101 protein-coding genes, 1 tRNA gene and 1 other RNA gene (1 of these 103 running past the window's edge) are annotated in these 115,343 nt (G+C 33.2%); 69 read left to right on the top strand and 34 right to left on the bottom strand.

Translation table 11 applies throughout. The annotated features are described in order from the left end of the window. From ASE40_RS08660 to ASE40_RS08640, 5 genes are all read left to right on the top strand, one after another. Positions 1-465, top strand: the 3' portion of a protein-coding gene (locus tag ASE40_RS08660; protein ID WP_057116549.1) for a T9SS type A sorting domain-containing protein. The gene continues 60 nt to the left of window position 1, outside the view; the window shows 465 of its 525 coding nt (coding positions 61-525); its start codon lies off the left edge, out of view; the stop codon is at positions 463-465. Positions 466-480: 15 nt separating this feature from the next. Next, positions 481-1,209, top strand: coding sequence for a hypothetical protein (locus ASE40_RS08655; protein WP_128414958.1), 729 nt, complete (start codon positions 481-483; stop codon positions 1,207-1,209). After that, a complete protein-coding gene (locus ASE40_RS08650) occupies positions 1,206-3,383 on the top strand; it encodes a hypothetical protein (protein ID WP_057116546.1) in 2,178 nt (725 codons plus the stop codon). Before ASE40_RS08655 ends, ASE40_RS08650 begins: the two co-directional genes overlap by 4 nt. Before the next feature lie 505 nt (positions 3,384-3,888). Then, entirely contained in the window at positions 3,889-4,119 is a 231-nt protein-coding gene (locus tag ASE40_RS08645) for a helix-turn-helix transcriptional regulator (RefSeq protein ID WP_144219045.1), read from the top strand. A gap of 67 nt (positions 4,120-4,186) precedes the next feature. Further along, positions 4,187-4,390: a helix-turn-helix domain-containing protein gene (locus ASE40_RS08640; protein ID WP_057116544.1), complete on the top strand. Its 204-nt coding sequence runs from the start codon at positions 4,187-4,189 to the stop codon at positions 4,388-4,390. 87 nt (positions 4,391-4,477) lie between these two features. On the opposite strand, the gene ASE40_RS08635 is transcribed toward ASE40_RS08640, so the two are convergent. Continuing rightward, on the bottom strand, positions 4,478-4,948 hold the full coding sequence (locus ASE40_RS08635) for a UpxY family transcription antiterminator (protein ID WP_057116543.1): 471 nt from the start codon (positions 4,946-4,948) through the stop codon (positions 4,478-4,480). A gap of 585 nt (positions 4,949-5,533) precedes the next feature. Between ASE40_RS08635 and ASE40_RS08630 the strand changes: the two genes are divergently transcribed. The 27 genes from ASE40_RS08630 to ASE40_RS08500 all read left to right on the top strand — a co-directional run bounded on the left by ASE40_RS08630 (position 5,534) and on the right by ASE40_RS08500 (position 33,035). Further along, positions 5,534-5,968 (top strand): adenylyltransferase/cytidyltransferase family protein, encoded by a 435-nt coding sequence (locus ASE40_RS08630; protein ID WP_057116542.1) that lies wholly within the window; start codon positions 5,534-5,536, stop codon positions 5,966-5,968. Then, the gene (locus ASE40_RS08625) at positions 5,958-6,959 is read left to right on the top strand and encodes a mannose-1-phosphate guanylyltransferase (RefSeq protein ID WP_057116541.1); all 1,002 of its coding nucleotides are present in this window, start codon (positions 5,958-5,960) and stop codon (positions 6,957-6,959) included. The genes ASE40_RS08630 and ASE40_RS08625 overlap by 11 nt, the downstream gene beginning before the upstream one ends. Before the next feature lie 39 nt (positions 6,960-6,998). Next, positions 6,999-7,952, top strand: coding sequence for a GDP-L-fucose synthase family protein (locus ASE40_RS08620; protein WP_057116540.1), 954 nt, complete (start codon positions 6,999-7,001; stop codon positions 7,950-7,952). 109 nt (positions 7,953-8,061) lie between these two features. Further along, positions 8,062-9,186, top strand: a complete 1,125-nt coding sequence (gene gmd, locus ASE40_RS08615; protein WP_057116538.1) for a GDP-mannose 4,6-dehydratase — start codon at positions 8,062-8,064, stop codon at positions 9,184-9,186. A 52-nt stretch (positions 9,187-9,238) separates the two neighbouring features. Further along, on the top strand, positions 9,239-10,651 hold the full coding sequence (locus tag ASE40_RS08610) for a UDP-glucose 6-dehydrogenase (protein WP_057116536.1): 1,413 nt from the start codon (positions 9,239-9,241) through the stop codon (positions 10,649-10,651). 64 nt (positions 10,652-10,715) lie between these two features. Further along, entirely contained in the window at positions 10,716-12,017 is a 1,302-nt protein-coding gene (locus tag ASE40_RS08605) for a polysaccharide biosynthesis protein (protein WP_198530113.1), read from the top strand. A gap of 84 nt (positions 12,018-12,101) precedes the next feature. After that, positions 12,102-13,073 carry a hypothetical protein gene (locus ASE40_RS08600; protein WP_057116533.1) on the top strand — a complete coding sequence of 324 codons (972 nt, stop codon included), beginning with the start codon at positions 12,102-12,104 and terminating at the stop codon, positions 13,071-13,073. Positions 13,074-13,094: 21 nt separating this feature from the next. Further along, a complete protein-coding gene (locus ASE40_RS08595) occupies positions 13,095-13,967 on the top strand; it encodes a glycosyltransferase family 32 protein (protein WP_057116532.1) in 873 nt (290 codons plus the stop codon). A gap of 60 nt (positions 13,968-14,027) precedes the next feature. After that, entirely contained in the window at positions 14,028-15,110 is a 1,083-nt protein-coding gene (locus tag ASE40_RS08590) for a glycosyltransferase (RefSeq protein WP_057116531.1), read from the top strand. Further along, positions 15,107-16,372 (top strand): glycosyltransferase family 4 protein, encoded by a 1,266-nt coding sequence (locus tag ASE40_RS08585; RefSeq protein WP_057116530.1) that lies wholly within the window; start codon positions 15,107-15,109, stop codon positions 16,370-16,372. The genes ASE40_RS08590 and ASE40_RS08585 overlap by 4 nt, the downstream gene beginning before the upstream one ends. After that, positions 16,363-17,661 (top strand): hypothetical protein, encoded by a 1,299-nt coding sequence (locus ASE40_RS08580; protein ID WP_057116529.1) that lies wholly within the window; start codon positions 16,363-16,365, stop codon positions 17,659-17,661. Before ASE40_RS08585 ends, ASE40_RS08580 begins: the two co-directional genes overlap by 10 nt. Further along, positions 17,662-18,828 carry a glycosyltransferase family 4 protein gene (locus ASE40_RS08575; RefSeq protein WP_057116528.1) on the top strand — a complete coding sequence of 389 codons (1,167 nt, stop codon included), beginning with the start codon at positions 17,662-17,664 and terminating at the stop codon, positions 18,826-18,828. Further along, positions 18,825-19,898, top strand: a complete 1,074-nt coding sequence (locus ASE40_RS08570; protein ID WP_057116527.1) for a glycosyltransferase — start codon at positions 18,825-18,827, stop codon at positions 19,896-19,898. Before ASE40_RS08575 ends, ASE40_RS08570 begins: the two co-directional genes overlap by 4 nt. 4 nt (positions 19,899-19,902) lie before the next feature. After that, positions 19,903-21,015, top strand: coding sequence for a glycosyltransferase family 4 protein (locus ASE40_RS08565; RefSeq protein ID WP_057116526.1), 1,113 nt, complete (start codon positions 19,903-19,905; stop codon positions 21,013-21,015). 8 nt (positions 21,016-21,023) lie between these two features. Then, on the top strand, positions 21,024-21,575 hold the full coding sequence (locus ASE40_RS08560) for a DapH/DapD/GlmU-related protein (RefSeq protein WP_057116525.1): 552 nt from the start codon (positions 21,024-21,026) through the stop codon (positions 21,573-21,575). After that, positions 21,568-22,386 (top strand): glycosyltransferase family 2 protein, encoded by an 819-nt coding sequence (locus ASE40_RS08555; RefSeq protein WP_057116524.1) that lies wholly within the window; start codon positions 21,568-21,570, stop codon positions 22,384-22,386. Before ASE40_RS08560 ends, ASE40_RS08555 begins: the two co-directional genes overlap by 8 nt. Positions 22,387-22,391: 5 nt before the next feature. After that, entirely contained in the window at positions 22,392-23,360 is a 969-nt protein-coding gene (locus tag ASE40_RS08550) for a UDP-glucuronic acid decarboxylase family protein (protein WP_057116523.1), read from the top strand. 201 nt (positions 23,361-23,561) lie between these two features. Continuing rightward, entirely contained in the window at positions 23,562-24,308 is a 747-nt protein-coding gene (locus ASE40_RS08545; protein ID WP_057116522.1) for a glycosyltransferase family 2 protein, read from the top strand. Positions 24,309-24,403: 95 nt separating this feature from the next. Further along, positions 24,404-25,171: a polysaccharide biosynthesis/export family protein gene (locus ASE40_RS08540; protein WP_157848507.1), complete on the top strand. Its 768-nt coding sequence runs from the start codon at positions 24,404-24,406 to the stop codon at positions 25,169-25,171. Positions 25,172-25,222: 51 nt separating this feature from the next. Then, positions 25,223-27,562 (top strand): GumC family protein, encoded by a 2,340-nt coding sequence (locus ASE40_RS08535; RefSeq protein ID WP_057116520.1) that lies wholly within the window; start codon positions 25,223-25,225, stop codon positions 27,560-27,562. 38 nt (positions 27,563-27,600) lie between these two features. Next, positions 27,601-28,005, top strand: coding sequence for a VanZ family protein (locus ASE40_RS08530; RefSeq protein WP_057116519.1), 405 nt, complete (start codon positions 27,601-27,603; stop codon positions 28,003-28,005). After that, the gene (locus ASE40_RS08525) at positions 27,989-29,389 is read left to right on the top strand and encodes an exopolysaccharide biosynthesis polyprenyl glycosylphosphotransferase (RefSeq protein WP_082586782.1); all 1,401 of its coding nucleotides are present in this window, start codon (positions 27,989-27,991) and stop codon (positions 29,387-29,389) included. The genes ASE40_RS08530 and ASE40_RS08525 overlap by 17 nt, the downstream gene beginning before the upstream one ends. A gap of 62 nt (positions 29,390-29,451) precedes the next feature. Beyond that, positions 29,452-29,649, top strand: coding sequence for a hypothetical protein (locus tag ASE40_RS08520; RefSeq protein ID WP_057116517.1), 198 nt, complete (start codon positions 29,452-29,454; stop codon positions 29,647-29,649). Between the two features lie 588 nt (positions 29,650-30,237). After that, positions 30,238-30,690, top strand: coding sequence for a hypothetical protein (locus tag ASE40_RS08515; protein ID WP_057116516.1), 453 nt, complete (start codon positions 30,238-30,240; stop codon positions 30,688-30,690). A 20-nt stretch (positions 30,691-30,710) separates the two neighbouring features. Next, positions 30,711-30,786: transfer RNA gene (locus tag ASE40_RS08510), tRNA-OTHER, on the top strand. A 165-nt stretch (positions 30,787-30,951) separates the two neighbouring features. Next, positions 30,952-32,136 carry an MFS transporter gene (locus ASE40_RS08505; protein WP_057116515.1) on the top strand — a complete coding sequence of 395 codons (1,185 nt, stop codon included), beginning with the start codon at positions 30,952-30,954 and terminating at the stop codon, positions 32,134-32,136. Positions 32,137-32,213: 77 nt separating this feature from the next. After that, the gene (locus ASE40_RS08500; RefSeq protein WP_057116514.1) at positions 32,214-33,035 is read left to right on the top strand and encodes a phospholipase A; all 822 of its coding nucleotides are present in this window, start codon (positions 32,214-32,216) and stop codon (positions 33,033-33,035) included. Between the two features lie 71 nt (positions 33,036-33,106). On the opposite strand, the gene ASE40_RS08495 is transcribed toward ASE40_RS08500, so the two are convergent. Continuing rightward, positions 33,107-33,310, bottom strand: coding sequence for a hypothetical protein (locus ASE40_RS08495; protein ID WP_128414956.1), 204 nt, complete (start codon positions 33,308-33,310; stop codon positions 33,107-33,109). Between the two features lie 36 nt (positions 33,311-33,346). Next, positions 33,347-33,616, bottom strand: a complete 270-nt coding sequence (locus ASE40_RS08490; RefSeq protein ID WP_057116512.1) for a hypothetical protein — start codon at positions 33,614-33,616, stop codon at positions 33,347-33,349. Between the two features lie 125 nt (positions 33,617-33,741). On the opposite strand from ASE40_RS08490, the gene ASE40_RS08485 reads away from it, so the two are divergent. Then, entirely contained in the window at positions 33,742-34,068 is a 327-nt protein-coding gene (locus ASE40_RS08485; RefSeq protein ID WP_057116511.1) for a helix-turn-helix domain-containing protein, read from the top strand. A gap of 177 nt (positions 34,069-34,245) precedes the next feature. Continuing rightward, on the top strand, positions 34,246-35,349 hold the full coding sequence (locus ASE40_RS08480) for a fatty acid desaturase family protein (protein ID WP_057116510.1): 1,104 nt from the start codon (positions 34,246-34,248) through the stop codon (positions 35,347-35,349). 159 nt (positions 35,350-35,508) lie between these two features. Here the strand turns inward: ASE40_RS08480 and ASE40_RS08475 are convergent, their stop codons facing one another. Beyond that, on the bottom strand, positions 35,509-36,030 hold the full coding sequence (locus ASE40_RS08475) for a hypothetical protein (protein WP_057116509.1): 522 nt from the start codon (positions 36,028-36,030) through the stop codon (positions 35,509-35,511). Between the two features lie 204 nt (positions 36,031-36,234). Here ASE40_RS08475 and ASE40_RS08470 point away from each other — a divergent pair, with 204 nt between their 5' ends. Beyond that, entirely contained in the window at positions 36,235-36,882 is a 648-nt protein-coding gene (locus tag ASE40_RS08470) for a M15 family metallopeptidase (RefSeq protein WP_057116508.1), read from the top strand. Between the two features lie 11 nt (positions 36,883-36,893). On the opposite strand, the gene ASE40_RS08465 is transcribed toward ASE40_RS08470, so the two are convergent. The 9 genes from ASE40_RS08465 to tsaD form a co-directional block, all read right to left on the bottom strand. After that, a complete protein-coding gene (locus ASE40_RS08465) occupies positions 36,894-37,415 on the bottom strand; it encodes a hypothetical protein (protein WP_057116507.1) in 522 nt (173 codons plus the stop codon). 141 nt (positions 37,416-37,556) lie between these two features. Next, positions 37,557-38,123 (bottom strand): hypothetical protein, encoded by a 567-nt coding sequence (locus ASE40_RS08460; protein ID WP_057116506.1) that lies wholly within the window; start codon positions 38,121-38,123, stop codon positions 37,557-37,559. Between the two features lie 3 nt (positions 38,124-38,126). Beyond that, positions 38,127-39,305, bottom strand: a complete 1,179-nt coding sequence (locus tag ASE40_RS08455; RefSeq protein ID WP_057116505.1) for a THUMP-like domain-containing protein — start codon at positions 39,303-39,305, stop codon at positions 38,127-38,129. A gap of 2 nt (positions 39,306-39,307) precedes the next feature. Beyond that, positions 39,308-40,399: an AI-2E family transporter gene (locus tag ASE40_RS08450; protein ID WP_057116504.1), complete on the bottom strand. Its 1,092-nt coding sequence runs from the start codon at positions 40,397-40,399 to the stop codon at positions 39,308-39,310. 107 nt (positions 40,400-40,506) lie between these two features. Next, positions 40,507-41,466, bottom strand: coding sequence for a zinc metalloprotease (locus tag ASE40_RS08445; RefSeq protein WP_057116503.1), 960 nt, complete (start codon positions 41,464-41,466; stop codon positions 40,507-40,509). 292 nt (positions 41,467-41,758) lie between these two features. Then, complete coding sequence (locus ASE40_RS08440) at positions 41,759-42,256, bottom strand: TrmH family RNA methyltransferase (RefSeq protein ID WP_057116502.1); 498 nt, start codon at positions 42,254-42,256, stop codon at positions 41,759-41,761. Positions 42,257-42,375: 119 nt separating this feature from the next. Further along, entirely contained in the window at positions 42,376-43,014 is a 639-nt protein-coding gene (locus tag ASE40_RS08435) for a DUF4159 domain-containing protein (protein ID WP_057116501.1), read from the bottom strand. 134 nt (positions 43,015-43,148) lie between these two features. Then, positions 43,149-43,865 (bottom strand): 16S rRNA (uracil(1498)-N(3))-methyltransferase, encoded by a 717-nt coding sequence (locus ASE40_RS08430; RefSeq protein WP_057116500.1) that lies wholly within the window; start codon positions 43,863-43,865, stop codon positions 43,149-43,151. A gap of 3 nt (positions 43,866-43,868) precedes the next feature. Continuing rightward, a complete protein-coding gene (gene tsaD, locus ASE40_RS08425) occupies positions 43,869-44,891 on the bottom strand; it encodes a tRNA (adenosine(37)-N6)-threonylcarbamoyltransferase complex transferase subunit TsaD (protein ID WP_057116499.1) in 1,023 nt (340 codons plus the stop codon). 194 nt (positions 44,892-45,085) lie between these two features. Here tsaD and ASE40_RS08420 point away from each other — a divergent pair, with 194 nt between their 5' ends. The 5 genes from ASE40_RS08420 (at position 45,086) to ASE40_RS08400 (ending at position 53,372) form a co-directional block, all read left to right on the top strand. Next, positions 45,086-49,612 (top strand): translocation/assembly module TamB domain-containing protein, encoded by a 4,527-nt coding sequence (locus ASE40_RS08420; RefSeq protein ID WP_057116498.1) that lies wholly within the window; start codon positions 45,086-45,088, stop codon positions 49,610-49,612. Between the two features lie 308 nt (positions 49,613-49,920). Next, the gene (pfkA, locus tag ASE40_RS08415; protein WP_057116497.1) at positions 49,921-50,907 is read left to right on the top strand and encodes a 6-phosphofructokinase; all 987 of its coding nucleotides are present in this window, start codon (positions 49,921-49,923) and stop codon (positions 50,905-50,907) included. 93 nt (positions 50,908-51,000) lie between these two features. Further along, on the top strand, positions 51,001-52,005 hold the full coding sequence (gene gap, locus ASE40_RS08410) for a type I glyceraldehyde-3-phosphate dehydrogenase (protein WP_057116496.1): 1,005 nt from the start codon (positions 51,001-51,003) through the stop codon (positions 52,003-52,005). A gap of 130 nt (positions 52,006-52,135) precedes the next feature. Beyond that, positions 52,136-52,987, top strand: coding sequence for an N-acetylglucosamine kinase (locus tag ASE40_RS08405; RefSeq protein WP_057116495.1), 852 nt, complete (start codon positions 52,136-52,138; stop codon positions 52,985-52,987). 10 nt (positions 52,988-52,997) lie between these two features. Further along, positions 52,998-53,372 (top strand): methylglyoxal synthase, encoded by a 375-nt coding sequence (locus tag ASE40_RS08400; RefSeq protein ID WP_044048067.1) that lies wholly within the window; start codon positions 52,998-53,000, stop codon positions 53,370-53,372. Here ASE40_RS08400 and ASE40_RS08395 read toward each other — a convergent pair. Both ASE40_RS08395 and ASE40_RS08390 read right to left on the bottom strand, forming a co-directional pair. After that, positions 53,353-53,733: a RidA family protein gene (locus ASE40_RS08395; protein ID WP_057117004.1), complete on the bottom strand. Its 381-nt coding sequence runs from the start codon at positions 53,731-53,733 to the stop codon at positions 53,353-53,355. The genes ASE40_RS08400 and ASE40_RS08395 overlap by 20 nt on opposite strands. Before the next feature lie 28 nt (positions 53,734-53,761). Continuing rightward, the gene (locus ASE40_RS08390) at positions 53,762-56,458 is read right to left on the bottom strand and encodes a putative LPS assembly protein LptD (protein ID WP_057117003.1); all 2,697 of its coding nucleotides are present in this window, start codon (positions 56,456-56,458) and stop codon (positions 53,762-53,764) included. Positions 56,459-56,540: 82 nt separating this feature from the next. Between ASE40_RS08390 and ASE40_RS08385 the strand changes: the two genes are divergently transcribed. The 7 genes from ASE40_RS08385 to ASE40_RS08355 all read left to right on the top strand — a co-directional run bounded on the left by ASE40_RS08385 (position 56,541) and on the right by ASE40_RS08355 (position 63,554). Next, positions 56,541-57,665, top strand: a complete 1,125-nt coding sequence (locus tag ASE40_RS08385; protein WP_057117002.1) for an N-acetylmuramoyl-L-alanine amidase — start codon at positions 56,541-56,543, stop codon at positions 57,663-57,665. A 50-nt stretch (positions 57,666-57,715) separates the two neighbouring features. After that, positions 57,716-58,681: an MlaD family protein gene (locus tag ASE40_RS08380; protein WP_057116494.1), complete on the top strand. Its 966-nt coding sequence runs from the start codon at positions 57,716-57,718 to the stop codon at positions 58,679-58,681. A gap of 6 nt (positions 58,682-58,687) precedes the next feature. After that, the gene (locus tag ASE40_RS08375) at positions 58,688-60,028 is read left to right on the top strand and encodes a (Fe-S)-binding protein (RefSeq protein ID WP_057116493.1); all 1,341 of its coding nucleotides are present in this window, start codon (positions 58,688-58,690) and stop codon (positions 60,026-60,028) included. Positions 60,029-60,157: 129 nt separating this feature from the next. Beyond that, positions 60,158-60,949, top strand: coding sequence for a (Fe-S)-binding protein (locus tag ASE40_RS08370; RefSeq protein WP_057116492.1), 792 nt, complete (start codon positions 60,158-60,160; stop codon positions 60,947-60,949). Between the two features lie 135 nt (positions 60,950-61,084). Beyond that, positions 61,085-61,567, top strand: a complete 483-nt coding sequence (locus ASE40_RS08365; RefSeq protein ID WP_057116491.1) for a hypothetical protein — start codon at positions 61,085-61,087, stop codon at positions 61,565-61,567. Between the two features lie 403 nt (positions 61,568-61,970). Further along, positions 61,971-63,116 carry an N-acetyl-alpha-D-glucosaminyl L-malate synthase BshA gene (gene bshA, locus ASE40_RS08360; protein WP_057116490.1) on the top strand — a complete coding sequence of 382 codons (1,146 nt, stop codon included), beginning with the start codon at positions 61,971-61,973 and terminating at the stop codon, positions 63,114-63,116. Between the two features lie 15 nt (positions 63,117-63,131). Beyond that, positions 63,132-63,554 carry a protease complex subunit PrcB family protein gene (locus ASE40_RS08355; RefSeq protein ID WP_057116489.1) on the top strand — a complete coding sequence of 141 codons (423 nt, stop codon included), beginning with the start codon at positions 63,132-63,134 and terminating at the stop codon, positions 63,552-63,554. A gap of 277 nt (positions 63,555-63,831) precedes the next feature. Here ASE40_RS08355 and ASE40_RS08350 read toward each other — a convergent pair whose 3' ends face one another. Beyond that, the gene (locus ASE40_RS08350) at positions 63,832-64,329 is read right to left on the bottom strand and encodes a hypothetical protein (protein ID WP_057116488.1); all 498 of its coding nucleotides are present in this window, start codon (positions 64,327-64,329) and stop codon (positions 63,832-63,834) included. Between the two features lie 138 nt (positions 64,330-64,467). Further along, positions 64,468-65,289 (bottom strand): UDP-2,3-diacylglucosamine diphosphatase, encoded by an 822-nt coding sequence (locus ASE40_RS08345; RefSeq protein ID WP_057116487.1) that lies wholly within the window; start codon positions 65,287-65,289, stop codon positions 64,468-64,470. A gap of 188 nt (positions 65,290-65,477) precedes the next feature. On the opposite strand from ASE40_RS08345, the gene aroC reads away from it, so the two are divergent. The 3 genes from aroC to ASE40_RS08330 all read left to right on the top strand — a co-directional run bounded on the left by aroC (position 65,478) and on the right by ASE40_RS08330 (position 70,173). Further along, entirely contained in the window at positions 65,478-66,536 is a 1,059-nt protein-coding gene (gene aroC / locus ASE40_RS08340; protein ID WP_057116486.1) for a chorismate synthase, read from the top strand. Between the two features lie 52 nt (positions 66,537-66,588). After that, positions 66,589-67,848, top strand: a complete 1,260-nt coding sequence (locus ASE40_RS08335; protein ID WP_057116485.1) for a dicarboxylate/amino acid:cation symporter — start codon at positions 66,589-66,591, stop codon at positions 67,846-67,848. Positions 67,849-67,989: 141 nt separating this feature from the next. After that, positions 67,990-70,173, top strand: coding sequence for a response regulator (locus ASE40_RS08330; protein WP_057116484.1), 2,184 nt, complete (start codon positions 67,990-67,992; stop codon positions 70,171-70,173). On the opposite strand, the gene ASE40_RS08325 is transcribed toward ASE40_RS08330, so the two are convergent. Both ASE40_RS08325 and ASE40_RS08320 read right to left on the bottom strand, forming a co-directional pair. Next, a complete protein-coding gene (locus ASE40_RS08325; protein ID WP_057116483.1) occupies positions 70,170-71,420 on the bottom strand; it encodes a DEAD/DEAH box helicase in 1,251 nt (416 codons plus the stop codon). The two genes, ASE40_RS08330 and ASE40_RS08325, sit on opposite strands and share 4 nt — an antisense overlap. A 135-nt stretch (positions 71,421-71,555) precedes the next feature. Beyond that, entirely contained in the window at positions 71,556-72,593 is a 1,038-nt protein-coding gene (locus tag ASE40_RS08320) for a formimidoylglutamase (protein ID WP_057116482.1), read from the bottom strand. Between the two features lie 98 nt (positions 72,594-72,691). On the opposite strand from ASE40_RS08320, the gene ASE40_RS08315 reads away from it, so the two are divergent. Then, positions 72,692-73,570: a hypothetical protein gene (locus tag ASE40_RS08315; protein ID WP_057116481.1), complete on the top strand. Its 879-nt coding sequence runs from the start codon at positions 72,692-72,694 to the stop codon at positions 73,568-73,570. 173 nt (positions 73,571-73,743) lie between these two features. Here ASE40_RS08315 and hutI read toward each other — a convergent pair whose 3' ends face one another. Together hutI and ASE40_RS08305 are read right to left on the bottom strand one after the other, a co-directional pair. Beyond that, complete coding sequence (gene hutI, locus ASE40_RS08310) at positions 73,744-74,982, bottom strand: imidazolonepropionase (protein WP_057116480.1); 1,239 nt, start codon at positions 74,980-74,982, stop codon at positions 73,744-73,746. Positions 74,983-75,114: 132 nt separating this feature from the next. Further along, positions 75,115-76,164: a glutaminyl-peptide cyclotransferase gene (locus ASE40_RS08305; protein WP_057116479.1), complete on the bottom strand. Its 1,050-nt coding sequence runs from the start codon at positions 76,162-76,164 to the stop codon at positions 75,115-75,117. An 88-nt stretch (positions 76,165-76,252) separates the two neighbouring features. Between ASE40_RS08305 and ffs the strand changes: the two genes are divergently transcribed. From ffs to ASE40_RS08285, 5 genes are all read left to right on the top strand, one after another. Then, positions 76,253-76,350: signal recognition particle sRNA small type (ffs, locus tag ASE40_RS21700), an RNA gene on the top strand. Positions 76,351-76,509: 159 nt separating this feature from the next. Continuing rightward, positions 76,510-77,313, top strand: coding sequence for an SDR family oxidoreductase (locus ASE40_RS08300; protein WP_057116478.1), 804 nt, complete (start codon positions 76,510-76,512; stop codon positions 77,311-77,313). Between the two features lie 4 nt (positions 77,314-77,317). Further along, the gene (locus ASE40_RS08295; protein ID WP_057116477.1) at positions 77,318-77,524 is read left to right on the top strand and encodes a hypothetical protein; all 207 of its coding nucleotides are present in this window, start codon (positions 77,318-77,320) and stop codon (positions 77,522-77,524) included. A 305-nt stretch (positions 77,525-77,829) separates the two neighbouring features. Further along, a complete protein-coding gene (gene fsa, locus ASE40_RS08290; RefSeq protein WP_057116476.1) occupies positions 77,830-78,486 on the top strand; it encodes a fructose-6-phosphate aldolase in 657 nt (218 codons plus the stop codon). Positions 78,487-78,576: 90 nt separating this feature from the next. Next, entirely contained in the window at positions 78,577-79,071 is a 495-nt protein-coding gene (locus tag ASE40_RS08285) for a hypothetical protein (RefSeq protein WP_057116475.1), read from the top strand. A gap of 130 nt (positions 79,072-79,201) precedes the next feature. On the opposite strand, the gene ASE40_RS08280 is transcribed toward ASE40_RS08285, so the two are convergent. The 3 genes from ASE40_RS08280 to ASE40_RS08270 all read right to left on the bottom strand — a co-directional run bounded on the left by ASE40_RS08280 (position 79,202) and on the right by ASE40_RS08270 (position 82,589). Then, positions 79,202-80,671 (bottom strand): MFS transporter, encoded by a 1,470-nt coding sequence (locus tag ASE40_RS08280; protein WP_057116474.1) that lies wholly within the window; start codon positions 80,669-80,671, stop codon positions 79,202-79,204. A 174-nt stretch (positions 80,672-80,845) separates the two neighbouring features. Then, the gene (locus ASE40_RS08275; RefSeq protein WP_057116473.1) at positions 80,846-81,547 is read right to left on the bottom strand and encodes a LytR/AlgR family response regulator transcription factor; all 702 of its coding nucleotides are present in this window, start codon (positions 81,545-81,547) and stop codon (positions 80,846-80,848) included. Continuing rightward, positions 81,537-82,589 carry a sensor histidine kinase gene (locus ASE40_RS08270; RefSeq protein WP_057116472.1) on the bottom strand — a complete coding sequence of 351 codons (1,053 nt, stop codon included), beginning with the start codon at positions 82,587-82,589 and terminating at the stop codon, positions 81,537-81,539. Before ASE40_RS08270 ends, ASE40_RS08275 begins: the two co-directional genes overlap by 11 nt. Before the next feature lie 274 nt (positions 82,590-82,863). On the opposite strand from ASE40_RS08270, the gene ASE40_RS08265 reads away from it, so the two are divergent. From ASE40_RS08265 to chiA, 5 genes are all read left to right on the top strand, one after another. Then, positions 82,864-85,905 carry a SusC/RagA family TonB-linked outer membrane protein gene (locus ASE40_RS08265; protein ID WP_057116471.1) on the top strand — a complete coding sequence of 1,014 codons (3,042 nt, stop codon included), beginning with the start codon at positions 82,864-82,866 and terminating at the stop codon, positions 85,903-85,905. Between the two features lie 10 nt (positions 85,906-85,915). Further along, positions 85,916-87,481 (top strand): RagB/SusD family nutrient uptake outer membrane protein, encoded by a 1,566-nt coding sequence (locus tag ASE40_RS08260; RefSeq protein ID WP_057116470.1) that lies wholly within the window; start codon positions 85,916-85,918, stop codon positions 87,479-87,481. Between the two features lie 106 nt (positions 87,482-87,587). After that, positions 87,588-89,525 (top strand): glucosamine-6-phosphate deaminase, encoded by a 1,938-nt coding sequence (gene nagB, locus ASE40_RS08255; protein ID WP_057116469.1) that lies wholly within the window; start codon positions 87,588-87,590, stop codon positions 89,523-89,525. A 152-nt stretch (positions 89,526-89,677) separates the two neighbouring features. Then, entirely contained in the window at positions 89,678-91,744 is a 2,067-nt protein-coding gene (locus ASE40_RS08250; protein WP_057116468.1) for a beta-N-acetylhexosaminidase, read from the top strand. Positions 91,745-92,218: 474 nt separating this feature from the next. Next, positions 92,219-96,970, top strand: a complete 4,752-nt coding sequence (gene chiA, locus ASE40_RS08245) for a T9SS-translocated chitinase ChiA (protein WP_057116467.1) — start codon at positions 92,219-92,221, stop codon at positions 96,968-96,970. A 177-nt stretch (positions 96,971-97,147) separates the two neighbouring features. On the opposite strand, the gene ASE40_RS08240 is transcribed toward chiA, so the two are convergent. From ASE40_RS08240 to ASE40_RS08230, 4 genes are read right to left on the bottom strand one after another with little or no spacing between them, the layout of a single operon-like run. After that, positions 97,148-97,345: a hypothetical protein gene (locus tag ASE40_RS08240; protein ID WP_057116466.1), complete on the bottom strand. Its 198-nt coding sequence runs from the start codon at positions 97,343-97,345 to the stop codon at positions 97,148-97,150. A 36-nt stretch (positions 97,346-97,381) separates the two neighbouring features. Next, positions 97,382-97,555 (bottom strand): hypothetical protein, encoded by a 174-nt coding sequence (locus ASE40_RS22005; RefSeq protein WP_157848506.1) that lies wholly within the window; start codon positions 97,553-97,555, stop codon positions 97,382-97,384. Between the two features lie 21 nt (positions 97,556-97,576). Beyond that, the gene (locus ASE40_RS08235; RefSeq protein WP_057116465.1) at positions 97,577-98,965 is read right to left on the bottom strand and encodes a radical SAM protein; all 1,389 of its coding nucleotides are present in this window, start codon (positions 98,963-98,965) and stop codon (positions 97,577-97,579) included. Between the two features lie 15 nt (positions 98,966-98,980). Then, on the bottom strand, positions 98,981-99,736 hold the full coding sequence (locus ASE40_RS08230) for a prolipoprotein diacylglyceryl transferase (protein WP_057116464.1): 756 nt from the start codon (positions 99,734-99,736) through the stop codon (positions 98,981-98,983). Positions 99,737-99,955: 219 nt separating this feature from the next. Between ASE40_RS08230 and ASE40_RS08225 the strand changes: the two genes are divergently transcribed. Together ASE40_RS08225 and ASE40_RS08220 are read left to right on the top strand one after the other, a co-directional pair. Further along, positions 99,956-100,729: a TlpA family protein disulfide reductase gene (locus ASE40_RS08225; RefSeq protein WP_057116463.1), complete on the top strand. Its 774-nt coding sequence runs from the start codon at positions 99,956-99,958 to the stop codon at positions 100,727-100,729. Positions 100,730-100,941: 212 nt separating this feature from the next. After that, entirely contained in the window at positions 100,942-102,561 is a 1,620-nt protein-coding gene (locus ASE40_RS08220; protein ID WP_057116462.1) for an ABC-F family ATP-binding cassette domain-containing protein, read from the top strand. Positions 102,562-102,787: 226 nt separating this feature from the next. Here the strand turns inward: ASE40_RS08220 and ASE40_RS22120 are convergent, their stop codons facing one another. The 3 genes from ASE40_RS22120 to ASE40_RS08210 all read right to left on the bottom strand — a co-directional run bounded on the left by ASE40_RS22120 (position 102,788) and on the right by ASE40_RS08210 (position 104,188). Further along, positions 102,788-102,961, bottom strand: a complete 174-nt coding sequence (locus ASE40_RS22120; protein WP_166669280.1) for a hypothetical protein — start codon at positions 102,959-102,961, stop codon at positions 102,788-102,790. Between the two features lie 391 nt (positions 102,962-103,352). Further along, positions 103,353-103,547 (bottom strand): type II toxin-antitoxin system ParD family antitoxin, encoded by a 195-nt coding sequence (locus ASE40_RS22530; protein ID WP_317039083.1) that lies wholly within the window; start codon positions 103,545-103,547, stop codon positions 103,353-103,355. 47 nt (positions 103,548-103,594) lie between these two features. Further along, a complete protein-coding gene (locus ASE40_RS08210) occupies positions 103,595-104,188 on the bottom strand; it encodes a dihydrofolate reductase family protein (protein ID WP_057116461.1) in 594 nt (197 codons plus the stop codon). Positions 104,189-104,440: 252 nt separating this feature from the next. On the opposite strand from ASE40_RS08210, the gene pyrR reads away from it, so the two are divergent. The 6 genes from pyrR to ASE40_RS08180 all read left to right on the top strand — a co-directional run bounded on the left by pyrR (position 104,441) and on the right by ASE40_RS08180 (position 109,143). Continuing rightward, on the top strand, positions 104,441-104,980 hold the full coding sequence (gene pyrR / locus ASE40_RS08205) for a bifunctional pyr operon transcriptional regulator/uracil phosphoribosyltransferase PyrR (protein ID WP_057116460.1): 540 nt from the start codon (positions 104,441-104,443) through the stop codon (positions 104,978-104,980). A 105-nt stretch (positions 104,981-105,085) separates the two neighbouring features. Continuing rightward, on the top strand, positions 105,086-106,012 hold the full coding sequence (locus tag ASE40_RS08200; protein WP_029273654.1) for an aspartate carbamoyltransferase catalytic subunit: 927 nt from the start codon (positions 105,086-105,088) through the stop codon (positions 106,010-106,012). Positions 106,013-106,269: 257 nt separating this feature from the next. After that, positions 106,270-106,602: a hypothetical protein gene (locus ASE40_RS08195; RefSeq protein ID WP_057116459.1), complete on the top strand. Its 333-nt coding sequence runs from the start codon at positions 106,270-106,272 to the stop codon at positions 106,600-106,602. Positions 106,603-106,707: 105 nt separating this feature from the next. Continuing rightward, complete coding sequence (locus ASE40_RS08190; protein ID WP_057116458.1) at positions 106,708-107,613, top strand: ribonuclease Z; 906 nt, start codon at positions 106,708-106,710, stop codon at positions 107,611-107,613. Between the two features lie 209 nt (positions 107,614-107,822). Next, positions 107,823-108,467 (top strand): pyridoxamine 5'-phosphate oxidase, encoded by a 645-nt coding sequence (gene pdxH, locus ASE40_RS08185; protein ID WP_057116457.1) that lies wholly within the window; start codon positions 107,823-107,825, stop codon positions 108,465-108,467. Positions 108,468-108,639: 172 nt separating this feature from the next. After that, entirely contained in the window at positions 108,640-109,143 is a 504-nt protein-coding gene (locus tag ASE40_RS08180) for a CAP domain-containing protein (protein ID WP_057117001.1), read from the top strand. Between the two features lie 121 nt (positions 109,144-109,264). On the opposite strand, the gene ASE40_RS08175 is transcribed toward ASE40_RS08180, so the two are convergent. The 3 genes from ASE40_RS08175 to ASE40_RS08165 form a co-directional block, all read right to left on the bottom strand. Then, entirely contained in the window at positions 109,265-111,208 is a 1,944-nt protein-coding gene (locus ASE40_RS08175; RefSeq protein ID WP_057116456.1) for an OmpA family protein, read from the bottom strand. 12 nt (positions 111,209-111,220) lie between these two features. Continuing rightward, a complete protein-coding gene (locus tag ASE40_RS08170; RefSeq protein WP_057116455.1) occupies positions 111,221-112,132 on the bottom strand; it encodes a type IX secretion system membrane protein PorP/SprF in 912 nt (303 codons plus the stop codon). Between the two features lie 67 nt (positions 112,133-112,199). Continuing rightward, on the bottom strand, positions 112,200-115,343 hold a 3,144-nt coding region (locus ASE40_RS08165; protein ID WP_198530112.1), incomplete at its 5' end, for a gliding motility-associated C-terminal domain-containing protein.

Raw genomic sequence — 115,343 nt, 5'->3', positions numbered from 1 at the left:
TTTTTAGGAATTAGTCAAAGTACGCCGGCCAACGATATTATGGAAACCATAATTACATCTGGAAGTAATGCGACTGGAAGTTCTGGAACCGTTACCTACTCAATTGGACAAGTATTTTACACTTATATAGGAGAAGAATCTGTATATAATGTTGCTCAAGGAATACAGCATCAAGAAAAAGATGCCAATTTAGGCACTCCAGAAGTTGACAAACCTACAACAGAAATATTCGTTTTCCCAAATCCAACAATAGATTTTGTTACCGTAAGCATGACCGGATTAGAGCTGGAAAGCGGTCAAAGGTCCTACAAGCTTTATGATATTCAAGGCAGACTTTTAAAACAAAACACAATTAATCAAACTGAAGCACAAGTCAGCTTTAGTTATCTAAGTCCATCTATTTATATACTTGTGGTGTATAATGACAACAAAATTTTGAAATCTTTTAAAATAATAAAAAACTAAAAAAATAAAAAGAGAATGAAACTGGCATATACCCTTTTATTATTATTTGTGACTGTTACGCTTAAGGTATTTGCACAATCACCTGAGAAAATGAGCTACCAGGCAATTGTTCGAGCCCAAGATAATAGTTTGGTTGTTAATTCGAGAGTCAGCCTTCGAATTATTGTGCATCAAGGCACTGCAACAGGAACTAATGTTTATCTGGAAACACATTCTGTTACTACAAATGCAAATGGTCTGGTTTCTCTTGAAATTGGTACAGGAACAATTGGTACAGGAGATTTTAGTAAAATCGCTTGGGATAAAGGACCTTATTTTATAGAAACTCAAGTAGACGTTAAGGGAGGATCTAATTACAATATTACAGGAGTTACCCAGCTTTTGAGCGTACCTTATGCTTTGTATGCAAAAACAGCAGGAGGAACATCAAGTACTCCATTTAGATCAGCAATCGTTTCATTGACTTCATCCAGAAACATTGCGGCTGGAGATGTAAACAATACAATAGAATGTACAGCTTCATCTACATTAACGCTGACTTCTGACTTTGGAAGCATGGCAATAGGTGAAACTATTAATCTAGAAGCACACAATGGTGCTGTGCTAACAATACAGGCGGCTTCTGGTGTAACAATTAATTATAATGCAGCTGGAAGCGGAAAGTTTACTAGTACTGCTGGAAATGTAAGGTTTGGATTTCTTAGAAAAACAGGCACAAATTCCTATATTATATCGGGACAATGAAACATCTAATTTACTTTTTACTCGTTTCAACTGCAGTTTTTTCACAAAACTATCATTATGCAATTGATGAGGCGCCGGTTAAAACTCCAGAAACTCCAGTTGTTAATAATCAGCAGGAAGAAAACGACTATTTTAATGCTTATTTATTACCAGTTACCCAAAAAGCAACTCTTCAGCAGGCTTTAGACAAATATGGTTCAGTAAGATTAGAAAAGGGAGATTATTCTGGCGTGGACATTGTCATGAAAAGTAATCAAAAATTATACGGACATCCGTCTTTAAATTTGTTTTCTAATATTACAATAGCCGCAGGAAGTACTGGTGTTGTTATAGAATACCTGCTTCCAGCCGATAAGACAATCACGCTTCAGGCAGGAGGAGTAATTTCTAATTGCACTTTAAAATCAATTAAATGGGCAACTTTAAAAGCTACAAATGCAACGTTTGAAAATAACTCATTTATAAATTTTGGAGGTCCTATATTAGTAGACTGTAGTCAGTCGGGTTATTTTAGAAACAATAAATTTATAAAGCATCAATCTGGCGGAGTAGCTACAGTTCTTACTATGAAAGGAAATTCAACAACTCCTAGTTATGGTAATGTACATTTGCATACTAACTTTTTGACGCCTCACGCCAATACAACAGAAATGGATAATTTAAAGTCTGCTACATTTGTTGGTATTGATGCTGAGGGATGGAACCTTGAAGGAAAGGGAACTTTTGCAATGTTTAAGGCCAGCAATATGGGGAATGTTAAAATTACCGACTTAGGTGGTGGTAATAATTATTCTGCAGTTCGTACAGGAGCTTTTGATATTGATGCTGCCAACGTTTCGATATTGAATAAAAAACTTACCACAGAATTTGATGTAATCTCAGCAAGAACCAATATGACTATGATAGGTGCTGTAGGAGGATACAAAAGAGGAAGCGGAACTGTAACAGGATATGATCTCTGGGGAAATGTCGATACGAGTAATTCTATAAAATATAATGGTGTTGAACAAACAGCAGCAATTGGCAATTCGACTGTAATTTCAAATTTAAGCAGTTCTATTTTAGGAACAAAATACACAGCGTGGGCTCGACCAAACTGGGAAACTTTACCAGATCCGCTGGGTGTAAATTGGAGAAACGACAGAAATGGTAAACCCGATAGTACAACCTATATTCAGAACTTAATTAATAATGCAGGAATCGCAGAACTTCCAGAAGGTGTTTTTTATATTAGTTCAACTTTAAAAATTCCTCTTGACAAACTTCACGGAATTACAGGAAAAGGTACTGGTAAAACAGTTATTGTTGGTTTAAAAGACGATTTTCCTTTAATATCACTTACAGGCGGTCAGGATGCTAATTTTGTATTAGCACATTTAACGCTTCAAGGTGGAAGTACAGGCGTTTATTCGTCACAAAACTACGGAACACAACATATGGCTTATGTGTGGCTGAAATATGTAGTGTTTAGAGATCAAACTAATGGAATTCATCTGGATAAAATGATGGGATTTGATAATAATTTCCTAGACAATATTTCTTTTGTAAACTGTGGAAAAGGTTTCTTTCAAGATCCTCTTGCAGGTGGTGTTTCTGACAATTCTAGCTTTGTTGACAAAACAATGTTTTACAGAAGCCAGTTTATTAATTGTACCACAGCCGTTTCTATGCTAGCGACAAGGGCAGATAATTTAAATGCCTGGGTAAATTGTAAATTTAGCGGCGGACAAAATGCACTTGCTTTAGCATCAAACAATTATCCGCTGGTTGCCAATAGTGATTTTACGGGCTACACAGGAAATTACACTATAAGCAGTGGAGAGATTTCTTTGTACAGTGTTAATTTTTCTGGTAATTCAAATACAAAATCAACCATTAAAGCTATTACAACCTTTATAGAAGGCTGTAATTTCTCTGATGCTGCTCCAATATTTTCATCTGTTTTATACAACCCGGTTTACGCAAGTATATTAAACTCGACAATTACAAGTAATGTAACTGCTCTTGCGGTTGATGGAGATTGGAATAGTAAATACTCCGCTATATTTATGAATAACGATTTTAAGTCAAACTCAGCGCTTAGTAAATTGTTAGTCAATGTAAAAGAAGGAGTGTCAACTGTAATTATCAATACAACTTCTAATCCTTATCCGCAGTTTCTGGTAACTCAATAAGCATAATATTTTATAACTCCATCCGTTAACTATTAAAAAAGCTTTTAAAGCCGACATTAATAGTTAACGGATTTTTTTTGTTTGAACTCTTCATCAGAATCTTCTGATTTCTCTTTTTCAATGTAACTATGCAGCAATTACGTTCCTGAAGTGCGTAGAATTACGTGATTATTATCTTATAAAATAAGGATTTTTGAATATTAGGAAGCACTTTTTGGAGCCTTAAAATGTAACATGTTGTATTTTATCGGATTTTAAAATACGTTGAACAGATTTATTATTAAATAGTCGAAACATTATATATTTTTGATCAAAATTTAAAATGAATGATAAAGAAAAACCGTCATTTAGCTTTAAACCTTATTAATAATTGAATAGTTGTCGTAAAAATGTGTTTTTTTTACAAATAAGACAAAAATAACGAATGACTTACTGTCAAGATTTAGTAATTGTTCTAACAGTAACTTCAAATAAGATTATTTATATTTTTTATTTTTTACTTTTTATGAAATACAGTGTATACGAAAATATTAGAAAGATAAGAGAATTAAAAAATTTCACTAGGGAATATGTAGCTGCTGAATTAAAAATGAGTACCAGCGGTTATGGCAAAATTGAAAGAGGCGATGTTGATTTAACGGTCTCTAAATTAATCGAAATTTCAAAAGTTTTAGAGGTCTCAATAGAGTTCATATTTAAATTTGATGTATCCATTTTTTTTAGTGAAACGAGATAGAATACCCATCGCAATTAATTATTAATCAAACTTTAACCAATTAGAATTAGTAATAAAAAATACGATTATGGAAAATTACTATTTAAAAATTAGAGAGTATCGGTTGCAAAATAATCACACCCCCGAGTATGTTGCAATTCAAATGGAAATTAGTGTCAAAAAGTACGAAAAAATCGAACAAGGAATGGTCGATCTTAAACTATCAAAGCTAGACCAATTAGTAAAGATTTTAGGAATCAAAAAAAGCCAGATTTTTCAATTAGATAATTAATTTTCAAAACGCAATCTTCATTTTGAAATTTTAAAAAAGAGTTTACTTAAGATCATCAGGGATATCTTAAAAAACTCTTTTTTCGTTTTATGATTTATGCTTTACTTTTAAAACGTACCCTAAAGATTCTAGAATTAAAACATAATGTGTTTTTGTAATATCTTTTACCACTGCATTTTGATCGCAGAAAGGACCAGAATTCAAATGAATTTTATCTCCAATTTGGTATTGCATAACAGATATTTCTGAGGCTGTGTCTCCAGTATTAAGCCATTCTTTAATAGTTTCAATTTCTTGATCCTTTACAATAGCATGTCTTCCAAGCCAGAATAAAAATCGCACTACTCCAGGAGAATGAAATACTAAGTTTCTATCTTTTTCTGCTAATTGTACAAATATGTAATGATTAAACAATGGCACTTCTACCTTTATTTTCCTATCTGATCTTTGTTGAATTTTTTTAATCACAGGACAATAACAATTGATATTAAACTTAGTTAATTGTTCTGCGGCTCTTTTTTCCCATTTAGGTTTTGTGTATACTACATACCATTTCATAATCCTTAATTTATTGTATTTGTAAATTAGTTGTTTAAAATAGCTTAAGCCGTTATATTGGTAATTCTCTTTTAATGGATAATAGTCTATACATTGATTGGTGTAAGCCAAATGTTTTCCATTAAATTATATGCTGCAGTATCTGGAAACCATCATTAAGATACGATATGGTTTTGTATACAAACTAAGATGTAAATTTAATTCGAGGACACTAAAATTACTGATGGTTTTTATGCTAAAATTTCCTTATTAAGGACATTTAGCAACAAAAACGAAATTTCTCATCAGCCGTATTATCATAATTTTATCTTAAATTATTGTTATAGACAAATTGATATTATTTGATTTTGTTTTCGAGCTTTTTAATGCAGAAATAAAATTTTTTTGATATTAATATAGGAGCAAAATTTTAAAAGTTTTTTTACCATTTATTTTTTCTTTTTTGAGTAGTTAGAGTGTAACTATTCACGGGGAACCCTTATTCAAAATTTTAAAAAAACCGCCGAAACCCCAATAAAACGGTCAATTTTTTACCCGACAATTCTACATTAACAAACATATTTTTTAATTTAAAACATTAAGCAGATGAGAACTGGAATAACATTTAGTGCTTTTGATTTGTTACATGCAGGGCACGTTAAAATGCTTGAAGAAGCAAAACAACATTGTGATTATTTAATTGTTGGTCTACAAACAGATCCAACATTAGATCGCCCGACAAAAAATAAACCAACACAAACTGTAGTAGAGCGTTACATACAGTTAAAAGCGTGTAAGTTTGTTGATGAAATTGTTCCGTACGCTACAGAACAAGACTTAGAAGACATTCTAAAATCTTTTACTCTCGATGTGCGCATTGTAGGTGACGAATACAAAGACAGAGACTTTACCGGAAGGACCTATTGTGAAGAAAAAGGAATCGAATTGTATTTTAATACCAGAGACCACCGTTTTTCGAGCACTAACCTTCGTAATGAAGTGTATCAAAAAGAAATTTTAATGCACTCTAATGGCAATTAGTTCTGTAACACATGTTGTTTTAACTGGCGGAATTGGCAGCAGGTTGTGGCCTCTTTCCAGAAAAACACTGCCTAAACAATATCTGGAACTTTTTGACGGTGAGTCGCTTTTCGAAAAAACGGTGGCCCGCAATCAAAATGTTTCAAACAAAATGATAGTAGTAGGAAATATTGAAAATTACAAAATGAGTAATCTCATTATGTCCAAATTCAATAAACCTTTTACTCATATTATAGAGGCAGTTCCCCGAAACACAGCTGCGGCAATTGCGTTTGCAGCTTTTGCATCAAAGCCAGAAGATGTTTTATTGATTACACCATCGGATCATATTATAGATGGCGAAGATTCATATCCAGCTGCTTTGCAACAAGCAATTGCATTAGCCAATCAGGATTATCTAGTAACCTTTGGAATAAAACCAGCAAAACCAGAAACGGGCTACGGCTATATCGAATTTGAAGGTGAAAATGTAATTGCATTTCATGAAAAACCAAATTTAGAAACAGCAAAAATGTATCTGAAAAACGGAAATTATTTCTGGAATAGCGGTCTTTTTTGTTTTAAAGCTGGAAAGTTTTTAAGCGAACTTGAAAAGCAGGAACCAGAAGTTTATTGGGCATCAAAAGCAGTTTGGGAATCTAATAAAGATGGTTTTTTAGATTATGAATTATCACTTACTATTCCCTCCATAAGCATTGATTATGCCGTTATGGAGCGAAGTAAGGATATAAAAGTGGTTCCAGCCCAGTTTGAATGGTCAGATTTGGGTTCTTTTGAATCGGTTTATGATTATTTGGTTGAGAAAGACCATCCAATAGATGTCAACAGAAATATTGTAATAGGAACTTCAATGCATACCACTTTTATTGGGGTTAAAAATTGCATTTTGATTTATACTGCCGATGCTCTAATGGTTTTGCAAAAAGAAAATTCGCAGGAAGTAAAACAAGTCTACCAGCAATTAGAATCAATTGCTTCTCCATTATTATAAAATAAAACTCTTAAAAGAATCAATAAAAAAGAGCCTGATATGATTGATAAAAATGCTGCAATATATATTGCTGGACATAAGGGAATGGTAGGAAGTGCCATTTGGAGAACCTTGACTGCAAAAGGTTATCATAATCTTATTGGAGCTTCCAGTACAGAAGTGGATTTAAGAGAACAAGAATCAGTTCGTGATTTTCTAGGAGAAATTAAACTTGACGTTATTATTGATGCCGCTGCAAAAGTGGGCGGAATTTTGGCTAATAATGATTATCCATATCAGTTTTTAATGGAAAACATGCAAATTCAAAATAACTTGATTAGCGAAGCGCATAATTTAGGCGTAAGCAAATTTATCTTTTTAGGAAGTTCATGTATTTATCCAAAATTAGCGATGCAGCCATTAAAAGAAGAATATCTGCTAACATCATCTTTAGAAAGTACCAACGAATGGTATGCTTTGGCTAAAATTACTGGCGTAAAATTATGCCAAGCAATACGCAAGCAGTTTAAAAAAGATTTTGTCAGTTTGATGCCGACAAACTTATACGGCATTCACGACAATTTTGATTTGAACAGCTCTCACGTTCTGCCAGCTATGATTCGCAAATTTCATGAAGCTAAAGAAAATAATAATGCTTCTGTAATACTTTGGGGAACTGGTAAACCCATGCGCGAATTTCTGTTTGTAGATGATATGGCAGAAGCCGTAGTTTTTGCTGTAGAAAATCAGCTTCCAGGATATTTGTACAACGTAGGAACAGGAGAAGATTTAACTATTAAAGATCTGGCTGTTACGATACAAAAGATTGTGGGTCATACCGGAGATATTATTTGGGATGAAAGCAAACCTGACGGCACTCCGCGAAAATTAATGGATGTTTCTAAAATGCATAATATTGGCTGGAAACACCAAGTGAACTTAGAAGAAGGAATCCAAAAAACCTACAATTGGTTTCTAGAAAACATTGAAAACTTAAAAGAAAAGATTTACTAATCAGTCCATTCTTTTAATCTGGAAATCTCTCCCCAAAAACTTTACAAATAAGACTTTATCAAACATTGCAACATTGCAGCATAATGCCTTTGTGCCTTATAATTACATTATGAATCTATTAAAAAAAACAGCCTTCATTACAGGAGTGACAGGACAAGACGGAGCCTATTTAAGTGAATTTTTATTAGAAAAAGGCTATATAGTACACGGATTAAAAAGACGTTCGTCTTCATTTAATACCGATCGAATTGACCATTTATACCAAGATCCTCATATAGAAAACAGAAATTTTATTCTGCATTATGGAGATATGACCGACAGTACAAATTTGACGCGTTTGATTCAGGAAATTCAACCTGATGAAATCTATAATTTGGCTGCTATGAGTCATGTGGCAGTTTCTTTTGAAACTCCTGAATATACAGGAAATGTTGATGCCTTGGGAACTCTGCGACTTTTGGATGCCGTTCGTTTGCTGGGATTAGAAAACAAAACTCGAATCTATCAAGCTTCAACTTCGGAGTTGTATGGAAAAGTACAAGAAGTACCACAGTCAGAAACAACGCCTTTTTATCCAAGATCACCTTATGCAGTAGCCAAAATGTACGCTTACTGGATCACGGTAAATTACAGAGAAGCTTACGGAATGTACGCCTGCAATGGTATTTTGTTCAATCATGAATCTCCTATTCGTGGAGAAACTTTTGTAACACGTAAAATTACCAGAGCAACTTCAAGAATTGCGTTGGGATTGCAGGATAAACTTTATTTAGGAAATCTTGATGCTCAAAGAGATTGGGGACATGCCAAAGATTATGTGCGAATGATGTGGATGATTTTGCAGGCAGAAGAAGCTGAAGACTGGGTAATTGCTACAGGAAAAACTACCCCTGTTCGCGAATTTGTCCGAATGAGTTTTGCTGAAGTAGGTATTGAATTAGAGTTTAGAGGCAGAGGTATAGATGAAAAAGGATATATAGCTTCTTGCAGTAATCCAGATTATCAGCTTCCAATTGGGAAAGAAGTATTGGCAGTAGATCCAGAATATTTTAGACCAACAGAAGTAGATTTACTAATAGGCGATCCTACAAAAGCTAAAAAGAAACTAGGCTGGGAATGCCAATATGAGTTATCTGAATTAGTACAGGAAATGATGCAGTCTGATATAAAATTAATGAGAAAAGAGCAGCTTTTAAAAGAATGCGGTTTTTCGATAATGAATTATTTCGAATAACTAATTAGTTTCCAAAAACGAAAATTATTCGCCTCCCAAAAAAGATATTTAAATGAAAATCAAAAATATTTGCTGCTTAGGTGCTGGTTATGTAGGTGGTCCCACAATGTCTGTTATCGCATTGAAGTGTCCAGAAATTAAAGTAACTGTTGTCGATTTAAATAAAAGCCGTATTGCGGCATGGAATGATGAAAATTTAGACAATCTTCCTGTGTATGAACCTGGACTTGCAGATGTTGTTCGTGAAGCGAGAGGACGTAATTTGTTTTTTTCTACAGAAGTAGACAGCGCCATCGAAGCTGCCGATATGATTTTTATAGCTGTAAACACACCAACAAAAAATTATGGAGAAGGTAAAGGAATGGCAGCTGACTTAAAATTTGTTGAGTTATGCGCCAGACAAATAGCCAGAATAGCGAAGAACGATAAAATTATAGTCGAAAAATCGACACTTCCGGTTAGAACAGCAGAGACTTTGCAGACTATTCTAGATCATACTGGAAACGGATTTAAATTTGAAGTTCTTTCTAATCCTGAGTTTTTGGCAGAAGGAACAGCAATCAATGATTTATTAAATGCCGACCGTGTTTTAATTGGTGGAAACCAAACAGACAGCGGTCAAAAAGCTATTCAATCTTTAGTCGATATTTATGCACATTGGCTGTCTTCAGAACAGATTTTAACTACGAATGTTTGGTCTTCAGAATTATCAAAATTAACGGCCAATGCATTTTTAGCACAGAGAATTTCTTCTATTAATGCCTTGTCTGCTTTATGCGAAGTTACAGAAGCAGATGTTGATGAGGTTGCATCTGCAATTGGAACTGACAGTAGAATTGGTTCTAAATTTCTTAAAGCTTCCGTAGGTTTTGGAGGATCTTGTTTTCAAAAAGATATTTTAAACTTAGTCTATTTGTGCCGCTATTTTAATTTGCCAGAAGTTGCCAATTATTGGGAGCAGATAATTATCCTAAATGATTACCAAAAATATCGTTTTGCAAAAAAAATTATTACCTCTCTTTTTAATACAGTCAGCGGTAAAAAAATAACATTTTTAGGTTGGGCATTTAAAAAAGATACCAATGATACTCGTGAGTCGGCGGCGATCTATGTAGCGGAACATCTTATTGAAGATGGAGCAGAAATTCATGTGTATGATCCTAAAGTTTCTGAAGCAAAAGTCAAAGACGATATGCGCTATTTATGGGAATTAAAAGGACTCACAGAACAAAAAATCGATTTAAAACTCAAACAGATTTTTGTTTACCAATCACCAATTGAAGCGCTCCATAAGGCGCATGCAGTTGCTGTTTTAACCGAGTGGGATGAATTTAAAACCTACGATTGGAATTCGATTTACATCAATATGTACAAACCTGCTTTTGTATTTGACGGGCGTAACATTTTGGATGCAGAAAAATTAGCCGCAATTGGTTTTCAGATTAAAGGAATTGGGAAAGGTTAAACTTATCAATTGTAAAAAAGAATCTATTTTTTAATCTTTTTATTTCTATTTCTTGAAAAATATTTTGATAAAGCTCAAACAACACCCTAAGTATGATACTGTTATCAATTGGGGAAAATTAATTTCAATTACAGGAAGTGCGCAGATTCTGATACAGGCTTTAGGATTTGCTTCTGGAATTTTAATAATTCGATTGTTGTCTGTTCAGGAATATGCTTTTTATACTTTGGCCAATACCATGCTCGGGACAATGACTGTTCTTGCTGATGGAGGAATAATTACCGGAGTAATGGCACAGGGCGGAAAAGTGTGGGAGAATAAAGAAAAAATGGGTGCCGTTTTAGCAACAGGTTTAGATTTAAGGAAAAAATTTGCAGTAGCAAGCTTATTAGTTTCCGTACCAATCTTATTTTATTTATTACTGCACAATGGAGCCAGCTGGATTGCAGCAATTTTCATTGTAATAGCTTTGATTCCTGCTTTTTATGCAGCTTTGTCCGACTCGTTATTAGAAATTATTCCGAAATTGAATCAGACGATTTTGCCTTTGCAGAAAAATCAAGTCGGCGTGGGAATTGTGAGGTTAATACTTTCGGCATTAACCATGTTTATTTTTCCATTTTCTTTTGTAGCCATTTTGGCGGCAGGAATACCTAGAATCTGGGGAAATATTGGTTTACGAAAAATAGTGTACAGCATGGCAGCTAAAGATCAGCAGCCTGATGCAAAAGTTAAAAAGGAAATATTAAGTTTAGTTAAACGCATTTTACCAACTTCAATTTATTACTGTCTTTCGGGTCAGATTACAATTTGGCTGATTTCAGTTTTTGGTAACACAACTTCATTGGCACAATTGGGAGCCTTAGGCAGATTGAGCGTAATGCTAACAATTTTTAATGTAATTATTGCAACATTAATAGTGCCGCGATTTGCCAAATTGGCGACGCAAAAATACCTTTTATTGACACGTTTTTTTCAAATAATGGGATTTTTGGCGGTTTTACTAAGTTTAATTGTGCTGGCGGTTTATTTATTTCCCGCTCCAATTTTATGGCTTCTAGGAGATGCTTATGAAGGATTATCGTTTGAATTATTATTAAGCATTATCAGCAGCTGTATTGGGTTATTCAGCGGAATCGTTTTTAATTTATATAGTTCACGAGGCTGGGCGATGTCGCCAATAGCGGTAATTTTAATCAATTTAATTGCCATTATTGGTTTTGCAAGTCTGCTGGATTTGAGCAATTTGAGAGGAGTTTTATATTTTAATATAGCTTTAGGATTAGTATCCGTTGTCCAAACTGTTCTGTTTTGTTTGTATCATATTCTTCTACTAAAAAATCAAGAATATGAAGATGTCTCATAAGTCATCATTGTAAATAATAAAAGCCTGTAAATGAATTTAGACAGGAGTACTGCACGTTTTATAAAAAAAAGAACATAATAAGATATGATTTCAGCTGTTTGCACCTTATTTGAGGGACATTACCATTATGGAGTTGCTACCCTTTCTAATTCGTTATACATAAAAGGGTTTCGTGGAACTGTTTATGTAGGTTATCGAGGATCATTGCCAGATTGGGTTTCAAAAGACAAAAAAGAACACATTGGTAAATGGAAGGACGCAATTACCGTAAGTCCTGTTGAAGGCATTCAACTCGTTTTTTTGCAGCTCGTTACGAGCTACAGTCTTACGAATTACAAACCAGATTTTATGCTGGAATTATGGGAAGGTCCTGCAAAAGATGCAGATGCGCTATTCTATTTTGATCCAGATATTGTTGTTGTTGATTCGTGGACATGCTTTGAACAATGGGTTCAATGCGGTGTGGCCGTTTGCGAAGACATTAATTCGCCTTTACAGGAATTTCATCCGCGCAGACAAGGATGGAGAGACTATTTTAAAAATTATAATATTGATTTACAGTTTAAAAACCAGATTTATGTAAATGGCGGTTTTGTTGGACTCAGTAAAAAAAATATTTCTTTTTTAAAGTTGTGGATTAAACTTCAAGAGCGAATGGGCGACGCAATAGGCGGACTAGATAAATCGATATTTCTAAATCAGGTGCATAATTCAACCATATTAAGAAGGGAAGGATTTCAGTTTTTTGATAAATCAGATCAAGATGCTTTAAACGCAACTATCGAAGCCTATCATGGTAAGATCAGTTACATTGGAAAAGACGGAATGGGTTTTATTCCCGGAGAAGCAACCATGATTCATGCATTAGGAAGTTCAAAACCTTGGAGAATAAATCACTTTGCAAGATTTTTTAAAGGGAGAATACCAAGAAAAGAAGATGTAGTATACTGGGAATATTCTAAAAGTCCAATTTTAGCGCACTCGAGAAGAGAAATTAGAAAAAAACAAATAGCTATTAAAATCAGCAAGTTCTTAGGGAGGTTTTATAGAGTTTAATCTAAAAAAGGATAATAAATTATGATTCCAAAAACAATTCATATATGCTGGTTTAGCGGAGAAGAATATACTCCATTTATAAAAGAATGTATTGAAACTTGGAAAATTCATTTGCCAGAATTTAATATCCGTTTGTGGGACAAGGATAGTTTTGATTTTGATTCGATACCTTTTGTAAAAGAGGCATTGCTGGCCAAAAAATGGGCTTTCGCGGCAGATTACATTCGTCTATATGCCTTATATACTGAGGGCGGACTATATCTAGATTCAGATGTTCGAATACTTAAACCCTTTAAAGAAGAATGGTTTGATTATGGGTTTTTTAGTGCCCATGAAATACATCCTGGATTGTTTGAAGAAGATGGGGGAATGCAGCGTTTAAATTCTTCCTTCCTGCCTAAAACTGCCGGAAAACCAATAATGGGTTTTGCTATTCAAGGTGCCATTTTTGCTTCAGTACCCAAACATCCTTACATTAAAGATTGTTTAGACCAATACAAGAATCTGCAATTATTTGCTGATGACGGAACCATAGATTTAAAAAAAGTAATAATAGGTTCTGTAATAACCCCAGTCGCCGAAAAATACGGGTATACCTATCAAGACAAAGAACAAATCTTAAAAGAGAATATGCTCATTCTCCCATCCAATATATTAGTAGGAAACTCAATTTATTTAGATAAAGAATCGTACGCTATCCATCTAATTAATGGAAGCTGGAGAGGAAAAAAAGGAATTGAAAAATTTATGCATTTAGTGCGAAATCATTATCCTCGAATATTCCCAGTTGTCAACTTTATTGATAAAGGTTTTAAGAAAACTTCCCGTACCTCCAAACATATAAAAAAAGTATCCTACAACACCATCAAGACATTGATCAAGATTGTTTCCTAACCTATAAGTAAGGAAATTATTAAACCTGATGATTCTATAATTTATAATTAAAATCAAAAAATGGATATTCTCTTCATTTGCGGTTCTGCCGAAATTGGCAATGACGGCGTAGGCGATTATACTCGCCGTTTATGCGGCATGCTGATACGATCTGGCCATCAAGCTCAGATTTTAGCCTTATGCGATCAGCAGATTACTTTTTTTACTACTGAAAATCAAATTGCAGAACAAACTCCAGTTACAGTTCATAGAATTCCTGTAATCGCAGATCATAATGAGCGCTTAGTTTTACTGCAAAGTGTTATAAAAGATTTAGAACCCGATTGGATTTCTTTACAATATGTACCGTACAGTTTTAATCCGAAAGGATTACCATTTTGGCTGCCTTCTTATTTAAAAAAAATAAGAGGAAATCATAAGTGGCATATTATGTTTCATGAGTTGTGGTTAGGAATAGATTCAGAATCTTCAATCAGGCACAAAGTTATTGGCAAATTGCAACAGGTAATAGCCAAGAAAATAGTTCATAATACTAAAACGCATTCGATTAATACCCAAAATAAATTATACCAATTCTTTCTTCAATCACAAAATATTACAGCAGAAGTACTGCCAATTTGCGGCAACATACCGCTGACAGCTGTGAAAAAAGAAACGCAGGAATTTACACAGTTTGTTTTGTTTGGTACAATTCATAACGGAGCTCCTTTTAAAGATTTTGTTGATGATTTGATGAAAACTTCAAATACATTTAGTAAGCCTCTAAAATTTGTTTTTATTGGGAACAATGGTCCTCAGCTAACGAACTGCACCCAGATATTAGAAAATTATAATATAGAGTATGAAGTTCTAGGAATACAAGCTGAAAATGTAATATCGCAAGTACTCTTAGACAGTGATTTTGGAATTTCGACAACACCTTATTTCCAGACAGAAAAAAGCGGCGTTTATGCAGCCTACAAAGAACATCAAATAAATACGATTTGTGTTTCTAGAAACTGGACACCAACTCAAGGACAATATACTATACCGCAAATCATTAAGTACGAAAAAAATAATTTGAATATAGTTCCAATGAATCTTGAGGTTTCTGATTTAAACGGCATGGCATCACAATTTATTAATTCAATTTCTATATCATGAAAGTGCTGGTCTCACATCCGACCTTAAATGCAAATTCAAAAAATTTGATCAATGGGTTATTAAAAGAGCAGCAGCTTTTTAAATTATTTACCTCAATTGCAATATTTCCGGGTCAATTATTATATAAGTTAGGCAATAATCCGAAGTTAAAAGATTTAAAAAGAAGAAGTTTAGATACAGCCTGGCAGCCTTATACACGTTCAAAATCTTTTTTTGAGTTTGGACGTCTGCTGACTTCAAAATTCAAATTAGACTTTTTAATCACACACGAAAAGGGTTTTTTCTGTATTGACAGAATATATCAAAAACACGATAATTGGGTAGCCAATACTTTAGCGAAAGCCAAAAAACAAGGATTATCTGGCGTTTATGCCTATGAAGATGGTGCGCTGTCAACTTTTATAGAAGCAAAACAATTAGGACTTTATTGTATTTACGACTTGCCTATTGGCTATTGGAAAAGTTCTCGATCATTAATGCAAAAAGAATTTATTATCAATCCTGACTGGTCAAGTACACTTACTGGTTTTAATGATTCTCCAAAAAAGTTAAATAAAAAAGATCAAGAACTGGCTTTGGCAGATATCATTTTTGTAGCCAGCAGTTTTACCAAAAAAACACTTGAAGAATATTCTGGAGACTTAGCAGAAATAAAAGTGATTCCGTATGGATTTCCAGAAGTTACAGCAGAAAAGAAATATCCGCCGCTTGTTAATAGAAAGCTTAAAGTTTTGTTTATAGGCGGCTTATCACAGCGAAAAGGACTTTCTTATTTGTTTGAAGCTGTTGAAGGACTGCAGGACAAAGTAGAGTTGACAATTGTAGGACAAAAAGCCGTACCCAATTGTGCTTCACTAAACCGTGCATTAGAAAAACACAAATGGATTCCGTCCTTATCTCATGATCAAGTGCTGGCCTGTATGAGAGAACACGATGTATTTGTATTTCCTTCTCTTTTTGAAGGTTTTGGATTAGTAATTACAGAAGCAATGTCGCAGGGAATCCCAGTAATTACAACCGATCGTACAGCAGGCCCAGATTTAATAAAAGACGGCGAAGACGGCTGGATTGTACCAGCAGGTTCGTCAAAAGCATTGAAAGAAGTAATTACAAAAATACTTGAGAAACCTGAATTGGTAGAAAAATTTGGGCTTGCAGCACAAAATAAAGCGAAGACCAGACCTTGGTCGGTATATGGAAAAGAAATGGCAGATGCACTTTCTTCTTTGAGTTTTATAAAAAATTGGGATAAATGGATATAACAAACGAAATAGCGGCACCAAATTACAAATCCATAAAAATAGCGATATGGCTTTATTTTTTACTATGGATTTTTGAAGGTGCTTTGCGCAAATGGATTTTACCAAGTTTGGCGACGCCTTTATTAGTAGTGCGTGATCCAATTGCGGTTTACATTATTCTGCGGGCTTTTTATCTGCATGTAAAATTTGTAAACGGTTATGTGGTTTTAAGCAGCATTTTTACGCTTTTAGGATTGGCGGTAACATTGACTTTTGGACATGAAAATCTTTTCGTAGGACTTTATGGAGCAAGGATTATGCTGCTTCATTTTCCTTTGATTTTTATAATTGGAGAAGTTTTTAAAAAAGAAGACATATTGAAATTTGGACGTGTGATGCTGGCAATAAATATTCTGGTAACCTTAATCGTTTATTTTCAATTTATAAGTCCGCAGACTGCATTTATTAATATTGGAGTTGGAGGAGAAGGAAGTGCAGGTTTTTCTGGTTCGATGGGATATTTTCGTCCATCAGGAACATTTTCTTTTACAACGGGATTATCGGCTTACTACATTTTAGTTTCTGTTTTTGTCTTTTATTTTTGGATGTCTAAAGAAGCTTGTTCTAAGATTCTGCTTATTTCCAGCACCATCGCCTTGCTGATTGCTTTGCCTCTTACAGTAAGCAGAACTTCGGTTGGAGGCGTAATCTTAGTAGGCTTATTTACTTTTTTAGGTTCCTCTACAAGTGTTAAATCGATAATTAGACTGGCATTTACTGTTGTAGTAATCTTTGTTTTATTTACAGTTTTACAAAAAACGACAACAATTTTTAGTTTAGGAACAGAAGTTTTTATGAGCCGTGTCGAAACCGCAAATACTCAGGGCGGCGGTATGAAAGATTCATTTTTTACCAGAGCGATATCAGGATTTACCGAGCCCATAGTTTCATTATTAAAAGCACCTTTATTTGTGGGCAATCTCGGAATGGGAACCAATGCTGGTGCACAAATGTTAGTAGGGAAAAGAGATTTCTTAGTTTCTGAAGGAGAATTGAATCGAGTCGGAGGAGAACAAGGACTGATTCTGGGCGGCGGCCTTATTGTTTTAAGATTGGTTTTAGCAATCAGTCTGTTTTTAAAATCAATTAAATTACCAAGTGCATACAAATTACTGCCGGTAACATTTTGCGGAACGGCTTTATTTATGATTACTCAAGGCCAATGGGCACAGCCAAGTATGCTGGGCTGCGCGGTAGTTGCTACTGGTTTATTAGTAGCAAGTATAAATATCAAACCGAAAACCGAATAAATGAAAATTGTTCTTTTTGCACATCCTTCTTTTTTAGATCACCAAAGCATGCCCCGTTATGCTAATATGCTGTTCAACGGAATGACAGAAAGAGACCATGAAGTAGAAATTTGGAGTCCGAAAGCTCGATTTTACAAACTTCCAAGTTCTAAGTCTTTAAAAAAGTGGTTAGGGTATGTAGACCAATACATTATTTTTCCGCTAGAAGTAAGGTTTAAACTGCTGGGAGCTTCAAAAGATACTCTTTTTGTATTTACAGATCAGGCTTTAGGACCTTGGGTTCCTTTGGTAAAAAATAAAAAACATGTAGTGCACTGTCATGATTTTTTAGCCTTGAAATCGGCTTTAGGGAATATTCCTGAAAATCCAACATCATTTTCAGGTAAGAAATATCAAAATTACATTCGAAATGGCTTTTCAAAAGGGAAAAATTTTATTTCAATTTCAAAAAAAACACAAGAAGATCTGCACGAGTTACATCAAGGCAAAATTGTGAACTCTGCAGTATGTTACAATGGATTAAATCGTGCATTTCATCCGTTATCTCCAATTGAATCCCGCAATTTATTGAAAGCTAAATTAAATATAGAATTGACAAATGGATATATTATGCATATTGGTGGAAATCAATATTATAAAAACAGAAAAGGCGTAATAGAAATATATGATTTCTGGCGCGGAATAAGTAAAAAAAAGATTCCGCTGCTTTTAATAGGCTCAGAACCTTCAGAGGAATTGTCTGATTTACATCAAAAATCACCTTATAAAGAAGATATTCATTTTGTTAGTAATTTATCTGATGAATATATTAACAATGCATATTCTGGGGCTGTTTGTCTTTTGTTTCCTTCTCTAGACGAAGGTTTTGGATGGCCTATAATCGAAGCAATGGCTTCGGGTTGTCCAGTCATAACCACTAACAGATCTCCTATGAACGAAGTGGGCGGACCAGCAGCTTTTTATATTGACAAAAGACCTAATGATGAATTGCATTTAAAAAAATGGAAAGAAGATTCGGCAAAAATTTTAGAAAGACTGATTACTCTGGATACACTTCAAATGAAGGAATTGATGGAGAAATCATTAAAACAATCTCAAAAATTTACCACCGAACATTCTTTAAATGCTATTGAAGTTGTTTATAAAGAAATTAATCAAATTGTATGAAAGTAATTCACTATATAGCCAGTATCGATAAAAGCGGCGGCGGCACTACAGAATATATGCGTTTGTTAAGCAAAGCATTAAAAAACGATACTTCGTTTAGCATCGCTACAGGAATGTCCAAAGATCCTATTTCTATCGAGGGAGTTTCAATTAAATTTTTCAATAACAGTTTATTACGCTGGTTTTCTTTGGCAAATGAGTACCGCATTTTTCTTGAAAATGAAAAACCAGATATTGTACACATCAACGGAATTTGGAGCCCTCAAAACTGGATCTTTCAAAAAACAGCTCAAAAATTGGGAATCAAAGTAATCGTTTCTCCTCATGGAATGCTGGAGCCTTGGATTCTGGCTCATAATCCGCTGAAAAAAAGAATAGCTCTTTTTTTATATCAAAAACATGCCATAAATAAATCGGTTTGCCTTCACGCAACCGCTGATATGGAAGCTGAAAATATTAAAGCATTAGGGTTTAAAAATCCAATTCATATTATTCCAAACGGTATTTATTTAAGAGATGTCAAAAAAATCAAGGAAAAATATGGAACCAAAAAGATGATATTCATGTCAAGAATTCATCCTAAAAAAGGTGTAGAATTACTGATAGATGCTTGGAGAACAAGTAATACAGAAGACTGGACGCTAGAAATTGCAGGTACTGGTGAAGAAGAATACGTAACAAACTTAATTAAGAGTGTCGAGGATTTAAAAAATGTCCGTTTTGTAGGGGCAAAATACGGAGAAGACAAATGGGATTTTTTACGATCTGCAGATGTAATGGTTCTTCCAACTCACAGCGAAAATTTCGGAATTGTTGTCGCCGAAGCACTGGCAGTAGCCGTTCCGGTAATAACAACGCATGGTACGCCGTGGGAAGATTTGGAAATACACAAATGCGGGTGGTGGATTGATTTATCGGTTACAAATTTAGAAAAGACTTTGCTTAAAGTTTTTAATTCTTCAAACATGCTGTTAGAAATGATGGGAAAACATGGCAGAGAATTAATAATAGATAAATACGACATAAAAACAGTAGGAAAGAAAATGGTTGAATTATATAAAACTATGTAAGGCAATGAAAATAACAATAGTTCAAGGCGCTTTTTTCCCCGTTCCGCCATTATTGGGCGGTGCTGTAGAAAAAATGTGGTACGGTTTGGCAAAAGAATTTGTTAATCAAGGTCATGAGGTAAATTACATATCAAAATCGTACGAAGGATTTTTAAATGTTGAAAGTGAAGGCGGAATCAATCACGTTAGGGTTAAAGGTTACAAAGTTCCCTCTTCTGGTATTGTTCTTAAAATTTTAGATCTCTTTTACACTTTAAAAGCCGTCCGAAAAATAGCCAATAATACAGACGTTATTATTTCTAATACTTTTTGGCTTCCCATTCTTTTACCATCCAATCAAAAGAAAAAATGTATGATTGATGTATCTAGAATGCCTAAAGGGCAGATGAGATTTTACACCAAAAATTCCAGATTACGCGCAAATTCAACCCCAGTTGCAAAAGCAATAAAAGACGAAATCAAAAAAGAGTATTTTGATAAAGTGGTAATGATACCTAATACACTGCCTTTTAGAAATACAAAAGCTGTTGATTTTTCAAAAAAGGAAAAAATAATACTATACACAGGGCGAATTCATCCTGAAAAAGGTTTAGATATTTTAATTAAATCTTTTGCCTCTTTAGACACTAACGACTGGAGGCTGCTTATTGTAGGACCTTATTCTACAGAAACCGGAGGAGGCGGAGAAGCTTATTTAGAAGAACTAAAACAGCTGGCAAAAGACAGCAATGTGAGATTTCTGGAACCTATTTTTGATATGGAGAAATTAAACGAAATGTACTCCAAAGCTTCCGTATTTGTCTATCCTTCAGTAGCAGAAAAAGGCGAAACATTTGGAGTCTCCCCATTAGAAGCCATGAGCTGGGGCTGTGCAACAATAGTTTCCAATTTAGATTGTTTCAAAGATTTTTTAATTCATAATAAAAACGGTTTGTGTTTCGATCATCGTGTGGAGAAAAGAGTTGAAATTTTGAATCAATACCTTAAAGATTTAATCAATAACCCGTCACAGCTAAATGATTTAGCAAGAGCAGGCTTAAAGGTAAACGAGACTCATTCTAACGAAAAATTAGCCGTTGAGTTCTTAAACGAATTTGAGTCTATGAAAATCAAATAATAACAATAATGGAACAAGAATACTCACAAAATTCGCCTTACGATTCACCATGGTCGGTAACGCAGCGAATTAAAATGATAGTTTGGGAATATGTTTGGTTATTATTTTGTGTCTGGACTCCAAAACCGGCTAATGCCTGGAGATTATTTTGGCTCAAATTATTTGGCTGTAAAATTTACGGAAAACCATTTGTGCACCAAAGAGCGAGAATTCAAATTCCGTGGAATCTAATTCTTCACGATCATGCTTGTCTGGGAGATCGCGCCAACGCCTACACGCTTGGCATTGTAGAAATATTTGAGCACGCCACAGTAGGGCAGGAAGTGTATTTGTGTACTGGAACCCACGCTTTTGATAATCCGTCAATGAATTTGATTACCAAAAAAATAACAATTCATAAAGGAGTTTTTATAGGAGCACGAGCACTTATAATGCCTGGCGTAACAGTTGGCGAAAATGCAATTGTAGGCGCAGGAAGTTTAGTAACCAAAAATGTCGAGAAAAATACTATCGTAGCAGGAAATCCTGCCAAATTAATAAAATCTAGAAGCTTTGAATAAAATTCCAATTTCCGTAATCGTTTCTGTTAAGAACGAAGCTCAAAATTTACCCTCATGTCTGGGCAAATTAAAGCGATTTTCTCAAGTAATTGTAGTAGATTCAGGTAGCACCGATGATACTATAGATATAGCAAAAGCTATGGGAGCCGAAGTATTGCAATTTCAATGGAATGGTAAATTCCCAAAAAAAAGAAATTGGGCACTTCAAAATGCAAACCTTCTCAACGAATGGATTTTGTTTTTAGATGCTGACGAATTTGTAACCGAAGAATTTGTGAACGAAGTAGAAACTAAAACCCAAGATCCTGCTTATAATGGTTTTACCATTCAATTTGAAAACTATTTTATGGGCAGAAAACTGAGATATGGTTATGGATTTAAAAAATCGGCACTTTTTAAAAAATCAAAAGGAGCCTACGAAAAAATCGATGAAGATTTATGGAGCCATTTGGATATGGAAGTGCATGAACATCCTATTATAGAAGGCAAAGTTGGTATTATTGATGCCAAAGTTATCCATAAAGATTTCAAAAATCTAGAACATTACATTGACAAACACAATGCTTACTCGACTTGGGAAGCACAAAGGTATTTACAGCTTAAACAATCTAAGAACACTCTTTTATCCTTAAATCAAAAAATTAAATACGGACTCCTCAATACAGGATTACTTCCTGTTGTTTATTTTTTTGGTGCTTACTTTTTAAAATTAGGTTTTTTAGACGGAAAAGAAGGGTTTTATCTGGCACGTTTTAAGTCACATTACTTTTTTCAAATTCAGACAAAAATTGATTTAATCAAAAATAAATAGAATATATGAAAAGAATACTGATAACTGGAGGAGCTGGATTTGTAGGTTCACATTTATGTAAAAGATTATTGAATGAAGGAAACGAAGTAATTTGCTTGGACAATTATTTTACTGGAGCAAAATCTAACATTATTGAGCTGTTGGATAATCCGTATTTTGAAATGGTGCGACATGATATTACAGAACCGTATTATGCTGAGGTTGATGAAATTTACAATCTTGCCTGTCCTGCATCTCCTGTACATTACCAATACAATCCCATTAAAACCATAAAAACGTCTGTAATGGGAGCAATTAATGTACTTGGATTAGCCAAACGCATTAATGCTAAAGTATTGCAGGCCAGTACAAGTGAAGTATATGGAGATCCGCTTGTGCATCCTCAAACCGAAAATTATTGGGGACATGTCAACCCAATTGGGATTCGTTCCTGCTATGACGAAGGAAAACGCTGCGCCGAAACCTTATTTATGGATTATCACAATCAAAATAAAGTAGCGATTAAAATTATTCGAATTTTTAATACCTACGGACCCAATATGAATCCTGCAGATGGGAGAGTGGTTTCCAATTTTATTGTACAAGCATTACAGGGAAAAGACATTACAATTTTTGGAGATGGACTGCAAACCCGCTCTTTTCAATATGTTGATGATTTAGTCGAAGGCATGATTAGAATGATGGGTTCTGCTCCTGAATTTTTAGGACCTGTAAATTTAGGGAACCCAAATGAGTTTACGATGCTGGAACTGGCTCAGGCAATTATTGACTTGACAGATTCTAAATCAAAAATAATTCATCTCGAACTTCCGCAAGACGATCCAAAACAAAGACAGCCGGATATTTCTCTGGCAAAAAATAAACTTAATAATTGGGAACCTAAAATCCAGCTTAGAGAAGGTTTGGTTTCTACAATTAACTATTTTGACAAGCTATTGTTAAATCAACAAACAGCTTCTTCTGTTTTTTACTAAAAACATAAATTATCGCTGCTAATTTCTTCCCTAAATTTCCTGATTAAGGACATATATCTCTCATTTCTAAGACCTAAACTTCATTTTTTTGGGTTTTAACGAGGATTACGGTGCTTCGTCGAGAACTTTTTTTAGTAGTATTCTTTTGTTTTAGCTTTACCTTATAATTATGAAAGATTTTCACCTTAAAATATAATTATTATGAGAATTACCATAATCACAGTTTGTTACAATCGTAAAAATACAATCGAAAAAGCGATTAAAAGTGTATTGTCTCAAAATTATCATGATGTAGAATATATAATCGTTGATGGGAACTCTACAGACGGAACCAAAGAAATTATTTCCTCTTATAGTGATAAAATAACTCAGTTCATTTCTGAACCAGATAAAGGAATGTATGATGCCATAAATAAAGGACTTAAACTGGCAACAGGAGACGTTATTGGATTGATGCATTCTGATGATGAATTTTATGATAAAAAGGCTCTAACCAGAATTGCAGCTCGTTTTGAATATGAACCAAACATCGACGGCGTTTACGGCGATGGAGTTTATGTTTCGAATGATATGCAGGAACGATTAATTAGAGACCGAATAGGAGGTGTTTTCAGTATTAAAAAAGTTAAAGAAGGCTGGCTGCCATTGCATCCTACTGTTTATCTAAAGAAAAGTATAATCGATAAACACGGTTTGTACAATCTGGATTTTAAAATTGCTTCAGATACAGAATTCTTACTTCGCTATTTGTACAAATATAAAATTAAGATGAGTTATATCGATTCTTATATCGTTAAGATGAGAATGGGAGGAATGAGCACTAGTTTTAAACGCGCTTTTGAAGTTTTACAAGAAGATTATAAGATTTATAAATTTCATGGTTTAGCAGCAATTGGAACTGTTTTTTTGAAGAAAACAATCGCTTTAAGGCAGTACATCGTTCATTAACATTGATCCATTTGTTTTAAAAGAAGTGTAAGTCATCAGCAGAATTTTGATTCACGAAATTTAGATTAAGAATACTAATATATAATATGATTAACATGAAAAAGATTTCCTTTTCAATAATTTTATTGCTTTTAATGATGCTTCAGTCTTGTACGACCAAGAAACAAATGTTGTATTTGCAAGATTTAGATAAATATGCAAACACGACGATTAATTATACATCTCCTAAAATTCAGCCAAATGATATTTTAAAAATTGATGTTGGTGATCTAAATCCTTTAGTTGCTGCACCCTTTAATATTAATAACGGAACCAATAATTCGCAGACTTCTGTAGAAATGATGAGGTTATCAGGATATTTGGTTAATCCGCAAGGAACGATTATGATGCCGATTTTAAATGAAGTTAAGGTTGGCGGATTAACTCCAGCCAATGTCGAAGTCAAAATAAAAGAACGTCTGATCAGTGAGAATTATTTGGTAAATCCAACCGTTCAGGTAAGAGTCCTCAATAATAAATTTACCATTTTGGGAGAAGTAAATTCTCCAGGTGTTATAGCTTTTAGCGAAGAATCTATAAGCTTACTTGACGCAATCGGACTGGCAAAAGACTTGACTTATTCGGCAATTCGTACAGATATACAACTAATTAGAGAATCAGAAGGAAAACGTTTGGTATATCATATTGACTTGACAACCGCTTCTTGGATGTCGAATCCAAATTTCAGAATCAGACAAAACGATGTTATTGTTGTAACGCCAAATAAACTAAAAGCAAATAGCGGTGGGGTAATCAAAGATCCATTACAATTAATCGGAATAGTTGCTTCTCTGGCAGCGCTGATTATAGTAATTGCAAAGTAAAATTTACAAGTAAAAAATAGAGTAATAGAATTGCTAATTAATTAAATGGTTATGGATTTTAAAAAAGAATTTTTAAAGTATTTTCAGTATTGGCCTTGGTTTTTACTTAGCTTAATTGTATTTGTAGGTGCTGCTTATATTTTCATAAAAATAACGCCGCCAACATACGAAACTTCGGCTACGATCTTTATTGATAAAAAACAAGAAGACAAAACCAAAATAATTACCATCAGTACAGACAAAAAAAGTAGTGAGGATAATTTAGAAGACGAAATTAGACTGATGACTTCCAATGAGTTTTTGTTGGGTGTAGTAAAGAATTTGAATTTAAATTTCAGCTATTTTGAAAAAGCATATACTGTACAAAATAATTATATAAATGAAGTTCCTTTTGTTTTGATTCCAACAGTTTCTAGAGATTCACTGCCACAAGTTACCTATGAAATTAAAATAGACAAAGAAGGATTTACGGTAACAGATCCAGCTGCAGAAAAAAGTTTCAGAATTAAAGGATATCAAAGCAATGAACCAGTGTATGGACTGCCATTTAAAATTCAATTATCTGCAAAAGCAAAAAAGAATCCAGCCTATTATTTTGAGAATGATTATAAGGTAAAAATTGAACCGACAGATATAGCTTTAAAAAATCTGAAAGAAGCGCTTATTGTTTTATCTGACGAAAAAGCACAAGGAGTAATAGAATTACAACATACAGGTTCAAGTCCAGATCGTTCCAGAAAAATATTAAACGAGATGATCACGTTGCTGGATAAAAATATTGTCATCAACAAGCAAAAAGTATTTAGTAATACGGTTTCTTATTTAAATCAGAGGATAAAAAATTTCACCAAAGAAAAAGATTCTATAGAAAGTGTAAAAGAAAAATACCTGCAAAATAATGATATCGGGGTAATGGACAATTACATCGTTGAAAAAACAGCCGATAGAAGCCAGACAAAAGAGAGCTCTATGCTCAACGAACGTCAAATAACACTTACCAATTTTGCGATTAACGATATTAAACAATCTGGCGTTGCACAAACTTTGGGTACAGGTTATAATTTAGATTCTCCAGCTGTTAATCAGATGCTTGTAAATTACAATGCAAAACTAATGGACAGCCAGCTGATCTTAGAAAGAGCACAAAAAAATAATCCTGCGTATATTAGTTTAATGACCCAGTTAAAGGTTCAAAAACAAGAAATATTAAATACGCTGGAAGGGTATTTAAACTTTCTAATTCAAAATAGTAGAGCAAATAAATCAGAACAAAGTATTGCCGAAGCAAAAGTAAAAAGCATTCCTACAAAGGATAAAGTATTGGGTAATATCAATAGCAATCTTAATATGAAAGAAGAAACTTATGTGGCATTATTGCAAAAGAAAGAAGAAGCAGTTTTAAACGGCGCAATTTTAGAATCAAACCTAAAAACTTTAAATGCTCCTGAAACCAATTATTCGGCAATTTTTCCGCAGCCAAAAGCATTTATGTTAGGAGCTTTTATGTTTGGTTTACTTATTCCTTTCGGGTTCACATATCTTAGATTATTCTTAGATACCAAAATTCACAACGAAGAGGATATTCAAAAGGTAATTGCCGACATTCCAATTTTGGGACATATTCCTAAAATAAATACAAGCGAAAAACTGGACAACACTGCGACTTCTCGTTCGCTGATTGCAGAAGCATCACGAGCCTTAATGTCAAATATATCCTATCTGCTGCCCAGAAATAAGGAAAGTAAAGGAAATGTAATACTGTTTACATCATCTATTCAGGGAGAAGGAAAATCGTTTTGTGCTTTTCATAATGCCATAACAATTAGTAATCTCAATAAAAAAGTACTGCTTATTGGAGTCGATTTAAGAAATCCTCAATTACACGATTATTTTAGTATCAATAGAAACGTATTAGGACTCTCTAATTTCTTAGCTAATAAAGCAGACGACTGGAAAGAATTTTTGCAGAAAGACAATAATTTTTCTACCAACTTAGACGTCTTGTTTGCAGGAGAAACACCGCCAAATCCTTCTCAATTAATAACCAATTCTAATTTTGATTCCTTGATTGAAGAAGCTAGAAAAATTTATGACTACATCATTCTAGATACGGCTCCTGTGCAAATAGTTTCTGATACACTGAATTTTAGTCATTTGGCAGACGTAACAGTCTTTGTAGTAAAATACGATTATACAGATAAAAGCAATTTAGTCCAGGTAAGTAATTTTATTAAAAAAGAACAATTAAAAAATGTCGGAATTGTTATAAACGGCGTAAACATGAAAACGGCATACGGATACGGTTATGGCGTAAGCTACGGCTACCAGTATCAAGAAGCAAAAGTAAAGAAACCTTGGTATAAAAGAAGTCTTGCTGTAAAAGGCGCTTAAGCAATACAAAGCCATTTACTAAAATTAAATAATATAAAATGTTTCATAAAATAGTTCTATTGCTATTGCTCTTTGTTATTGGTGCCGTTTTTTATTTTTCGTGGCTGTCTGATCCTGGTTTTGGGGGAGAAACCTATCTGCCAAGATGGCTTTTGAACTGGAGTAACCATTATTATAATTTGCGTACTGCTGTTCCTTTTTTAGCTGTAGGTTTCTTGTTGGAAATCTATACGGAACAGAGTGAATATAATAGCAAAAATTTGAATTTCATACAAAATATTGGGATCGCAACAATAATAGTATGTATAGCTGAGGGAGGACAGTTTTTGATCCAGAGAAGAAGCCCCGATTTGATGGATATTTTTTATGGAATCGTTGGAAGTTTAATAGGAGCATTGTGTTACAATTTATTGAAAAAGATAAGAAATGCGAAACAGACATAAATTTACTTTCATAATGTGCTGCGCCATTGTAGATATGATTGCGATGGTTTTAGGGACTATGATATTTTTGAATTTTGCAACTGAAGAAAATATTGGTTGGAATGGATTATTTCTAAATAAAATGATTCCGATTACAATTTTAAGCTGGTTGTTTTCAGTTACTTATTTTCAATTGTATCGAGTAGACGTTCTTTTTAGTTTAGATGAATTTTTTAGAAACAGCTGGCGTGCTTTCTTTACACAAAGAATATTATGGCACAGTTATATTTTCATTTTTCAGGATGACGTTTTGTACTTCTTTGGAAGCAAGGCAAATTTAATACAGTTGAGTTTTTTACTGTCTTACTTTTTGTTTTCCAGAATTTTGTTTACAGTAGTTATCGGAAAAATAAAAGGCTGGGTTTTTAAGCAATATACAGTTGCAATATGGGGCTTTAATAAAACAAGTATCGAATTGGCTTCTCATTTAGAAAACAATTCATTCTTCATAAATTTTGTGGGTATTCTTAACGAAAATTCGTCTGTAGAATACACAAGTAATGAAGATTTTTCCTTGGCACTTTGTGACGCCATTCATAATGCATCTGAAAATAATATAAATGAATTGTACATAGTTACTAAACCTGATTTTATTTCAGATTTGAATTATTTCTTTGAGCTTGGTGACAAGCATTGTATGCGTTTGAAATTTGTACCCGATTTTTCATCAATTTCAAAAAAACACTTTAACTCAACTCATTTAAATAATTTTCATGTTATCAAGCCCCGTTTTGAGCCTTTACAAAATGCTTATAATAGATTAGCAAAAAGAATATTTGATCTAGCTTTCAGTATTTTGGTTATTATTTTCATCTTGTCCTGGCTGTATCCTTTGTTAGCTTTTTTAATTAAAAAACAAAGTAAAGGTCCAGTTTTATTCAAACAAATGCGAACGGGTAAAAAGAACCAGCATTTTTGGTGTTATAAATTCCGAAGCATGTATGTCAATATGGGAGACGAAACCCAGCAGGCACAAAAAGGAGACAGCAGAGTAACGCCAATAGGAAAATTTATCCGCCGTACCAGTTTAGACGAAATGCCGCAGTTCTTTAATGTTTTGATAGGAAATATGAGTGTCGTAGGGCCGCGCCCTCATATGATTAAGCACACATCTGACTATAATGACCATATCAATAATTTTATGGTACGTCATTTTGTTAAACCAGGAATTACAGGTCTGGCCCAAGTTTCGGGCCTTAGAGGCGAAACTAAAAAAGTATCAGATATGAAACGCCGTGTGACAACAGATATTGAATACGTGCAGCGCTGGAGTCTGATTAAGGATATCAAAATTTGCTTTCTAACAGTTATTGTAACCTTAAAAGGAGATAAAAATGCTTTTTAAAAATTATAAAATAAATAAACCAAAAAATAAACTAATAAACTTAAATAGAAGAAATTATGGACATGACTAATTACCTTATTGGTTTACTCACAGGAGTTTCTGTGACAACCTTTTTTATTGGAAAAGAGTGGTATAAATATTATACTAAATACACGATCCAACAAAAGCAATTGGATCGAGTTTTGAAATTAAACGATAAAATTAAAAAACTGAAAAATTACAGTCCGTCTGAAACTCAAAACTTAAATGTTGGAGTCTAAAATTATTTTTCTGATTTAATTTTTACGGATGCTTGTTAATTATTTAAATCTAGATACTTATTATCAAGTGTAAATAAACGATGTCAAAAACTTAAATAATTTTATGATGAAGTTAATAATGAGCTCGATAAAATGTCGAGCTCATCCCTTTTGAAATTACCTCTACGCCTGTTACTTATTTTAAGTTCCTTTTATAGTCCTGACTATTGAGGAATATTTTTCCTTATATGATTCGTGTTCTTAATTCATATAAAAACTTTTAAATCTCCCTTATCTCCAAGATGTTATATATTCTGTTTTCTTTAATGGAAATACCCAATACATCTAACCTTCTTTATACAACTTTACAAAGCTCCCAAATCCTATTTGAGGCTTAATAGCATTGCGATTGAGCCATTTGCATACATGTTTTTGCTCGTATGTATTCTTCATTTTACAAGTCAGCTAAAAATGAACAGTACTTATTTTGTAAAAACTATATATGATTTTAATTAAAGTCCCGATATGAGAATATAAGGGATTTTCGTGTTTTATGTTGTTGAAGTATAATCTATTATAAATAAGGATAAAAATGCTAAATCTTGAGAGATGATTAAAAAAGAAAAAGTTTTAGTTCGCGATAATAAAGGTATTTTTTTAAAAATGTTCAAAAGAAAGTTCAAGAGTGAATTTGACTTTTCTGAAGATTCCTTCTTGTTGAAAAATGAAAATAAATCGGGAGGTTTTGATCATTCTGTCTTTGTAGTTTATGAATATTCTGAATTAGTAGATTTTTTCGAATTAGACGGAATAAATACAAATTCTATGGTTTGCTTATTTAGTAAACATCTCTATAACAGCTTATCTAGAATAGAAGAGATAAAAGATTTAATTTTAATAGATGCCTCAAAGTCAAAAACAGAAATTTTTGAAGATTTAAAAGTATGCTTTAAAAAGTCTTCATCGCTGCTTCCAAAATTATCTCAGAACAAATTTGTAAAATCAAAAATGCCCAAAAAGCAGCTCGAAGTATTGCAGAGAGCTTTATATTTTATGATGTAAGTAACTCTAAAATTTATTACGAATGCATAGCTCAGCTGGTTAGAGTCTCCCAACTTCAGTCGGGAACGGTCGGGGGTTCGAATCCTTCTGCGTTCGCAAATAGCCACTCCTTTGAGTGGCTTTTCTTTTTTTTGAATTGACTGAAATTGAAAGCAATTTTTAGAAGATTTATTAAAAGCTTTTTCAGAATAGAAAAGTATATTTGCAGCCTGCGATTTATTCCATTCTTCGCTTCGCAGCAATTATTCTAACAGCCTGATAATGTCACAAAATAAAAAATCTATTTATACGCTTCAATTCATTCTGCTTTGCATGAGCTCGCTTTTGTTCTCGTCAAGTTTTAATATGATAATTCCAGAACTTCCAAGTTATTTAAGTAGTCTAGGAGGAGCAGAATATAAAGGATTAATTATTTCATTATTTACTTTAACAGCAGCAATTTCGAGGCCTTTTAGCGGAAAACTAACCGATAAATGGGGACGCGTTCCTGTAATGGCTGTAGGATCTGTCGTTTGCTTGATCTGCGGATTTTTATATCCCATCTTAAGTTCAGTTTCTGGATTTTTACTTTTGCGTTTAGTTCATGGTTTTTCAACCGGATTTAAGCCTACTGCGACTTCTGCTTATGTAGCAGATATTATTCCGCAGGAGCGCTGGGGCGAAGCATTAGGTTTGCATGGTTTATGTTTTAGTATTGGCGGTGCTTTAGGACCTGCATTAGGCGGCTGGGTTGTAAATGCTTATGGAATTGATGTTATGTTTTATGGTTCGTCATTTCTTGCCTTTCTTTCAATTGTCATTGTAATGAACATGAAAGAAACTTTAGCAACAAAAGAAAAACTTCATAGATCTATGTTTTATATCGGTCGAAAAGATATTATAGATGTTGGGGCACTTCCTGCAGGAATCATCACTTTCTTTTCTTATACAGCCTATGGTTTGATTTTGACATTGATTCCAGATTGGAGCGAACATTTGGGAGCACAGAATAAAGGAATATTTTTTACAGCCTTTACAATAGCATCTGTTCTGATAAGATTTGGAGCTGGAAAAGTTTCTGACAGACACGGAAGAACGAATGTCATATTAGCAGGACTAGTGGTAACTGCAATTGCATTATTTGTAATAAGCGAAGGCACTCATATAAATATGCTATTAGCAGGCGCAGCCCTTTACGGAATGGGAACTGGAATTTTATCTCCAGCAATAAGTGCATGGACAATCGATTTAAGCAATCCAGAACACCGCGGCAAAGCAGTAGCCACAATGTATATTTCTATGGAAATAGGAATTGGGTTTGGTGCATTGTTAGGAGGAAGCTACTATAGCGATCATATAATGCGAATACCGCAGATTTTCAAAATAGACATCCTAATAATAATAACGGGACTCTTGTATCTTTTGTATTGGAAAAGCAGAAATACTAATAAAAAAATGTTGAAATAAGCAATTTTTAAATTCAGTAAAAATAACGTACATTAGTGTAAAAGCTTACAATAAAGCTCCAACTTTAAATCATAAAAATGTACTTTAAATACCTATTGACTTGTTTCATATTGTTTACAATCACATCCAACTCACAAATTGTAGAAGAGAAAAAAAATTTCCGCGCCGCAGATTCATTGTTAAAAGAACATAGCTTTTCTGTTCATAAGGATAATTATTTTTTAACCGGTATACCGTTGAGCGAACCCATTACACGAAATTCTGCAGATGTAAAGTATCAAGTTAGTTTTAAACTCCGACTAAACTCAAAACCTTTATGGGGTGGATTTTTCCCTTATCTAATGTACACTCAAAAAGCATTTTGGGATATTTACGCAAGTTCAAAACCCTTTTCAGAAATTAATTTTAATCCTGGAGTTGCTATCGTTCGTCCGTTTTATTTAAAAGGCGGAAGATTAACGTATGGAACAATTTCGTTGGAACACGAATCAAACGGAAGAGATTCGATCTATTCAAGAACTTGGAATATGCTTGCCTTTTCATTAAAATCACAAGTTTCTCCGAGATGGACAGTTGGAATTAGAGGCTGGATTCCGCTAGTTGATAAAGAAGATAATCCTGGATTAACCAAGTATGTCGGTTATGGTGAGGCAAGCGCAACTTATCAGATTCAGCCAGGAAGATGGAGTGCCGACGTTCTTTTTAGAAAAGGAAGCGGACTCATCAATTATGGTTCTCTGCAGACGCAGCTGAACTGGAAACCCTATAAAGACGAAAATTATTACATTACATTGCAATGGTTTGTGGGATATACAGAAAGTTTAATAGATTATCAGGAACATAAAAGCATGCTCCGTTTAGGCTTTACAATCAAACCAGAAAATATGGGAATTTTCTAAATCAAAAAAAACATCATTTTTTAGCAGCATTCCAAAAAAAAACAATTTCGAGACAAAATAAAAAAATAGTTTTAATTTAATTCAGCTTCTATTTTTTTAAGCTGATTAAAACATCTGAAATGTATTTCTGCACCTTCTATATATTGTTCAGGAGTCATTCCGTATAAGTTTAGGTTTGCTAAATCGTCTAGGGTAAGAGATTTATTTCTGAGCAGATCATTAGTAAAATCGATTTGGTATTCTTCTTTTGTGTTGTGTATATCCTGGTTGATCATAATGTTATTTTTCATAAGATTCGGTTAGAAATCTTTTTAAGAAGTTATAAGTTTAATTTTTTCAATTGCCTCTTTATTTTCTGCAGCTACTTCTACCAATGCAAGCAAAATGTCATTTCTTAATATTGCTTTATTTCTTACATTTCTAATCAAAGCTTTACTTGGAGGAGTTTTTCCTTTTTTAAGCAGGCAAGCGATAGTTAAGTCGACATAGGTAACTGGTAAATGCTTGTCAATAAATTCGTAAGCTTTTAGGTTGTGAGAATTATCTTCTTTAAAATTGCTGTTTTTGATTAATTTTGACATATATTTGCTATTAATAACTTAATCTTTTATAATTTATGTAAATGTAAGAAAAATATTATATTTTAAATAAGTTTTTATGTTAAAAAAAGTATTTTGAGTACATTTTATATTGAATTTAAATAATGATGTATAACGAAAAATTAAGCAAATTCTTTAAAGCTAAAGGATTAAAGCAAAAAGAGGTTGGCGAAATTTTAGGATTTAGCCCAGTAATGATTGGAAGATATTTACATGGTACTGCTAATATTGGATCTGAATTCCTTATTAGTTTAAGTAAAAACTTCCCAGATGTAGATTTGAATGATCTTTTTGCTCCAGAAAAAGAGCAAAATATGGTTAATGAAGACAGGGCGGTTTACGAAAAACATGATATTCTTAATGATTTAGAAGAAATAGAAGATCGTATCCATACCATTAGATTGCGCCTGGCAGAAAAAAAGTTTGAGGAATAGTTTTAAAAAATAATTTTCCGAAAATATCTAACAAAATAACCTGAAAAAAAATTTATTGAAACCACTCTAATAGAGTGGTTTTTTTTATTTTACAAAGTTTATAGTTAAATAAATGTGTTATAGTAGATTAAGTTTTTTTTTATTAAATTTGATAGACAATTTCTAGCCAGAATACACATGGAAAAATTAAAACGACCGGTTTATGTCAAACCCGGAACTGATGATTTTTTTAAAAAGATGCGTTTAGAAGTGAATGAAACCGTCTTAAAGAATTCATCTTTATACGTATTAAATGTTGTAAAATCTCTAGGACTTCTAGTTGTTTTCTTTCTATTTTACAGCTGTATTTTACTTTTTGGTAACCAGACCTATTTGCTTTTTCTATTTTATATTTTGTCTGGAATTACTATGATTGTTTTATTTATAAATGCTTTTCATGATGCAGCGCATGGAGCATTGTTTAGAAAACCGAAACATAACGAATGGTTTTTATATGTTTTAGAACTCTTCGGCAGTAATCACTGGCTCTGGATGCGCCGTCATATCAGCCTGCATCATGCATATCCAAATGTTCCAGATTGGGATGTAGATATCAAACAAAGCGATATAATTAGAATATTTCCCAACAGTCCATTATTTAATTATCATAAATATCAGCATATTTATATGTGGTTTATATATCCGCTTTATAGTCTCAACTGGATATATATTAGAGATTTTAAAGATTTTTTTGGCACCAAAGATAATTACGTAAAAAAAGTAGTCGAAAAGATTCCGAGACCAGAAATCTATCGCTTATTTGCGGCCAAGATTATTAATATTGCTTATTTGCTTTTCCTGCCAATGATACTTTTAAAACAGCCTTGGTATATGGTTCTGTTTGCCTGGCTGTCTATGCACATGTGCGGCAGTGCGCTTGGGGTAGTAGCCTTGGTTTCGACTCATGTCGATGAAGATGCTCATTTTCCGAATACAGATGAAGAAGGCAATCTTTCTGATACTTGGGCAGTACATCAAATGATAGTTACCAAAGATTTTAGCACCAATAGTAAACTAGCCAATTTTTTATACGGCGGATTTACACATCACGTTGCACATCATCTTTTTCCAGGTGTTGGGCATACTTATTATCCGTACATCACCCCAATAATAAGACGTTACGCAGAAGAATACAACCTGCCTTATACTTCGTATCCTTTTTATCACGCCGTGCGTTCCCATTTCAGAATGCTCAAAAATAAAGGAGTAAAAGAAAATATTTTAATGACAGGGGAGATTTGATTAAAAGTTAAAAGTTAAAAGTTAAAAGTTAAAAGTTAAAAGTTAAAAGTTAAAAGTTAAAAGTTAAAATAGGCATTAAACACCAACCATTAACAATTAACAATTTACCATCAACCATCAACCATTAACCATTAACCATTAACCATTAACCATCAACAATTACCCCTCAACTTCTACATTTTCTTTTTTAACGTTCAAATCTTTCAAAAAGTTATCTTTAATTTCTATTTCAAAATCATCTTCTTTAAAAATTGTTAATTTAGATTTTTCAAATTTGTAAACATTTATCTTATTGTTTTTTACATCTATAAAAAGATCATACGAATAGTTACTGCAGTCGTGTTGTTTACATCCCCAGGCATGCAGGATATTTTCCTGTTTTTCAAAAGGCGTTTCGGTATTCCAATATTTTACCATTTGATCATAATCAGCTCCTAATAATTTTTTCAGCCTTGGAGCCAGACTGCTTTTGGTTAAAAACTGAGTTCCAATAACGCTTTTATCAACCAAATCATTTAAGGTATCTGAAGGATTAATTACGGCCGAATCTGATTGTAAGGCATGTGTTATTATAGAGGTTGAATCTGTTGTAGGAAGACTTTTAACCGTTTCTTTTTTACATGAAATCAATATAAAACTACTTAATAAAACTAGAGAAAAGTATTTGGCTTTGCAATTCATAATAATTGATTTTAGAATTAATAATTTAAATTATAAAGTCATAATAATCTAATATTCATAAAGATATTAAAATAAAGTCTGTTTTGAAAGAGATTTAAAACCATGTAAATTATAAAACATATTATTTTAGTGTAAAGATCAAATTATAAAGGAAGCAGTTTTAAGTTTTTTTGATTAACTTCAATTTTTTAAAATTATAAAGCAATGAATTGTTTTTCAAAACTTTTATGCGTTTTCCTTTTTGGTACCGCATCTTTACAAGCACAAAACGAAGCCTACACAGATATTTCTGAATCACAAATCTCAGATACAACATTTGTCAATCTAAGAGATTACAGTAATGATTTTATCTACGACATGAAATACGCAACCGAAGATAATTTTCTAAAAGCAAAAGTATATGATTGTGCCGAATGTATGCTCCGTTTAAAAACGGTCAAAGCTTTAATTGCGGCCAATACTGATTTTCTAAAAAAAGGCTATAGAATCAAATTATTTGATTGTTACAGACCTTTGGATATCCAAAAGAAAATGTGGGAGATTGTGTCGAATCCAGAATACGTTGCAGATCCAAAAAAAGGCTCCATCCATAATAGAGGAGGAGCCGTAGATATTTCTTTGGTAGATATAAATGGAAAAGAAGTCGATATGGGAACTTCTTTTGACTTTTTCGGAATTCAGGCGAGCCACAATTTCAAACAGCTTTCAAAAGAAATCCTTTCAAAAAGAGCTTATCTGAAAAAAGTTATGATTAAAAACGGCTTTAATTCTTTTGATTCAGAATGGTGGCATTACAATTTAAAAGCGGGTTTAAAAGATAAAGTTGCCAATCAAAAATGGAAATGTGATTAATTATTCTTTAATTAAATATCTGCAATATTAAAATTATATTTTTCATCTTCCCTTGGATCATTTACACTGTCAAATTCTTCAACTTTTTTCAGCGAGAATAAAAAACCATAATTCGGATGTGGATATTTAAGTTCTTTATTTCTTGTAAAACCTGTAATTGATACAAGATATTTTCCAGAGGATAGATTAAATTTTAATCCAGAATATAATGTTTCTCCATCAAGTGTTTGATATGATATTTCTTCTCCTGAAAATTTATTTTTATCAAATTGGTAGAAGCTTCCAGTATCAGTAATCCATAATGAATCTTTGATTTCGATATTGAAATCATCATATTTTAGCTTTTGTAACCATTGATTATCAAATGATTCACCAAGATTTTCTATTTTAATAATATATTCTATCGAGTTTATTGGAGTGAATGGCAACCATATTCCTTTTTTAAGCAAGGCTAAATATCTGTCATGATTATCTTGAAAGTTTTTTAAAAGTTTTTTTGATTTTATTTTTTCATTTTTCAAAAAATCTTCCAAGATATCTATTGAAAATAAACATATTCCATAGCTTGAGATATTTAAAACTTTTATCTATCGCCTTTTTCATAATTAATCATGTTGTTATTTTTACATGCTAACTTTAAAATTAAGGTTTTATTGCTAAATAATTATTTTGGATTATTCAACACATCGAATGTTATCCATAAAATAAGTATTTGGATGGAAAACTTTACCATTCATTTCAGATGTTAATTCAGACTTTACAATGTAATCTTCAATGTTGGTTAAGTATTTAACTCGCATTAAGGTTACAGGAGATTTTTTCAGCTCTTCGTAATTGTCTTTCATAAAAAGAAAAATACCAGTATTAACACGATTGTCAAAACCTTTTTCGTCACGGATAAGAGTTCCGCAATTTTCTTGGTTAATGTGCATTAGCGAAACAATTTTTCCGTTTTGCAGCTGTAAAAATATTTTAGAATTTTTGTCAAAACAATTCGCTTTGATAAATTCTTTACTCTTTTGAATTAACTGCACATTTAAAGTCGGTAGTCCGTCTGTTTGAGCAAGCGAAAAAAAGATGTAATTAGAAGTTCCTCCAAAATTTTTCTCGTTTACTAAATATTCGTTAGTGATTTTATAAGAACCAATAGAATCGGTAACGTTGGTACTATATTCACATGGTTTTTGGGCAAAAGCGGTAAGGGTTAATAGAAAAATGGTTAAAGTAAATAGTTGTTTCATTGTTTAGATTATTTTGCTGCAAATTAAAACTATTTTGTTATCTTTTACATCGGTTGTAAAAAAACAATACAAATTCCCGCCATTTTTTATTTTCCATTTTTTTCTAATGTTTTCAACCGTTTCTGGAAAATTACGCGTTGTGATATTCGCCTGCTGATTCGCAAGTTCATTTTTCATTTCGTTTTTATTGTACGGAATCACTTTTTTAATTTCAAATCTTCTTCCTGGAAAATCAATTAAGTTTTCTGAAGTGTACAAATGGGAATGTTTATGCAGTTTGTTAATTTGAAAAACAGCACTTACTTCATCAAAACCGCCAGATTTCATAATAGCCGAATTGGGTTCATACAGATATTTCTGCGGAAAATCATAAATAGGAAAAGATATTTCGCCTAAAACAAACTCAAAAGTTTCGGTTGTCTCTTTTAAAATATTCGCAGTCTTTAATTTTATTTCACCCGAATAATTTTTGTGAATTTCGAAAAGTAATTCTTTAACCTCATTTTCCAGCGCAATGACATGAATGTTTTTTACATTTTTCAATTCAGACAATCCAGCCGAAATATCCAGCAAAGGCGCAGTTTTAATTAAAATAGAATCTGCTTTTTCAAAATAAAAATCAAGTAATTCGGGAACATTTGGCAGGCAGTCTTTCAGCATAAAAACTTTGCCTTTTGCATCATTTCTTCGCGAAGGATCTATGTAAATCCAATCATATTTTTGATCGGATTTTTCTAATAAATGAATGGAATCGCCAGCATAAAAAGTACAGTTTTTAATTTCTAAATGATTGAAATTATGTTTTACAATTTCAGATAAATCTTCATTGATTTCGCAGTGCGTTACCGCTTTAAATTTCTTAGAAAAGTAATAATCATCAACGCCAAAACCACCTGTAAGATCGACTAAAGTTTCACCTAAAATTAAATCAGCTTTGTAAGCGGCTGTTTTTTCTGAAGAAGTCTGTTCTACCGAAATTTTGCTTGGATAAATAATATTTGCAGCCGAAAACCAAGTCGGAAGTTTTTCTTTTGCTTTAGAACGCGCTTCGATTTGATTTAAAATTACAATCCAGTCTGCTTCTGGAAATGGATTTTTCTGAAGGGCTAGTTTCGTTAAGTCTGCACCAGTATTTTGAATTATAAATTCCTGAATATCTGGATGCAAAATAGAAGTGTTCAAAGCTAAATTCTTTCGGTTAATACGGAGACAATTTTATTGTTAGGAAAAAATTCTTTTAAGATTACTTTAATCATTGTAAAAACTGGAACCGCGATGATCATACCAACAATTCCAAACGTAATACCACTAATTAAAATAATTAAGAATATTTCTAACGGGTGCGAATTTACACTTTTTGACGAAATTATTGGCTGGCTGATATTATTGTCAATAGCCTGAACGACTAAAAATCCTATTATTACATAAATTGTAGTTGGCAGAATTTCCGATTGAAAATCTTGTCCGATCATGCTGATCATGGTCAAGATGCCAGCCAAAGTAGTTCCGATAATCGGTCCCAAATATGGAATTATATTTAATATGGCACACAAAAAAGCAATTACAAACGCATTTTTATTTCCGAAGATGAGTAGTACAATTAAGTATAGAATAAATACAACTATCAACTGCAATAGCAAACCAATAAAATAGCGGGTCAATAGATGATTTATTTTGGTGATTGAGTTTATAATTTTGTCTTCATTTGAATCTGGAAGTATTCTTCTCGCTTGATCTTTAAAAACGGTTTGATCTTTAATAAAAAAGAAAGTAATAAAAAATACTGATACTAATCCCATTCCCATATTGGCCATGAAATTAAGTATTGAATTAAGAAATCCTGTGAAATAGCTGAAATCCAATACGGAAGTAAGTTTAGAATCTTTTATAACTTTATTTAAATCAATATGCTGGATATTAAAATATTCCTCAAGATGTTTTTCTGTTTCCATAAATTTTGTCTGAAGATGCGCTGTATCTAAAAGCGCTAAATTGTTGGCCTGAGAAATAATTAACGGAACAAACAATAATATGAAGCCTGCAATTAAAAAAACAAAAAGAATGATCGTTGTTGTAGCAGCTAAAGAATTGCTGAATTTTAATTTATTCTTTAAAAATAAAACCAACGGATTCGAAATTAAGCATAATAGTAATGAAATGCATAAGTATACAATTACTGTTTGAATTGAATATAAAAAGTATAAAATAATGCCGACTATTAAGATTGTTGCTAAAGCTCTTAAAATTCCGTTTGAAATAGTTTTTGAGGTGATCATGTTTTCATTTTAGACTATAAATATAGGAAAAAGCATTTTAAAATTTGAGTTTAAATAAAAAAAGCGGGATGTATTACATCCCGCTTTGCCATATAATTTTTTGCTGATTATTGTGCAAATGAAGCTCTGGCACCTCCAGTTGTGAATATTGCAGCTATTCTGTTTTTTTGTCCAGTTGAGAACATATACATTGCAGCATCATCAACATAATCCATGTAGTTCATAGTCATTTCTACAGGATTTCCTGAACAAGTACTATAGTGAGGATAAGCAGGAACGCCATAGTTTTCTGCGTTATGAGTAGGAGTATCGGCAACAAGGTCGCTTCCGCAAGTTGCATCTCCCCAGATATGACGTAAGTTCATCCAGTGTCCAACTTCGTGAGTAGCAGTTCTTCCTAAGTTAAATGGAGCATTTGCAGAACCAGATAATCCAAAGTAACGTGGGTCAATAACAACCCCATCTGTAGATGAAGATCCGCCAGGAAATTGTGCGTAACCTAAAATTCCGCCTCCAATGTTACAAGTCCAAATGTTTAATTTAGTTGTTGGAGAAGTAGGAGCAAGTCCGCCTTGAGCTGTTTTTTTCATGGCATCATTTGTACCCCAAGAAGTTTTGGTAGTAGATTTTCTAATAACCTGATCTAAAACAAACGTAATTCCGATATTAGCTTTAACTCCAGAGAATAAAGCAGGTACATTATTAAAATCAGAGTTTAATGCATTAAAATCTTTGTTTAAAACATCAATCTGCGATTGAATTTGTGCATCTGAAATATTTTGTGCAGCAGTTCTATACAGAACGTTTACTACAACTGGAATTTCGATTTTGCCATTTACTAAACGGCCTGTAAAATTGGTAAGAGAATGTTTTGCAGTAAATGCTTCAATCTCATTCATTCTAATAGCTAATGAAGGATCAGCTTTTAATTGTGCTTCTAAAACGTCTTGTGTAGCGCATCCTCGGCGAGAAGCTGCTACTGCATCTGGACTGTTAGAATCAGATTGTTCATTTTGACAAGCAAAGAGCATTAATGCTGCAAATGTGGTAATAATAACTTTTTTCATAATAATTTGGGTTTTTGTTATAAAAATGTTGATTAGTTAAACATTGCAGCAATTTTATAACAAAAATAAATTACAGAAAAATTTTATAAAGAATATTTTGTGGGAATTTTTGCAGTGCCTTACAAACACTGGTTCTTACAAAAAAGCAATGAAAAATATTAGTAAGATTTTACTTTATTTTTATTTTTTTTGATGCATTTCGTCGTAAAAATTTGTACGTTAAACGATTATTCGATAAATCAAATTGTTGAAAATCAAAATAATGGTTCAAAATACAAGCAGAATTGATTAATTATTTACACGTAAGTTCGTAAAGCGCAATACTCGCAGCCTGAACCACATTCATACTGCTGTTTTTGCCAAACATATTGATATGGACAATTTGGTGTGAAAGTTTTAAAAGTTCGTCTGAGATTCCATTGATTTCACTTCCAATCAAAAGGGCGATTTTTTTGTTTTCTGGAATAACGACTTCTTTTAAGGGTTTACTGGTTGAAGCAATTTCTAATGCAATAATTTCAAAATCATTATCGATCAGAAAAGATTGAAGTTCGGTAAAATCTTCAATCACAGAATGGGGTACATGAAGATGAGTGCTTCTAGAAGTTTTATTGATTTTACGAGGTGTCAGCGGAATATCCTTTCCAAAAAAGATAATATTTTCTACTCCAAAAGCTTCAGAAATTCTGAACAATGAACCAATATTCTGTTGAAAGTAAATATGATCACAAACTAAAGTTATGGGAAACGTTTTTCTTTCAAATTGATTTTCTTCGTGCGTAAGCTGCATTTTTGTTAGTAAAAAAGTAATTAGTGATTAGTGAAAAGTGATTAGTGTTGAGAGGTGATGTTGTTTTTTTAAATTGATGAATTACTAATTACTAGTTACTAATTACTTAGGACTAGCCACTAATTAGTAAAAATATAATTGATGATGTTTGCACCCATTTTCAAGGCTTTATCTCTAACATTTGCTGGATCATTATGAACTTCAGCATCTTCCCAGCCATCGCCCAAATCGCATTCGTAGGTATAAAGTAAAACCAATTTATTGTCGATAAAAATACCAAACGCCTGCGGACGAGTTCCGTCATGTTCGTGAATTTTTGGTAATCCGTTTGGGAATGGAAATGGTTTTTGAAAAATAGGATGATTTGCAGGAATTTCAACTAAATTATTATTCGGAAATATTTTTTTGATCTCTTTTCTAATAAATTGATCCATTCCGTAATTATCATCAATATGCAAGAAACCGCCAGCTGTTAAGTAATTTCTAAGATTGGTAACATCAGAATCGCTGAAAACTACATTTCCGTGTCCTGTCATGTGCACAAAAGGATAAGAAAATAAATCAGGATTACTTGGCTCAACAGTCGAAGGTTTGCTCTTTATACGGGTATAAATATTAGCATTGCAAAAACTGATTAGATTAGGCAGAGATGTTGGATTGGCATACCAGTCGCCGCCTCCGCTGTATTTAAGCAAAGCAATTTCTTGTGAAAATGAAGAAACGGAAACCAATAAAAACAAAAGAAATATTTTTTTCATGTAATTTATATTATCGGTCTGTCATTGCGAGGAACGAAGCAGCCTCACTAAGTAATACGACCTTTTATTGACAAAGCTTTGTAAATTTAATTTGCAAATGCGATTGCTTCGTTCCTCGCAATGACTAATTAAACTTAATTATTAGGAACTTCATTAAAAAAAACAACACTATGACAAGCGACAACTGCTGCTGTTTCTGTTCTTAAACGCGTGTTTCCTAACGTTACAGGCTTGTAATTATTTTCTAATGCCAATGCAATTTCTTTCTCAGAAAAGTCACCTTCTGGTCCAATTAAAATGGTTACATCTTCGCTTGGTTTTAAGACTTCTTTTAGTGATTTTTTATCGGTTTCTTCACAATGCGCAATCAGTTGAAGGCCTTTTTGCTGTTTTTTGATAAATTCCTTAAACGAAATCGCTTCATTTAATTTGGGCAGAAAAGTTTCGTTGCATTGTTTCATTGCCGAAAGAATAATTTTCTCGAAACGGTCTTTGTTAATCACTTTTCGTTCAGAACGGTCGCAAAAAATTGGGGTAATTTCCTGAATTCCAATTTCAGTTGCTTTTTCAAGAAACCACTCAAAACGATCATTCATTTTAGTTGGCGCAACGGCTAAGTGTAAATGAAATTTAGGTTTTTCGGCATTCGTTATAGAAAGTACTTCAACGATGCATTTACTGTCTGAAGCCAATGTAATCTGGGTTTCAAACAATAATCCTGAACCATTTGTAACATGCAGAATATCTGAATCTTTTTTTCTAAGAACTTTTATAATATGACGGCTCTCTTCTTTATCAAAAGAAAAACTTTGAGTGCTTTCGTCTATATTCGGATTAAAAAATAACTGCATGATTTAAAATTGAATTCGTGCTTTTGAAACTACAGAAGAAGTTTCAAAACGATTTGATAAATATTTTTGATAACCTACAATTCCAATCATTGCAGCATTATCTGTTGTGTATTCGAATTTCGGAATAAAAGTTTTCCAGCCGTATTTGCTTTCTGTTTCCTTCAATGTGGTTCTAATGCCTGAATTGGCAGAAACACCGCCACCAATGGCAATTTGCGTAATTCCGGTTTCTTTTACCGCCATTTTTATTTTATCCATCAAAATTTCGATAATTGTATGCTGAATCGAAGCACAAATATCATTTAGATTTTCTTCAATAAAATTAGGGTTGGCTTGTTTATTTTTTTGAATGAAATATAAAATAGCTGTTTTTAGTCCAGAGAAACTAAAATCTAAACCAGGAACTTTCGGTTTTGTAAAAGTAAACGCTTTCGGATTTCCTTCTTTGGCATATTTATCAATCAATGGTCCGCCGGGATAAGGAAGTCCTAAGATTTTTGCGCTCTTGTCAAATGCTTCACCTACAGCATCATCTGTTGTTTCTCCGATGATTTCCATGTCAAAAAAGCTGTTCACTTTTACAATCTGTGTATGTCCGCCGCTAATCGTTAAAGCTAAAAAAGGAAATTCTGGTTTATCATAACCTTCTTCATCAATAAAATGCGCTAAAATATGTGCATGCATGTGATTTACAGCAATTAACGGAATATCTAACGCCAATGATAAGGATTTACTAAAAGAAGTTCCAACTAATAAAGATCCCATTAAGCCTGGTCCTTGTGTAAATGCGATTGCGCTTAACTGTTCTTTTTGTACATTTGCTTTACGAAGTGCAGCATCTATAACTGGAACAATATTCTGCTGATGTGCTCGCGAAGCCAATTCAGGAACGACACCGCCGTATTGATTGTGAATTAATTGATTGGCAACAACATTTGACAATACTTTGTCGTTATGTAAAACCGCGGCAGCAGTATCATCGCATGAACTTTCGATGGCAAGAATAAAAACCTCTGGATTTTGCATATAAAGGCACAAATTTTGAATTATATTTGACAAATCAAATTATTATATTTCTTTGATTTAAGAAGTGACCAAAATTAAAGAATTTTTATCAAAAACAGCGGTTCTTTGTCTGTTCAAAATAAATTTAAAAGAAAACTAAAATTAAAGAAGCTATCAAAAAAGTAAAGAAAATAATATCTAGAACCCTAATTGGGTTGATTTTACTTTTGTTAGCATTAGCTATTACATTATCACTTCCTGTAGTTCAAACTCAGATTGCCAACTATCTGACCAATTCTTTAAACGAAGATTTTAAAGTAAATATTAGTGTAGAAAAAACGGCGATCAACATTTTTGGTGGTGTTAAATTGAAAAATGTGATGATTTTAGATCATCATAAAAAAACTTTAATTTATTCGGATATCATTACTACAGATATTGCCAGCTTCACCAGACTGCTGGACGGCGATTTGATTTTTGGCGATTTACGTTTGACAGGTTTAATTTTTAATCTGAAAACGTATAAAGGCGAAGACGAAAATAATATCAATAAGTTTATAAAAGCCTTTGAGGTTAAAAATACTCCGAAGAAAAAATCAACAAAACATTTCCTTTTAACTGCAAAAAATGCTTACATCGAAAAGGGAAGATTTTCTGTTGTAGATGAAAATAAAACAACGCCTTTATTTTTAGATTTTACCAAACTAAATGCTTATATAAGTGATTTTAAATTGTATGGACCAGATGTAACTACTAGGATTCATCGATTTTCATTTATGGATCACCGCGGTTTGTATGTTTCTAATTTTGCAGGGAAATTTGCGTATAGCAAAAAACAGATTAAGGTTGAAAATTTAGCAATTACAACCAAACGATCTTCAATTTACGGTTTAGCCATTTTAAATTATAAACCAGAAGATTTCATTGATTTTACAGACAAGGTCAAGTTTAATGTTGTAATAGATTCAGCATCGATTGCAACAAATGATATTCGTAATTTTTATGATGGCTTAGGTAAAAATCAGCATTTTAAACTAAAAACAAAATTAGATGGTCCGCTAAATAATTTAACACTTTCTAAATTAAAATTAAGCGATACAAACGGATCAAAAATTAACGGAACTATAAATTTCAAAAATCTTTTGGGCAGTAAAACTCAGAAGTTTTTTATGGACGGTAAATTTGATAAACTGCTTTCAAGTTATGATAATTTAGTGGTTTTGCTTCCAGAGGTTTTAGGTAAAAAACTTCCGAAAGAACTTAAAAGAATAGGAAAATTTAATATTGTCGGAAAAGCAAAAGTTTCTACAACAGCATTAGAAACAGATTTTAAAATGGCAACCGATCTCGGAAACGGTCAAGTCGATCTTCATATGAATAATATGGATTTTATTGATAAAGCTTCATATTCTGGAAATATTATCCTGACTAATTTTGATGTTGGTGCGGTTCTAGCCCGAAAAGATATCGGAAGAACAACGCTGAATCTGGATGTGGATGGAGTTGGTTTTACAGAAAAGTATTTAAATACTATTATAAAAGGAGATATTTCGAAATTAGATTATAACAAATACACGTATAATAATATAGTAGTAAATGGAAATTTTAAACTGCCGTATTATAAAGGTCAAATTGCGATAAATGATCCGAATCTGAATTTAAATTTTGATGGTTTATTAGACTTAAGTAAAAAAGAAAATCGTTATGATTTTCATATTAATGTTGAGAATTCAGATTTAAGAAAACTGAGATTTATCAACGACTCAATTTCTCGTTTCAAGGGAGATGTTGTGGTTCAGGTAACGGGAAATTCGATAGAAAACCTTCAAGGGAACATTTTTATAAAAGATGCTGAATATCAAAATCCAAAATCCAATTATGTTTTTGAAGATTTAACGATCAATTCCAATTTTGACGCAGACAGACTAAGAACTATTACAATTAGTTCAAATGATGTTGTAGACGGAAAAATTGTTGGAAAATTTAGATTTGACCAATTGGATAAATTGGTAATGAATTCCGTTGGAAGTTTATATACCAACTATAAACCTTATAAAGTTAGAAAAGGCCAGTTTTTGCGCTTTAATTTCCGTGTATACGATAAAGTGGTAGAAATGCTTTATCCAGACATTAATATCGATTCGTCTACAGTTGTTCGAGGAAAAATCGATTCAGATTTACAGGAATTTAAATTCCGTTTTAGATCACAAAAAATTACGGCCGCTAAAAATACATTTGATAACATTCGAATTAATATCGATAATAAAAATACGCTTTACAATGCATACATCGAGTTAGATAGTATCAAAACGCCTTATTATAAGATTCGTGATTTTAATTTGATTAATGTTACATCAAAAGATACGCTCTTTGTACGTTCTGAATTTAAAGGCGGTAATGCAGGTGAAGATTACTTCAATCTCGATTTGTATCATACTATTGACAAGAATAAAAACAATATTGTCGGAATCAAGAAATCAGAGATGAAGTTTAAAGACTATATATGGTATTTAAACGAAGATTCTGAGAAAGATAATCAAATTGTTTTTGATCAGTATTTTAAAAACTTTACGATCGATAATATTATTTTATCGCATGAAAATCAGAAAATTGATTTAAATGGTGTCATTAAAGGAAGTGATTATAAAGATCTCGTCCTGAATTTTGAAGATGTTGACATTAATAAAATTACGCCTCTAAATTCCAAGTTTGTATTTAATGGAAATTTAAATGGAAACATAAATTATAAACAGAATAAGAATGTTTATCAGCCTACCGCGTCTATAAAAATAGATCATCTTGTTTTAAATAATACAGAGCTGGGAACACTTAATTTTGATATTTCTGGAGACGAAACTTTTAGGAAGTTTACGGTCAATTCGTCTATACAAAATGGTTTTACAGAATCATTTAGAGCCGGAGGAACTTTTGCAGTTGAGAACAAAGAAACGATATTGGACATGAACTTAAAACTGGAAGGTTTTAATCTTGCAACTTTAGGAACGGTTGGAGGGGATGTCCTGTCGAATGTGAGAGGTTCTGTTTCTGGAAATGCAGCTGTTGTAGGGAATTTGAAAAAACCAGAAATAAACGGACGATTGTATGTTGAAAAGGCAGGAATGACTGTGCCCTATCTAAATGTCGATTACGAATTAAGCGATCGAACAGTAATTGATTTGACAAATGAGAAATTTTTATTTAGAAATAATCAGCTGACGGATACTAAATATGGAACAAAAGGTTTGTTGAATGGAAGTATTGAGCATCATAATTTTGGAGATTGGAAATTAGATCTAAACATAACTTCCAAACGATTATTAGCGCTCGATACAAAAGATAGTGACGATGCTGCGTATTTTGGCACGGCTTTCATAAACGGATCGGCTAGTATAAGAGGTCCGGTAGAAAGTTTATTTATTAAGGTTGATGCCAAGTCTGAGAAAGGAACTGAAGTTAAGATACCTATTAATAATGTACAAAGTGTTGGAGAGAGCAGCTGGATTCATTTTGTGACGCCAAAAGAAAAATTTAACCTGGCAAACGGAATTGTTGAGAAAACCAGAAATTACAACGGACTTGAACTAGAGTTTGATTTTGATATTACGCCAGATGCCGAAGTAGAAGTTATACTCGACCGAAATTCTGGACATGGTATGAAAGGAAAAGGATATGGGTCGCTTTTATTTAAAATTAATACGCTGGGTAAATTTAATATGTGGGGAGATTTCCAGGCATACGAAGGAACTTATAATTTTAAATACGGCGGACTTATCGATAAAAAATTTGCTGTTAAAAAGGGAGGTTCTATTATTTGGGAAGGAAACCCGATGCGTGCTCAGCTGAATTTAGAAGCAGTTTATAAAACTCAGGCCAATCCTGCTGTACTTTTAGATAATACTTCTTCGTTCAACAAAAAAGTTCCTGTAGAAGTTGTAATTGGATTGAGAGGAGATTTGGCAAGTCCAGAACCCAATTTTGATATTCAGTTTCCATCTGTAAGTAATGTGTTGAAATCGGAGATACAATATAAGTTAGACGATAAAGATATTCGTCAGACACAGGCGTTATATTTATTATCTACAGGTTCGTTTATGAGTACAGACGGTTTTAGCCAAGGAGATTTCTCGGGTACTTTAACAGAAACTGCATCTAGTTTATTAGGCGGAATTATAAAATCAGATAATGATAAAGTCAACATAGACTTAAACTATATTGCTGCCGATAGAAGAATGGGGCAGGAAGTAGATGGCCAGTTTGTGGCGAATATATCTTCTCAGGTTAACGAAAGAATTACAATCAATGGTAAATTGGGAGTTCCTGTTGGAGGTGTAAATGAATCTGCCATCGTAGGAGATATTGAAATTCTTTATCGTGTTAATGAAGACGGTACAATGAATCTTCGTTTATTCAATAAAGAAAATGATATTAATTATATCGGGCAGGGAATTGGTTATACACAAGGAGTAGGTATTTCTTATGAAGTCGATTTTGATACTTTTAGTGAATTAGTCAATAAGCTGTTTAAGAATCATAAAATTGAAAAAGCTGTAAAAGGTTCGTCAGACGATCTTCAAGATTCTTATTTAAATCCTGATTACGTGAACTTCACCAGTAAAAAGGATGCGGAAAAAAATAAAAAGAAAGCGGAGAAAGAAGAAGAGAAAAAGAAAAAGGAGGAAGAAAAGAAGAAAAAACAAGAACCAGTTAATAATCAAGGTTTAATTCCAGATAACGATTATTAACAGTTTGTTAAAAATATACATTTATAAACCATTATACTTATAATGGTTTTTTTTGTGCTAAATTTAGGGCCTCTATTCGAATTTTTCATGTGAGAGAGAAATTCCGATTTTTATAACACTTCATTTAGGTATTGTTAATTTTGACGATTTAATTAAAAAAATAGCGATTTATTATTTTAAATGAAATTTTTACCTATAAAAAACTTATTAACGAAAACGTTTGAATTTAACATATTTTATTAATTTATAATAATCATAACCTAATAAGTGCTGAATGTTTGCTAATTTTACACTTTAATACTTAAATAATGCCAAAAACAATAAAAAAAGTAGGTGTTCTTACCTCAGGAGGAGATTCACCTGGAATGAATGCTGCAATTAGATCAGTTGTTCGAACTTGCGCATATCATAATATAGAATGCATCGGAATTTATAGAGGGTATCAAGGAATGATTGAAGGAGACTTCAAAGAAATGGGACCTCGTAGTGTAAATAATATTGTAAACAAAGGTGGAACGATCTTAAAATCGGCTCGTTCAGTTGAGTTTAGAACCCCTGAAGGTAGAAAAAAAGCACACGAAAACCTTGTAAAAGCAGGAATTGATGCTTTGGTAGTTATTGGTGGAGATGGAAGTTTTACTGGAGGTTTGATTTTTAATTCAGAATATAATTTCCCAGTTATGGGAATTCCAGGTACAATTGATAATGATATTTATGGTACAAGTTTTACTCTAGGGTACGATACTGCTTTAAATACTGTTGTAGATTGTATTGATAAAATTAGAGATACAGCAAGTTCACATAACCGTTTATTCTTTGTAGAGGTTATGGGTAGAGATGCTGGTCACATTGCACTTAATGCAGGTATTGGAGCTGGTGCAGAAGAAATTCTTATTCCTGAAGAAGATTTAGGTCTTGATAGATTATTAGATTCACTTCAAAAAAGTAAAGCTTCAGGGAAATCATCAAGTATAGTTGTTATTGCCGAAGGAGATAAAATTGGTAAAAATGTATTCGAATTAAAAGATTATGTTGAAGCTAATTTACCTGAGTACGATGTACGTGTTTCTGTTTTAGGACACATGCAGCGTGGTGGTTCTCCATCTTGTTTCGACCGTGTATTGGCGAGTCGTTTGGGTGTAAAAGCAGTAGAGTCTTTAATTGAAGGAAAATCAAATTATATGGTTGGACTTAAAGAAGATAAAGTGATTTTAACGCCGCTTGAGCAGGCAATTAAAGGAAAATCTGAAATCGACAGAGAATTATTAAGAGTGTCTGACATCATGTCAACATAACCTAATATAAAAGTTTAAAAAGAAGAGAAGTTTATTGTGAGGAAATTAGACTTTGAAATAGTGTAATAAAAACAAAAGCAAAAATTTAGTAAAATGTCAAAAGTAAAATTAGGAATAAACGGATTTGGACGTATCGGAAGAATCGTTTTTAGAGAGTCTTTCAATAGAGATAATGTAGAAGTTGTTGCAATCAACGATTTATTAGATGTTGATCACTTAGCTTATTTATTAAAATATGATTCAGTTCACGGTCGTTTCGACGGAACTGTAGAAGTTAAAGAAGGAAAACTTTATGTAAACGGAAGAAATATCCGTATCACTGCAGAAAGAAATCCAGCTGATTTAAAATGGAACGAAGTTGATGTAGATGTTGTTGCTGAATGTACTGGTATCTTCACAACTATCGAAACTGCAAGTGAGCACTTAAAAGGTGGTGCTAAGAAAGTTATCATTTCTGCTCCTTCTGCTGATGCTCCAATGTTTGTAATGGGAGTGAACCACGAAACTGCAAAAGCTTCTGATTTAGTTGTTTCTAACGCATCTTGTACTACAAACTGTTTAGCTCCATTAGCTAAAGTTATCCACGATAATTTCGAAATCGTTGAAGGTTTAATGACTACTGTTCACGCAACTACTTCAACTCAAATGACTGCTGACGGACCTTCTAGAAAAGACTGGAGAGGTGGACGTGCAGCTGCAATCAATATCATTCCTTCTTCAACAGGTGCTGCAAAAGCGGTTGGAAAAGTTATCCCTTCTTTGAATGGAAAATTAACTGGAATGTCTTTCCGTGTTCCTACTGCTGACGTTTCTGTAGTAGATTTAACTGTGAAAGTAGCTAAAGAAACTACTTACGAAGAAATCTTAGCTGTATTGAAAAAAGCTTCTGAAAACGAATTGAAAGGTATCTTAGGATATACTGAAGATGCTGTTGTTTCTCAAGACTTTATTTCAGATAAAAGAACTTCAATCGTTGATGCTACTGCAGGTATCGGTTTAAATTCAACTTTCTTCAAATTAGTTTCTTGGTATGACAATGAGTACGGATACTCAAGCAAATTAATTGATTTATCTGTACATATTGCAGGTTTAAAATAATAATATATATTTTTGCAAAATCCCGTTAGTCAAATAACGGGATTTTCTTATTTTGTTACCTCTATAATTAATGTAAAAAGTACACTTTTAAGTTGAGAATAGGGAAGACCTAATCCAAAAACAAAAAAAAATGAAATTAATAGTTGATAGTGGATCTACTAAAGCCGATTGGATTGCAATTGATGATAATGGAAAAGTATTATTCACGACACAAACCTTAGGATTAAATCCTGAAATTCTTGACGGTCCAGAAATTATTGAAAGATTAAACGATCGTTTTGATATTTTACAAAACAAAAAAAATGCTACTCATTTATTCTTTTACGGTGCCGGATGTGGTACTGATAGAATGAAAACAGCACTATCACAAATTTTCCAAGAGTATTTTGTTAACGCTATTGTTGATGTTCAAGAAGATACTTACGCAGCCGTTTATGCAACAACTCCAAAAGGACAAGAAGCAATCGTTTCTATTTTAGGAACAGGATCTAACTGCAGCTATTTTGATGGTAAAGTATTGCATCAAAAAGTACAATCATTAGGATACATTGTTATGGATGATTGCAGCGGAAATGTTTTCGGAAAAGAATTAATTAGAAAATACTATTTTAATAAAATGCCTAAAGAACTGGCTGTTGAACTTGAAAAAGAGTACGACGTTGATCCAGATTTTATTAAAAATAAATTATATAAAGAACCAAATCCAAATGCTTACTTAGCAACCTATGCGAAGTTTTTAATTAAGCACAAAGACACTGAGTTCTGCAGAAAAATTATCTTTAAAGGAATGAAATCTTTCGTTAAGAATTACATTAAACAATTCGATAACTGTAAAGAAGTTCCAGTTCATTTTGTAGGTTCTATTGCATTTTATTTGAAAGATGAATTACAAGAAACATTCAATAAATATGAACTACAATTAGGGAATGTTTTAAGAAGACCTATTGATGGATTAATTGCGTACCATGTTGCTAATCAATAGTTCTGGTTTTATGGAAATTGCCATTATTGCTCATGATGGAAAAAAAGCTGATTTAATTGATTTTTTAATCAAAAATGAAGCTGTTTTGCATAATGAAAAGATAAGGCTGATTGGTACAGGAACTACGGGAGGAAAAGCCGAAGCTGCTGGTTTTAAAACTCAGAGAATGCTTTCTGGTCCGCTGGGCGGAGATGCTCAGATTGCGGGAAGAGTAGCGGAAGGAATAACGCAGATGGTTTTCTTTTTTAAAGATCCTTTGTCAAGTCATCCACACGAAGCAGATATCAATATGTTGATTCGTGTTTGTGATGTACATAATGTGCCGCTGGCAACAAATGAAGCAACGGCACAATTATTATTAGATGCTATTGCACAGCAATTATAGAAATCTCAACATTTACATTTTTTGGCAGACAAGCCACTTGAACCGTTTCACGAGCTGGAGCGGTTTTTTCGTTAAAATAAGAACCATAAACGGTGTTTATAGCGCCAAAGTTATTCATGTCCATAATGAAAATAGTAGACTTCACTACATTTTCAAAAGTCATACCTGCTGCTTCCAAAATAGCTGCAATGTTCTGCATAACCTGATTGGTTTCGTCATTAATGTTAGCTGTAATCAATTCTCCTGATTCAGGATTGATTGCAATCTGCCCAGAAGCATAAAGCGTGTTTCCAGATAAAACGGCTTGATTATAAGGTCCGATTGGAGCCGGAGCTTTCTCGGTAAAGATGATCTTTTTCATAATAAAATTATTTTGATTCGAAAGTAGTTTATCTATTAGAAACGCTTCGTTTGTTCCATTTAATATCACTAAGCATACCAGATTTAATTCCGATGAAGAAATTCCAGTTAGAGTTTGTTCCAAGAGGCTGCCAGTTAAATGCCATTCTCCAGCTTAATAAATCTCTTTCAAAACGGAATTGCGTAAAAGTAACCCCTTTTTGTACGAAATCGTAACCAGTAGAAACCCCGCCTTTCCATTTTGGCGTAATATCTGTGTTAATCGAAATCATAATAGAGTTTCCTGAAATTTCATTTTGCCTGTTGGTATTTGAATACGTTAATGAGTAGGCTAAAGTCATATCCCATGGAATTTTCGAATTAAAGAATTCCGTAATTACATCCTCTTTTTCAGGTTCATTAGCAAACTGACTGTTCCTGCTGTCATTTAAATCTGTATTCGTACCAAATAAGTCATCACTTCGTCCTCCATTCCGCTGACTCTGAGTATTTTTTTCTTTGCCGGTTCCTTTGTTCGAAAAGGAATAATTAACCGTTAAATTGGCACTTGTAAGTCTAAATAAACTTCCGCCATTGTCAATATTGAACTTGTCGATTTTTTGGTTACCGCTGTCCAGTGCATACGGATCAAGTGTTGCACCAAAATTCATATTCATTTTATTGTCAAAAAACTGTGTTCCACCGCTTACTAAAACAGGCTGCCAGCCGAAAGTAGTTTTTCCATCAGCATCAAAATTATAACTTGTGCTGAAGTTTAAATTGTTTAGCAGCATTATTTTTTTAGGTTCTGTTTTTGTGCTGTCTCGGTCTCTTACTTTGGCTTCAAAAGTATTACTCAAAGCAAAACCAACTATGTTTGAATTGTCTTTTCCAGGCTGTCCAAAAAGACCGTTTTCAAATCTTGTATATTCAGAAGTAATTCTTCCGGTAGCATCAACCGCATATGTGTCGTAATAACGTTCAAAACTTGGTGTGTAAGCATAAGTAATGCTCGGACGCATTACGTGTCGAATCGATTGAATTCTTTTGTCATCGCCAAAATTGAAAGTTCCGTAAATAGTAGTTCCTAAATTGGTGCTGAAATTATAAGTTCTAAAAGAGTCAAAACCATTTACAGTTGTATTAACTGCTTTTCCTTCAGCCGAATCGTAATTTTTGGATACGGTTTTATTAACCCACGTTTCTTGATAAGTCGTTGAAGCTCCCGCACTAAAATATTTAAAAATTTTAAAGTTGGTACTAAGCGGAATGGTATGCTGCATTCCTAACTGAGCATCGTTAAACATCTGCGGCTTAAAAAACAAAGAATCTTTTGTTTTAAAGTAGTTTTTACCGCTTACACTGTATTGTAAGTTAATGTTTTTAATTAAGCCCTTTTTAACGCCGTCTTTTCCAACAAAAGGGTATACACGGTCAATACTTCCCTGTAAGGAAGGAAGAGTCATGATAATGTCTTCTGTTTGCGTATTTTGCTGATGCGTTGCAGACAACGAAATACGAGAACCGGGAATAGTGTTAAAAGTTTTATTGTAAGATATCGACGAACTTAATGTGTTGTTCAAATTCGATCCAATATTCGCCTGGTTAATCGATTGTTTAAAGTACTTACTGCTACCCATGTTAACCGATGCAGAAAAGGTTGAATTAGGATTCGATTTAGTATCTTTAGAATGAGACCACTGAATATTATAAATACCTTGTTTGCTGTAGTCAGGATAGCCGCGTTCGCTACTAATCAAATTCTCAAAACGAACATTTATATTTCCTCGATACTTATATCTTTTGGCATACGATGATTCAAATCGCATGGCATAACTTCCGTTGGTGTAATAATCTCCAAGTACCGTAAGGTCATAATTGTCGCTAAGAGCAAAATAATAACCCATATTTTGCAAAGAGAAACCTCTTGTGTTAGAGTCATTATAACTTGGAATGATAATACCAGAAACACTTTTTTCTTGACTCATCGGGAAATAAGCAAAAGGCAGTGCAAGTGGGGTAGGGACATCAGCGATTACCATGTTGGTCAAACCAGTAATTACTTTTTTTCCTGGAATAAATTTTACTTTATTGGTCTGGAAATAATACTCTGGATTGTCAACATCTGTAGAAGTTGTAAAACGGGCGCCTTTTAAGAAGTAAACAGAATCATTTTCTTTTTTAGTAACAGCAGCTTTGATTTTAAATTCGCCTTGTTCAGTTCTCGAATTGTAAATTAAAGCTTTTTTGGTTTTGAAGTTAAAACGAATAGAATCTGGCTGTACTTCGCTTCCCCCTTGTTTGAAATTTGGATATTGAGTCAAAACACCAGCAGAGTCTTTAATTCTTCCAGCGTAAACTTCATCTTTTTCATAATTAAGAACAATTATACCAGATTTTAATTCAACATCTTTATAGTATAATTCAGCTTCATTATACAAAGTAATAAGCTTTTTCTTTTGATCTATCTTAGCGTAATCTTTTGCTTTGTATCTTACTTTTCCATCCAAAAAAGTCTTTTTGGGTTTAACAGTATCAAGCTTTATAGTATCTGTAATTGCAGGAGCTTCTTTATCTGTTTGTTTTACAGCAGGTAAAGGCTTTTTTTTATTTTTTATTTCTTGCGAATATAAATTACCACAACCTATAGTTAGGAAAAATGATATTAAAACGATATTAAATAAGTTTGTATGCAAAGGTTTAAATGCTATTTTTGTAAAATTATGGCTTGTTTTTTGACATGTCAAACTTACATATAATTTTTTGGCAAAAATAATCAATTCTAAAAATTATAACAGCTGCGTTTTATTAAAATTAACTTTTAGATTTATGAATAGAATTAACAAATTTAAGGTAATATTTACTTTATTTCTAACAATACTGTCTTTTTATGCTCATAGTCAGTCAAATGTGTTTAAGGTGACTTTGGATGCCGGACATGGAGATCATGACTTTGGAGCAGTTTATAGTGGGAGAATTGAAAAAAATATTGCTTTAGCTATTGTGTTAAAAGTGGGCAAGATTTTAGAACTTAATCCTAATGTAAATGTAATTTATACTCGTAAAACAGATGTTTTTATAGATTTGGTCGAAAGAGCCAATATTGCCAATAGAGCCAATTCAAATATTTTTGTTTCTATTCACTGTAATGCCAATAAAAATACGGCAGCCGATGGAACCGAAACTTATGTAATGGGTTTGAGTAAAGTTGCCTCTAATCTTGAAGCGGCGAAAAAAGAGAACTCTGTAATTACATTAGAAAAAGATTATAAACGTAAGTACGAAGGATATGATCCTAATTCTCCAGAATCAATGATTGGTATGACTTTGATGCAGGAAGAATATTTGGATAATAGTATTTCCTTAGCGAGTAAAATTGAAGAAAACTTTGAAAAATTAGGTAAAAAACTTCGTCATGGCGGTGTAAAACAAGCGCCATTTATGGTACTTCATAAAGCTTATATGCCAAGAGTTTTAGTTGAAACTGGTTTCGTTTCAAATCCGACCGAAGGAAATATTTTAAATTCAGAAGAAGGGCAGGATGATATTGCAAGAGCAATTGCAGAAGCTATCTTAAGCTATAAAAGAGAATATTTTGGTTCTGGAGCACCAGAAGCAGCTGAGAGTCGGCCCATAAGAGATACTACTCCAGCAAAACCAAAAGCAACGGCGCAGGTTGCAGCGGTAAAAAATGCTCCTAAAGGAACATTCTTTAAAGTACAGCTTATTGCCAGTATTAAGAAAACACCTTTAGAACCTAAAAATTTTAAAGGTCTTAAAAATGTAACTATGATCTACGAAAATAATATTTATAAATATTTCTACGAAGAAACTTCAAGTTACGAAACAGCGCAAAAATACTTGCAAGAAGCTAAAAATAAAGGATATGGCGCAGCATTTTTAGTAGCAACTAAAGATGGAGAAAAAATCAGTATTCAGGACGCAATTAAATAATAAGCGTAAGTTCGAATATTTATATTAATTTTGTATAAACACTTAGAATTTTGAAACTAACAAGAGAAATTAAAACGGCTATATTAGTCATCGCATCGATTTTATTATTTATTTGGGGTTATAGTTTTTTAAAAGGCAGAGATCTTTTTACAAATTATAAAGTATTATATGCTGAATATGATAACGTTGAAGATCTATCACCATCAGCTCCAGTAACACTTAACGGACTTGCTGTTGGTAAAGTAAATAAAATTACTATTGATGAAGTAACAGGTAAATTATTAGTTGAGCTTCAGCTTAAAACTGATTTTCCAGTTTCGAAATCAAGCGTAGCTGCAATTTATTCTCCAAGTTTAATTGGAGGTAAACAAATTAAGATTGTTCCAAATTTTGCTGATAAAGAATTAGCAGAAGATGGGCAGAAACTAACTTCTACTGTAGAGCTTGGATTGACGGAATCTTTAGGCGGAAAAATTGAACCAATTCAGCAAAAACTAGATAAAATGCTGGTTAATATCGATGTTCTAGTTACAGGTTTAAACAATACTTTAGATAAAACTACACAAGAAAACCTAAAGAAAACAATTGCTGAGTTAAGCCAGACTATGGAGCAGTTTCATAGAGCTTCTGGAAGCCTTAACAATATTTTGGATACCAATAAAGGCCAAATTAGCAGCGTTGTGACAAACTTGAATAAAATGTCAGGTAACTTTAACAAAATATCAGACTCTTTAAACAAAGCAGATTTAGGAAAAACAGTACGTAATCTTAATCAGGCTTTGGCAAAAGTTGATGGTTTAATGAATAATTTAAACTCTGGTAAAGGCACAGCTGGTAAATTATTGAATGACGATGCATTGTATAACAACTTGGCTAAAACTTCAAAAGAGCTTGAATTGTTGTTGCAAGATGTACGTCTTTACCCAACTCGTTATGTAAATGTTTCTCTTTTCGGAAAGAAAAATAAACCATACGTAGCACCAGCAGAAGAAACAAATTCAACTGATAAAAAATAATTATAAATGAGTTATTTAGATAATATTTTATTCGCGATACTTCTTATAGTAGGTTTCGGTTTTTTTGCAGCGAGCGTAAAAAAAATCATCCGAAATATTAATTTGGGAGTTGATATAGATCGAAAAGATAATCCTAAAGCTCGTTGGAAAAACATGGCATTGATTGCTCTTGGGCAGTCAAAAATGGTGAGACGCCCTGTAGCAGGAATACTTCATATCTTTGTATATGTTGGTTTCATAATAATTAATATCGAATTATTAGAAATCATTATAGATGGACTTTTTGGGACACATAGAATTTTTGCACCATATTTGGGTGTTGTTTATGATGTTTTAATTGCTTCATTCGAAATATTGGCAATATTGGTAATTTTTGCTGTCACAGTTTTCTGGATCAGAAGAAATTTTATCAGATTGAAACGTTTTATACATTCAGATTTAACTGGATTTCCAAAAAGCGATGCCAATTACATTCTGTATTTTGAGACCGTTTTAATGATTTTGTTTTTATTAATGAATGCTGCCGATTTGCATTTACAAAATGTTCCAGGCGGTTATTCACATTTTCATAAAGCAGGAAGTTATCCAATAAGTCAGTTTATTGCACCAATTTTTAATGGTTCGTCTAATGAATTGGTAGGTCTTTTATTCGAAGTTTTCTGGTGGCTGCACATTGCTGGTATTTTAGTTTTTATGAACTATTTATACTTCTCAAAGCATTTACACATTCTTTTAGCTTTTCCAAATACCTATTTTGCAAACTTGAAACCAGAAGGTCAGTTTGATAATTTAGAATCGGTTACAAAAGAGGTTAAATTAATGATGGATCCAAATGCAGATCCGTTTGCTGCTGCACCGCCTGCTGATGAGAATGCTGCTTCGGCTAAATTTGGAGCAAGTGATGTTCAGGATTTAAACTGGGTTCAGTTGTTAAACGCTTATACTTGTACAGAATGCGGACGTTGTACTTCTTCTTGCCCTGCAAATCAAACAGGTAAAAAATTGTCTCCTCGTAAAATTATGATGGATACAAGAGATCGTTTAACTGAAGTTGGTAAAAATATAGATGCTAACAAAGGTGTTTTTGTTCCAGATAACAAGACACTTTTAAATGATTATATTACTCCAGAAGAATTATGGGCTTGTACATCTTGTAACGCATGTGTGGAAGAATGTCCAGTAAACATAAGTCCGTTGTCTATTATTATGGATATGCGTCGTTATTTGGTGATGGAGCAGAGTGCTGCGCCAATGTCATTGAATGCGATGATGACCAATATAGAAAATAACGGTGCACCTTGGCAGTACAGTCAGCAAGACCGATTAAATTGGAAAAACGAGAATTAGAATGTATTGTTTAAACGGTTAATTGTTTTAACTGTTTATCAATTTTAAAATATTTGAGGTTTTTAGTAGGTTATAGTAAAGAGTACGATTAACCAAATAAACGATTAACCGATTTAACAACAAAATAAGATGTCAGAAAGTTTAGTAGTGCCAACAATGGCAGAGATGCTTGCCGAAGGAAAACAGCCAGAAGTTTTGTTTTGGGTGGGTTGTGCAGGAAGTTTTGATGATAGAGCAAAAAAAATTACTAAAGCGTTTGTACGAATTTTAAATCGTACCAATGTTTCTTTTGCGGTTTTGGGTACAGAAGAAAGCTGTACTGGTGATCCTGCAAAAAGAGCTGGAAACGAATTTTTGTTTCAAATGCAGGCCATGATGAATATTGAGGTTTTGAACGCCTACGAAGCAAAAAAAATTGTTACTGCTTGCCCGCATTGTTTTAATACTTTAAAAAATGAATACCCAGAATTAGGAGGTACTTACGAGGTAATTCATCATACAGAATTTTTGAAATCATTAATTGATGATGGAAGATTAACTGTTGAAGGCGGACAATTTAAAGGAAAAAAAATAACTTTTCATGATCCTTGTTATTTAGGAAGAGCTAATAAAGTTTACGAAGCACCAAGAGATTTAATTCAGAAATTAGATGTTGAATTGGTCGAAATGAAGCGTTCTAAATCAAATGGTTTATGTTGTGGAGCAGGTGGTGCTCAAATGTTTAAAGATGCCGAACCTGGAAATAAGGAAGTAAACGTGCTTCGTACAGAAGATGCTTTAGAAGTACAGCCTGATATTATTGCAGCAGGGTGTCCGTTCTGTAATACGATGTTAACAGACGGAATTAAACATGCACATAAAGAGGGCGAGTTAAAAGTAATGGACGTTGCGGAGTTAATTGCTAATGCGCAGGATTTGTAAAAATGGGTCTAAGATTCTAAGGTGCTAAGATGCTAAGTTTTTAACTGAACATGAAACCTTAAACCTTAAACCTTAAACTTGAATCTTAAATCTTGAAACAAATCTAAAATCAACAATCTAAAATCTAAAATTAAAATGTATATACCTTTTGAAAATTTACCTGGTGAATCCAGAGTTTGGATTTATCAATCGAACAGAAAATTTTCTGAGGAAGAGTTTTCTGAAATCGAAACAGACTTAAAAGCTTTTGTGGAACAATGGGCCGCACACGGAACAAGTCTTGAAGCTTCTTTTTTACTAAAATACAATCGATTTATCATATTGGCTGTTAATCAAGATGTGCAGGCTGCGACGGGTTGTTCTATCGATAGTTCGGTAGAATTTATCCAAAGTTTGGAGAAAAAATATAATGTTGATTTGTTAGATAAAATGAACGTTACTTTTAAACTTGGAGAACATATTGCACATAAACCATTGATCGACTTTAAGAAGATGGTAAAAGATAAATCGGTTTCTGAGAATACGATTGTTTTTAATAATCTGGTTAACAATATCGAAGAGTTCAACGAATCTTGGGAAGTTCCTGCTGCCGACAGCTGGCATAGCAGATTTTTCTAAAAAGAAATTTTATAAGATTTGAAAAGGCATGAAACTTTGGTTTTGTGCCTTTTTTTTATTTCAGTAGTTTAAATTGTTTCAAGTTTAAGGTTTCAATTTTTGCTAAAACTTACGGATTAACCATTGTCAAGGTTTTGAACTTTGACAAAGATTGTCATACTGCACTTCTTATGAAAACCAAAACGTCTATTCTAGCCCCGATGGAAGTGATATCCTTTTTCTTGCTTCTTTAGCAAGGAAAAGATTTAACGGACAGCGGGACTACTGGTCTTTTTTGCAGATATTGTGGTGCTGCTAAAAATATTTATTAACTAGAATTAATCTAATTTTGTCAAAAATCTAACAATTTAAAAGCTTAATTGAACGCTATTTTTGAGTAATTTCGTAGAATTAAATTTAATCCATGAAAATAGCAATTGTTTGTTATCCTACTTTTGGAGGTAGTGGTGTAGTAGCCACAGAGTTAGGTCTCGAATTAGCCAGAAGAGGACACGAAATACATTTTATCACATACAGTCAGCCGGTAAGACTGGCACTTTTAAATCCGAATGTCCATTATCACGAAGTAAATGTTCCGGAATATCCATTGTTTCATTATCAGCCGTACGAATTAGCCTTGTCAAGTAAATTGGTTGACATGGTGAAGTTGTACAAAATTGAACTTCTTCACGTGCATTATGCTATCCCTCACGCGTATGCGGGTTATATGGCAAAACAAATGCTTAAAAATGAGGGAATTAATCTTCCTATGATTACTACGCTTCACGGAACAGATATTACTTTGGTTGGAAATCATCCTTTTTATAAACCTGCCGTAACTTTTAGCATTAATAAATCGGATTATGTGACTTCGGTTTCGCAGAGTTTGAAAGATGATACTTTGAAATTATTTAAGATTAAGAATAAAATTAAAGTAATTCCGAATTTTATTGAATTGGATAAGGTTAAAAAAGATCCAACTGCGCCATGTCATCGTTATGTTATGGCAAATGAAAACGAGAGAATTATTACGCATATCAGTAACTTTAGAAAGGTAAAACGTATTCCGGATATTATTAAGATATTTTATAGTATCCAAAAAGAAATTCCAGCTAAGTTAATGATGGTGGGTGACGGACCTGAGAAAGAAAAAGCAGAGATTTTATGTCAGGAGTTGGGAATTTTAGACAAAGTTATTTTCTTTGGAAACAGCCACGAAATTGATAAAATTTTGTGCATGACAGACTTATTTCTGCTTCCTTCAGAAACAGAAAGCTTTGGTTTGGCTGCTTTGGAAGCAATGGCTTGCGGCGTACCAGTAATCTCTAGTAATTCTGGAGGTTTGCCTGAGGTAAATTTTGATGGTTTTTCTGGATATTTAAGCAACGTTGGAAATGTTGAAGAAATGGCCGAAAATGCTCTTAAAATTTTAAGAGATGATGCGGTATTGAGTCAGTTTAAGGCAAATGCGCTGGAAGTGGCAAGAAAATTTGATATTAAAAACATTCTGCCTAAGTATGAGGCTTTGTACCAAAAAGCTGTTGATGATTATAAATATGAAAAGCATTAATTTTAAAAAAGATAAATGAAAAAAGTAATTTCTGTTTTAGCAATTTTTGTTTTGGTTTCGTGCGGTGTTAAGAAAGTTGAAAATTCAAATGCTTTGTACGAAGTTTTGACAAAGCAGTCTGACGGCGGCGGTAATATTAAGTTTTTTGAGATCTTGACCGAACCAAATGAGATTAAGATGCTTGAAAACGATCCGCTTTTGGCTGATAAAATGAAGGATCCAAATGTTCATGATTATAACTATGTGATCTTGAATATGGGGGAGAAAAACACAAGCGGTTATTCTATAGACGTTGAAAAGGTCGAAGAAACAGATAAGAATATCATTATTACTGTAAAAGAAAACAGCCCGGCGCAGGATGCAATGACAATGCAGGTGATTTCGTATCCTTACACTGTGGTGAAAATTCACTCTAAGAAAGAGATTATTATTAAGTAATTAGTTTTTTAGTTCTTGGTTCATAGTTCATAGTTCATAGTTCATAGTTCATAGTTCTTAGTTCTTAGTGATTAGTACTAGAGTTTGGTACTTAAACTTTAGTACTTATTCTTTGATTTTGTTATTTTAAGTTAAGTGTTATCCTGAGTGAAGTCGAAGGTTTAAGATGTAGAAAGGGCTTCTAGTTCGCTTACCCTGACAAAAACTTTAATCAATAAAAAAAACCTGTCGTTTTAAACGACAGGTTTCTTCTTACAATTATTTTTTAATTTTTATTTTAGAATCTGAATTTAACACCTAAACCAACGTCAAATCCAAAATTGTCATCATCATAGTATCCTGAACCAATTTCAGGTCTAGCATCTAATGATAATGTAATTGGCACTTCACTAAATCTATATTCGATACCAATATCTCCTGCTGCGAAAACATAAGTTCCGCTGTCATTATATCTGAAGTTATTATTGTAATAGTCATAATCCCAAGCAGCAACTCCACCACCGACACCAGCGTACCAGTTAAATCCTCCGTCGATGTTCCAAACCCATTGGTAAAGGGCAACTCCTTTGATAGCATCAACATCTCTGCTGTTTCTCCAGCCTAAATCAAATTCTAGTCTGTTTTTTTGGTTCAATCCTAATTGGTATGATACTTCTCCTCCGAAACCGTTATTGTCACCTAAACGTAACCCTAACGCATGTTTTGAAATTTCTTGTGATTGAGCCGTAAATGCTAATCCTAAAAGCATAAGGGCTGATAAAATGATCTTTTTCATAAAAATGGTTAATTAATTTTTTTCAAATGTATAATTACAGTTAGATACAGAACGTATAATATTTTTGAAAATTGTTATATAATTCACATTTTCGAAATTAAGATTCTTAAAATTGTTAAAAAATAGGTTTTGGTGAGGTTATTTTAATATGATTGAAGATATTAATTGGGAAGTTAAAATATCTTCCATTTCAAAAAGATTTTCTTCTTCAACAAAATTAGCTGCTTTGTAAGAGAACAATTTCCAGCGTTTTTTATGGTATTCAAGAGCTGTTAGGTTTTCTACCCAATCGCCAGAATTAAGGTATAAAGTAGAGCCATGTTTGTTTTCCTTAGTCATAATTTTTGGTTCATGGATATGACCGCAGATTACGTAATCGTAATTTTTTTCGATTGCTAAATCGGTTGCAGTAGTTTCAAAATCAGAAATAAATTTAACTGCTTTTTTTACGCTTGCTTTTATTTTTTTAGAAAAAGAGTAAGGTTCTCGACCGAGCTTTGATAGACACCAATTTACAAATCGGTTTATTAGAATTAAATAATCATAACCTAATCCGCCTAGTTTTGCAATCCATTTTGAATGCTGCACAGAGGCATCAAACACATCTCCGTGAAAAATCCATGCTTTTTTATCGTCTAATTCTAAAACTAATTTGTCGACCAAAGCAAAATTACCCATATTCATATCACTGAATTTTCGAAGTATTTCATCATGATTTCCAGTAATATAATACACTTTTGTTCCTTTAGAAGCCATTCCGATTATACGCTGAATTACTCTTAAATGCGCTTTCGGGAAGTACGATTTACGAAACTGCCAAGCATCAATAATGTCGCCGTTTAAGACTAAAGTTTTGGGTTTAATGCTTGAAAGATAGTTGTTTAGTTCTTTTGCATGACTTCCGTAAGTTCCTAAATGGACATCAGAAAGAACGACCAATTCGACATTTCTTTTTTTCAATTTTTCTTGATTTGAAGTTTTACAAATGAAAGAAATTTTGAATGGTTTTATTTTATCAAAAGGTTATGAAAAAGCGGATAATTTTACCAAATTGTGATTTTTAATCGGTTTAATGTTTAGTTAATAATACCAGTTTTAAATTTTTTAATTTAATTCATAAAACTTACATTTGCTCAAAACAAAATACAATGGCAGGAAACAGCTACGGCACCCTATATAAAGTTACAACATTTGGAGAATCTCATGGTGAAGCTTTAGGCGGCATTATTGACGGATGCCCTCCAGGAATACAACTTGATTTTGAAGCAATTGAATTGGATATGGCTCGAAGAAAACCAGGGCAGTCGGCAATTGTTACACAGCGTAAGGAACCAGATGCAGTTCAGTTCTTATCTGGGATTTTCGAAGGAAAAACTACAGGAACCCCAATTGGGTTTATTATTCCAAATACCAATCAAAAGTCAGATGATTATTCACATATAAAAGATAATTACAGACCAAGCCACGCTGATTATGTTTACGATCAGAAATATGGTTTTCGTGACTATCGCGGCGGCGGACGAAGTTCGGCTAGAGAAACTGCAAGCAGGGTAGTAGCTGGGGCAATTGCAAAACAAATGCTTCCAGAGATTAAGTTTAATGCTTACGTTTCTTCTGTTGGGCCAATTCATTTAGAAACGCCTTATCAAGAATTAGATTTTTCAAAAATAGAAAGTAATCCTGTTCGTTGTCCAGACGAAAAATCTGCAGCGATAATGGAGGAATATATTCGTGATATTCGTAAACAAGGAGATACTGTTGGAGGTGTTGTAACTTGTGTAATCCAAAATGTTCCTGTTGGTTTAGGAGAACCAGTTTTTGATAAACTTCATGCAGAATTAGGAAAAGCAATGCTTTCTATAAATGCAGTAAAAGGTTTTGAATACGGAAGCGGTTTCCCTGGTTCTGAAATGAAAGGAAGCGAGCACAATGATTTGTACAATCCTGACGGATCTACTAAAACCAATCTTTCTGGCGGAATTCAAGGAGGAATCAGCAACGGAATGGATATTTATTTTAGAGTAGCTTTTAAACCTGTAGCAACTATTATGCAGACTCAGGACTCATTAAATAATAAAGGTAACATTACACCAATGACAGGAAAAGGACGTCATGATCCGTGTGTAGTGCCTCGCGCAGTGCCAATCGTAGAAGCGATGGCCGCAATTGTTTTGGCTGATTTTTATTTAATCAACAAAACATATTAATAAAAGGTAAGACAGTGAGGGTCTTATATTTTAATAATTAAAAAGTAAATTAATGCAAGTTACAGAAACTAAAAAAAAATCATTTCTTTCAGGATTAACAGGGCAAATTATAATTGCGATGATTCTTGGAGCTATTTTGGGAATCATATTACACAATTTAATTTCGCCTGAAGCAGCACAATCTTTTAGTACTAAGATAAAAATGCTGGCAACTATTTTTATTCGTTTGGTGCAAATGATTATTTCCCCTTTGGTTTTCACGACTCTGGTAGTGGGAATTGCAAAATTAGGAGATATTAAAACTGTTGGGAGAATTGGAGGAAAAGCTATAGGATGGTTTTTTACAGCTTCATTTATTTCTTTATTAATTGGATTGTTTTACGTAAATATTCTACAGCCAGGTGTTGGTCTAAAACTAGAGCACGTAGATATGGCAGCTGCTACTGAGGTAACTGGTAAAACACAAAATTTATCTTTCGAAAATTTTGTTGAGCATATTGTGCCAAAAAGTATTGTTGAAGCAATGGCAACAAATGAAATCCTGCAGATTGTAGTTTTTTCTATTTTCTTCGGATTAGCTGCAGCATCTTTAGGAGAAAAGGTAAAACCTATTATTGGAGCCTTTGATAAGTTGTCTCACATTGTTTTAAAAATGGTAAACTATGTAATGAACTTTGCTCCAATTGGAGTTTTTGGTGCTATTGCAGCTGTTTTTGCTATTAGAGATGCTGAAGAATTGGTAATTACTTATTTTAAATTTTTCGGATCATTCTTAATCGGTATTAGTACTTTGTGGGTTCTTTTAATAGCTGTTGGTTATATTTTCTTAAAAGGAAGAATGACAGAATTATTAAGACGTATCACTGGGCCATTAGCAATTGCTTTTGGAACAACGAGCAGCGAGGCTGTATTTCCTAAATTAACAGAAGAATTAGAAGGTTTTGGAGTAAAAGATAAAATTGTTTCTTTTATGCTGCCGCTTGGTTATTCGTTTAATCTTGATGGAAGTATGATGTACATGACTTTTGCCAGTATTTTTATTGCGCAGTTTTACAATGTACATTTAGATTTGGGAACTCAAATGGCGATGCTTTTAGTATTAATGCTAACCAGTAAAGGTATTGCAGGTGTTCCAAGAGCAAGTTTAGTTGTTGTTGCGGCAACTTGCGGCATGTTTGATATTCCAATTGAAGGTATTGCATTGATTCTGCCTATTGATCATTTTTGTGATATGTTTAGAAGTGCAACAAATGTACTTGGAAATGCACTGGCAACTTCTGTTGTAGGACAGTGGGAAGAAGGTAAAGAATAACAATAAACGAATAAGATTTTAACACTAAGAATATTATTTTTTGGCCTTAGTGTCCTAAATAACAAGTCAAAAGCTGTATTTTTTTATGAAATACAGCTTTTTTTTATTTTAAAGTGTATATTTGATAAAACTAGCCGATTAATGCCCCAAATACGGATATTTTTACTTCTATTCTTTGGTCTGAATTGCTTCGCCAATTCGGCAATTTCTCAATCTAATTGTAATAAAGATCCTAAGATCGATAAGCTGGTTAAAAAAGCACTTTTAAATTTTCGGGAATCTAATTTTGAGCAATCACTAAAAATTTCTAGAGCGGCTTTAAATTCAGCAACATTACTAAAAGACTATTGCCTCATTTCTCGTTCCTATAATATTATTGCAGCTAACTATAATGAATTATCAGACTTTGATAAAGCGATTTTCTTCTATAAAAAAAGCTTGTATTATGCCAATAAAACAAATAACGACTCTCTAAAATGCAACCTCTATAATAATCTGGGGAACATGTATTGTTTCGAAAAGAAACAATTTGACAAAGGTATTAGTTATTATAAAAAATCTGTAGCTTATGGTTTGAAAATTAATGATTTAAAAGAAGTTTACTTTACAAATGTAAATATTACCTGGGCATACTTTGATATTAAAAATTACGATCAGGGATATCTTTTTTTAAAATACATTAACAGCACAAAAAACAAATATAGCGACGGATCTACAGAAGTTATCGTAGATATGCTTAATGCGATTTATTTAAGTTACAAAAACGATAATAATGCGGCTAATACTTATTTTTTAAGTGCTATTGAAGCAGGAAAAACATGTGAAGAAAAAACAGATTTATCGAATGTTTATTTAGAATATTCGAAGTTTCTAAATAAAATTAAAAGGCACAAAGAGGCTTATGAAGCTTTAGTGAATCACAATAAAATTTCGGAAGTACTATATAACGAAAAGAAATTAAAAAAAGCTTCGATTGCGGGAATGGGGCTTGAGTTAGATGAATATAAAAGACAGATTGATAAAATTGAAAGTGAAAAAGTAGAGCAGTCTCAAAGTCTTAAAAAATCAAGGATCATCGTTATTCTTTTTATCTTGATTTCTTTTATACTTCTGTTTTTAATCATCACTTTAGTTAAGAATATTCGATTTAAGAAAAAACATAATTTAGAGCTTCTAAAAGCGAAAGAAATTGCAGAGGAGGCATCTTTGCTCAAAACACAATTTATTTCGACTATAAGCCACGAATTACGTACTCCGCTGTATGGTGTGGTTGGAATTACCAATATGTTATTAGAAGAACATAAAGAAATTTCTAGAAGCCAGCATCTAAGTTCGCTTAAATTTTCTGCCAGATATTTACTCTCTTTGGTAAATGATATTCTGCAGATTAATAAAATTGAAGAAAATAAAGTAGTACTTGAAAATTTGACATTTAATATTTCAGATGAAATCACAGTTATAAAAAACTCACTTTCTTTTCTTTCCCAAAAAAACAACAATAGAATTTCAATAGACATAGATCCTGAAATTCCAGAATATTTAATTGGAGATAAATTAAGACTGGCTCAAATTTTAATGAATTTAGTGAGTAATGCACTAAAGTTTACTAAAGACGGGCAAGTCGAAATAATAGTAAAACTAAGCAGGGTAGAAGGAAAACTGAATTACCTGCATTTCTTAATTAAGGATAATGGCGTAGGAATTGCCCTTGTGGACCAAAGTAAGATTTTTGAAAAATTTGTTCAAGTTGGGAGAAAGGATGAAGATTATCAAGGAACTGGATTAGGACTTAGTATTGTAAAAAGACTTCTTGGACTTTTTGGAAGTACTATTACTTTGGATAGTGATCTAGGAAAAGGTACTTCATTTTCGTTTGAAATTGGTTTTGAGCACGATTTGGCTAAAACGAAAAGTATTATTGATGAAATTGAAGTTGATCTAACCTCAAATGAAGTTTATAAAATTTTAGTCGTAGAAGATAACTTAATCAATCAATTGGTAACCAAAAAGATTATTGAGAAAAATAATTATATCTGTAAAGTGGTTGATGATGGTTATGCAGCGCTTAAAATTCTTGAAAACGAAGTCTTTGATTTGATTTTAATGGATATCAATATGCCTTTGATGAACGGTTTTGAAACGACAAAAAGAATTCGTCTGGCAGGAATAGAAACTCCAATTGTTGCTTTAACGGCTTTTGACAAAGATGAAATTACCGATGAAGCACTTTCGTCTGGAATGAATGATATTATAATTAAGCCTTTTGAACCAGTCAAATTATTTAAGATAATCAATTACCTTATAAAAGAAAAAAACGCTGTTTAGTACCAGCGTTTTTTGTTTTTCTTAGAAGTATTTGATTTTCTTGATTTATGAGCTCCACCGCTTCTATTAGAAGAATTTTTTGGTTTTTCTCCAGCTTCAGGACTTCCAGACTGCCATTGATAAGGGTGATCTGCGATTGTTTTTACATCAACTTTAATTAATTTCTGAATATCTTTCCAATATGGAAGTTCATCTTTTCCGCAGAAAGAAATTGCAATTCCGCCATTTCCTGCACGACCTGTACGACCGATACGGTGAACATAAGTTTCTGGGATATTCGGTAAATCAAAATTAATTACATACGGCAGTTGCTCAATGTCAATGCCTCTAGCCGCAATATCTGTAGCAACCAAAACACCAACTTCTTTATTCTTAAAAGCGTCTAAAACTCTTTGTCTTGCATTCTGAGATTTGTCTCCATGAATGGCTTCTGCTGGAATATCTTTTTTACGAAGCGCTTTAACAACATTGTCAGCACCGTGTTTTGTTCTTGAAAAAACAAGCACATTTGATAAATTTTCTTCTTTAATTAAACTATACAACAAGTTTCTTTTTTCAGTTTTATCTACAAAATAAATGCGTTGTTCTACATTTTCGGCTGTTGATGAAACAGGAGATACTTCTACTTTTTCTGGATCCTGCAAAAACATTTCTGCCAGTTCGCGAATTGCAATTGGCATTGTAGCAGAGAAAAGTAAAGTTTGTCTGTTCTTTGGTGTAAGTTTTACGATTTTTTTGACATCATTAATAAAACCCATATCCAGCATTTGATCGGCTTCATCGAGCACTAAAGTGTGCAGATGGTCTAAATCTAGAAAACCCTGTTTATGAAGATCAAGCAAACGTCCTGGAGTCGCAACTAAAATATCGATTCCATTTTTTAAAGCCTCAACTTGAGGGTTTTGAGATACACCTCCAAAAATTGTCAGCTGTGTTAAATTAGTATATTTAGCATAAGTGTCAAAACTCTGGCCAATTTGTACCGCTAATTCACGTGTAGGCGTAACTACAAGAGCACGAATTTGTTTCGCTTTTTTTGATGAACCGACAATTCTATGTAATTGATGTATGATTGGAATAGCAAATGCTGCCGTTTTTCCTGTCCCTGTCTGCGCGCAGCCAATTAAATCACGACCTGCTAAAACTATCGGAATAGATTTTTCCTGAATTGGTGTCGGATTTAAATAGCCTTCTTCAAATACGGCTTTTTGTATACTTTTTGAAAGTGATAAATCTTCGAATAACATATCTTAGGTATTAAGTATTTTAGTTTTAAGTACTAAAATGCCGTGCAAAGATAGTTTTATTCGGTTAATCGTTTGTTTGAATTAGCTTTTATTTGGCAAAACAGCTTCGCGTTAGAATTTTATTTGGTCGCTTAATTAATCTTTTTCGATGTTTGCTTTGATAAAATCGGTTACTAAATATCCAATTAATTTACCAATTAAATTATTATTAGGCGAATTGTCTAAATCTGGTGCTCCTTCGCAGACATGCAGATAAGCAGCGTTTTTATGTTCGGCGAAAAAAGAAACAAACTGTCTCAATTCTTCAACAGAAAAACCGCTAATTGTCATGGCACTGCTTGCAATGTTAGGAATTGCATCAAGATCAATTTCAATTCCGAAAGCATCATTTTTAACAAAATCTAAAGCGGCAATCATTTCTCGATTGAAATCTTTTTCTTTTCTAATGTTTACACTGTCGTAAGTATTATATCGAACTCGGTCTTCTAGTTTTTTAATTATATCTAAAACACTTTTTGAAGTATAATTTTCGTGAAGTCCAAAAATGAAATATTTTTTTAAAAAGCCTTCTTCGTAAGCGTATGAAAATCCGTTGCCGCTGTGACGTCCTTCAAGAATTCTAAAATCAGAATGTGCATCAAAATTTATTGCGTTTATAGGTTTTCCTTTGGCTAAAGCCGCTCCTTTAATATTTCCGTAAGCATTATTGTGGCCCCCACCTATGATAATAGGCGTTTTTCCAGCTTTAATTATGGTAAAAATAATATGAGATACTTCTTTATCAATTTTTTCAACCAGCTGACTTAATTTTGAACGATCATCGATATCATTAAAATCAAGATTTTCGACTTCACGCATTTCGTCAGCAACATTAATCTGTCCTAAAACAATAATGTTACTTCCTTTACAAAACCGATTATGCTGAATGTTGGCAATACTTTTTATCGCGCTCTGCCATGCAGAAGCAGCTCCAGGTCTTCCGTAATTGGCACGTACGCCTATATCTTCAGGAATTCCTAGAAGAACATATTTAGCTTCACTTTCTTTTAAAAAATTGATTTTATCAACTCCAGATGGAATGACAATCATTTTTTCTCCGAACTTTATTTCACCACTTCGATGATTTGTGACTTTTGCTAAATCATTTATAGTGAAAGGGATTAATTTTTCCATGAAAAAAATTTATTTTCCAAAAATAATATAATTGTAGAAACTTACGTTATTACCTTATATTAATTCTTAAATTTGTTATTAAAGAAAATTATTTAAATATGGAAAACCCAAAGAACAACAATTCAAGTCTAAAGGCGATAATCGCAGTTTTAGCAGTCCTACTGATTGGTAGCTTAGTGTATATTTTTAAATTATCATCTGATACAGATGTAGTTAAAACAGAACTTACAACAACTTTGACAGAGAAAGAATCTGTTATGAAAGATTTGCAAGAGCTGAAAGCGACTTATGATGCTGCAATTGCTGAAAACACTTCTATGTCTGACGAATTAATCCAAGAGAGAGATAAAGTAGTTGCTTTAATGGATGATTTAAACAAGTCTAAAGGAGATGTTTCTAAATACAGATCTCAAGTTCAGGCAATGCAGAGTAAAATGAAAACTTTAGTTGCTGAAAATGATGAGTTGAAAAAACAAAATGGTGTTTTAACTACTCAAAGAGATAGTACTATTGTAGTTCTAGGAGAATCTAAGAAATATAACGAAGTATTAGTTGGTCAAAACGAAGAATTGGCTAAAACAGTAGAAAAAGGTGCGAAGTTATCAGTACTAAATACAAAAACTTCAGCTTATAAATTGAAAAGCTCTGGTAAACAAATTGAAACAGACAAAGCAAGTCGTGCTGATGTTTTAAAAGTTAGTTTTACAATTGCTGAAAATCAAATCGCAAAATCTGGAGATAAAACGTATTATGTACAAGTTATCGATGCTAAGAACAATGTTTTAGGTGAAAAGAAAACTGAAAATTTCGGTGACAATTCATTGACTTACAGTTTTAAAACTACTGTGAAATATGAAAATAAAACTGTAAACGTGAGCGAAGATCTTCCAGGAAAAGATTTTGCTAAAGGAACTTACTTTATCAATATTTTTGATAATGACGAATTAGTTTCTAAAACTAGTTTCAGTTTAAGATAATTTCTGCCAAAGGGATATAATACCACTTAGATATTAAAGGTCTGTGATTTTCACAGGCCTTTTTTTATGGGTAAATTTGAATGCTTTTGTCACTGTTCGGAGAACTGTAAGTTTCCCGTAGTTGAAACTACGGGTTATGTTTGGAATGATTTATTTTTAAAAAGAATAATTGTTTATTCTAGAATTTTTCCTTCAACCAAAACAGATTCTATAAGATTGCTTCCAAAGGCATAAGGAATTTGGTAATAAGAAGAAATGGGTTTTGTTAGAATCAGATTGGCTTTTTTGCCTTTTGTAATACTTCCATGCGTTTCTGAAAGTCCCATGGCATAAGCACCGTTTATTGTTGCAGCATTAATTGCTTCTTCTGGGGTCATTTTCATCTTGATACAAGCCGTTGCAACAACAAAATTCATGTTTCCAGATGGAGTAGAACCAGGATTGAAATCTGTTGCTAAAGCCAAAGGCAGACCTGCTTTTATCATTTCACGTGCGGGAGTGTACGGAATGCTTAAAAAGTAAGAGCAAGACGGTAAAGCTACAGGCATTGTCTCGCTATCTTTTAAAGCTTCAATATCTTCTGATGTCATAACTTCAAGATGATCAACAGAAAGTGCTTTAAATTTAATACCAGCCTGAATGCCGCCAATAGAATTAAATTGATTGACGTGAATTTTTGGTTTTAGACCAAATTGAATTCCTGCCTGCATAATTTTTTCGGTTTCTTCCACAGAAAAGTAACCGCTTTCACAAAATACATCTACATATTCGGCTAATTTATTTTGAGCAATTTCTGGAATCATTTTAGTGATGATTTCTTCAATATATCCAGCTTTATTTTCTTTATAATGCGTTGGAAAAGCATGCGCTCCTAAAAATGTAGCTTTAATTGAAATTGGATAATTTTCAGACAGTTTTTTAATAACACGAAGCATTTTTAATTCTCCTTCAATAGTTAGCCCATATCCAGATTTTATTTCAACAGCACCAGTCCCTAAATGCATAACTTCTTCCAGGCGAAGTTTTGACTGCTCGTAGATTTCTTCCTCAGAAGTTTCGTTGAGTTTTTTAGCCGAATTTAAAATACCGCCTCCGCGATTTGCTATTTCTTCATACGAAAGTCCGTTAATACGGTCCACAAATTCTTGTTCGCGATTTCCTGCGTAGACAATATGCGTGTGACTGTCGCACCAAGAAGGAAGAACAACTTTGCCCGTAGCATCAATAATTTTATCAGCTTTAATTTCAGGAAGATCTTTCATTAAACCAAAATCAGCAATTAGATTGTCTTTTAAAACTAGAAAAGCATTTTTAATTGTTGGAAGTTGAGCCATTTCAGAACCTGAAACCTTATCAATTGAAGTTTCTCGAACTTGTAGTAATTCTTGTATGTTGGTAATTAAAGTAACCATTAATATGAGTTTGTTATATTTAGATAAGTCTATAAAAGCACAAATTTCACAAATTATCACGAACTAATCCGTGAAATCTGTGAAATTCATGTTTAGATTTTGAAATTAAAATTTTGAAATTTTATTTCAAAATTATTCTGAAACTGTTATTTCAAAAATTTTGTCCCAGTATTTTCCAGTAACAAAAATAGTTTTCGTAGCAGGATTATAGGCAATTCCATTAAGGACTTCTGCATTTTTAGCTTTAATAGATTTGCGTAGATCTGAAAGATTTAATATTCCTTCAACAGCTCCAGAAGTCGGATTTACAACAGCAATCGCATCTTTCTGCCAAACATTTACATAGAATTTTCCGTTGATTAGTTCTAACTCATTAATAGCTTTAATTTTTGCAGATCCAGAGTAAACGTTTATGTAGTCAATCAACTTTTGAGTAGCTGGATCCATTTTCCAGATTTTTTCTGTTCCGTCAGAATGATAAATGTATTTATCATCATGCGTCATTCCCCAGCCTTCGATATCTTTATCGTATTTAAAAGTCTTTTCTAGTTTAAAAGTATTGGCATCATAAATAAAACCAGTTTTTTCCTGCCATGAGAGTTGGTAGATTTTACCATTGAAAAAAGTGATTCCTTCTCCAAAATATTCTTTAGGAAGATCCACTTGTTTAATCACTTTTCCTGTTTTATAGTCTACTTCTCTAAAATAAGAATCTTCTTTTTGTCCTGTACTTTCAAAAAGTCTTCCGTCATGAAATTCTAAACCTTCTGTAAATGCTGTAGTATCATGGGGAAAAGTATTTACTACTTTGTATTTTAATAGTTTTGGTTCAATATCAGAAATCACTTCAATTCTTTTAGTAGCATCTGAAGAATCGCCGCCAAAATAGGCAGTAGCTTTTAAGTATTGATAACCTAGTTTTTGTTCTTTTAAATCAAATTTAAATTTCTCAGCACCTTTTGTGCTTCCTACTCTTTTATCATTTATAAAGTAAGCAATACTGTCAATTTCTTTCGATTTTGGGTTTAAAATTCCAATTGAAACTGATTCTTTTTGCGTAAAATGAGCCGGAAAAGCAGAATCATCGATAGTAAACAAAGAATTTTCACCTTTTTTTGTGTCTCCACATCCAATTAATGTGATTCCTAATAAAATGAAAGTTAGGAAGTTATATTTTTTCATAGTTTAAAATTTGAATAAGCCAATATACAACGATATTTTTATAGCAACAAAGGTCTTGCAAAAATATAAAAAGGTTGTATATTTGCACCGGCAAGTCCTACACGACCAGCTCCTGCAGACTCCCCCAGGATGGGAACATAGCAAGGGTACGTGGTTGAGCGGTGCGATGTAGGTCGCTTGCCATTTTTTTAGAATAAATTTAATTTGTAATCTTCCTTATCAGGAGGATTTTTTTATTTTTGGGACTTCGTAAAGTTAAAAGTTATTAGTTAGAGGTTGAAAGTTTACCTCAATGAACCAACTCATAACTTATAACTCAAAACTCATAATTCATAACTTTTCAAAATGAACAAAGTTGTTTTAATTACCGGAGGATCATCAGGGATTGGGAAATCTATTGGTGAATTTTTACATCAAAAAGGTTTCGTTGTGTATGGAACCAGCAGAAATCCTGAGAAAGTTTTAAATTCAGTTTTCCCTTTGGTGGCTTTAGATGTACGAAATTCTGATTCTATTCAGAAAGCAGTTTCTAAAATTATTGAAACTTCTGGGAGATTAGATATTGTTATAAATAATGCTGGAGTTGGAATAACAGGGCCTTTAGAAGAAATTCCGACTGAGGAAATCCGAAATAATTTTGAGACTAATTTTTTTGGACCAATTGAAGTAATGAAAGCTGCTTTACCGCAAATGCGTAAACAAAATTCTGGACTTATTATAAATATTACTTCTATTGCAGGTTATATGGGACTTCCATACAGAAGTGTTTATTCGGCATCAAAAGGGGCTTTAGAATTGATTACTGAAGCTTTAAGAATGGAAGTTAAATCTTTTGGAATTGAAATTACCAATGTTGCGCCTGGAGATTTTGCTACAAATATTGCTGCTGGCCGTTATCATGCGCCAGTTATTAAAGATTCTGCTTACGAAAAAGTTTACGGAGAGGTTTTGGCAACGATGAATGATCATGTTGACGCAGGAAGTAATCCGAATGAAATGGCTGAGGCAGTTTACAAAATTATTCAGACCAAAAAGCCAAACGTGCATTATAAAGTTGGTGCTTTTATGCAGAAGTTTTCGATCGTTTTAAAACGTGCTCTTCCAGATAAGATGTACGAAAAAATGTTAATGAATCATTATAAATTGTAATACTATGGATAAGATTTCAGAGTTTTTGCCTACTATTTTTGCTGTTTTAATTTTTCTGTTTATTTGGTTTGTAATTCGCAGGATTTTAAGTTCTTTAAGCGATAAGATTAATAATTCTGAAGTTTATAAAGAAGATACTCTAAAGGTGCTTGAAGAAATTAGAGATGAATTGAAAGAATTAAACAGAAAAAATTCTTCTGCGAGTTTATAATGATAAGTTTAGCCGAATTTGAAACATTAAAGCCAGATTTTTAAAATTAAGTAAAATTATTGTTTGCAATTTATTTTGTGAATTTTAATGAAATTTGCAAATTGATTTGGTTTTTGAAATTGTTATTGGTATTGATTTCGTAATTTTGCAGCTGAATTTGCGTGAGGGATAGAAGCTGATCCACAGAGTCGGAGTGGATAATCCAGCCAGATTAAAAAAAGGTACTTAGTAATCGTTCTGCTGAGTGCGCCTTTTATAAATGTGGTCACGCCCAGTTAATCAACACAATTTAAATAATATAAATTATGAAATTTTTTATTGACACAGCTAATTTAGCTCAAATTAAAGAAGCACAAGCTTTAGGTGTTTTGGATGGTGTAACAACTAACCCATCTTTGATGGCAAAAGAAGGAATTACCGGAAAAAACAACATTTTAAAGCATTATGTTGATATTTGCAATCTTGTAGAAGGTGATGTAAGTGCTGAAGTTAATGCCCTTGATTTTGACGGAATGGTTAAAGAAGGTGAGGAGCTGGCTGAATTACATGACCAAATTGTTGTAAAACTTCCTATGACTAAAGAAGGTGTTATGGCGGCAAAATATTTTTCTGATAAAGGAATTAAAACAAACGTTACTCTTGTTTTCTCTGTAGGACAAGCACTTTTAGCGGCTAAGGCTGGTGCTACGTATGTCTCTCCGTTTGTTGGACGTTTAGATGATATTTCTACTGATGGATTGAATTTAATTCAGGAAATTAGAGAAGTTTATGATAACTACGGTTACGAGACTCAAATTTTAGCAGCTTCTGTACGTCATACAATGCATATTGTAAATTGTGCAAAAATTGGCGCTGATGTTATGACTGGACCTCTTTCTGCAATTTACGGATTGTTGAAACATCCTTTAACAGATATCGGTTTAGCGCAGTTCGTAGCTGACTTTGAGAAGGGAAATAAATAATTCTCAAATACTTATAAAATTAAAATCGTCTTTTTTCTAACGAGAAGAGACGATTTTTTTTACTTTTATATGAACCTTAAATAGTTGAATATGAAAGTTATATTGATATTGTTGTCTTTTTTTGCAGCTAGCTTTTCAGTAAATGCTCAGGCAAAAGTTATTACTTCTGTAAACGATGCAGGCGACGTCGCAACTTACGAGTTGGATTCTTCTGCGAAATTTCAAACCCTTGCTAAAGGTCTACGTTACAATATTACGCGGCATGAATTTAAAGGTCCTGAAATGAAGAACAGTTATAGACTGCTTTTGGTTATGGATGGTTTTTATTCGAAAACGCTAAATAAAGAAATGACTATTTCAGCAGTTCTGAGTGATGGATCTGTTATTGAAGCCAGAAAGATTATTGAAGATGACGGTTTTTTTGACGGTGCATGCACATTGAAAATAAAAGACCCTAATGCTCTTTTAAAGGCAGATATCAACAAAGTTATAGTTCATGCTGATAAAGATGTTGTCTATTCTTTAACGGCAGAAAACAAAGCGGTTTTTAAAAAGAATCTTAGCAATATTATTAATGCAAAGTGAAATTAAGGTTCTAAGATGCTAAGGTTCTGAGGTTATTAATGTCGATTACTATTGGTTAAAATAAAAATTCCAAATCCCAATTACTATAAATTGGAATTTGGAATTTAAAAAATTGGATTTTTTATACAGTTTAGTGACCTCCGCCACCACCTTCAACGTGGTTGATACCTTGTCTTTTTAATATTTTAGGGCAGTAGTAGCCATAAAATCCTAAATAAGCAAAACCTAAAAGCGGAACGATATAAGAGAAATGTGTCCAAGTGATTCCGAAGATTCCTCCTGGGTGAGAAATGTCAAAGTCGCAAATACTTCCTTGAATTAATGGAATTACACCACCTCCAAGAATCATCATGATTAAGAAAGAAGATGCTTTTCCTGTGTTTTTTCCTAAACCTGCAATGGCTAAATCGAAGATTGAAGGCCACATGATAGATAAGAATAAACCTCCTGAAATAAAGAAGAATTTAGCTATTTCTGGGTTTGGCCATACTAATCCTAATACCATCATTAGTAATCCTGAGATTCCGAAAAGCATTAAAGTTTTTCCTGCGTTTTTACCTCCTACAAAACTTACTGCAATGAATAATAAGATCCAGATTGGGTAAATATAGAATGAAGAAACATCATGCGCAGCAAAGATATTTGCTCCAATAATAACCCCGAATGCTAAAGCTGGAACGATAAATTTCAATGCTGTGTTTACAAGATTTGAAGTGTTGAAAACGTTAACTCCACCATTCCAACGGCCAATCATTAAGCTTCCCCAATAAAGGGCAATGAATGGAGCAATGGCATCTTCTAAAACGTTTCCGAATTCTGCAGTATGAAGTAAAGCTGGTAAATTACTGATAATAGTAACCTCAGTTCCAACATAAATGAAGATTCCTAACATTCCTAAATAAAGTTGTGGGTAATCTAGTATATTAAATTTTTCGTGTGCTGTTTTAACTACTTCAACTTCTTCTTTTTCAGGATCTTCGATTTTAGAGAAGTTCATAAAAACGGCTACAACAATAAATGCTAGTCCAAGGATGATGAAAGGTAATTTGATGTCTTCTAATGAAAGTGTAGTGTTTTTATTATCTCCCATTCCAAACAAAGCAATTCCTAAAAGAATAGCTCCAATTGTTGTTCCGAAAGAGTTAATACCTCCAGCCAATGTTAAACGGTGTGCTCCAGTTGCAGGACTTCCCATTTTAATAGCTAATGGATTAGCAACAATTTGTTGTATTGAAAATCCTAAACCTACAGTAAATAAAGCTGTTAAGAAGAAAGGGAAACTTTCCATTGTTGCGGCAGGAATGAATAAAAATGATCCTACTGCTGAAAGGAGTAAACCAGCTGAAAGGGTTTTTTTATATCCGAATTTTTGTAAAACGTCCATTTTTAAGGATACTAAAAAGAAAATAATAGATCCTACGAAGTATGCAGCATAAAATGCCCACGCAACTAATTGTGATTGTACTTGAGATAAAGTGAATACTTTTTTGAATACTGGAATCAGGATGTCATTGGCAGAACCAACAAAACCCCAAAAGAAGAACACGATTATCAAAGAGATAAACTGCCCCCATTTGGTTTGCACATTTTCTGAACTCATAATAATAAGGTTAATTTTTTATTTTATTGTTTTTTGAAGACCGTAAATATATTTGTTAGGATTATCAAAAAAAAATAAAAAGGTATAAATAATGTTAAATTTATACCAACGACACTCTTTTTTCAACAAAGTGTTAATTTTAACCTGTTTAGAAAATGTAATTCATAAATATATTTACTCTAAAATTTTATTTTTAACCTCTTTGCTGTAGTTTCGGCCTATCGGAATGTTATAAGATTGGATTTGAACACGGTTTCCTTCGATAGATTTTACCTTATTTAGTGCAATTACATAAGATTTATGGATTCTAAGAAAGCGATCTGCCGGCAATTCTTCAGACAAGGATGTAAGAGATTTATGTGTAATATAAGTTTTATCCGGTGTGACAACTTTTATGTATTCCTTCATTCCTTCAACAAATAAAATTTCTTCAATATTAATTTTCATCATTTTTTTATCGACTTTGATAAAAATATGAGAATCACCTTTTGTGGTTTCAACTTTAATATTGTTTTTGAGATTGTATTCGGTAGTAATTTTATTGATACATTTAATAAATCTCGGAAGCGGAATAGGTTTTACTAAATAATCTAAAACATCTAAATCATAACTTTCGGCAGCGAATTCTCTAAAAGCAGTTGTAATGATAACTTTGGTTTTACTTTCAATCAGGCTGATAAGTTCAAACCCTGTCATCATAGGCATGTTGATATCTAAAAAGACGGCATCAACAGCTGTACTGTTAATAAAATCGAGCGCCTCTAAAGAGTTATTGAATGTTGCTATAACTTCAAAATCTGTAAAATTGGTGAAATAATTTTGCAGGACTTTGATCGCTAAAGGCTCATCATCAATTAACACGCATTTAATCTTCATTCTGAGTAGGTATTTGTAATCTGATTATGTAGAAATTTAGTTTGGTTTTGTGTTTAAGACTAAAATTGTTTCTGTAAATGAGTTTTAATCTCTTTTTTGTGTTTACTAAACCAATTCCTCTTTTCGGATTATGATTTTGTGAAATTACAAAATTATTTAAGATTTCAAAATCGAGGATTTTGTTGTCTATAACTTTACAATTGATTTTAATCTTCAAATTTTTGTTGTTTACTCCACCATGTTTAAAAGCATTTTCTACTAGTGAGATAAAGATTAGCGGTGGTACAACAACATCTTCGATATTCGATTCGAGATTTATGGTTACTTCAACATTTTCAAAACGAAGTTTTTCGATTTCAATATAGTTCTGAATATAATCGATCTCTTTTATTAACGGAACAAATTTAGTTCCTTTTACATCGTAGAGAACATATTCCATTAAGTTCGAAAGTTTGATAATTACATCAGGAACTTTTTTTGAAGATTCTAGTGAAAGTGCATATAAATTATTTAAAGTATTAAAGAAAAAATGCGGTTGAATCTGGTTTTCAAGATACTTTAATTTTATTTTAAATTGATTTTCCCGTAAAGATCTGTTTCTTTCTCTTTCTCTTAACCAGGTTAAAGTAAGATAAACAGAAGATGCCATTGCAAGAACATACAATTCACCAATACAAACTGCTACAATGTGATTAATTTCAAACGGATGGTATTCTCTGTTTGCTTCAGGCCAAATATTTTCGGAAATGATATAATAGGTAAGGGCGGTTTTTAATAAATAGATTCCAAAAAGACTCACTAAAAGCCATGCAGTATATTGAATGTATTTTTGTTTAAGAACATATTTTGGAACCAAAACAAATAAATTCAAATATACTAAAGGGATAACCAATGAGAATTCAATCAAATTTGATTTGAAAGCGTACGGATAATCATTAAAGTAAGCTCCCCATCTTAAAAAGTTTAATGTAAAATAGACTCCCCAAAACCAAATATGATTTTGCAGTTTAATATCAAATTTAACTTTTCTAATTTCTTTCAATTGGTTTTAAGTTATTTGTGTTTTTAGTTTTTCTTAACAATACTGAAATATTGTGCAACTTTAAACAATTAACTGCAAAGCGACAATTTTTTTGAATAAAATTTCGAAAAAAAACGATATTGGTGTTTTATTTTTTAATTAGAACGTTTTCGTAAAGCGTATTATTGAATGATTTATGTCGTTGGTTTAAATTTTGTTGTCGTTGGTTTAATTTATTTTTTTTAACAATGTCTTAAGAATAATTTTACCTCATAACTAACAAAATAAAATAAACATGAAAAAAATTTTCTTAATCTTTATGATTGTTTTTACGGCGCAAGTTTCGCTTGCACAAGTAAAAAGTGTCAAGGGTGTGATTACAGATTCTGACGGTATGCCATTACCAGGGGCTTCTGTTGCTGTACAAGGAGGTCAAAAGGGAACAACCACCGATTTTGACGGATTGTACACAATCGAAGTTCAAAAAGGTCAGAGCTTAGTTTTTACTTATGTAGGGCTGGAAACTCAGACAATTGTTGTAGGAGACGCTGCAACAATTAATGTGAAGTTGGTTCAAGGAGCTTCAAATGCATTAAACGAGGTTGTTGTAACTTCTTTAGGTATTAAAAAGACAAGAAAATCTTTAGCATATGCAGCTCAAGAGTTGAAAGGCGAAGAATTAACTCGTGTTAAAGATGCCAATCTAATTAATACTGTAGCTGGTAAAATTGCTGGTGTTGCAGTAACTAAAAGTTCTTCTGGAGCTGGAGGTTCAACAAAAGTTGTAATTCGTGGTAATTCTTCATTTGTAAATAACCAGCCATTATATGTAATAGATGGTATTCCATTGGTTAGTTCTGGAGCGGCACAGCCAAATGGTACATTTGGTGATTTAGCAGGAGGTAACCGTGACGGTGGAGATATTGTCTCATTAATTAATCCTGACGATTATGAAGGAATGACAGTTCTAAAAGGAGCTGCTGCATCTGTATTGTATGGTTCTCAAGGAGCTAATGGTGTAATTTTACTTTCTTCTAAAAAAGGAAAAGTTGGAAGTGAAACTTTTAATGTAAATTCAGTTACTACATTTGATTCTGCAGCATACTTACCTAAATTTCAATCAGATTATACTTCAGACCCTGGGGATTCAAGATCTTGGGGAGCTAAACAAAAAGTTGAAGGTGATATAAAAGATTTCTTTGAAACGGGAGTTACACAAATTACTTCTATGGCTTTTTCCAAAGCCTCTGAAGGTTCTGCTACAAGTTTAACTTATGCTAATACTGATGCTTCAGGAATTGTTCCAGGAAATCATTTGAAGAAGAACAATTTTGGTATTCGTCAATCAGGTAAATTTTTCGATGATAGATTAAATGTTGCTGTTACAGGTAATTATGTTAATCAAACTATTGATAACAGACCTGTTAACGGATTATACTTTAATCCAATCAGTGGTGTTTATTCACATCCAAGAGCTTTCAGTCTTAATGATTTGAAAAACTATGAAGTTTATGATCCATCGAAAAACTGGATGGCTCAAAATTATCCAGGCTTTGAAACTGCACAAATTAATGAAAGCAATGAAAACCCATATTGGCAGATTAATAAACAAAAATCTGTTGATTATAACAATTTCTTTAACGGGGCTATTGCTTTAGATTATAAAATCAATGATTGGTTGCATTTGACTTCTAGATATAGTTATAATAGAAATGAAAGTAATTTCCAAAAACGCATGTTTGCAACTTCTGCTTCATCATTAGTGCATCCTAAAGGAAGATATATTAATTCTACATTAATTACAACTCAAAACTATGCTGATTTATTGGCTTTAGTAAATACCAAATTATCTGATAATTTTTCTTTAAATGCGACCCTTGGTACAAGTATCAATAATGGTAAAAGTGCTGGTGTAGTTCTTGACTCCGGAATTGGTGGAGGATTAGCAAACGCAAATATATTCACGTTAGGAAACTTCGTAAATAATAATGGAAACGTTCAAACTGCTTATCAAAGAGAAGTACAGTCATTATTCGCTGCTGCAACATTTGGTTATAAAGATTACTTGTTCTTAGACGTAGCAGGAAGAAATGACTGGTCATCAACTTTAGTAAATACAAATGATGCAAGTTATTTTTACCCATCTGTTGGTGCGACAGCTATCTTAAGTGAAATGGCTACAATGCCAGAATTCATTAACTATGGAAAAGTTCGTGCAACATATGCTCAAGTAGGTAATGATATTGCTGCTTTTATCACTAATCCGACATATTCAATTGTAGCAGGAACACCTATTAATCCACCAGCTGGACCAAGACCTGGTACTACATTAAAACCAGAATTGAAATCAGAAGTTGAGGTTGGTACAGAATGGAGAATGTTTAATAATAGATTTGGTTTTGAATTATCATATTACAATTCAGAAACGAAAAATCAATATATGTTAGTTCCTGCAGAATCTACAAACGAGAATGGATACACTAATTATGCTATAAATGCAGGAAGCATTTCAAACAAAGGATTTGAGGTAGTATTATTTGCTGACATCATTAGAGGAGAGAAATTTAATTGGGAATCAAGAATCAACTATTCTCAAAATAAGAGTAAAGTAAACGATATCCCTGCTCAAAATGCAGAAGGAAGAATTGTTTTAACTGATCCAGGTTCTAATAGTTACAGATATTCACTAGTTGAAGGAAGACCATTTGGAGTAATCGAAGGATATAACTTTAAAAAAGATGCTCAAGGAAGAATCTTAGTTAATGATGATAATACAATTCAAAGAACTGACTGGGAAGAACTTGGTAACGCAAATCCTGATTTTATGTTAGGATGGTCTAATACTTTTAAGATCGGAGCGTTTACAGCAAACATTTTAATAGATGGACGTTTTGGAGGAGAAGTTTTAAGTTTAACTCAAGCTATAAATGATCAAAATGGAGTTTCTAAAGCTTCTGGAGATGCGAGAAACGCTGGAGGAGTTAAAATTAATGGAGTTAGAGCTAGTGACGGAACTACGCCTGTAACTACAATGGATGCAAAAGAATATTACAATACAGTTGGAGGAAGAAATGGAGTAAGTGGAGAATATATTTATGACGCTACAAATGTAAACGTAAGAGAGGTTTCTATTGGTTATACTTTTAACAAATCTAAAATTCCATTTGTTCAATCTGCATCAATCTCGTTGATTGCAAGAAACTTATTCTTTATTTACAAAAAAGCTCCTTTTGATCCAAATGTGGCGCTTAGTACAGGAGAAGGATTACAAGGTGTTGATGTTTTTGGAATGCCATCAACAAGAAACATCGGTCTTAATTTAAACATAACATTCTAATCTTACTATCATGACACTAAATAAATTTAAAAAAACAGCAATTTGCTTCTCTTTACTAGCAGCTGTAGGTTGTACAGATAATTTTGAGGAGATTAATACAAATCCCACTGGGGCTACAACAGAGCAATTAGATCAAGATTATAATAGTATAAAAAGCTTGTTTAAACCTGCTTTTAACAGAATGTATATTTGTGATGTAACTTGGCAATATCAATTGCAGCAAAGTTTGCAGGCAGATGGTTGGTCTGGTTATATGACTACACCAGTTCCTTTTGGAGCATTTAATAATCATGATTATGCTCTAAATGTTGGATGGAACAGTTATGCTTGGGACGACGCTTATGTAAACATTATTGCATATTTATACAAAGTAGAGCAAAGATCTAAAGGTAAATTTGATCAGTTTTATGCATGGTCTTTAATATTTAAAGCGGCTACAATGCAGAGAATTACGGATATGTATGGACCTGCAGTTTACTCTAAATTTGGAAGTGAAGTAGCGACATACGATTCTCAGCAGGAAATTTACACTCAGATGTTTAAAGATCTGGATTTCGCAGTTGCGGAATTGTCTAAAAGAATTGCGGCTAATGAAAAAACATCGTTTGATGAAACAGATTTATCTACTTACGAAGGAAGCTATGAGAAATGGGTAAAATATGCGAATTCTCTTCGTTTAAGAATGGCAATGCGTATCTCAAAAGTAGATCCTGCACTAGCAAAAACAGAAGCAGAAAAAGCAGTAAATAATCCTATTGGTGTTTTCACAACGGTTGCAGATCTTATGAAAGTTAAGTCTCCAGTAGATTTAAATGTGATCGATGTAATGAGCCACGCTTGGGCTGGTTTATTTATGGGAGCGGATATGGAGTCTATTTTAGGCGGGTATGAAGATCCTCGTATGGCTAAATATTGGGAGACTTCTGAAGTTACTCCAGGAGAATACAAAGGAGTTAGAACAGGTATTGTTTATCCAACAGGAACGACTTATGGTAAATTTTCTAAAACTGCCTCAAGAACTAAAACAGGAGAAATTACATGGATGTCAACATCTGAAGTTTATTTCTTAAGAGCTGAAGGTGCTTTAAGAGGTTGGAACATGGGAGGAACTGCTAAAGATTTATATGAAGCTGGTATAAAAGCATCTTTTGATCAAAATGGTGTTGAAGGAGCAGCTGCTTATATTGCAGACAATACTAAAAAACCTAAAGATTATGTTGATCCGCTTAATGCAGCCAACAACGCAGCAGCTGTTTCTAAAGTTACTGTCGCGTGGGGAGCAACTAATGAGGAAAATCTTGAGAAAATTATTACTCAAAAATGGATTGCGACTTATCCTGATGGTCAGGAAGCTTGGTCAGAATTCAGAAGAACTGGTTATCCAAAATTGTTTAGAATTACCAATAATAAAAGTGGTGGTTTAATAAGCACTGAATTAGGAGTTCGTAGATTAGGTTTTTCACAATCAGAAATTAACAATAATAAAGAAGGTATCGAATCTGGTTTAAGTAAACTTGGCGGTCCAGATAATGGAGCTACAAGACTTTGGTGGGATGTTGATAAAGCAAACTTCTAAAAAAAACAAAGATATTGAGTTTGGTTAGTAGTATGGTATAGGCGGCGAAAGCTGTCTATACCATTCTTAAAACCAAAATGGTAATTACTACAAAAAAAGAAAAGAAATGAAAAGTGCTTTAGAAATAAAACCTGATATCAGTTACAAAAGCGCGGGAAAATTTGAGGAAACTCGATTTGAGAAAATTCATAACGAAATCTTCAAAGGCTCAATAGAAGCTTCTGTAATTGTGGCACAGGAAATTGCGCAGCTAATTAGATCTAAACAAGAAAAAAATAAATCTTGCGTTTTAGGTCTTGCTACAGGTTCTTCGCCTATTAAAGTTTATGAGGAACTAGTGAGAATGCACAGAGAAGAAGGACTAAGTTTTAGCAATGTAATTACTTTTAATTTGGATGAATATTATCCGATGACTAAAGAGAACAATCAGAGCTATCACTATTTCATGCATCAGCATCTTTTTAATCATATTGATATCAAACCCGAGAATATTAATATTCCAGACGGTACAGTAGGAATTGACGAAATCAATCAATATTGTATCGATTATGAAATGAATATTAAAAATGCAGGCGGTCTTGATTTCCAACTTTTAGGAATTGGGCGTACAGGGCATGTTGGTTTTAATGAGCCTGGTTCTCATATCAATTCTGGAACCCGAATTATTACACTGGACCACATCACTAGAGTAGATGCTTCATCTGCTTTTAATGGTATTGACAATGTACCGAAACGCGCCATTACGATGGGTGTTTCAACCATTATGAGATCAAAACGTATTGTTTTGATGGCATGGGGGCAAAACAAAGCCGATATTATTAAGAGAACAATTCAAGGAGATATCAGCTCAGAAGTTCCGGCAACATTTTTACAAAATCATCCAAACGCAACTTTCGTTTTAGATCAATCAGCTGCTTCAGAACTAACACGTTTCAAAACACCTTGGTTAGTTGGCGAATGTCTTTGGACTCCTGAATTAAAAAGTAAAGCAATTGTTTGGCTGTGTCAAAAAACCAAACAATCTATTTTAAAATTGACAGATCGTGATTACAACAATAACGGAATGTCAGATCTTTTGGCGCAGGAAGGTTCTGCTTATGATATGAACATTAATATGTTTAATATTTTGCAGCACACTATTACTGGATGGCCTGGAGGAAAACCAAACACAGATGATTCGCATCGTCCCGAAAGAGCAAATCCGGCAAAAAAGAGAATTATTCTTTTTAGCCCGCATCCTGATGATGATGTAATTTCTATGGGAGGAACATTCTCAAAATTAATCAAGCAAGGTCACGATGTTCATGTGGTTTACCAAACTTCAGGAAATATTGCAGTTACAGATGACGAAGCATTAAAATTTGCAGAAGTTGCCAGTGATTTTATTGGTAAAGGTGAATCTGATATCAATTTTAAAGAAGTAATTAAATTTCTAAACAATAAATCAGAAAATCAAATTGATTCTCTTGAAGTTAGAAAATTGAAAGGACTTATTCGAAGAAGAGAATCTTATGCTGCAACAAGATATATTGGGTTGAAAGATGAGAATACACACTTTTTAGATCTTCCTTTTTATGAAACTGGACAGGTTAAGAAAAATCCATTAGGTCCAGAAGATATTGCCATTGTAAAAGATATTATTGCTAAAATAAAACCACATCAAGTGTTTGCTGCTGGAGATCTTGCAGATCCACACGGAACTCATGAGGTGTGCCTAAATGCGATATTCGCTGCGTTAAAAGAACTTAAACATGAGCCTTACATGGACGATTGTTGGCTATGGCTTTACAGAGGAGCTTGGCACGAATGGGATATTCATGAAATTGACATGGCTGTTCCTTTAAGCCCTTCTGAAGTTTTATTAAAACGTCATGCGATTTTATACCATCAGTCTCAAAAAGACAGGGTTATGTTTCAAGGAAATGATTCTAGGGAATTCTGGGTTAGAGCAGAAGATCGAAACAAAAATACAGCCATATTATATGATGAATTAGGTTTGGCTGAATATGAGGCAATAGAAGCTTTTAAACGTTTTGATTACTAAAATTTTTTCCGATTCATTTAAAAATGAATCAAATAACAAAATTCAGATTGGTCTCATCGCAAAAGTGAGGTAATGCAGAAATCTGTCTGAGTTTTGTTTTTTTAATAAATTTAGGATACTTAGAAAACTATCCAAACCAAAAAAAAAGAAAAATGAAATATCTATTTGTACTATTATTTGCAGGTATATCTGCGGGTGCTCAAATTCAGAAAGAGCAGCTCAATCTTATGCCTTGGCCTCAGAACGTTGTTATTAATGAAGGTAATTTTAATTTAACTAAAAATTTTAAAGTAAACATTACTGGTAATCCAAATCCAAGAATTTTTGGTGGAGTAACTCGTTTTTTGCGCCGTTTAGATGGTAGAACAGGTATATTTTTTGAACAAGGTTTTATTTCCAAATTAAATGAAGTTCCGAATGCAGAATTGCAGATCAATTGTACAAAAAATGGTAAAATTGGTTTATATGAAGATGAAAGTTACCATTTAGATATTGCTTCAAATAAAATTATTTTAAATGCTTCGAGTGATTTAGGAGCTTTGCATGGACTTGAGACATTATTGCAAATACTGCAAAACAATTCAACTTCATTTTATTTTCCAGCTTCAAAAATTTCAGATTTTCCAAGATTTACATGGAGAGGTTTAATGATCGATGCTTCAAGACATTTTCAGCCAGTTGATGTTATCAAAAGAAATATTGATGCTTTGGCAGCCATGAAAATGAATGTTTTTCACTGGCATTTGGTTGATGATCAAGGCTGGAGAATCGAAATGAAAAAACACCCAAAGTTTACCGAATTAGCTTCGGATGGACTTTATTACACACAAGAGGAAATTAAAAATATCGTAAAATACGCAGATGAGCGTGGTATTTTAATAGTTCCAGAAATAGATGTCCCAGGTCACGGATCAGCAATTTTAACAGCTTATCCAGAAATAGGAAGTAAAGTAATTACTTTGACAGGAGGAACATCCGAAAAAAATATTCAAGGTACAGCAATCGCTACCTATGGAATTGAAAGAAATGCTGGTATTTTTTCGCCGACATTAGATCCTTCAAATCCTAAAACATACCAACTTTTAAGTGAAGTTTTTGATGAGGTTTGTCCGTTATTTCCAGGGGCTTATTTCCACATTGGAGGAGATGAAAACGAAGGAAAAGATTGGGATGCAAACCCTAAAATTCAAGAATTTAAAAAGAAACACAACTTAAAAACCAATCACGAGTTACAAACCTATTTCACGATGCAGCTGGCTCCAATGTTAAAGAAACATGGAAAACAGTTAATGGGATGGGAAGAAATTTTAACCAAAGATTTATCTAAAGAAGCTATTGTACATTCATGGAGAGGTCCAAACGAAGGAATGGCGGCCGGCCAGTCTTTGGTAGACGCTGTAAAAAAAGGTTATAAAACAGTTTTATCAAATGGGTATTATATCGATTTGATGTATCCAATTGCAAGTCATTATTTAAATGATCCGATGCCAAAAGGAGCGAATTTAACCGCAGAAGAAAAGGCTAGAATCCTTGGCGGAGAAGCAACAATGTGGACAGAATTAGTAACCTCTACAACAATAGACTCTAGACTTTGGCCAAGAACAGCTGCAATTGCAGAAAGACTTTGGTCCGCAGAAGATGTTGCCGATGTAGAGAATATGCGTAAACGTTTAGAATCGGTTTCTTTCAGATTGGAAGAATTAGGGCTTACACATATTCGAAATAAAGATGTGATTTTAAGAAATATTGCCAATAATCAAGATATTAAAGCGCTTGAAGAATTTTCAAATGTTACTGAACCGCTAAAAGGATATACACGTAACAAAGGCGGAACGGAATATCAAATGTATTCTCCATTTACCTTATTTGCAGATGCATGTGGACCAGATGCCAAAGATGCTTTAGGATTTAACGCGGCTGTAAATCAATATTTAGCAAATAAATCGGCAGATAATAAAGCTAAAGTAGCAGCCTATTTTACAAAATGGATTGCAGTACATCAGGAGCTGACAAAACTAAGTGCAAATGCTCCATTAGTACAGCCATTACTGCCTTTGTCAAAAAAATTAAATGATGCGTCACAAGAATTATTATTGGTTTTAGATAATAAATCGACATTAAAGACAGCAGATTTAAAAGGTTTAATAGAACAATGCAACACAAAAGATCATGCAGATGTAGAATTATCTGTTTATGAGAGTTTGAAGAAATTAATTTAAAGTTGGATTTGAATTAGTATTTAGTACGTTTTTAAAGCTGCTAATGTTTTTTTAAGAGTGGTGATTATCTCTGCCATAATTATTTGGCAGAGGTAATTACAAATTAGAATTTTAAAATGAATTCAAGTCATAAGTAAGTATAAAAAATAACCAATAATAGAGTATTAACCTTTAAAAAACCAAATAGAAAGAATAAAAAAACATGACAAAAAGAAAGAGTATAGATTGATGAGTCGTCCCAAATTTATCATTTGTATTTAATATTAATTTTTTAAAAATTATAAATAAATATCAATCACTACTATTTGCTATTGATTATAAAAATCGGTAATAGTAATATTTATCTATAGAATGTAATTTGAGTTTATTTCCCAGTCGACAGCAGCCTTCCAACCTGCAGTTGAGCGAAACCCAGATGCTTTTGAGATCTGCGGCCCAATTATTTATTTTCTATTAATCAAATATTTATTAACTATGAAACATTATTACAGATTGCTCTTTTTGTTACTGTTTCCCATGCTCGCGTTGGCACAACCAGCTCACGGAAAAAAAGTAGTGGGATATTATGCACAATGGTCTATCTATGCTAGGGATTTTAATATTCCCAAAATTGATGGAAGTAAATTGACGCATTTGAATTATTCTTTTTATGGCACAAGTTATGATCCTGCCCATCCTGAGAATACAAAATTACAATGCTTGGATACCTATGCTGATTTTGAGCATATGGAAGGTGGAATTCCGTGGGATGCTCCTGTTAAAGGTAATTTTTATGACCTAATGAAACTCAAACAAAAGTATCCTCATTTAAAAGTTTTAATTTCTGTAGGAGGTTGGACGAAAGGTCAGGATCTTTCTCCAATTGCAGCAAGCCCAGTGGCTAGAGCTGCTTTGGCTGCAGATATGGCAAACTTTATTGTTACCTATCCTTTTATTGATGGTTTTGACATTGATTGGGAATATCCTCTTTCTGGAGGAACTGATGGTACAGAAGTGATTAACGGAGCTCCAATTCCTCCGCAAAAATACAGTCCTGATGACAACAAAAACTTGGTATACTTATTAAAAGCGATGCGTCAGGCAATGCCAAATAAATTAATTACAATTGCTGCTGGAAACAACGTTAGAAAAGTAGCACAGCAATATTTAGGACCAACAAACAGATCACAATACGGAATGACAGAAGATATTTCGACGTATTGCGATTATATAACTTATTTTGGATATGATTTTGGCGGGAACTGGTATGACAAAACATGCTACAACGCACCTTTATATTCAAGTGGAAACACAAACGATCCGCTTTATGGCGCAACACAGTCAGAATCATTAGATGAACTAACAAATCAATATTTAAACGTAGTTGGTTTTCCTGCAAATAAATTAATCATGGGGCTTCCTTTCTACGGAAAGAAATTTGACCATGTGGCAAATAACGGAACCAATCCAAATTTACCTGGATTATTCGTTTCTGCACCAAGAGATATTGTTGCCGGATGTACCAATCCGCAAAATCCAACAGGTACATGGGATGGTCCTGCAGCGTGTGAAAAATCAGGAAGTATTGAAATCTGCGATTTAGTTGGAAATCCAGTTACAAATTCTCATCCTTATTTAGATCCAAATACCATGTTAGTTACTCCAGCTGCGGCTTCAGCAGGATGGGTACGTTACTTTGATAATACAACCAAAGTTCCTTATTTGTACAATTCGACTCTAAAACAGTTTATCTCTTATGAAGATAAGCAGTCAATGGATTTAAAAGTACAATATATAAAATCAAGAAATTTAGCTGGAGGTATGGTTTGGGAATTATCTCAGGATACCAGAGGTTCAGTTCCAAATTCCTTATTAACACAGGTTGATACTTCTTTCGGAAGCATTGTTGCTGGAACAGTAAGTATCTCTGGTTCTGTAAAAAACGGATCAGCATTAATTCCAGATGTTACGGTTGAATTGCGTAATGCAAGTAATACTGTTATTCAAACTGTGATTTCTACAGGAGGAAATTTTACATTCAACAATCTAACTTCGGGACAAAACTATACATTAACAGCTTTAAAAGCGACTTATAGTTTTACTCCTGTAACTTTAACAAACGTTACAGTTAATCAAACTGCAGTAGTTATTAATGGAACTCAGCCAACTTATACAGTTAGTGGAACAGTTTTAAATGGAACAACTCCAGTTTCTGGCGTAACTGTTTCTGCAGTTTCAGGAAGTACAACATTAACAGCAGTTTCAAATGCAAGCGGCGTTTACAGCATCGCAGGTTTAACAGCAGGACTTAACTTTACAGTTACAGCTGCAAAAACTGGATTCTCATATGCTCCGGCTTCAACAGTTTATAATGCTATCGACGCAAACAAAACGTTGAATTTTACACAAGGTGCAGCAGTTGTTAATTATACAGTAAGCGGAACTGTTTTAAACAATACAACTCCCGTTTCAGGAGTAACTGTTACAGCTTCTTTTACAGGAGGAAGTTATGCTGCTGTTACAAATGCAAGCGGTACTTATTCACTTAGCTTACCGTCAGGCGGAAATTATACAGTAACCGCAGCCTTAACAGGTCAAACGTATACGCCGGCTTCGACAGTTTATTCTAATTTGAATGCCAACAAAACATTAAACTTCTCTCAAGATGTAGTGGTAGTTGGAACGAACAAAATTAGCGGAACAGTTAAAAATGGAACAACTCCAGTTGCTGGTGCTAAAGTAGAATTGGTTTTACCTTGGACAGACAGCACACACAACTGGAAAAGCGTTATTGCTGTAACCGATGCGCAAGGAAAATACAGTTTTGATAATTCAGTTGTAGCAGGTTATACAACAGTTACAAGTTTAAAATTAAATACTTGGGAAAACGGAGAAGTAAATTATTTTCCAAATAATCTAGCAAACTTCCCTATTCCTGCCAATCCAACGGTTTATAATTTCAATACCAGTTCAACAGCTAAAGCAGCGTTAGCAATGGCTGCAAATTTAATTAGCGGAACTGTGAAAAATGGTTCAACACCAGTAGCAAATGCTAAAGTTGAATTGGTTTTACCATGGACAGATAATACTCATAACTGGAAAAGTGTTTTAGCAACAACAGATGCATCAGGAAATTATACTTTTGATAATTCAGTTGTAGCCGGTTATACACAGGTTTTAAGTTTGAAATTAAATTCATGGCAAAATGGAGAAGTAGCTTATTTTCCAAATAATCTGGCAAACTTTGCTGTTCCGACAACGCCGACAGTTTATAATTTCAATACACAAGCGGTAGTTACGACTAAGCCTGTGGTTGCTATTACAGCACCAACAGCTTCGGCGATTGCTATAAATTTAGGATCATCAATTAATTTTGTTGCAAGTGTTGGATTAAGCGCTGCTGATTCCACTACAATATCGTCTGTTGTATTTAGTTTAGACGGACAAACCTTAAGCGCTACTAATTCTTCAGGGACTTATACAGCGGTTTGGACACCAGCTGCAAATCAGTTTTCGCTTTCTCATACATTAACGGTTACGGCTACGGCATCAAACGGAACAACAGATTCAAAAACATATAGTTTTACATTGACTTGTTCAGGTGCAAACTGTCCAAATGCAGTGCCTGTCATTACTTGGAATTCACCATCGAACACAACTGTAAACCAAAGTTCTTTTCAAGTTGTGCCAATTTCAGTTACAGCTGTCGATAGTGACGGATCAGTTTCTGGTGTTACGATTACAATAAATGGTGGCACGTTTAACATGACAGCAGGTACAAATAATACTTATACGTATAATTTTACACCAACTGCTTATCAGGATTATCCAATCGTAATTAAAGCAACCGATAACAAAGCTGCTGTAACTACATTCAATAATACCATTAAAATTGCTCCAGTAAGCACGAATAGATTCATTCCGCTTCCATCTAAAGTTATTTTAGGATACGCACATTCTTGGGAAAATACTTCAGCTCCATTTTTATATTTCTCTCAAATGGTGGGAAGTAAGTTTAATGTAGTGGATTATTCTTTCGTAGAAACAGTGAATCGCGATGGTTATACACCAGTATTAACTACAAATGACACTAGATATTTGACTAATGGCGTTTTCAATAAGCAATTGTTGAAAAACGATATAAAATCCTTAAGAGACAGCGGAGTTCCTGTTATTGTTTCTATTGGAGGTCAAAATGGACATGTTGTTTTGGACAATGTAACTCAAAAAAATATTTTTGTTAATGGTCTAAAAGCAATTATCGACGAGTATCAATTTGATGGAGTTGATATTGATTTTGAAGGCGGATCGATGAATTTTAGTGCAGGAAATTTAAGAGATATTTCGTATGCGGGTATTTCTGCTTATCCAAGATTGAAAAACGTAGTAGATGCTTTTAAAGAATTAAAAGCATACTATGGCCCTGGATTTTTATTAACCGCAGCTCCAGAAACACAATATGTACAAGGAGGATATACGACTTATACAGATACTTTTGGTTCTTTCTTGCCAATCATTCAAAACTTACGTAATGAACTGGATTTGTTAGCGGTACAATTGTATAATACAGGAGGAGAAAATGGATTAGATGGTCAGTATTATGGTACAGCTAAGAAAGCTAACATGGTAACAGCCTTAACTGACATGATAATAAAAGGGTACAACATTGCTTCAACAGGAATGCATTTTGATGGTTTACCAGCCTCAAAAGTTCTTATTGCATTACCAGCTTGTCCGAGCGCAGCAGGCAGCGGTTACTTAACTCCTACAGAAGGAATTAATGCTATGGATTATTTAAGAAACGGAACTACTTTTTCAGGAAGAACATACACTCTGCAGCCAGGCGGGCCATATCCTTCTTTAAGAGGTTTAATGACTTGGTCTGTAAACTGGGATGCATCTTCTTGCGGTAATTCATCTGAATTATCTAAAGCATACGCAGCTTATTTTGCGTCACAAGCTACAGCAAAAACATTAGCGGTGGACGATATTTCGGCTGAAAGTAATGCGACAGTAGCTTATTTTAAAAACAATACCTTATCAGTAGCGAATGAAACAGGAGATATTACTCAAGTTGACGTATTTAATACAATAGGGCAAACTGTTACAAGTCATAGAAATATTCAAAACAACAAAGAGGTACTACTTAATAGCCCGAGTTTTGCTAGTAAACAAATTTTTGTTGTAATAGTAACAGATAAATCAGGTCACAAAAAGTCATTGAAAGTAATGAACTTTCTAAACTAATATAAATGATTGAAAATTTAGAAATAAGAAAATTGGGACGGTTAAAATTGAGTTTGGTTATTTATTTTTTAACCTAATTTTTATTTCTTAAATGCTGTGAATTGAGGTAATTTGTTATTTGGTTTTTGCCTCAACTAGCGCATTATGAACCTGGCAATTTTTATTGCCAGGTTTTTTTTAGTGCATTCCTCCCAATGAAAAATTTGCAGCACATGTACCAAAGCCAATTACAAAACCAATCACAGAATACAAGATTATTTTTAATGATGTATTTTTGTCATCTGATATAAATATCAAACGGAATAATCCGATAAAAAAAGCAAGTACACTTGCTAAGGCAGCTAGACATCCTGCTGAAGCTAAAAAATCTCCCATATTTAGATCTTTTTCTAGGTGAGTTAAATTATAAAGTTACAGACCGCTTATTATTAATGCACATGTTCCAAATCCAATTACGGTAATGACAATAGGAATTAACATTAGGGTTAAATAAAATTTTTTGTCTTCTTTTCTAAAAATTAAACCAATTAGACCAATCAAGAACATTGCTGTAAAAATAACGCCAATAAGTATTAATGCTTCCATATTTCAGACTAATTTAAACAACTAGACAGTTAATTCTTGTCGGATTTTTTCAATTTTATTATCCCTGTAAAATAAATTCATGGTTTCGAATGGAATAATTTTCATTTTATCGCTTACAATGTGAACACATGATTTTTTTACAGCTCTTACATCAAAATCATGGGCATCCATAAAATTCATAATTAAAATTCGAAATAAATTACTATAATTCAAGGTATCTGACTGAACTCTTGGCAGACAGCACATCAATTCATTAAATTCTCCTTCTGCACAATCCACAGAAATACCAGTACTAAATAAGTTAAGCATATGTGTTTTTAGTTTTTCATCATGCTCAAAAACAATTGTATTTTTTGAGTTGTTTAACAAATCTTCTGGGTTTATTAAATGAGTCATTGGAAAAACTTCGCCATCTATTTTAAGAGCATATGCCATACACAAAGCGTCTGGATTACAAGGAACAGGAATGAGATCCTGAGGTGTAAAAAGTGGATATTGCTCGTAAATTTTTCTTCGTACTTCTGTCAAGGTTATTCTTCCCGAAATATCATCATAGTTGTCATTTCTGCCTGCAACCTGTGTAGGTTGAAAAGTGACACCACGAACACATTTCTGTTGTAATGCATACTCAATTATTTTTCCAATCTCATCGTCATTTTCTCCTTTTTGCAGTGTGATTACTAGTGTGGTTGAGATATTAAACTGATTTAAATTTTCTATTGCTTTTTTGCGTACTTCTGTTAGGTCTTCGCCTCGTAATTTTTCTAATACTTCTGGTTTAAAACTGTCAAACTGCAAATAAATTTCAAAGTCAGGCATATACGTAGCCAATGTTTCTACAAATTTGATGTCTTTTGCAATTCGAATACCATTTGTATTAAGCATTAAATGCTTGATTGGTTTGCTTTTGGCTATATCTAAAATTTTAAAAAATTCTGGATGTACTGTTGGTTCTCCTCCAGAAATCTGAACAACATCGGGTTCTCCTTCATTAGCCACAACAGCATCAAACATTTTTTCTATTTCTTCTAAAGTCCGGTGTCTTCCATAGTTTGGAGCTGAGTTTGCATAGCAAGTAGGACATGCTAAATTACATCGGTCTGTAACTTCTACAATTGTCAGACAAGAATGCTGTTCATGATCTGTACATAATCCGCAGTCGTAAGGGCATCCGTAATGCACTTTTGTATTGAATTTTAAGGGCATTTCAGACTGCTTGTTGTAATTACGTAATTGTTTATAATAATTTACATCATCCGCAATCATCGACTTTGATTCACCATGTGTTTTACAATGTTTGAGCATCCAAACTTTATCGTCCTGAAATACAATTTTTGTATCTACAAGTGCCAGACATTTATGACATAGACTCTTGGTGTAATCGTAAAATATATAGTCGCGAGTTTTCATTAAAATATTTTTATGTTATAAAGTACGTTTTTTATTTATAGCTAAAGGAAATTCCCTGTAAAGAAATTTCCAATAGTAAACAAAAATTAAGATAGAGCTCCATTGTATACTGCTCAAATTAAGTAGCAAAGGCTCGTATGGTTTTAAAAATTCAATTAAAAAACGAAACAGAAAATATAAAATCATAAAGATTTTAAAACGGTCACCATTCAGCAGAGCTTTATTTTTTATACTTTGAAAAAAGATGAAAAGCAGAATCATGAAAAACATTTCATATAATGCAATAGGATGTCTTTTTAAACCGTCACCTAAATTAATTCCTGTAAAAAAGTTCGTTTCTATGCCGTAAGTAGGTTCTGCCATTCCCATAGAAAAACATCCAATACGTCCAATAAACAAAGCAGTTATTATTGGAATTACGTATAAATCTCCCGACGAAGATTTTTCTCCAATCGCTTTTTTTATAAGCTCGACACCAAATAATCCTCCTAGAAACCCGCCTGCAACCGTTTTATTTTGATATAAGGTTAAAAAAGTTTGATGGGTTATTTGAGATGGATTTTCTAATAAAGCAATAAATCGCGATCCGATCAACGCTCCAATCATTGCTCCGATCATAATAACTAAACGATTGGTGTCTGATATTGAATCTTGAGTTCTCTTTTTTAAAAAATAATAGATTCTTATTCCAACAAAAAAAGCTAACGTTTCAAATATAAAATGCCAGTAAAAAGTTTTTTCAAAAATTTCAAATTGAAAAGGAAACGTCATTTTTAGTCAGAATTTTTTGCGAATATAAGGAAATCGCATTAACATTTAAATAAACTTTCAAAAAAGAATGACAATCTGTTTAATTTTATTTTTTACACAGTGAAATTGTCAAAATTAGCCAAGCTGTCATTTGTAGTTGTAAAAAAGTAAAAGTTTTGTTCTAAAAAACTCCATAGATTTTTAAGTACTTTTGAAACTCATTATATCTGATTAAAACTCATGCATAAATTCATTTACATAAATACTTTTCTTTTAATTCTTAATTTCTGTTCGGCCCAAAATAAATTCGGAAATCCTGAAGTTGATCCCATTCAAATTCAGAAAAATTATACGGAATGGTCGGTTTATCAGAATAAAAAAATAATGCTTTCGCGAGATTTTACAGCTCTTGATTCTTCTTCTAAAGAAATTTCAAAAGAGGCTTTTTTGGATCAATTAGCAAATGAAAATTTTATCCCAATTCGGTTAAAATCAGATAACTCTACATACTATTATAAGTTGTTCAAAATTCTGGCAAAGACAGATACAAGCATCAAAGCAACAATTAACCAAATTGGTTTTGACGCTTACAAAAACTACAAAATGGAAGGAACAGCTTTTCCAAAATTCTCTTTTAAGGATTTAAATGGAAATTTGGTGACCAACGAATCCATGAAAGGAAAAATTATCGTGATAAAATGCTGGTACATTCATTGTACACCTTGTATAAAAGAATTTCCGCAAGTCAATAAATTGGTTGAAGAATATAAAGATCGAAAAGATATTGTTTTTATGAGTTTAGCGGAAGATTCACCAGAACAATTAAAAACATTTTTGGCTAGAAAACCATTGTCATATTCGGTAATTCCAGATATGAAAGAATATATGAATGAATCTTTGCAGTTGAATTCATTTCCAACACATTTTATTCTTAATAAAGAAGGTTTAATTTCTAAAGTCCTTCCGAATTTTGAAAGTTTAGAAGTGGCTTTAGCTAAAGAAAGTAAATTGTAAATTTTTTAAACCATATAAGTTCATATAAGGGATTATAAGTTTGGTTTGATGAAGTTTTAAATTGCAATCTTAAGTGCATTTAAATTTTAAGTTTAGTTTTAAATGAACTTATATTACTTATATGGTTAAAATAAAAACCTTAGCACCTTAGCATCTTTGCATCTTAGAACCTTTTTCACTACTTTTGCACCAAATTAATTAAAAAGACATTCATGTTAACAGTCAATAATTTATCAGTTCAATTTGGCAAACGAATTTTGTTTGACGAAGTAAATACCACTTTCACTCACGGAAATATTTACGGCGTTATTGGAGCCAATGGTGCTGGAAAATCAACTTTCTTAAAAGTTATTTCGGGTGATATCGATCCGACTTCTGGGCACATTCATTTAGAGCCGGGAAAACGTATGTCGGTTTTAAACCAAAATCACAACATGTTCGACGAACATACTGTTTTGGAAACCGTTTTAATGGGGAATAAAGTTTTGTATGCTGTTAAAAAAGAAATGGATGAACTTTATTTAGATTATAACGATGCCAATGCAGACAGAATAGGGGAGCTTCAGGTTCAGTTTGAAGAAATGAACGGATGGAACGCAGATTCTGATGCAGCTGCGATGTTGTCTAACTTAGGTATCACAGAAGCAGATCATTATACTTTAATGGGCGATATGGAAGGAAAAATGAAAGTTCGTGTGCTTTTGGCGCAGGCGCTTTTCGGAAATCCCGATTTGCTTATAATGGATGAGCCTACCAACGATTTGGATTTCGAGACAATCGCTTGGTTAGAAAACTTCTTGGCAAACTACGAAAACACTGTAATCGTTGTATCTCACGACCGTCACTTTTTAGATGCGGTTTGTACACATATTTCTGATATTGATTTCGGAAAAATTAATCACTACTCAGGTAACTATACGTTCTGGTACGAATCTAGCCAATTAGCGGCAAAACAACGTGCACAGCAGAACAAAAAAGCAGAAGAGAAGAAACAAGAGTTGGAAGAATTTATTCGTCGTTTTAGTGCAAACGTTGCGAAATCTAAACAAGCAACTTCTCGTAAAAAAATGATTTCTAAATTGAACATTTCTGAAATCAAACCATCAAGCCGTCGTTATCCTGCCATTATTTTCGATCAGGATCGTGAGGCTGGAGATCAGATTTTAAATGTAGAACATTTATCTGCATCTGTGGATGGGGAAGTTTTATTTAAAGATGTTCATTTGAATATGGCAAAAGGCGATAAAATCGTTCTTTTCTCTAAAGATTCACGTGCTACAACAGCTTTCTACGAAATCTTAAACGGTGAACAAAAAGCAGATTCTGGAACTTTTGACTGGGGAATTACAACCAACCAAGCGTATCTACCAGCTGAAAACCATAAGTTCTTTGAAAACGATTTGACTTTAGTAGATTGGTTACGCCAATATGCCAAAACAGAGGAAGAGCGTGATGAGGTATTTATTAGAGGTTTCTTAGGAAAAATGATTTTCTCTGGAGAAGAAGCTCTAAAAACGTCTAGAGTTTTATCTGGAGGAGAAAAAGTTCGTTGTATGCTTTCTAGAATGATGATGGAGCGTGCTAACGTTTTAATGCTGGACGAGCCAACAAATCACTTAGATTTGGAATCTATTACAGCTTTTAATAATTCGTTGAAAAACTTTAAAGGTTCTGTAATTTTCACCACTCATGACCACGAGTTTGCACAGACTGTTGGTAACAGAATCGTAGAGTTGACACCAAACGGAGTTATCGATCGTTACATGACATTTGATGAATATCTTGATGATGAAAAAATTCAGGAACAAAGAAAGAAGATGTACAATCTTTAGTTTTTAAATTCCAATCATGAAAATCCCAAATTCCAATTTTTGACTTTGGGAGCTTTGATAAAAGATAAATTACAAAGTTAATTTGCCCATTTTTGTCATTTCGACCGAAGGGAGAAATCTTCACGAGAAGCTCCGCAAAGATTGACTTTATTCTACACTCATAAAAAAATCCCAAACTCCAAGCTTTTAATTTGGAATTTGGGATTTTTTAATTTTTTATTTGTGTCTATTTACGTCCGAACATTTTTGCGAAAATCCAGATTATAATCGCAACAATAAAAATTACGATAAATATCCCGAATCCCATTCCGGCTTTAAAAATGTCTCCTACTAGTTCGCAGCTTGTAAATGAAAATAGTATAACGAATACCATTAACAATCTTAGTATTTTATTTTGCATGATGTTGAGTTTTTAAATTCATAAATAAAATTACTTCAACATTCAGGAAAATGTTTTATACAATTTTTGGAAAAAGTTTTAGGATTTGGATTCAGATTATTTCCTTAAATGCCTCTCGATATTCATCATTTGATGTAAAATTCGAATGATTTATAACTGGTTTTCTTTTATGTTGATCTTATAGAATATTAAATGTGATTTTACTTTACTTCTAAAATAAACTTTTCTAATATGATTTACATCATTTCCAGAATTTTTCTAAATCATAAGATGTTTCGTTACTAATCTTAAAATTCATTATCTGAATATTTTTTATCGAGATTGTTTAAAAAAGAAAGACGATCAAAATCTTTTACAAAATCAGATTTCTCTCCTTTTTTTAATTCCTTAATTAAGTCAGTTTTTTTGTTTCTTCTTCTTCAAACATTCTCAATGCTGCACGAACAACTTCGCTGGCAGATGAGAATCGTCCAGTTTTAATTTGTGAACTTATAAAGTTATCAAAATAATCCCCTAATAGTATTGATGTATTCTTTGGCATAACTACAATTTTATCAAAAACACCAATAATTGGTATTCTTTCCAAAAAAGATTGTATTTGTTTTTCTTTAGAGCTAAGATTATCAATATCTTTTATTCTCCAATAGTTCCTGTTTTAACTTCGCCAGCTCGCTTATAGCTTACAGCAATTACCCCACTTGGCGTAACTGTACTTTCGACTAATTTAAATCCTGCCGGAGTTGAACTTTCATTAAATAATTTTTTTCCTTTGCCTAAAATTATGGGATGAATTTTTAGAGCCAATTCATCAACTAAATCATGTTGAAGCAAAAGCTGTACTAGTGTTGCGCTTCCCCAAACTTTAATATCATCACCTTCACTATTTTTAAGTTTCTTAATGTCATCAATAGTTGAAAAGAATTCTGAGTTTTCCCAATCAGAGTTTTTTCTGGTAGAAGATAAAACGTATTTGGTAACTTCGTTAATTCCCGGCCAGCCTTCTGCGTGTTTTGGCCAATAATCCTCGAAAATATCAAATGTTTTTCTGCCCAAGAGAATGTCCGTAGGAGCCATTTGTTTCTGCGTAACTTTTCCGTATTCTTCATCACCAAATGGAGCAACCCAGCCTCCGTATTCAAAACCTCCTGATGTGTCTTCTTCAGGTGCGCCCGGTGCCTGCATTACGCCATCGATTGTAATCATTGATATGACGATTATTTTTCTCATGATGTTTAATATTTCAGTGTTTATCAAATATAAGAAAAATCATGGAAATCTTAATTTTTCAAAAAAAGCGTCATCGGCTCGATTAGTATTATAGGAGTGGATTTTAATATAGCTAAAAAATAAAAGAAGTATTAGATTCAATTATTGAAAGTTTTGACAAACGTAATTTCAAAAAATAATATTTGTCTTTAGATTTCCCCAACAAATAAAATCAGATTCCGTATATTTGCAAACCAAACATTACAATTACTTATGAGCCAAAAAGTATTACTTAATTCAAAAGAAGTTACTATCATACTCCATCGTTTGGCTTGTCAGTTAATCGAAAAACATCTTGATTTCTCCGATACTATTTTAGTGGGAATTCAGCCAAGAGGTGTTTTTTTAGCTGAACGTTTAAAACAAATATTAGAAGACGAATACAAGGTTCCTGAAATTTCTTTGGGATATCTAGACATCACTTTTTTTAGAGATGATTTCCGTCGTACTGATAAACCACTTGAAGCCAATAAAACGCAAATCAATTTTATAGTCGAAGACAAAAAAGTCATTTTTATTGATGATGTATTGTTTACGGGAAGAAGCATTCGTTCTGCATTAACCGCGATTCAATCTTTTGGAAGACCATCAGAAATTGAATTATTAGTTTTAATAGACAGACGCTTCAGCCGTAATTTACCAATTCAACCCGATTATAGAGGCCGTCAGGTAGATGCTATTAATGGCGAAAAAGTAAAAGTGAGCTGGAAAGAAAATGATGGTGAAGATGTTGTTCACTTAGTAACGAATTAGTTTAATCGGTTAACCGGTTAATTGTTTAATCGGCAGAAAGACCGATTAAACGATTTGAAAAAAAACGATTAAACAATTCAAAGAATAAACAAATAAACAATAAAAATGAAAGAATTAAGCGTAAATCATTTATTAGGAATAAAATATATCAACGAGAATGATATTAACCTGATTTTTGAAACGGCAGATCATTTTAAAGAAGTCATTAACCGACCAATTAAAAAAGTTCCTTCATTACGAGATATTACCATTGCCAATATTTTCTTCGAAAACAGTACCAGAACCAAACTTTCCTTTGAATTAGCGCAGAAACGTCTTTCTGCAGATGTTATCAGTTTTTCTGCAGCTCAGTCATCGGTTAAAAAAGGAGAAACTCTGATTGATACTGTAAATAATATCCTTTCGATGAAAGTTGACATGGTTGTAATGCGCCACTCCAATCCCGGAGCGGCTTATTTTTTATCTAAAAATGTCAAAGCCAGTATTGTAAACGCTGGAGACGGTGCGCACGAACATCCAACGCAGGCTTTATTAGACAGTTATTCTATTAGAGAAAAGCTGGGTGATGTTGCCGGAAAAAAAGTAGTTATCGTTGGAGATATCCTGCATTCAAGAGTTGCCTTATCAAACATTTACGCTTTGCAAATGCAGGGCGCAGAAGTAAAAGTATGCGGACCAAAAACGCTGATTCCGAGATATATTGAATCTCTTGGTGTTACAGTTGAACCAAATTTAAGAAAAGCATTAGAATGGTGCGATGTTGCCAACATGCTTCGTGTACAAAATGAACGTATGGATGTAAATTTCTTTCCATCAACACGCGAATACGCGCAACAGTATGGAGTTGATAAACCGCTTTTGGATTCTCTTGGAAAAGAAATCGTAATCATGCACCCAGGACCAATTAACAGAGGAGTGGAGATTACATCTGAAGTTGCAGATTCTGATCATTCTGTTATCTTAAATCAGGTAGAAAATGGTGTTGCGATTAGAATGGCGGTTATTTATTTACTGGCTTCTAAGATTCAGTAGCTTTTAGTCGCAGTTTTCAGTCTCAGTAACAGTTTTTTGATCGCGTTTTTCAGTTTTGAAAGAATGTCCACTGAGCAATCCCGAGGCTTCGGGAGAGTGCTTTTTTAATACTAAACTTGGCTTCTGCCGAAGCCTCGGGATCGCTCAGCCTGACAAACTTGAAATCTGGAACCTAAAACTTGAAACAAAAAAATAAAAAAACTTCGTACCTTAGCTCTTAGAAAATCAATTTTTATATAAGCCCCACAAATTAAAAAATGAAAGTAGATCAAAAAGGACATACCGTTACTATTAAAGATACACAAGGAGATGTAAATTCTTTCCTTGAAAAAGTTACGCAGCAGTTTAAAACCTTTGAAAAACAAAATATTATAATCGATTTATCATCAGATTCTAAGCTGTCAGAAAATGATTTAAAAGCTTTTTTACCGCTTTCTAAAGCTCACAAAAAAGCAAAAAAATCTTTCGTAATTGTTGCTTCTGATCTTGATTTTAATGCTATTTCAGATAAATTGGTTGTGGTTCCTTCTCTTTTAGAAGCGCACGATATTATCGAAATGGAAGAAATCGAAAGAGACCTAGGATTTTAGATTTCAGATTTTAGACTTTAGATTTTAGATTGTTACTAAATCTAAAATGCTTTTATCAATTCTAAAATATTTCATCAATCTAAAATCTAATATCAACAATTTAAAATGAAGTTGACTATACTTGGCTGTTATGCCGCAACTCCCAGAACCCTTACCAACCCAACTTCGCAGGTTTTAGAAATTAAAAGCCGATTATTTTTAATTGATTGTGGAGAGGGAACTCAGGTTCAGCTTCGAAAAAATAAGATTAAATTCTCAAAGATTAATCACATTTTTATTTCGCATCTTCATGGAGATCATCTTTATGGCTTGATTGGTACGATTTCGACTTTTTCCCTTTTAGGAAGAACAACCGATCTGCATATTTATGGGCCAAAAGGAATTAAAGAACTTATTCTGCTTCAATTAAAATTGACAGAATCGTGGACAACTTACAGCCTGTTTTTCCATGAATTGGAATCAAAAGAAAGTGAAGTAATTTTTGAAGATAATAAAGTCATCGTTAAAACAATTCCACTGAAACACCGCGTTTATACCAACGGATTTTTATTTCAAGAAAAACCAGCTGAGCGCAAGCTGAATGTTGAAGCTGTTCAGCATTACGATGTTCATATTGCTTATTATCAAAAGATAAAGAACGGCGGCAATGTTACTCTGGATGACGGAACTGTAATTGAAAATGAAAAACTGAGTTTTGATCCCGAACCGCCAAAAAGCTATGCCTTTTGTTCGGACACAGTTTATAACGAAGATGTGATTCCGATTATCAAGGATACAGATGTCTTATATCATGAATCTACATTTTTAGAATCTGAAGCGCGTTTAGCATTAAAAACATTGCATTCCACAGCGAAAGAAGCGGCTAGAATTGCTTTAAAAGCCAATGTGAAATATTTGGTTTTAGGTCATTATTCAACACGATATGACGAAATTGAACGTTTTAAAGAAGAAGCTAAAACCGTTTTTCCTAATGTACTTTTGGGTGATGATGGGGTGAGTTTTGAATTTTGATCTAAGATTCTAAGGGGCTGAGGTACTAAGATACTAAGTTTAGCAACGCGAACAATGGATTTCACCCTGAGCGATCCCGAGGCTCCGGGAAAAGGACTTTTGCAGCACGAGAGGCTTCTCCCGAAGCTTCGGGATCGCTCAGCCTGACAACTTGAAACCTGAAACAAAAAAATCTAAAATCTGCAATCTAATATCTAAAATATAAAATCATGAATGATTTAAGTAATTATAGAAGATCCTACGAAAAAAGCGAATTACTGGAAACTAACATTCCTGAAGATCCTATTAATTTATTTAATAGATGGTTTCATGAAGTAGAAGATTTCGGAGGAAGTGGAGAAGTAAATGCCATGACAGTTTCGACAATTGGTTTGGACGGATTTCCAAAATCGCGTGTTGTTTTGTTAAAGAAATTCTCTGAAGAAGGATTTATATTTTATACCAATTATAATTCTGAAAAAGGAAAAGCGATAGAAGCGAACCCAAATGTTTGTTTGTCTTTTTTCTGGCAGGAAATGGAACGTCAGGTAATCATAAAAGGAATTGCACAAAAGACTTCTGAAATTATTTCCGATAATTATTTTGATTCCCGCCCAGAAGGAAGTAAACTTGGTGCAATTGTTTCTAATCAAAGTGAAGTGATTCCGTCCAGAACTTTCTTGGAAGAAAACTTGAAAAAACTAGAATCAGAATTTGAAGGAAAATCAATTCCCCGACCAGATAATTGGGGTGGTTATTTAGTTACTCCTCTGCAAGTTGAATTCTGGCAGGGAAGAGCTAACCGACTCCATGATAGAATACGTTATACAAGTCAATCTGATTTTACGTGGAAGATTGATCGACTTTCCTCTTAATTTGTAAGTTTTTTATAGGTAAAAGAAAAAAACACATGTAGTTCATCGATTAATTTTGTAGTTTAACGGTAAATTGAATATGTTTGGTACAGAAATCAGACGATAATTATTCAAAAATAAATTTAAAGGATTTGCCCCAACATTTACTTTAAACCGCTAAATGCTGTTGATTATGAAAAAGATTATGCGCATCATGTTGTTCATTGCGATTCTAATCGCAATGAACTCATGTTCTGCTGAGACTGCCGAAGGAAGCGTGGATAATACTCCTGTTGAAACGCTTGTTGCCAATTATACTTACAACGATACAGAAATACAAACCATGAAGCTAATAAACGAATACCGTGTGAGTATTGGTTTAAATGCTTTGGAACGCATTAATCATATATCTTATAAATGTGAAGAGCATAATAAATATATGATTGAAAATAATGTTGTAAACCATAATGATTTTACTGAAAGATCTAAAAATCTCACAGATGTTTTGGGAGCTAAAAAAGTTGGTGAGAACGTTGCCTACAACTATAAAACTCCCGAAGCAGCTTTGAGAGCCTGGTTGGACAGCCCTGGTCACAAAGAGAATATCGAAGGTGATTATACGCACTTCGGATTATCTGTAACGACAGACGCTGCTACAGGAAAAAAATATTACACTAACATTTTTGTTAAGATTTAAATCGAATATTGAACAGGTTGGTTTTTTAGAGGTCGTTGTAATTCTTTGAATTGCAACGACTTTTTACATTAAAAAAGGCCGTCTTGTACAGACAGCCTTTTTAAAATGAAATGATCAATTTTTATAAAGCAGTAATAATAAATTCACTTCTTCTATTGGCTTGATGTTCTTCTTCGGTACATTTTACACCGTCAGCACATTGATTGACAAGCTGTGTTTCGCCGTATCCTTTGCCGGTTAATCGGTTTGGAGCTACACCATTTTTAATCAGCCATTTTATAGTCGATTTTGCTCTTCTTTCAGATAAAACTTCATTGTACTGATGTGTTGCTCTACTATCTGTATGCGAACGAATATCGAGTTTCATAGTTGGGTTATCGTTTAAAACAACCAATATTTTCTCTAGATCTAAAGCAGCTTCTGTTCTTATATTATATTTATTCAAATCGAAATAAATCATTTTAATTCCAAAACATTTTCCGAGGTCATCTCCAACAGTAACTTTGCAGGTTGATTTTTCTAATGCAATTGGTAAAGTGGTTTTACCGCTTGTTTTGGCAATAGTAACATTAACTTCTTTTGTGGTGTATTCAGGCTTTTCTGCTCTTACATTATAGGTTTTGCCGCATTCTACAGGAAAAGAATATTTTCCTGAACCGTCAGAAACAGTAGAGTTTTTAACTGCCATTTGATTGTCGTATAAAGTAATTATTGCTCCAGGCAGAATTGCTCCTGTTTCGGCATCTGTTATTATGCCTTCCAGTTCTTGAATGCATTTTAGTTTTTTGGTTTCTAAGAATTTATAAATATCATCAGAACCTTGTCCACCGTCTTTATTAGAGCTAAAATATCCTCTTCTGGAAACTGGATCAATGATATAGGCAAAATCATCATTTGGAGAATTCACGTCTCCTCCGACATTTTGAATATTAGTGATTGTACCATTTTCTTCGATATTAGCAACAAAAATATCTAATCCTCCTAAACCTGGATGTCCGTCTGATGAAAAGTAGATTTCATTTTCATTTGTAACAAAAGGATAAGTCTCTTTTCCTTCTGTATTTATTGTATTTCCCAGATTCTCAGGAGTTCCGTATCCGCCATTAGAATTAATGCTCACTTTATACAAGTCTGATTGTCCTACTGAACCGGGCATATCTGATGAAAAATATAATGTTTTCTCATCTGGACTTAAAGCTGGATGTCCAGCGCTGTAGTTATCGCTGTTAAAAGGAAGTTCGGCAATGTTGGTCCATTTGTTATTACTGTCTAATTCAGCTTTATAGATTTTGATTAGCGTAATCTTATTATCGTCTTTTCCTTTTTTTCCATTGATATAGTTATTTCTAGTAAAATAAACTGTTTTTCCGTCTTTGGTAAAAACTGGAGAAGATTCATGGAATTTTGTATTTATAGCAGATTTAAACTTATTTACTTTTGCAGCTTTTCCTGTTTCAGGATTAAGGTCTGCATTGTAAATATTCGTAAAATATTCTCCTGTCCATTTGTGTTTTCGCTGCGAAAAATTTCCTGTATCTCTTGCCGAGGCAAAATAGATTTTATTATTGTAAACAAAAGATCCGTAATCTGAATATTTGCTGTTTATTCCAGCATCTTCAATTTTATATCTTCCAGAATTTGCTTTAATTTCATCGAGATAATTGACATCATTCTTATAAAGTTTGGCTCTGGTATCGTTTTTTGATTGAGTATTAAATTCATCAAAAATTTTATTTGCCTTAGCAATATCTCCAGTAGACTTTAAAGATTGGGCGTATCGATAATAATACTCTGGTTCAACAACACTATTCATGGCAAATAACTCACCATACCATTTTGCGGCACCTTCAAAATCAGAATTAAAATAATAAGAGTTGCCTAATTTTTTAAACATGTCTTCAGATTTATAACCCTTATTGGCTACTTTTTCATAAGTTTTTATGGCATCAACGTAGGCGTAATTATCGTATTTTTTGTCTCCAGAATTTATTTTTGACTGCTGTGCATAACTGCTAAATGAAAAAGCACTTATGATTGTGAAGAAATATAGTGTATAGTTTTTCATAATACTTTTTTTTTAGAAGAAACGAGGAGTTGTCATTTTACCATTGTTTTTAAAGAATTCAAAGCGCAGGAAAATTTCATGTGAGCCAGAATTGTAATTTCTTAATCGGGTCGTTTCATTATCATAGGCATAACCAAGATATAGTCCGTCTGTGAGTTGAAATCCTGCCATTGCACTTACAGCAGCATCCCATCTGTAAGCAACACCCAAGGTGAGTTTTTCAAAGAATAAAAAGTTAGCAGACACATCAACTTGAAGTGGTGCGCCTTCGACCATTTTAGTTAAAACTGCAGGTTTGAATTTTACTTCTTGAGAAAAATCAAAAATATAACCTCCCATTAAATAGTAATTTATTTTGTCTTTGTAAATGGCAACATCATTGTCGTCGTAACGATTGGTTTGTATAAAATTTGGAACAGATAATCCGATGTAAGCGTTATCAGAATGCCAATAAATACCTGCACCAATATTGGGTGAGAAATCATTGTTCAGATTCTGGAATTGCGGATCTCCTTGAGTTTCTGGATTTAGTTTTGTTACGTCAAGATTAAAAATATCGGCTGTACCTTTTATACCAAAAGAGAGTTTCCAAGTTTCTGAGGTTGGAACTGTATAAGACAGATCTACAGAAAATTGATTCTCATTTGTTGGACCAATTTTGTCGTTTACCAAAGACACTCCAAGTCCGACATTACTATTATTAATTGGGGTATTTACTGAAATTGTATTGGTTTTTGGAGCTCCATCAAGTCCCACCCATTGATCACGATGCAGCGCAAAAATGCTTAGTGCACCACGAGAACCAGCATATGCAGGATTGATATTTATGGTATTGTACATATATTGAGTAAACTGCGCATCTTGTTGTGCATGCCCCATATAGGTAACTAACAGAATGACGAAGAAAAATAATTTTGTTCTCATAGTAGATATATTATTTAATGTTACTAATGATTTAAAAAATCAATTAGTTGTTTTATTCAAAATTGGATTATTTCGATAGATATAAATACCCGTCTAGTTTGTTATCTTGAATAGTGTTGTTTCCATCGACAGACTTATAATTAATAATATAAAAATAAGTACCAGTTGGCAGTCCGTCAGATTGCTTTACAGTTGTTCTTCCTCTTGAGTTACCGTCAAATGCATTTGTTGTATTGTTATAATTTTTGGTTTCAAAAACTAGAATTCCCCAGCGGTTATATATTTCAACTGTATTTTCTGGATAACAGGTTAAATCTTCAATATTGTCAATTTTGAAAATATCGTTCGTTCCGTCGCCATTTGGAGAAAAGGCATTATGAGGTAAAACATTGCCACAGGCTAGTACTTTACAATCATCGTTTACTTCCATATCTAGAACAATGCTTCTTGGACATTTTTCATCTGCTATTATATACTCAAATGAATAATTACCAAGCGCTATACCAAAAGGATTAAATATACTTCCCTGAAGGCTATTCGTATTATTTCTATCAATCCACGAACCAGTAGTCGGACTGCCTTCTGGGAGTAAAGTTGTTAAGTTAATCAGGGTTGAATCATCAGTACAAGCTGTACTTTTAATTTCTGTAATTCCGTTTGGAACTACAGTAATAGTGACAATTGCAGTATCACAATTCTCAGCACTCAATTTGTCACAAATTCTATAGCTATAAGTGTAAGTTCCTGCTGGTGTCAAACTAGAAACGGTTACATTTCCAGAAGCGTCAATTGTAATGTTTGGATCTGTTTTAGTATTATTTTCGTTAATAAGTGTAAAGTTTACTAGTTGCAGCGTTGCAGGATTTAGCCCTTTGAAATCATTACTTAAAACATTGCCGACAAGTCCAAAAGTATTACATCCGATATTGTTGTAACTATCATCATTAGCCACAACTGGAGTAGGCGGAGCAGGAGCATCTAGAATTATGATAGTTACAATAGCTGTATCACAGTTTCCGAAATCGGCCTTTTCACAAATCTGATAAGTCAATATGTAAGTACCGGCAGGTGCATTGGCAGCAACGTCTACCGATCCGTTTGGATTTAATGTTAAAACTCCTTTAGGATCTGGCGTTACAATTGTTAATGTTAGATCATTAATATTTGCAGCATTATTGTTTAATGTATCGTTAGTAAGAACATTTACAATATTGGTAACTGCTCCAGGTCCTGTAATTGGTGTTGGATTATCGTCATTAGCATTAATTGTAAATGTTGGTCTGGCAGTACAATAGGGATCTGCTGGTGGATAATTAACAGTAATAGTTTCGGTTGGATTTAAAGATATTATCAGATTAGCTGCTGGACGTAATTTTTCAAATCCATCAGGACCTTGAATCCATTTATTATTTTCAAAAATCCATCCCGGCCAGTCAATTCCTTTTCCAGTTCCGTCGACAACAGCTCCAGGCCATAATACACGACCATTTAAGGGTAAATCGGTCATTGTTGTAATAATAGTATTGCTACTGTCTGCCCAAGCAATTGTTAATCCGTTCACAGGAGTGAAGTTTATAGGAGTAACCACATAATCAATGTAAGGAACGTCGTTGATACAAATAGGTGTTGCAGTAACCGTCATTTTTGGTGCTTCAATTGTAATTGTAACAGTTGCAGTATCACAGTTATCTGTTTGGCCTGCTTCACAAATTTGATATACTAATGTTAATGTTCCTGCCGGCGCATTTGGTAATACATCTACAGAACCATTAGGATTTAATTGTAGATAATTATTTGGTGTTACGGTTGTTAGTATTACATCGGTTGGCGTTACTGAGATACCTTCAAGAGTATCGTTTGAAAACACATTCAAAACATTTGTAGTACTATGATTTACACCGGCAACTGGTCCAGCAGTATCATCATTCGCCACAATGACTTTTATAACTTTACAGTTTACGCTAAAGGTCTGAACCAATTTAGTGATATTTCCAGCGCAATCTGTTAAAGTGTAAGTTCTCGTTACGATAGAAACATTTCCATCGCACTCAGTATTGGTATCTGCTACAGTTATATTTACTGTTGGACTGCAATTATCAGCAGCATCTTTTATATCTGATGGACTTCCAGCAGGAATCAAATCTATACTGGCTAAATTATTTACATCCGATGGAGCAGTTCCAGTCGGAGCTGTTTTATCTCTTACAGTAAGAATTTGAGTATATGATGCTGTGTTTCCACTACAATCACTTGTTTTCCATGTGCGGGTTAAAGTGTAGTTAGATGCACATCCATTTTGAATATCCGATTTTGTTTCGGAGAATACTATTGGTAAATCTCCATTGCAATTATCTAAAGCATGCATTTCTGCTGGTTCAGGAACTGCATCACAAGATACCTCGATATCCAGAGGAAAAGTGCCTGTGAATATTGGTGCAGTTGTATCTTGAATAGTAATCAATTGCGTAAAAGTATCCGAAGTATTTCCGCAGTCATCTTTCACAGTCCAAGTATTAGTGTAAGTTCCAGCATTTGCGCAATTTGCAGAAGCTATAAACTGACCACTTACTTTTACAATATTGGTTACATCAGCATCACAAGTATCAGAAGCTGTGGGAAATAAAGTTTGAGCAGCTGTTAAAGCTGCTGCATCACTGCACTCAATAGTTTGATCTAAAGATCCTGCTTGAGTTGTCCAAGTTGGCGCCGTATTATCTTGTACCATTATGGTTTGGCTAACAGGAAGCGAAATGTTTCCACAAGCATCTTTTGCTGTCCAAGTTCTCGTAGTTATATACGATCCAGCACAGTTTCCTGGCGTAATAGTATCAACGTAGGTTAATGACGAAACAGTTCCAGTATTATCAGAAGCAATTGCTTGTTCAAAAACAGGCACCGCTGGACAATAAATTGTAGTTGTTTGTGGTAACGGGTTTATAATTGGTATAACAGAATCTCCATCAATAATTGTAAATGATTCCGAAAGCTGGCATCCATTTGCATCTGTGATAACAACGCTGTAGTTTCCAGCAGCAAGACCAATTGCCGAGGCAGTTGTCTGCACAGGAGTTGTATTCCAAGTATAAGTATATCCAGAAGTTCCTCCAGAAACCGTTACGGTAGCAAAACCGTTATTACCGCCTCCACAAGTAACATCAGTTTGTGTTTTTACTGCACTTAATGCATTTTGTGGCTGCGAAATTGTTACAGT

The organism is Flavobacterium sp. Root935 (assembly GCF_001429295.1).
Classification (GTDB): Bacteria; Bacteroidota; Bacteroidia; order Flavobacteriales; family Flavobacteriaceae; genus Flavobacterium.
Note: the sequence above shows the minus strand (reverse complement) of the source record. Positions and strands in the feature narration are given on the sequence as shown.

Coding starts and splice junctions, on each gene's coding strand:
- ASE40_RS08655 (WP_128414958.1), top strand. CDS start 481: ATGAAACTGGCATATACCCTTTTATTATTATTTGTGACTGTTACGCTT.
- ASE40_RS08650 (WP_057116546.1), top strand. CDS start 1,206: ATGAAACATCTAATTTACTTTTTACTCGTTTCAACTGCAGTTTTTTCA.
- ASE40_RS08645 (WP_144219045.1), top strand. CDS start 3,889: ATGAAATACAGTGTATACGAAAATATTAGAAAGATAAGAGAATTAAAA.
- ASE40_RS08640 (WP_057116544.1), top strand. CDS start 4,187: ATGGAAAATTACTATTTAAAAATTAGAGAGTATCGGTTGCAAAATAAT.
- ASE40_RS08635 (WP_057116543.1), bottom strand. CDS start 4,948: ATGAAATGGTATGTAGTATACACAAAACCTAAATGGGAAAAAAGAGCC.
- ASE40_RS08630 (WP_057116542.1), top strand. CDS start 5,534: ATGAGAACTGGAATAACATTTAGTGCTTTTGATTTGTTACATGCAGGG.
- ASE40_RS08625 (WP_057116541.1), top strand. CDS start 5,958: ATGGCAATTAGTTCTGTAACACATGTTGTTTTAACTGGCGGAATTGGC.
- ASE40_RS08620 (WP_057116540.1), top strand. CDS start 6,999: ATGATTGATAAAAATGCTGCAATATATATTGCTGGACATAAGGGAATG.
- gmd (WP_057116538.1), top strand. CDS start 8,062: ATGAATCTATTAAAAAAAACAGCCTTCATTACAGGAGTGACAGGACAA.
- ASE40_RS08610 (WP_057116536.1), top strand. CDS start 9,239: ATGAAAATCAAAAATATTTGCTGCTTAGGTGCTGGTTATGTAGGTGGT.
- ASE40_RS08600 (WP_057116533.1), top strand. CDS start 12,102: ATGATTTCAGCTGTTTGCACCTTATTTGAGGGACATTACCATTATGGA.
- ASE40_RS08595 (WP_057116532.1), top strand. CDS start 13,095: ATGATTCCAAAAACAATTCATATATGCTGGTTTAGCGGAGAAGAATAT.
- ASE40_RS08590 (WP_057116531.1), top strand. CDS start 14,028: ATGGATATTCTCTTCATTTGCGGTTCTGCCGAAATTGGCAATGACGGC.
- ASE40_RS08585 (WP_057116530.1), top strand. CDS start 15,107: ATGAAAGTGCTGGTCTCACATCCGACCTTAAATGCAAATTCAAAAAAT.
- ASE40_RS08580 (WP_057116529.1), top strand. CDS start 16,363: ATGGATATAACAAACGAAATAGCGGCACCAAATTACAAATCCATAAAA.
- ASE40_RS08575 (WP_057116528.1), top strand. CDS start 17,662: ATGAAAATTGTTCTTTTTGCACATCCTTCTTTTTTAGATCACCAAAGC.
- ASE40_RS08570 (WP_057116527.1), top strand. CDS start 18,825: ATGAAAGTAATTCACTATATAGCCAGTATCGATAAAAGCGGCGGCGGC.
- ASE40_RS08565 (WP_057116526.1), top strand. CDS start 19,903: ATGAAAATAACAATAGTTCAAGGCGCTTTTTTCCCCGTTCCGCCATTA.
- ASE40_RS08560 (WP_057116525.1), top strand. CDS start 21,024: ATGGAACAAGAATACTCACAAAATTCGCCTTACGATTCACCATGGTCG.
- ASE40_RS08550 (WP_057116523.1), top strand. CDS start 22,392: ATGAAAAGAATACTGATAACTGGAGGAGCTGGATTTGTAGGTTCACAT.
- ASE40_RS08545 (WP_057116522.1), top strand. CDS start 23,562: ATGAGAATTACCATAATCACAGTTTGTTACAATCGTAAAAATACAATC.
- ASE40_RS08540 (WP_157848507.1), top strand. CDS start 24,404: ATGAAAAAGATTTCCTTTTCAATAATTTTATTGCTTTTAATGATGCTT.
- ASE40_RS08535 (WP_057116520.1), top strand. CDS start 25,223: ATGGATTTTAAAAAAGAATTTTTAAAGTATTTTCAGTATTGGCCTTGG.
- ASE40_RS08530 (WP_057116519.1), top strand. CDS start 27,601: ATGTTTCATAAAATAGTTCTATTGCTATTGCTCTTTGTTATTGGTGCC.
- ASE40_RS08525 (WP_082586782.1), top strand. CDS start 27,989: ATGCGAAACAGACATAAATTTACTTTCATAATGTGCTGCGCCATTGTA.
- ASE40_RS08520 (WP_057116517.1), top strand. CDS start 29,452: ATGACTAATTACCTTATTGGTTTACTCACAGGAGTTTCTGTGACAACC.
- ASE40_RS08515 (WP_057116516.1), top strand. CDS start 30,238: ATGATTAAAAAAGAAAAAGTTTTAGTTCGCGATAATAAAGGTATTTTT.
- ASE40_RS08505 (WP_057116515.1), top strand. CDS start 30,952: ATGTCACAAAATAAAAAATCTATTTATACGCTTCAATTCATTCTGCTT.
- ASE40_RS08500 (WP_057116514.1), top strand. CDS start 32,214: ATGTACTTTAAATACCTATTGACTTGTTTCATATTGTTTACAATCACA.
- ASE40_RS08495 (WP_128414956.1), bottom strand. CDS start 33,310: ATGATCAACCAGGATATACACAACACAAAAGAAGAATACCAAATCGAT.
- ASE40_RS08490 (WP_057116512.1), bottom strand. CDS start 33,616: ATGTCAAAATTAATCAAAAACAGCAATTTTAAAGAAGATAATTCTCAC.
- ASE40_RS08485 (WP_057116511.1), top strand. CDS start 33,742: ATGTATAACGAAAAATTAAGCAAATTCTTTAAAGCTAAAGGATTAAAG.
- ASE40_RS08480 (WP_057116510.1), top strand. CDS start 34,246: ATGGAAAAATTAAAACGACCGGTTTATGTCAAACCCGGAACTGATGAT.
- ASE40_RS08475 (WP_057116509.1), bottom strand. CDS start 36,030: ATGAATTGCAAAGCCAAATACTTTTCTCTAGTTTTATTAAGTAGTTTT.
- ASE40_RS08470 (WP_057116508.1), top strand. CDS start 36,235: ATGAATTGTTTTTCAAAACTTTTATGCGTTTTCCTTTTTGGTACCGCA.
- ASE40_RS08460 (WP_057116506.1), bottom strand. CDS start 38,123: ATGAAACAACTATTTACTTTAACCATTTTTCTATTAACCCTTACCGCT.
- ASE40_RS08450 (WP_057116504.1), bottom strand. CDS start 40,399: ATGATCACCTCAAAAACTATTTCAAACGGAATTTTAAGAGCTTTAGCA.
- ASE40_RS08445 (WP_057116503.1), bottom strand. CDS start 41,466: ATGAAAAAAGTTATTATTACCACATTTGCAGCATTAATGCTCTTTGCT.
- ASE40_RS08440 (WP_057116502.1), bottom strand. CDS start 42,256: ATGCAGCTTACGCACGAAGAAAATCAATTTGAAAGAAAAACGTTTCCC.
- ASE40_RS08435 (WP_057116501.1), bottom strand. CDS start 43,014: ATGAAAAAAATATTTCTTTTGTTTTTATTGGTTTCCGTTTCTTCATTT.
- ASE40_RS08430 (WP_057116500.1), bottom strand. CDS start 43,865: ATGCAGTTATTTTTTAATCCGAATATAGACGAAAGCACTCAAAGTTTT.
- tsaD (WP_057116499.1), bottom strand. CDS start 44,891: ATGCAAAATCCAGAGGTTTTTATTCTTGCCATCGAAAGTTCATGCGAT.
- pfkA (WP_057116497.1), top strand. CDS start 49,921: ATGCCAAAAACAATAAAAAAAGTAGGTGTTCTTACCTCAGGAGGAGAT.
- gap (WP_057116496.1), top strand. CDS start 51,001: ATGTCAAAAGTAAAATTAGGAATAAACGGATTTGGACGTATCGGAAGA.
- ASE40_RS08405 (WP_057116495.1), top strand. CDS start 52,136: ATGAAATTAATAGTTGATAGTGGATCTACTAAAGCCGATTGGATTGCA.
- ASE40_RS08400 (WP_044048067.1), top strand. CDS start 52,998: ATGGAAATTGCCATTATTGCTCATGATGGAAAAAAAGCTGATTTAATT.
- ASE40_RS08395 (WP_057117004.1), bottom strand. CDS start 53,733: ATGAAAAAGATCATCTTTACCGAGAAAGCTCCGGCTCCAATCGGACCT.
- ASE40_RS08385 (WP_057117002.1), top strand. CDS start 56,541: ATGAATAGAATTAACAAATTTAAGGTAATATTTACTTTATTTCTAACA.
- ASE40_RS08375 (WP_057116493.1), top strand. CDS start 58,688: ATGAGTTATTTAGATAATATTTTATTCGCGATACTTCTTATAGTAGGT.
- ASE40_RS08370 (WP_057116492.1), top strand. CDS start 60,158: ATGTCAGAAAGTTTAGTAGTGCCAACAATGGCAGAGATGCTTGCCGAA.
- ASE40_RS08365 (WP_057116491.1), top strand. CDS start 61,085: ATGTATATACCTTTTGAAAATTTACCTGGTGAATCCAGAGTTTGGATT.
- bshA (WP_057116490.1), top strand. CDS start 61,971: ATGAAAATAGCAATTGTTTGTTATCCTACTTTTGGAGGTAGTGGTGTA.
- ASE40_RS08355 (WP_057116489.1), top strand. CDS start 63,132: ATGAAAAAAGTAATTTCTGTTTTAGCAATTTTTGTTTTGGTTTCGTGC.
- ASE40_RS08350 (WP_057116488.1), bottom strand. CDS start 64,329: ATGAAAAAGATCATTTTATCAGCCCTTATGCTTTTAGGATTAGCATTT.
- aroC (WP_057116486.1), top strand. CDS start 65,478: ATGGCAGGAAACAGCTACGGCACCCTATATAAAGTTACAACATTTGGA.
- ASE40_RS08335 (WP_057116485.1), top strand. CDS start 66,589: ATGCAAGTTACAGAAACTAAAAAAAAATCATTTCTTTCAGGATTAACA.
- ASE40_RS08330 (WP_057116484.1), top strand. CDS start 67,990: ATGCCCCAAATACGGATATTTTTACTTCTATTCTTTGGTCTGAATTGC.
- ASE40_RS08325 (WP_057116483.1), bottom strand. CDS start 71,420: ATGTTATTCGAAGATTTATCACTTTCAAAAAGTATACAAAAAGCCGTA.
- ASE40_RS08320 (WP_057116482.1), bottom strand. CDS start 72,593: ATGGAAAAATTAATCCCTTTCACTATAAATGATTTAGCAAAAGTCACA.
- ASE40_RS08315 (WP_057116481.1), top strand. CDS start 72,692: ATGGAAAACCCAAAGAACAACAATTCAAGTCTAAAGGCGATAATCGCA.
- hutI (WP_057116480.1), bottom strand. CDS start 74,982: ATGGTTACTTTAATTACCAACATACAAGAATTACTACAAGTTCGAGAA.
- ASE40_RS08305 (WP_057116479.1), bottom strand. CDS start 76,164: ATGAAAAAATATAACTTCCTAACTTTCATTTTATTAGGAATCACATTA.
- ASE40_RS08300 (WP_057116478.1), top strand. CDS start 76,510: ATGAACAAAGTTGTTTTAATTACCGGAGGATCATCAGGGATTGGGAAA.
- ASE40_RS08295 (WP_057116477.1), top strand. CDS start 77,318: ATGGATAAGATTTCAGAGTTTTTGCCTACTATTTTTGCTGTTTTAATT.
- fsa (WP_057116476.1), top strand. CDS start 77,830: ATGAAATTTTTTATTGACACAGCTAATTTAGCTCAAATTAAAGAAGCA.
- ASE40_RS08285 (WP_057116475.1), top strand. CDS start 78,577: ATGAAAGTTATATTGATATTGTTGTCTTTTTTTGCAGCTAGCTTTTCA.
- ASE40_RS08280 (WP_057116474.1), bottom strand. CDS start 80,671: ATGAGTTCAGAAAATGTGCAAACCAAATGGGGGCAGTTTATCTCTTTG.
- ASE40_RS08275 (WP_057116473.1), bottom strand. CDS start 81,547: ATGAAGATTAAATGCGTGTTAATTGATGATGAGCCTTTAGCGATCAAA.
- ASE40_RS08265 (WP_057116471.1), top strand. CDS start 82,864: ATGAAAAAAATTTTCTTAATCTTTATGATTGTTTTTACGGCGCAAGTT.
- ASE40_RS08260 (WP_057116470.1), top strand. CDS start 85,916: ATGACACTAAATAAATTTAAAAAAACAGCAATTTGCTTCTCTTTACTA.
- nagB (WP_057116469.1), top strand. CDS start 87,588: ATGAAAAGTGCTTTAGAAATAAAACCTGATATCAGTTACAAAAGCGCG.
- ASE40_RS08250 (WP_057116468.1), top strand. CDS start 89,678: ATGAAATATCTATTTGTACTATTATTTGCAGGTATATCTGCGGGTGCT.
- chiA (WP_057116467.1), top strand. CDS start 92,219: ATGAAACATTATTACAGATTGCTCTTTTTGTTACTGTTTCCCATGCTC.
- ASE40_RS08240 (WP_057116466.1), bottom strand. CDS start 97,345: ATGGGAGATTTTTTAGCTTCAGCAGGATGTCTAGCTGCCTTAGCAAGT.
- ASE40_RS22005 (WP_157848506.1), bottom strand. CDS start 97,555: ATGGAAGCATTAATACTTATTGGCGTTATTTTTACAGCAATGTTCTTG.
- ASE40_RS08235 (WP_057116465.1), bottom strand. CDS start 98,965: ATGAAAACTCGCGACTATATATTTTACGATTACACCAAGAGTCTATGT.
- ASE40_RS08230 (WP_057116464.1), bottom strand. CDS start 99,736: ATGACGTTTCCTTTTCAATTTGAAATTTTTGAAAAAACTTTTTACTGG.
- ASE40_RS08225 (WP_057116463.1), top strand. CDS start 99,956: ATGCATAAATTCATTTACATAAATACTTTTCTTTTAATTCTTAATTTC.
- ASE40_RS08220 (WP_057116462.1), top strand. CDS start 100,942: ATGTTAACAGTCAATAATTTATCAGTTCAATTTGGCAAACGAATTTTG.
- ASE40_RS22120 (WP_166669280.1), bottom strand. CDS start 102,961: ATGCAAAATAAAATACTAAGATTGTTAATGGTATTCGTTATACTATTT.
- ASE40_RS08210 (WP_057116461.1), bottom strand. CDS start 104,188: ATGAGAAAAATAATCGTCATATCAATGATTACAATCGATGGCGTAATG.
- pyrR (WP_057116460.1), top strand. CDS start 104,441: ATGAGCCAAAAAGTATTACTTAATTCAAAAGAAGTTACTATCATACTC.
- ASE40_RS08200 (WP_029273654.1), top strand. CDS start 105,086: ATGAAAGAATTAAGCGTAAATCATTTATTAGGAATAAAATATATCAAC.
- ASE40_RS08195 (WP_057116459.1), top strand. CDS start 106,270: ATGAAAGTAGATCAAAAAGGACATACCGTTACTATTAAAGATACACAA.
- ASE40_RS08190 (WP_057116458.1), top strand. CDS start 106,708: ATGAAGTTGACTATACTTGGCTGTTATGCCGCAACTCCCAGAACCCTT.
- pdxH (WP_057116457.1), top strand. CDS start 107,823: ATGAATGATTTAAGTAATTATAGAAGATCCTACGAAAAAAGCGAATTA.
- ASE40_RS08180 (WP_057117001.1), top strand. CDS start 108,640: ATGAAAAAGATTATGCGCATCATGTTGTTCATTGCGATTCTAATCGCA.
- ASE40_RS08175 (WP_057116456.1), bottom strand. CDS start 111,208: ATGAAAAACTATACACTATATTTCTTCACAATCATAAGTGCTTTTTCA.
- ASE40_RS08170 (WP_057116455.1), bottom strand. CDS start 112,132: ATGAGAACAAAATTATTTTTCTTCGTCATTCTGTTAGTTACCTATATG.